The following is a 112,808-nucleotide window of genomic DNA, read 5'->3' as shown; positions in this document are numbered from 1 at the left end:
CCTCGACGTGACGTATGGCGCCCGCGGCTTCGGGGAGCTCATCTCCGACGCGCACCGCTACCTCGACTGGTATCAGGTCGACGGTTTCTCCCTGGACCGCTGTCCCACGGAGCGGGCGGCACTCCCGGAGGTGCGCAGGACGGTCATGACGCTGCGCGCGCTCTGTGACGACGCGCACATCGTCCTGGGGCACGGCACCCACCCCTATCCCGGATACGCCGAATCCGCCGACCAGTTGGTGACGTTCTCCGGCCCCTGGAGCGATTACCGCTGGTCACAGGTGGCCGAGTGGACCGCCGACTATCCGCCCGAGCGCTTCTGCCATTTCGTGCACGGCATGCCACGCGGCCATCTCGACGAGGCGCTGCGCATCGCACGCTGGCAGGGCGCGTCGACGATCTACTTCACCGACCGGGTGGACGGCGGGGGAGGGGACGAGCCCTGGGAGTCGATGCCCGGGTACTGGGACGAAATCGTCTCGCGCATCGGAACGGGTGTCTCGGAATGAAGAGGGGCGTGGCAGTGTTACGGACAGAACAACCGTTTCCACATACCGACCAACGGAGTCTCCGTGTCGCTGCCACCCCTGGTCGAGCCAGCATCTGAGCTCACCGTCGACGAGGTCCGCAGGTACTCCCGCCACCTGATCATCCCCGACGTCGGGATGGACGGGCAGAAGCGGCTGAAGAACGCCAAGGTGCTCTGTGTCGGCGCCGGCGGCCTCGGGTCACCGGCGCTGATGTACCTCGCCGCGGCGGGCGTCGGCACGCTCGGCATCGTGGAGTTCGACGAGGTCGACGAGTCGAACCTGCAGCGCCAGATCATCCACAGCCAGGCCGACATCGGCCGCTCGAAGGCGGTGTCGGCGAAGGACTCCGTCCTCGGCATCAACCCGTACGTGAACGTGATCCTCCACGAAGAGCGGCTCGAGGCCGAGAACGTGATGGACATCTTCAGCCAGTACGACCTGATCGTCGACGGCACGGACAACTTCGCCACGCGTTACCTGGTCAACGACGCCTGCGTGCTGCTCAACAAGCCGTACGTATGGGGTTCGATCTACCGCTTCGACGGCCAGGCGTCCGTCTTCTGGAGCGAGCACGGCCCGTGCTACCGCTGCCTCTACCCGGAGCCCCCGCCCCCCGGCATGGTCCCGTCCTGCGCCGAGGGCGGCGTGCTCGGCGTGCTCTGCGCGTCGATCGGTTCCATCCAGGTCACCGAGGCGATCAAGGTCCTGGCCGGCGTGGGCGACCCGCTGGTCGGCCGCCTGATGATCTACGACGCCCTGGAGATGCAGTACCGCCAGGTCAAGGTCCGCAAGGACCCCGACTGCGCGGTCTGCGGCCCGAACGCCACCGTCACCGAGCTCATCGACTACGAGGCCTTCTGCGGCGTCGTGTCCGATGAGGCCCAGGAGGCGGCGCTCGGCGCGACGATCACTCCCAAGCAGCTCAAGGAGTGGATCGACGCGGACGAGAAGATCGAGATCATCGACGTGCGCGAGCAGAACGAGTACGAGATCGTCTCGATCCCCGGCGCCAAGCTGATCCCCAAGAACGAGTTCCTCATGGGCACCGCCCTGGAGAGCCTGCCGCAGGACAAGAAGATCGTCCTGCACTGCAAGACGGGTGTCCGGTCCGCGGAGGTCCTCGCCGTGCTGAAGTCCGCCGGCTTCAGCGACGCGGTGCACGTGGGCGGCGGCGTGATCGGCTGGGTCAACCAGATCGAGCCGGAGAAGCCGGTCTACTAGGCGCAGCGCCTGAAGGGACTGCGAGAGGGCCCGCACCTTTTGGTGCGGGCCCTCTCTGCTTGAACGGCTCACTCAGTTGCTTGAACCGCTCGCTCAGTTGCTTGAACCGCTCGCTCAGTTCTCGCAGATCTTGCCGTTCTTCGGGGCCTTGCCGTTCAGGAGGTAGGCGTTGACCGTGCTGTCCACGCAGTCGCTCCCCATGCCGTACGCCCCGTGCCCCTCGCCCTTCCAGGTCAGCTCGACGCCGACACCCCGGCCCAGCTCGTCCGCCATCTTGCGGGCGCCTTCGTAGGGCGTCGCCGGGTCTCCGGTGTTGCCGACGACCAGGACCGGCGCCGCGCCGGGGGCGCTCACGTCGGGGGAGTCGTGCAGCCCGGCCACCGGCCACTTGTGGCACCAGCCGGCCGTGTCCCAGCCCATGAACTCGCCGAAGACGGGCGATATCTCGCGGAAGTCGGCCAGCTGCGCCTTCGCCTGCGCGGGCGTCGTCCGCGCCTTGGCGTCGCGGCAGGCGATCGAGCGCTGCGAGTGGCTCTGTGTGCTGTAACGCCCGGAGCCGTCCCGTTCGTTGTAGGCGTCGGCCAGTTGCAGCAGGGCCGAGCCGTCGCCCTTCTCGGCCTGCTCGAGGCCGCGGGTCAGGGCGGGCCAGCTCTGCTGGCTGTAGAGGGTGACCGTGATGCCGGTGAGGGCCAGGGACTGGGTCAGCTTGCGGTCGCCGGATCCGGGCAGCGGCTCGGCGTCGAGGCGCTTGAGGAGGCGCACTATCTTCTGCGAGCCGTCCTCGGGGTCCTGGCCCGAGGACTTCAGGTAGTTCTCCAGGGCGCGCTGGAAGCCCCGCGCCTGGTTCTTGGCGTGGCCCACGGAGTCCGCGGTCGGGTCGACGACGGCGTCCAGGGTGAGCCGTCCGACCTTCTTGGGGAACAAGTGGGCGTACGTGCCACCGAGTTCGGTGCCGTACGAGATGCCCATGTAGTGCAGCTTCTCGTCGCCGAGGACCTGGCGCATCACGTCCATGTCCCGGGCGGCCTCGACCGTCGAGACATGGCCGAGGAGCTTGTCCGAGTCGTCGGCGCACCCCGCGCCGAAGTCGGCCGCGTCCTTGAAGTACGCGGCTTCCTCGGCCGGGGTGTCCGGGGTGAGGTCGACGGCCTCCGCGGCCTCCGTCTCCTTGTCGCTGCGACAGCGGATGCCCTCGCTGCCCGCGACGCCGCGCGGGTCGAAGCTCACCAGGTCGTAGCGCTCGCGGAGCTTGTCGTACATGTCCGCGAACGACGGCAGCATGGAGACACCGGAGCCGCCGGGTCCGCCGAAGTTGAACAGGAGCGAGCCGATGCGCTTGCCCTCGCCGGTGGACCTGGCCCGGATCAGCGCGACGTCGATCGTCTCGCCGTCCGGCTTCGCGTAGTCCAGGGGGACCTTGAGGGTCGAGCACTGCCACTCGGAGCCGGGGGCGGGGTCGCCGCCGGTCGCCTTGCAGCCGCCCCAGTCGAGCTTCTGGGTGGTGAGCGAGGCGGGCAGGGTGGAGGAGGGGTCGGGCCTCGGTGACTGCTCGGGTCCGGTCGGGGCGGGCTTGGCGTCGTCCTTGCCCCCGTCCCCGTCGGAGCCACCGCAGCCGACGGCGAGCCCCGCCACCAGAACCCCTGCGGCGGCCAGGGCTGCTGACCGTACGAAACGCGGCATGGAGCGCTTCCCCCCTCGGAAGACAATCAGTCCATAGTAGGCGGGGCCGCTGACAACGCCTTTGGCGGGCCGGGCGGCCTCCGCCCCGTCACGAGCCCCGTCTCACGAGCCCTGCCCCGTCACGAGCAGACCGTGCCCTTCTTCGGCACCGTGCCGTCCAGCAGATAGCCGTTCACCGCGTCGCGCACACACTTGTTCTTGCTGTCGTACGCCCCGTGCCCCTGGCCCTTGTACGTCAGCTCGACGCCGACGCCCTCGCCAAGGGCGTCCGCCATCTTCTTCGCGCCCTCGTACGGAGTGGCCGGGTCGCCCGTGTTGCCGATGACGACGATGGGCGGCGCGTCCTGCGCGCTGACGTCCGGGTGCTCGGCGGCTCCGTCCACCGCCCAGTCGGTGCAGCCGACCATGCCCCACGCCAGATAGTCGCCGAACAGCGGCGACGCCGCACGGAACCCGGGGAGCTTCTGCTCGACGTACTCCGGGGTGTAGCGCTCCTTGTCGTCCGCGCAGTTGATGGAGACGTTGGCGGCCTGGATGTTGCTGTACGTACCGTCCTGGTTGCGGCCGTTCATGGCGTCGGAGAGCGTCATGAGGATCTTCCCGTCACCGTCGTACGCCTCGTCCAGGCCCTCGGTGAGATACGGCCAGAAGTCCTTGGAGTACAGCGCCTGCGCGATGCCGTTCGTGGCGGCGGTCTGGGTCAGTTCGCGCGGCGCGACGGCGGGCAGAGGCTTGGCGTCCAGGTCCTTGAGGAGCTTGCCGATCTTGTCCTTGACGTCCTTCTCGGTGTCGCCGACGGGGCAGTCCGCGACCTTCGACGTGCAGTCCTTTGCGTAGTTGTCGAGCGCGAGCTGGAAGCCCTCGGCCTGGCCGAGCGAACCCTGCTCCGCCGTCTCGGTGGGGTCGACGACCGCGTCGAAGACGGCACGGCCCACCTTCTTGGGGAACAAGTGTGCGTAGACGCCGCCGAGTTCGGTGCCGTACGAGATGCCGAAGTAGTGCAGCTTGTCGTCGCCGAGCACCTGGCGCATCAGGTCCATGTCGCGGGCCGCGTCGGTGGTACGTACGTGGGGGAGCACCTCGCCGGAGTTCTTCTCGCAGGCTCCGTTGAAGCCCTTCACGTTCTCGACGAGCTTCTTCTGCTCGGCGTCGTCGTCGGGCGTGGAGTCCTGCTGAAAGTACGCGTCGAGCTGTTTGTCGTCCTCGCACCGCACGCCCGCGCTGCGGCCGACGCCGCGCGGGTCGAAGCTGACCAGGTCGTAGCGGGTGCGCAGCTTGGCGTAGTCCTCACCGAAGGCGGGCAGCGTGGTGACGCCCGAGCCGCCGGGGCCGCCGAAGTTGAAGACGAGCGAGCCGATCCGCCGGTCCTTCTCGCCGCTCGCCGCGGCGCGGATCAGGGCGATGTCGAGGGTGTCGCCCTTGGGCTTGTCCCAGTCGAGGGGGGCCTTCATGGTGGCGCACTGCCATGCGGCGCCGCCGGGCAGCGGTGACGGTGCCTCGCCGCCGCCCTCGGACGCGGCGGGCGCGGGGCAGTCCTTCCAGCTGAGCTCCTGGGCCGACAGATTCTCGTCCTCGGAGTCCTTGTCCTTGGAGTCGTCTGTGCCACAGGCCGCGAGGGTCGCGGACAGCAGGACGACAGTGGCGGCGGCACGCGCCTTGTGGTTGGGCATGCTCCCCATCCTGCGGGGGGCGTGAACGGGGCGCACGGCTGGCTCGGCCTTCCGTGAACAGGCCTCCTTCTCTTGAAGAAGGCCTCTCCTTCTAAAGAAGGCCCTTCCTTTAAAGAAGGCCCTTCCTTGTCAGGTGGTTGAAGAACAGCCACCCGGGCAGCACCGGCAGCCACAGGGTGAGGAGGCGGAACAGGAGCACGGCGGGCGCCGCTACATCCTTGGGCACGCCCACCGCGATCAGGCCGAAGGTGAGCGTCGCCTCGACCGCTCCGACACCGCCGGGCGTGGGCGCCGCGGAGCCGAGCGCGTTTCCGGCGAGGAAGACCACGGCGACGCTGGCCAGGGTCAGCGGCTTCATCTCCGTGGTGCTGAAGGCGCGTACCGAGGCGTCGAGGCAGAGCACGAACATGAGCGTCAGGAGCAGCATGCCGCCGATGCCGGTGAGCAGCTTCTGCGGGCGCTGCAGCACGTCGAGCATGCGCGGCACGACGCCCGCGAACAGCGAGCGCACGCGCGTGACGACGAACTTCCGCAGGAACGGGATCGCGGTCACCACGAGCACGAGCACCGCGACCGACAGGAGACCGGCGATGACGGTCCGGGACGGTGACAGGGAAGGCGTCTTCTCCGTACCGGTCACATAACCGAAGATCATCAGCAGCATGATGTGGGAGCCGAGCCCGAAGAGCTGCGAGGCGCCGACGCTCGCCACCGCGAGGCCGGAGCGCACCCCGGAGCGTTGCAGGAAGCGCGTGTTGAGCGCGACGCCACCCACCGCGGCGGGTGCCACGATCTTCACGAACGACCCGGCGACCTGCGCCTGCACGGCCCGCAGGAACGGCACGCGCTCCGGCACGAAGCCGAGCAGGCTCATCGCCGCCGCGAAGTAGCTCAGCGCCGAGCACGCCACGGCCACGGCGACCCAGCCCCACTCGGCCTCGCCGACGATCGTGTTGAAGTCGACGTGGGTGAGCTGCGAGAGCAGGAAGTACGCGCCGATGGCACCGGCGATGAAGCTGATGAGCGTGCGCGGCCTGATCCGCTCCAGCTGGGCGGGCTCGACGGGCGCCTGCGGCCGGATCAGCAGCACCTGGTGGCGGATCTGTGTGAGCAGGTCCTCCTCGCGGGCCTGGTCGAGCGCGACGTCTATGGCCTGCTTCTCGGCCTGCTTCTCCGCGCGCACGGTCTTGCGGTCGGGGCCCTTGGCGCCCCCCTCGGCGCTCTCAAGGGCTTCCGCGGCCGCGTCGGCGTTCGCCTCCGCCGCGCGGGCCAGCTTGTCCTGGCGGGAGGCCTCGAGGACCGCCTCGCGCTCGCGCTGGGACCTCTCCCTGGCCAGCTTGCGCAGGGTTCCGCGGGTCGAGCGGGTCAGCGCGATCGGCTGGAGCAGCGGCAGGCAGTCGGCGACCGAGTCGGGGCCGAGCACGTCGACCGCGGTCGCGACCGCGCGTTCGGCGCCCACGCGAAGGCCGAAGGCGGTCAGGAGCTGGGCGATGTCCATCCGCAGGACGAGGTCGCCCGCGGCGATCTCACCGCCCCTGAGGTCGGTCAGGATCACCGTGCCGGAACGATCCACCAAAATCGCGTCGCCGGCGAGCCTGCGGTGCGCGATCCGCCGTGACTGGAGCGCCTGCACCTGCCGCCAGGTGTCGCACAGCAGTTCATCGGTGATGACGTCGTCCGGCAGGGAGTCCAGGGTGCGGCCGCCCGTGTGCTCGTAGACGAGGATCACCGCGTCGGGGCCGAGCTCGGAGGTGGCGATCAGCTTGGGGGCGTTGGCCCCGGCGGCGATCGCCGCGTACGCGAGGAGGGCCTCCTGCTCCAGGGCCTGGCGCAGCGACTGGAGGCTGCGGCGCTGGGTGATGCCGCGCAGCGTCAGCCTGCGCCACACGCGGTAGAAGAAGCCCTGCGCCTGTTGCTCGCGGTCGATGACCGTGACGTCAAGGGGAGGGCCGTCCTCAAGAGTGACGAAGTAGCGGCGGCCCCGGTCGCCGTGCTCGCTGTCGGGGGAATCCTCGCGGGCGGCGCTCACCGGGTGGAAGCCGACGTGCCGCAGGCCGGCGAGCAGCGTCTGGCCGGTGGGCCGCACGTTCGGCGAGCCGACCGCGTACAGCGTGCCGTAGGCCACGCTCCAGCCGAGGAGGACGGTCAGGATGATCGAGAACGGCGTGGTGTAGCCGGTGACCAGCATGGTGAAGGCGTCGAGCAGCAGCACCACCCACAGGACCACACGCCAGCGGGGTCTGCGGGACATTCCCACGGCTGTCATGTACGCGATGACAGGGGCCAGATAGCCGTGTACGGGATCGGTGAGCGCGTGCAGATCACCGGGGGACGGCCGGGTCAGCGCCTCCTGGATGGAACCCGGTGCGGCCTTGGCGACCCAGAGGTCGGTGGCCAGCGTGACGCCGTGCGCCAGGACGGCCGCGAGAACGCCGTCGGCGATGCGCAGGCCGTCCCGTTTGACCAGCCGCTCGATGGCGAAGGCGACCGGTACGAGCAGGACGCCGATGCTCGCGGTGAGACCCGCGAACTTGATCAAGAGGTCGGGCGCCTGGTCCGTGCCCTTGTCGATGTCCTGGGCGAGACCCGATGTCGTGCCGTGCGCGAACGCGGCGATGGCGAGGACGACGGCGATCCCGAGGATGCCGACGAGCAGCCGCATCAGGTCGGAGGGGCGGTGCACGCGCGCGGCGAGCAGCGGTTCGTCACCGGCCACGCGGTCGGTGTGGGCTCCCTCGTCGTCCGTGCAGTCATCGGGCACGAAGGCGTCGTGGATGTCCTGCCCGGCTCCGGAGGGCCCGGCTTCGGGCAACCCGGCTTCGGACGGCCCGGCCCCGGCCCCGGCCTCGGCGGACCCGCCGGGCCCGCCGGACTTCTCGAACTTCTCGTGCTTCTTCAGGGAGTGCCCACCGGTGTCCGGGTGCGCCTCGGCCGCAGGGGTGCCCGCCGTCTCATCGGGGTGCACATCCTGCTGCTCCGTCGCCTCTTCTTGATCTCGTATCACCAGTCACCGCCCGCACGATGGTGGCATGTCCCACCGACAGAGGGGGGCATCAGGGTGCAATGCGGGGGCGCAAAGTGTTCACCGAGCTCCAGTTTGTCTCGTACCGCACACTCTGTCGCGGGCCGCTCACTGTGTCGGTGGGGTACGGCAGGATGGACCGGATGAGCGAGGAGAGCGGACCGGAGCAAGGGCTTCCGGAGTACCCGGAGTACGCGGAGCGGGTCCTCGAGGTCGCGGAGCTGATCCCTCCGGGGCGGGTCATGACGTACGGGGACGTCGCCGAATGGCTGGAGGAGGGCGGCCCCCGGCAGGTCGGCCGGGTGATGGCGCTCTACGGAGGGGCGGTTCCGTGGTGGCGCGTGGTGCGCTCGGACGGCGTGCTCCTGCCCGGCCACGAACTGCGCGCGATCGGCCACTACCGCGCGGAGGGCACGCCGCTGCGGGAGGCGAGCCGTGCGGCCCAGGGCCACGTCCCGCGCCTCGACATGCGGCGGGCGCGCTGGGACGGCGCCGGTCCGCACGGGGGCGACAGGGCGGCGGGCGACGACGCGGCGGGCAGCGGCGAGGCCGCTCACCCGCGGGCTCCGGAGGCTCACACCTGACAGCTTCGGCCATCCCGCGGCGTCGCGGGGGACCGGTGGCCCGTACGGGGGAAGCCCCCCGCCCCGCACGCCCGCTGGCGTAGCGTCGACAGCACGCATTTCTCTCACCCCGCAGCCATCGCGCAGCCGTTTTTCACCACGTACACCCACCAGGACCGGCGACCCACGTGAGCTCCACTTCTTCCGCCCGGCACACCCGGCACCCGTCGCACCTCCAGGCGCGACAGGGGACCCAGGGTGCCTATCGGCTGGTGCGTACCCCGCCGGTCCGCGTGGACCCCCCTCGTCTTGACGCACGGCAGCGTGCGGTGGTTGACCACCCCGGAGGGCCGCTGCTCGTCCTGGCGGGGCCCGGCACGGGCAAGACGACGACGCTCGTGGAATCCGTCGCCGCGCGGATCGCCAAGGGCACGGAGCCGGAGCGGGTCCTGGTCCTCACGTTCAGCCGCAAGGCCGCGGTGGAACTGCGCGACCGCATGGCGCTGCGCATAGGAGCGGCCAACGCTCCGCAGGCGACGACCTTCCACTCCTTCTGTTACGCCCTCATCCGCGCCCACCAGGACGCGGACCTGTTCGTCGAGCCCCTGCGCCTCCTCTCCGGTCCCGAGCAGGACGTGGCCGTACGCGAGCTCCTCGCGGGCCAGATCGACCTGGCGGGCGAGGGGCGCTCCCACGTCCGCTGGCCGGACGAGCTGCGCGCCTGCCTGACGACGCGGGGCTTCGCCGACGAGGTGCGCGCGGTGCTTGCCCGGAGCCGTGAACTGGGCCTCGGGCCCGATGCCCTGGATGCCTTCGCCCGGCGTGCGGGGCGCCCGGACTGGGGTGCGGCGGCGGCGTTCCTCGCGGAGTACCTGGACGTACTCGACATGCAAGGAGTGCTCGACTACGCGGAACTGGTGCACCGCGCGGTGCTGCTCGCGCGGCGGCCCGAGGTCGCGCGGGCGCTCGGCGCGCAGTACGACGCGGTGTTCGTGGACGAGTACCAGGACACGGACCCGGCGCAGGTGCGGCTGCTGCACGCCCTTGCCGGGGGCGGGCGATCCCTCGTCGCGTTCGGCGACCCGGACCAGTCGATCTACACCTTCCGGGGCGCCGACGTGAACGGCATCCTGGAGTTCCCCGACCGCTTCCCGCGCGCGGACGGCACCGCGGCGCCGGTGGAGGTCCTGACGACCTCGCGCAGGTCGGGCGCCGGCCTCCTGGAGGCCACCCGTCTGCTCACCCGCCGCATGCCGCTCACCAGGCTGCCCGCGGACAAGGTGCGGGCCCACCGGGAGCTGGCCGCGGTCAGGGAGGGCGGCCGCGTGGAGACGTACACCTACCCGACGGCGGGCGCCGAACTCGACAACATCGCGGACATCCTGCGCCGCGCGCACCTGGAGGACGGTGTTCCGTGGGGTGAGATGGCCGTCCTGGTCCGCGCGGGAGCCCACACGATCCCCGCGGTCCGCCGCAGCCTCACCGCGGCCGGCGTCCCCCTGGACATCGACGGCGACGACATCGCCCTGCGCCACGAACCGGCGGTCACGCCCCTGCTCACAGCACTGCGGGCGGTGGCTACGGCGGTGGTGGCTCAGGGGGTGCCTGGGGCTCAGGGGGCGCCTGCTGGGGTAGAGCTGGAGCTGGAGCTGGAGCTGGGGTCGGAGCCGGAGCCGGAGCCGGGATCGGAGTCAGAGCCGGCGCCTGGGCCTGGGCCTGAGTCGGGGCCTGAGTCGGAGCCGGAGGCCGACGCCGACGCCGACGCAGACGCAGAGCCCAGTAGCGAGCCCGCGCCCGGAGCCGGGGCCTCCGCCTGGCTCGACACCGAGACCGCCCTGACCCTCCTCACATCCCCCCTCGCCGGCATGGACGCCGCCGATCTCCGCCGTCTGGGGCGTGCCCTTCGCGCGGAGGAGCGCGCCGCGGGAAACCACCTTCCGCCGCCCTCCGACGTCCTCCTCGCGCGTGCGCTGGCCGAACCGGAACGGCTCGTCGCCCACGACCCCGCGTACGCACGCGGCGCCCAACGGCTCGGCGCGCTGCTGCGCAAGGCCCGTGAACGTCTCGCGGGCGGCGGCACCGCCGAGGAGGCGCTCTGGGAGCTCTGGGACGGCACCCCGTGGCCGCGCCGCCTGGAACGGACCGCGCGCCGCGGCGGCGCGGCGGGGCGTAACGCGGACCGTGATCTCGACGCGGTCTGCGCCCTGTTCGCGTACGCCTCTCGCGCGGAGGAACGCACCGGAGGGCGCGGCGCCCTCAACTTCCTGGAGGAGACCGAGGCGCAGGACATCGCCGCGGACACCCTCATGCGCAGGGCGGTACGCCCCGACGCCGTACGCCTGATGACGGCGCACCGTTCCAAGGGCCTGGAGTGGCGGCTCGTGGTGGTCGCCGGTGTCCAGGAAGGTCTCTGGCCCGACCTGCGCCGCCGCGGCTCCCTCCTGGAGGCCGACCGCATCGGAAGCGACGGCCTCGCCGAACCCCTCACCCCCGGAGCGCTCCTCTCCGAAGAGCGCCGGTTGTTCTACGTGGCCGCCACGCGCGCGCGTGAACGCCTCGTCGTCACCGCCGTCAAGGCGCCCGCGGACGACGGCGAACAGCCGTCCCGCTTCCTCAGCGAACTCGGCGTCGAACCCAAGGACATAACGGGCCGCCCGCGCCGCCCCCTGTCCGTCTCCGCGCTCGTCGCCGAGCTGCGCTCCACCACCGTCGACCCCCGGGTCTCGGAGCCGCTGCGCGAGGCCGCCGCCCACCGTCTGGCCCGGCTCGCCGCGCTCAGCGACGCCGACGGCCGCCCCCTCGTACCGTCCGCGCACCCGTACCGCTGGTGGGGCATGTACGAGCCGACGGCGAGCGAAGTCCCCCTGCGGGACCGCGACAAGCCCGTCGTGCTCTCCGGGAGCGCCCTGGACCAGCTCGCCAACACTTGCTCCCTGCAGTGGTTCCTGGGCCGCGAGGTGAAGGCGGACGCCCCGGCGACCGCGGCCCAGGGCTTCGGCAACGTGGTGCACGTCCTGGCCGACGAGGTCGCGTCCGGCAGGACACCCGCCGATCTCGCCGTCCTCATGGAGCGCCTCGACTCGGTGTGGGACGCGCTGGCCTTCGACGCCCCCTGGAAGTCGGCGCAGGAGAAGGAGCACGCGCGCGTGGCGCTCGAACGTTTCCTGCAGTGGCATGTGATGGACCGCGGGACCCGTACCCCCGTCAGCAGCGAGCACGACTTCGACGTGACCCTTGAAGCGGGGCCCTACGAGGTACGCGTGCGCGGTTCCATGGACCGCGTCGAACAGGACGCGCAGGGCCGTGCCTACGTAGTGGACTTCAAGACCGGCAAGCAGACGCCGACCGCCGCCGAGGTGGCCCGCCACCCGCAGCTCGCCGTGTACCAGCTCGCCCTGCGCGAAGGCGCGGTCGACGACGCCTTCGAAGGCGTACGTCCGGAGGCGGGCGGCGCGGAACTGGTGCAGCTGCGGCAGGGCGCCGCAAAGAAGGACGGCGGCGAAACCCTCCCCAAGGTGCAGGCCCAGGAGCCGCTCGCCGGGGAGTGGGTGGGCGACCTGCTCGCCACGGCGGCCGGCAAGGTCCTGGACGAACGCTTCTCGCCCACCACGGGCCAGCACTGCACGCACTGCTCCTTCCGCGCCTCGTGCAGCGCGAGGCCGGAGGGCCGGCAGGTCGTGGAGTGACGGCCGGAGGGGGTGCCAGTGGCCAACGTCACTCCGCTGCCCACCGCGCTCATAGCAGCCGCACAGGCCGTCTAAAGTCGCCGCAAAGCTCAACGTCTCTTGAGGAGAAACACACATGGCAGCCAACCGGAAGCTCCTGGCCGCGGCAGTCGCCTGCGCCGCCGCGTTCGTCGGCATCACGGGCTGCTCCAGCGAGGAGAAGGACCCCTTCGAGGGGATGAGCGCCGACAAGATCGCCAAGAAGGCCGCCGACGCCTCCAAGGGGGCGGGCTCCTTCAAGGTCTCGGGCAAGGGCGAGGAGTCGGGCAAGTCGATGCAGGTCGACTTCGCCGTCGCCAAGTCCGGTGACTGCCAGGGCGAGACGGGTTCTTCCGCCACGGGCACCGGCGAGATCCTCGTGTCGGGCAAGGACTCGTACTTCAAGGGTGACGACAAGTTCTGGAAGAGCACCGGCAGCGCCGCCCTGGGCGAGAAGCTGAAGGGCCGCTGGATGAAGTCCCCTCCCGGCCAGGAGAACAAGACCTGCGACAAGGACCAGATGTTCGAGTCCAAGGAGCTCAAGGGCCTCAAGCGTGAGAAGGACGCCGAGGTCGACGGGGAGAAGACGGCTGTCCTCACCAAGAAGGACGGCGGCCAGACCGTCACCTACCACGTCGCTCTGGACGGCAAGCCGTACTTCCTGCAGATCGACAAGAAGGGCGGCGACGACCCCGTCAAGCTGAACTTCGGCGATTACGGCAAGTCCGTCGTCGTCAAGGCTCCGCCGGCCGACCAGGTCGTCGAGCAGGACGACCTGAAGGACCTGATGGGTTCCTGAACCCGCAGGCCCAGGGGGCCCACTGCCGCGGAAATGGCCCGCCACCCACGGCTTGCCGTCTACCAGCTTGCCCTCCGTGAGGGTGCGGTGGACGAGGCCCTTCGACGGTGTATTCCGGAGACGGGCGGCACGGAACTGGTGCAGCTGCGCCAGGGCACCGCCAAGAAGGACGGTGTTCGAGGCCCTCCCCGAGGCGCAGGCCCAGGAGCCGCTCGCGGGGGAGTGAGTGGGCGACCTCCTCGACACGGCGGCCGGCAAGGCCCTCGACGAACGCTTCTCGCCCACCACGGGCCAGCGCTGCACGCACTACGCCTTCCGCGCCTCCTGCAGCGCGCAGCCGGAGGTTCGTCGTGGATTGACATAGGCGACAACTGCCGCGTCAGTGGTCAAGCTCACGCCTACGCAGTCGTTTCCACAGCAACTTCATAGATCATCTACAGTTTTGGATCAATGCAAGCGGCTGGTGAACTGAAGGGGAGCAGTGTGAAAGCGCTGAATGTGAAGCGGCTCTTGGTGGCAGCGAGCATGGTCGCAGGTGTGGTGGCTGTGCCAGTGGCGGCAGCGGCACCCGCGTCCGCAACAGCCTGGGACTGCAGGGCGTGGGTGAAGAACCATGGCTACACGGTTGGCCCGAAGGTGACGAAGGCCTGTGACGCGGCGGCCAAGGGCAAGGGAACGCCGTCGAGCCCGTTTTATGTGGGCAAGTGCAAGGTCGCGCTGATGGCTGCGGGCGTGCGGGAGTCCATAGTTTCGGACGCATGCAGGATGTCGGCCGGGGTGTAGAGGGCGGGAGCCTCGTGCAGCCACCCCAAGTGTCTTGGGAACGCAAGCCTCTTCAGGACACTGCGCTCCCTTAGAGCTCGACACATGGTGGCGTCCTGCGCGATGGCGGTTTTGCTGTGCCGGTTGTGCGTTCGGCAACAGCTCCCGATTCTCCTGAAGGCCGACACCTCGGGCAAGGACGACCCGGGCACGATGAACTTCACCGACTACGGCAAGCCCGTAGTCGTCAAGGCCCCGGCACCCAACGAGGTCATGGACGTGCAGGAGCTCATGGCGTCCTGACGCCCTGAGCGTCGGCGGCCGCCGGCAGCCGGGCATGCCCCGATTGTCAGTGGCCGCCGCTAGCCTCTCTGACGTGTCACCTCGTATCACCGACCCCGAGCAGCTCAAAGAGCTCCTCGGCATCCCCTTCACCCCGGAGCAGACGGCCTGCATCACCGCGCCGCCCGCCCCGCAGGTGATCGTGGCCGGAGCCGGGTCGGGCAAGACGACGGTGATGGCGGCCCGCGTGGTGTGGCTGGTCGGCACCGGGCAGGTCGCCCCCGAGCAGGTCCTCGGCCTGACGTTCACGAACAAGGCGGCCGGTGAACTCGCCGAGCGGGTGCGCCAGGCGCTGATCAAGGCCGGGGTCACCGACCCCGAGGCGCTCGACCCGGACCACCCTCCGGGCGAACCGGTCATCTCCACGTACCACGCCTTCGCGGGCCGCCTGCTGACCGATCACGGGCTGCGCATAGGGCTCGAACCCACCGCCAGGCTGCTCGCCGACGCCACCCGCTTCCAGCTCGCCGCGCGCGTGCTGCGCGAGGCACCGGGCCCGTATCCCGCGCTGACGCGCTCCTTCCCCGACCTCGTCAGCGACCTCCTCGCGCTCGACAGCGAGCTCGCCGAACATCTCGTACGTCCCGAGAAGCTCCGCGCGTACGACACCGAGCTGCTGCACGCCCTGGAGGGCGCCAAGCTCTCCAACGCCGACCTGCGCAAGGTGCCGGAGACGGCGGCCGCCCGGCTCGAACTGGCCGAGCTCGTCGGCCGCTACAGGGACGCGAAGAGCGCCCGTGACCTCCTCGACTTCGGCGACCAGATCGCACTCTCCGCGACGCTGGCCCGCACCCGCGCGGAGGTCGGCGAGATTCTGCGGGAGGAGTTCCGGGTCGTCCTGCTCGACGAGTATCAGGACACCTCCGTGGCCCAGCGCATCCTTCTGGCGGGCCTCTTCGGAGGCGGCACGGGCCACCCCGTGACGGCGGTCGGCGACCCCTGCCAGGCGATCTACGGCTGGCGCGGCGCGTCCGTGGCGAACCTGGACGACTTCCCCGAGCACTTCGCGCACGCCGACGGGCGCCCCGCGGCCCGCCACGCCCTCAGCGAGAACCGCCGCAGCGGCGGCCGCCTCCTGGACCTCGCGAACGGCCTCGCGGAGCCCTTGCGCGCGATGCACGCGGGCGTGGAGGCGCTGCGGCCCGCGCCGGGCGCCGAGCGCGACGGCATGGTGCGCTGCGCGCTGCTGCCCACGCACGCCGAGGAGATCGACTGGCTGGCCGACTCCATCGCGCACCTCGTGCGCACCGGAAAGGCCCCCGGCGAGATCGCGGTCCTGTGCCGCACGGCCACGGATTTCGCGCAGATCCAGGGCGCGCTGGTCGCCCGCGACGTCCCCGTGGAGGTCGTCGGCCTCTCCGGGCTTCTGCACCTCCCCGAGGTCGCCGACCTGGTCGCCGTCTGCGAGGTGCTCCAGGACCCGGGCGCCAACGCCTCCCTGGTGCGCCTGCTGACCGGCCCGCGCTGGCGCATCGGCCCGCGCGACCTAGCCCTCCTGGGCCGCCGCGCACGCCTCCTCGTACGCCATGGGCACGCGGCCCCGGACGACGACCCGGACCGGCGGCTCGCCGAAGCGGTCGAGGGGGTCGACCCCTCCGAGGTGATATCGCTCGCGGACGCGCTCGACACGTTCCTGGAGACGCCTTTCGACGAGGACACGGAGGACGACGGGCTGCCCTTCTCGCCGGATGCGAGGGTGCGGTTCGCCCGGCTCGCGGCCGAACTGCGCGATCTGCGCCGCTCGCTCGCCGACCCCCTGATGGACGTGCTGCACCGGGTGCTCGCCGTCACGGGCCTAGAGGTCGAACTCTCCGCGTCGCCGCACGCCCTCGCCGCCCGCCGCCGAGAGACGCTGTCGAACTTCCTGGACGTCGCCGCCTCCTTCGCCGCGAACGACAGCGGGGCGAGCCTGCTTGCCTTCCTCGCCTTCCTTCGGACGGCCGCGCAGTACGAGAAGGGCCTGGACAACGCCCTGCCCGGCGGCGAGAACACGGTCAAGGTGCTCACCGCCCACAAGTCCAAGGGCCTGGAGTGGGACGTCGTGGCCGTCCCCGGCCTGGTCACCGGGACGTTCCCGAGCACCCAGGGCCGCGAGAAGTGGACGGCCCAGGGCAAGGTCGTCCCGCATGCGCTGCGCGGGGACGCGGCGACCCTGCCCGACATCGAGGCGTGGGACTCCCGGTCCATGAAGGCCTTCCACGAGGACATGAAGGAGCACCAGCACACCGAGGAGCTCCGCCTCGGCTATGTGACGTTCACCCGCCCCCGCTCGCTGCTCCTGGGCTCCGGCCACTGGTGGGGGCCCTCGCAGAAGAAGCCGCGCGGCCCCTCGGACTTCCTCCGGGCGCTGTACGACCACTGCGCGGTGGGCCACGGGGAGATCGAGGCCTGGGCGGACGAACCGGAGGAGGGCGAGGAGAACCCCGCCCTGACGGAGGGCGCCGCCGAACACGCGTGGCCGCTGCCGCTGGACGACGCGTCCCTCGCCCGCCGCAGGGCCGCCGCCCAGACGGTCCTCACGCATCTGGACCGCCTGACGGGGGATCTGACGGCGGAGGGGGACCCGGTCGACGCCCGTTCGCACGAAGAACCCCACCCGTCGGCGTACGACGACGTGCCCCCGTCCGAGGACCCGGACTGGCCGCCCCCGCCGGAGGAGGACGAGGCGTTGCCCTACGGAGAGGTGCCTTACGAGGAGCCGCCGTTCGGCGATGCCGGCTTCCCGGACGTCACCCCGGACGACTGGGACGCCCTGCCCCAGGAACGCCCTGCGCTGCCCCACGCACGCATGCACCTCCCCGCTGCCCCCGAAGGGGACCCGCGCCAAGCGCCCGTCCCGCACCAGGCGCCCGAGCCCGAGGCCCGCCCGCACCCGTCCGAGGCGGCCCCGCCGGAGGAGCCCGAAGCCGCCCCGGAGCGCGCCCGCCTCACCCCCGAGGAGGCCCGCACGCTCGCCTCCTGGGACCGCGACCTGGACGCTCTCACCGGCGAACTCCTGCGCGCCCGTGAAGCGGTCAGGGACATCCCCGTACCGGCATCGCTGACCGCGTCCGAAGTGCTGCGCCTCGCCGCCGACCCGGAGGGCTTCGCGCAGGAGCTCGCGCGCCCCATGCCACGCCCGCCGCAGCCCGCGGCCAGGCGCGGCACCCGCTTCCACGCCTGGATCGAGACCCGCTTCGAGGAGCTGCGCCTCCCGCTGCTCGGCCCCGAGGACCTGCCGGGCGGCGGCCCCGGAGAGGCCGAGATCGCCGACGAACGCGACCTGGACGCGCTCAAGGAAGCCTTCGAGCGCACCGAGTACGCCCACCGCACCCCGCACCGCGTCGAGGTGCCCTTCCAGCTGACGCTCGCCGGCCGTGTGGTCCGCGGCCGGATCGACGCGGTCTACAAGGAGGTCGACGGCGACGACGTGACGTATGAGATCGTCGACTGGAAGACCAGCCGCACCCGCACCGCCGACCCCCTCCAGCTCGCCGTCTACCGCCTGGCCTGGGCCGAGCTGCACGACGTGCCCCCGGAGTCCGTGAAGGCGTCGTTCCTGTACGTGCGCAGCGGCGAGACATCCCGCCCCGCGCACCTGCCCGGCCGGGCCGAGCTGGAGCGGATCCTGCTGGCGGAACCGGGCGGGCATCCGGGTGACGAACCACCGGACGGTCCGGCTCCCGCGGGCGGCTAGGCTCGTGACCATGAGCCAGTCCGTTGACAGTGACGTCAGTGGCGTCAGCGCCGTTCGTACGTACATTCAGACCCACCGTGCCGCCTTCCTCGACGACCTCGCCGAGTGGCTGCGCATCCCCTCGGTGTCGGCACAGCCCGACCACGCACAGGATGTGCGGCGCAGCGCGGACTGGCTTGCCGCGCAGCTCAAGGAGACCGGCTTCCCGACCGCCGAGGTCTGGCAGACGGCCGGTGCTCCCGCCGTCTTCGCCGAGTGGCCCTCAGGCGACCCGCAGGCCCCCACGATCCTGGTCTACGGCCACCACGACGTGCAGCCCGCGGCGCGCGAGGACGGCTGGCACACCGACCCCTTCGAGCCCGTCGTGCAGGGCAACCGCCTCTATGCGCGCGGTGCCGCCGACGACAAGGGGCAGGTGTTCTTCCACACACTCGGCGTCCGCGCCCACCTTGCCGCCACCGGCCGCACCGCCCCTGCCGTGAACCTGAAGCTCCTGATCGAGGGCGAGGAGGAGTCGGGCTCCCCGCACTTCCGCGCGCTGATCGAGGAGCACAAGGAGCGCATCGCGGCGGACGCGGTGATCGTCTCGGACACCGGCATGTGGGCGGAGGACACCCCCACGGTGTGCACGGGCATGCGCGGCCTCGCCGACTGCGAGATCGAGCTGCGCGGCCCCGACCAGGACATCCACTCGGGCTCCTTCGGCGGCGCCGTCCCGAACCCGGCGACCGCCGCCGCCCGCCTCGTCGCGGCGCTGCACGACGAGCACGCGCGCGTGGCCGTCCCGGGCTTCTACGAAGGCATCACCGAACTCACCGACCGCGAGCGCGAACTCTTCGCCGAGCTGCCCTTCGACGAGGAGCGCTGGCTGCGTACGGCCAAGTCCCACGCGACCTACGGAGAAGCGGGCCACACCACCCTGGAGCGCATCTGGGCCCGCCCCACCGCCGAGGTGAACGGCATCGGCGGCGGCTATCAAGGGCCGGGCGGCAAGACGATCGTCCCGTCGTCCGCCTTCCTGAAGCTCTCCTTCCGCCTCGTCGCGGGCCAGGACCCGGACCGTGTCGAAGAGGCCGTCCGCACCTGGGTCGCCGACCAGCTGCCGAACGGAATCAGCCACACGATCACCTTCGGCGCCGCCACGCGCCCGTGCCTCACGCCGCTCGACCACCCCGCCCTTCAGTCCGTCGTACGGGCGATGGGCCAGGCCTTCGAACAGCCGATCCGCTTCACCCGAGAGGGCGGTTCGGGACCGGCGGCCGACCTTCAGGACGTACTCGCCGCCCCCGTGCTCTTCCTGGGCATCTCCGTGCCGTCCGACGGCTGGCACGCACCGAACGAGAAGGTCGAACTCGATCTTCTCCTCAAGGGAGTCGAGACGACGGCCTACCTGTGGGGCGATCTCGCCGAGCACTGGCGCGATGCACACTGAGCCCCGCCTTGCCGACCTTGCCGCACCACCCATTCCATCGGGGGAGTTGGAAGCACCTGTGACCACCTGGACCGAACGCACCGCTGACCGTCCCGTCTCGCTCACCGCACCGAGCGGCATCGATCGCGCAGCCCACCACCGTCTCGACGAGGCCTGGCTCGCCGCCGCCTGGAGCCACCCCACGACACGGGTCTTCGTGGTCTCCGGTGGCCAGGTACTCATCGACGAGATGCCGGACGGCAGCACCGAACTGGTGATGACGCCGTCCTTCGAAGCACCTCTTACCGAAGCCCACCGCTATTTCCTGGGCACGGACGACGACGGCGTCAGCTTCTTCGCGCTCCAGAAGGACTCCCTGCCCGGCCGCATGGACCAGCAGGCGCGTCCCGCGGGCCTGCGAGAGGCCGGGCTCCTCCTGTCGCCCCGTGACGCGGGCCTGATGGTGCACGCCGTCGCCCTGGAGAACTGGCAGCGCCTGCACCGCTTCTGCTCGCGCTGCGGCGAGCGCACGGTCATCGCCGCGGCAGGGCACATCCGCCGCTGCCAGGCGTGCGGCGCCGAGCACTACCCGCGTACGGACCCTGCCGTGATCATGCTCGTGACGGACGACCAGGACCGTGCGCTCCTCGGCCGCCAGGTGCACTGGCCCGAAGGCCGCTTCTCGACGCTCGCGGGCTTCGTGGAGCCGGGCGAGTCCATCGAGACGTCGGTACGGCGCGAGGTCTGGGAGGAGGCCGGCGTCACGGTCGGCGACGTCGAGTACGTCGCGAGCCAGCCCTGGCCGTTCCCCTCCAGCCTGATGCTGGGCTTCATGGCCGACGCCACGTCGTCGGAGATCAACGTGGACGGCGAGGAGATCTCCGAGGCCCGCTGGTTCTCCCGGGAAGACCTGCGGGCCGCATTCGAGTCCGGGGAGGTCCTGCCTCCCTACGGGATCTCGATTGCGGCCCGACTGATCGAGCTCTGGTACGGAAAGCCCCTGCCGAAGCCGGGCACCGTCGGCTAGTCGCTCAGGCGGCCAGCTTCTGCTTCACCTGGGCGAGCGACGGGTTCGTCAGCGTCGAGCCGTCCGGGAAGAGAACGGTGGGAACCGTCTGGTTTCCGCCGTTCGCCTTCTCGACGAAGGTCGCGGAATCCGGGTCGTGCTCAATGTTGATCTCGTTGTACGTGATGCCCTCGCGGTCCATCTGGCCCTTGAGCCGGCGGCAGTAGCCGCACCACGTGGTGCTGTACATCGTCACAGTGCCCGGCATGTGTCTCGCGCTCCTTTGTTGCTCGGGGTGCGTCATCGCAATGACCTGAACGTACGTGACCCGGCCACCATTCCCGCATTAGTACGACCGCACCGGCCTCCCTGTGGACAACCGGCTCACGCGCCTCCGGCGACCTGGCAGCATGGCGGGGTGACAGCAGCAACGCACTCCACCCTCTTCCCGCAGGTCCCGGACTCTGCCGACGCGGTGCTCGCCGGGCTCGACCCCGAGCAGCGCGAGGTGGCGACCGCCCTGCACGGGCCGGTGTGCGTCCTGGCGGGCGCCGGGACGGGCAAGACCCGGGCGATCACCCACCGGATCGCCTACGGCGTGCGCGCCGGAATCCTCCAGCCGGCCAGCGTGCTCGCCGTCACGTTCACCAACCGCGCGGCGGGCGAGATGCGCGGCCGCCTCCGCCAGCTAGGCGTCTCCGGGGTCCAAGCGCGCACGTTCCACTCCGCCGCCCTGCGCCAGCTCCAGTTCTTCTGGCCGAAAGCAGTCGGTGGCCAGCTGCCCCGGATCGTCGACCGCAAGATCAAGCTCGTCGCGGACGCGGCGGCCGCGTCCCGCATCCGCCTCGACCGCAACGAACTGCGCGACGTGACGAGCGAGATCGAGTGGTCCAAGGTCACTCAGACCGTCCCCGCCGACTACGCTGCCGCCGCTGCCAAGTCCGGCCGCCTCATCCCCCGCGACGCGGCGGAGATCGCCCAGATCTACGGCGCGTACGAGGACCTCAAGCGCGACCGCGCCGTCATCGACTTCGAGGACGTCCTGCTCCTGGCCGTCGGCATCCTCCAGGACCGCCACGACATCGCCGACCAGGTCCGCGCCCAGTACCAGCACTTCGTGGTCGACGAGTATCAGGACGTCAGCCCCCTCCAGCAGCGCCTCCTGGAGCTGTGGCTCGGCGACCGCGACAGCCTCTGCGTCGTCGGCGACGCCAGCCAGACGATCTACTCCTTCACCGGCGCGACCCCCGACCACCTGCTCAACTTCCGCACCCGCCACCCCGGGGCGACGGTCGTCAAGCTCGTCAGGGACTACCGCTCCACGCCCCAGGTCGTCCACCTCGCCAACGGCCTGCTCTCCCAGGCCCGCGGCCGCGCAGCCGACCACCGCCTCGAACTGATCTCTCAGCGCGACGCCGGAGCCGAGCCCTTCTACACGGAGTACGCGGACGAGCCCGCCGAGGCCGAGGGTGCCGCCCGCCGCATCCGTGCCCTCATCGCCGACGGCGTCCCGGCCAGCGAGATCGCGGTCCTCTTCCGCACGAACTCCCAGTCCGAGATCTACGAACAAGCGCTCGCCGACGCCGGGGTGCCCTATCAGCTGCGGGGGGCCGAGCGGTTCTTCGAGCGCACGGAGGTCAGGGAGGCGGGCGCCGCCCTGCGCGGCGCGGCACGCTTCGGGGGCAACGACTCTCTGCTGGACGACGTCGTCGACCTGCCCTCGCAGGTGCGTGCCGTCCTCTCCACGAAGGGCTGGACGACTCAGCCCCCGGCGGGCTCCGGCGCGGCCCGCGACCGCTGGGAGTCCCTGGCGGCCCTGGTGCGCCTCGCCGAGGACTTCGCGCTGGCCAAGCCCGGCGCGACGCTCTCCGACCTCGTGGGGGAGCTCGACGAGCGCGCGAACGCGCAGCACGCGCCGACCGTGGAAGGTGTCACCCTCGCCTCGCTGCACGCCGCCAAGGGCCTGGAGTGGGACGCCGTCTTCCTGGTCGGCCTGGCCGAGGGCATGATGCCGATCACGTACGCCAAGACCGACGAGCAGGTCGAGGAGGAGCGCCGCCTCCTGTACGTGGGCGTCACCCGTGCCCGCGCCCACCTCTCCCTCTCCTGGGCACTGTCGCGTTCGCCGGGCGGCCGCGGGGGACGCCGCCCCAGCCGCTTCCTCGACGGGCTGCGACCGGGCTCGGGGGCGGGCACCGGAGCCCGCGCCGCGGGCGGCGGGCCCGGTGGCGTCGAGCGCGGCAGCGGCAGCGGTGGCGAGGAGGGCGGCGGTGGCGCCAGGAGCCGTCGGCGGACGAGCAGGTCCCCGGCCCGGTGCCGGGTCTGCGGGCGGTCCCTGACGGACGCGGGCGAGATGAAACTGATGCGCTGCGAGGACTGCCCGTCCGACATGGACGAAGGGCTCTACGAACGCCTGCGGGAGTGGCGTTCGGGCCAGGCGGAGCTCCTCGGACAGCCCGCCTACTGCGTGTTCACGGACAAGACCTTGATCGCCATCGCGGAGGCCGCACCGGACGAAGAGGGCGAGCTGGCCCGGATCCCGGGCGTCGGCGTGCGCAAGCTCAACCGCTTCGGATCTGATGTCCTCGCCATTTGTGCAGGTGAGGAACGTGTAAGGGGCGCCGATGGCGACTGATTCAAACTCGTCGAAAAAATAGTTTGCGCATGCGCAAGGAAGACCCATAGGTTCTTAAGCACGGGAACGGCGGCTTCTCCGAAGCCCTCGCCCCGTGCTGTACTTAATAGCCCGCAGGATCGGTCCCGGCCGATCCCATAGACGCCGAGAGGAGGCGATTCCAGTGATCAGCATCAACGAGAGCTTCGTCGGCACCGCCAAAATGACCGATCGCTCGGTCGTCGCTTCCTGCCTGCTCGGCTTCTCGAACCTGGGCACCGGTCTGTCCGGTGGCATCGCTGCCGCCGCTGTCCGTCCGGAGTTCTCTGCCCTGCCTCTGTCCCCGCGCGCCGCTCACATCGCTCTCGACGTGCTTCCGATGCGTGAGGTCAATGAGGGCAGCGAGCGAGCGACCAAGGCACCGGAAGCAGTAGTGACGGCACAGGCGCAGGCCTATGCCTTTGCCGCAGCCGGTGCCGGATCCAAGAAGCAGACGACGCAGCACCACACGATGTGGGCCTTCCGTGGGCTCGAACCCTGGAGTGATCCAGTCTGATCCTCGATCAGACCGGCGCCTTCAGGGCCGCGGAACCCCACCCGGGATCCGCGGCCCTTCTGTTTTCCCCAAAACGGGATGACGGAGCGAAGGGGCCGAGCAAGACCCGGTACCAGCCGCCAACCGGCCGACCCAGGCCGGCACGACCAGACGAGGAAAACACCACCGTGCAACTCGAAGCGCACGCCCCGTCCGTACCGCCTTCAGAGACTCTCCCCCCGCCCGCTCCCACGGAGGACCCGACCTTGACTCCCCTCACCGCGCTCACCGCGCTCGACGACGCCATCGAGAACCTCGGCGTACCCGTCCCCTGCCGTGCCTACGACCCCGAGGTCTTCTTCGCCGAGTCGCCCGCCGACGTCGAGTACGCCAAGTCCCTCTGCCGTACCTGCCCGCTGATGGAGGCCTGCCTGGCCGGCGCCAAGGAGCGGCGTGAGCCGTGGGGCGTCTGGGGCGGCGAGCTCTTCGTCCAGGGTGTCGTCGTTGCCCGCAAGCGGCCGCGTGGCCGTCCGCGCAAGAACCCGGTTGTCGCCGCATGAACGCCATCGGAACGATCGATCGCCCCCTGACGCACGACCCCAAGAAGCAGGCCCCGATGAAGGCAGCCACCGCCGAGCCCGCAGGCTCCGCCACCCCAGACTTCACCACCACCGGCGCGAACGACTCGCGCCAGAACAGGACCCGCGAGATGCAACTCATCCCAGAAGCCCTGGCTCGTGCGCATATGCACGAACGCATGCGTGAGGCCGAGGCCCAGCGCCCGGCCGCTCGCCTGATGGCTGCCCGCCGGATGCAGCGCCGCGCCGAGCGCGCGTCGCTGCGCGCCAGGCGCGCGCTCGCCATCGCCGTCATGCAGTGACGAGTGACGAGCCGACGCACTGACTGAGCCACACCACGATGCCCGCGGGGGCCGGTCCGAACGGACCGGCCCCCGCGGTGCGTTGTGCCGGGCGAACCTCCGGGAGCGGCGATAGGGTCGCCGGGTGGACCAGCAGACTCCCCAGCCCTCGGGCAGCGAGAATGCCGAGAATCTCGTGTGTTCCCGCTGCGGCACCGTTGCCGAAGGCACGCCGCCCACCTGGACCTGCTCCGTGGAGAACGGCGTCAGACGCTACTTCTGCGACTCCTGCGCCCGCGAGAACCTCAGGGCCATCGAGGGACGACTCGACTCCCCGTGGTGGTGAGTCCCGGTGGTGCGGCCTGCCCGGTGGTGCGGCCTACCCAGTGGTGCGGTCCGCCTCGTCCTCCGGCTCCTCCTCCAGGAAGCCCGGCAGCCACTCCTCGAGTTCGTCCCGCATCCGCACCGTCGCCCCCAGCTGACACAGCACCCCGATCGTGCTCAACGTCACCCGGTGGATCAGCAGATACGACGGCGGGAGGTTCAGCCGCTTGCCCAACTGGTAGGCGGGGGAACGCGGATCGGCCACCCGCGCCGCCTGTCCGCGCATCCAGCCGCGGGTGAAGGTGAACTCCTCCACCAGCATCGGTTCGATGATCGGCAGCAGATAGTCGAGCACCGCGTCCGGTTCGAGTTCCACGGACTCCTGGACGAAGTCCTCCTCGCGCAGCATCGCGTAGACCGCGTCGGCCTCGCCGTCGAGCGTCATCCGCAGGGAGCGGCCGATGGTCGGGGGGAGTCCGCCGGGCAGCCGGTCCACCGTGCCGAAGTCCAGGACCCCGAGCCGCCAGCCGTCCTTCTCGTCGGGCAGCAGCCGGAAGTTGCCCGGGTGCGGATCGGCGTGCAGCAGGCCCGTGCGCGCGGGACCCGAGAAGAGGAAACGGGCCAGGAGCTGTCCCGCCCGGTCCCGCTGTTCCTGGGTGCCGTCCGCGATCACATCCGAGAGCGGTATCCCGTCGATCCACTCGGTCACCAGGACCTGCTCGCACTGATGCACCACATCGGGGACCACGACATCCGGATCGTCCGCGAACTCCTCGGCGTGCGCGCGCTGCGCCTGCGCCTCCAGGCTGTAGTCGAGCTCCTCGGAGACCCGGTCGCGCAGCTCCGCGATGAGCGGCTTGATGTCCATGCCAGGGATCAGCGGCCCCAGGAGCCTGGCGAACCTGCTGAGTTGGTTCAGGTCGGAGAGCAGCGCCTCGCCCGCCCCGGGGTACTGCACCTTGACCGCGACCTCGCGCCCGTCCTCCCACACCGCCCGGTGGACCTGGCCGATCGAGGCGGCGGCGGCCGGTTTGTCCTCGAACTCCAGGAACAGCTCGCGCCAGTCCTCGCCGAGCCGCTCGGCGAGCACGGCGTGCACGGTGCGCGTCGGCATCGGCGGAGCCGCTTCCTGCAGCTTCGTCAGCGCGGCGCGATACGGCCCGGCGACCTCTTCAGGCAGCGCCGACTCGAAGACCGAGAGCGCCTGGCCGAACTTCATGGCCCCGCCCTTGAGCTCGCCGAGCACCTTGAACAGTTGCTCCGCCGTGCGCTGCTGCAGCTCACGGCCGACGATCTCCGCCGACTTGCCCCCGATCCGCTTGCCGAGCCCCCAGGTCGCCCGCCCGGCGAAGCCGAGCGGCAGCGCGGCCAGTTTGGCGGTACGGGTTACCGCCTTCCGGGGAAGATCAGACATGCGCCCCTCCAAGTCCCAGACAGCCACGCCTTCGCAGGCGGTTACCCGGCCATTGTGTCGTGCGGCTTCTTCTCCCCGGCGGGGTGTTCCCCCTTATCCACCACACCCGCCCCGCATGGGCACGTGAGATGCGGTGGCACCGGCCGTGCGTGCCAGTCGAATCCGGGCACGGACGCCTCCCAGCGAGCCCCCGCGCTCGCCGGTGCCGCCCCGTCCAGAAAGGCCAGGGCATGCGCCGCGGCAAGGCCGGCGACCGTGGTCGACAGCGCCAGATCGCATGCGTGCACGTGACGAGCCCGTCCCGAACGCCACTGCGCCAGCAAGCGCGGCCAGGTCGGATCCCGGTCGGCGCGATCCAGTGCCAGACAGTTCGCGCAGGCCGTCGTCCCCGGCAGGACGAGCGGTCCGACCACTCCGGTTCCTTCGATCACTCCCGCGTAAAGATGCGGCGTCCCCGATGTGACGAGCGGCTCGGCGGTGCGCGGGTCGGGCGCGTGGACGTCGAGTCCGTCCCGCGGGGCGATGATCACGAGGGCGAGCCCCGGATCCCCTTCGCCCGGCTCTCGGCACGCACCCGCCTCCTTACGGCCGCGGCGTTGCGGGCTGTCCGGAGCCGACTGCCGCACGATCCGCCGCGCCGCCGTGTCCCTGCGGTCGCCGACCGCCTCGGCGGGCAGGCCACCCGGCGCCACGTCCCAGGGTTCGACGACTCCTCCCTCCATCACGTCGACCTGGCCCACGCCCGCCCCGGAGAGGACCGAGGCCACCACCGCCCCCACCCGGCCCGCTCCCCGGACCTGCACCCGCATCGCGCGGCGCGCCGCAAGCTTCCGCATCCCGTCGCCCGGCCCCGGAGCCACGACCGTCAGGGAGGCCAGATCCGGACGCAGCCGGTCCATGGCCGATGTCCTCCTGCGCAGGGCGTCGGCCGCCGCACCGCCGCCCGTCGCGTCGTCGAGGAGCCCGGCCGCGGACAACCGCCGCACGAGCTTGTCCACGTGCTCGTCGGGCAGCCCCATCCGCTTGCCCTCGTCGCGCAGGAGCGGCAACCCTCGGGTCCCGTCCAGGAGCTGGAGAAAGCTGCCCGTCGCCGTGTCCACCGGACCGAGCACCAGGGCATGGGCGGGCGCCACGCCGAACTGGATCGTGTTCAGATCGCGCCAGCCGCGCCGCAACGCCGGTTTCAAGATCGGATGCATGGTCTTCGTCCCCCGTCATTCTCCGGCGCTGTCCCCGTCCGCATCACCGGTCGACAGCCAGAATGCCCGCCTCGCCGGACAGCCGCGCAGCGTTGTCCACAGGCAGGGGGTATTCGTCGTACTAATCGATCGCACGGGGAGCGATACCCCGCCGAACCGTCCCGGAGGCGGGACTTCCCCCACACCCAACGGGTAACGTCGTGGCGTGCCCGCCGACCCACTGCACCGCGCCGGAAACCCACAGCGCAGCATGACCAGCCCGCCGTCACCCGGCTCGGTGGCGAGCGCGGTCGAGGTCAGACGGAGCGCCCGCCGCCGCAGAACGGTCTCCGCGTACCGAGAGGGCGATCGCACCGTCGTGCTCATCCCCGCCCGGATGTCCGAGGCCGAGGAACAGCGCTGGGTCAACGTCATGCTCGACAAGCTCGCTGCGCAGGAGAGCAAGCGGGTCCTGGGCGACGCGGAGCTCGCCGAGCGCGCCGAGCGACTCTCCGAGCAGTACTTCGACGGCCGGGCCAGGCCCGCGTCCGTTCGCTGGGTCACGAACCAGAACACCCGGTGGGGCTCCTGCACCCCGTCGGAGGGCAGCATCCGCCTTTCGCACCGGCTGCAGGGCATGCCCGAGTACGTCGTCGACTACGTCCTCGTCCACGAGCTCGCGCACCTCCTCGTCCCCGGCCACGGCCCCAACTTCTGGCAGCTCCTCGAGGCGTATCCCCGGACGGAACGGGCTCGTGGGTACCTCGAAGGTGTGGTCGCGGCCGACCGCCTGCCCCATCTGCCGGCTGCCCGCGACGAGTGAACTTCCGCCGCGCGCGGTGGTTGTGTACCGGGTCTGTACCGGCTTGGTCCGCTGTCGCGGATTGCGGTTAGCCTGGCGCGACGCATTTACATTCGGGATGGGGGACGGTCGTTACGTATGGCCAGGGAATTCCAACGCGGCCACAAGGCCAAGATCAGTGACCTCACCGCGGGTACCGATCTGTACGTAGGTGTGCAGATCTCCGCCCCCGGACTGAGCTTCGACATCAGCTGCTTCGGCCTGGACGCGGACGAGCGCCTGTCGGACGACAGTTACTTCATCTTCTTCAACCAGCCGAAGTCGCCCGAGGAGTCCATCCAGCTCCTCGGCGCGCAGGCCGGTGACACGGAGTCCTTCCGGGTCACGCTCGACCGGATCCCGCCGCAGATCAAGAAGCTGTCGTTCACCGCGACGATCGACGGCGCCGGACAGATGTCGCAGGTCGCCCCCGGGTACATCCGGATCGTCGCGGGTGGTGAGGAAGTGGCGCGCTACTCCTTCAACGGCGCGGAGTTCTCCACGGAGCGAGCCGTGATGCTGGGCGACTTCTACATGAAGGACGTCTGGCGGTTCGCCGCGATCGGCCAGGGCTTCGACGGAGGTCTCGACGCACTCCTGAAGAACTTCGGCGGCGAGGTCGCCGAGGAGGAGCCCGAGCCGCAGGCACCGCAGGCCACCGGCGCCCCGGCCTTCGCGCCCCCCGGCCAGGCCGCCGCTCCGCCCGCGTTCGGCGCCCCCGCCGGACCCGCGCAGACCCAGGCCCCCGCGCAGCCCCCGGCCCCCGCACCGACCCCTGCGCCCGCCCCGGCCCAGAACTTCGCGCCGCCCGCCCCGGCCCCCGCGGACCCCTCGGTACACGCCGCGCAGACCATCGTGGCGCCCATGACCCCGCCGCAGGGCGGCGCGGTCCCGCCCCCGCCGGCCCCCGCCCCGTACGGGCAGCCCGGCCAGCAGCCGCCGCAGCAGCCGCAGTTCGGCCAGGTCCCCGGCCAGTCGGCGCCCCCGCCGCCCGGTTACGGCCAGCAGCCGAGCGCCCCGATGCCCCCCGGCTACGGCCAGCAGCCCCCCGGACAGTTCCCCGGTCAGCCCACGGCCCCGTCCCCGTACGGAGCAGGCGCCCCCCAGGGTGCCCCGCAGGCCGGTGGCGTGGCGGCGGCTCTCGCCGCGTACCGCGAGGCCCCCACAGGGCAGCGCTGGACGCAGCAGAACGAGAAGATGATCCGCGTCGACCTCGGCGTCAGCGAGCAGGCCGTGCTCGCCCGACAGGGCAGCATGGTGCTCTACCAGGGCAAGGTCGAGTTCAGCTACAAGGGCGCGGGCTTCGCGGGCCGTGTCGTGGGCAATTCGACCGGCCAGGAGATGCAGCTGATGCGCTGCTCCGGCCGCGGCCAGGTCTTCCTCGCCGAGGAGGCCACGCATCTGCACCCCATCGAGCTCCAGGGGGACGCGATCTGTGTCTCCGCGGAGAACGTCCTCGCGTTCGACGAGTCCCTCCAGCACGAGGTCCGCAGGATCGAGGGCCACGGCATCCCTGGTGGCGCGCTGTTCGTGATGCAGTTCCAGGGCACCGGCACGGTCATCGTCAAGACGCATGGTGTGCCCGTCGTCCTGCCCGTCACCCCGACGACCTTCGCCGACTGCCACGCCGTGGTCGCCTGGTCTGCCGCGTCCCAGGCGATCGTGTCCAGCCAGGTGCGGCTGCGCGCCAACGCGTCCGCGGGCCCCACGGGGGAGAGCGTGAACCTCCAGTTCCGGGGTGCTCCCGGCAACTTCATCATCGTCCAGCCGTTCGAGGTCTGAGGGAGCCCGTCATGAATCAGCAACTCGCGGGCTTCGCTCCCGCGCCCGTCGCCGCCCGTATGGAGAACCACGGCCACCACATGGTCAAGGTGGCGATGCAGACCGGAAACGACCTCCTCGCGCGCGTGGGCTCGATGGTCGCCTACGAAGGGTTCGTGCAGTACGAGCCCAATCCGCCCGCCGTGCGGCAGATCGCGCGGGAGTGGATGACCGGCGAAGGCGCACCTCTGATGAAGTGCTCCGGAGACGGCCTGCTCTATCTCGCCGACTACGGAGCCGACGTCGTCGTCATCAATCTGGCGGGCGACTCGCTCTCGGTGAACGGCACGAACCTGCTGGCCTTCGACGCGAACCTGCAGTGGGGCGTCGAGCGGGTCAAGGGCCTCGCCAAGTTCGCGGGCCAGGGCCTGTGGAACATCAAGATCTCCGGCCAGGGCTGGGTCGCGCTGACCTCACGCGGCACCCCGATCGTCGTCGACTGCGGCCGCGGCGACGACGAGACGTACGTCGACCCGGACGCCCTGATCGCCTGGTCCCCGAACCTCAAGGTGAAGGGCAAGCGGAGCTTCAAGGCCGGTTCGCTCATCGGGCGCGGCAGCGGTGAGGCCTACCAGATGGGTTTCTCCGGGGAGGGCATCGTCGTCGTACAGCCCAGCGAGGACAGCACCGACCGTCTCCGAGCCCGGGGCTGAGGGGGAGCAACACACCATGCAGAGCCCACTTTTCGCGCACACCGAGCAGCAGACTCAGGAGCGCTACACCGTCCAGAACCCGCAGCTGCTGCGGGTCGCCCTCACGGGCCACGACGACATCCTGGCCCGCAAGGGCGCCATGGTCGCCTATCAGGGGCTGATCGAGTTCGACGCCGAGTACCAGAGCCAGGGCAACCAGCGGGCCCGCGCGCACACCGGCGAGGGCCTCGACCTGATGCGCTGCCACGGCCAGGGCACGGTCTATCTCGCCAACCTCGCCCAGTACATCCATGTGGTGGACGTGGACCAGGACGGTCTGACCGTGGACAGCAGCTATGTCCTCGCGCTCGACTCGTCGCTGACCCACCAGGTCATCGCCGTGGACAGCCAGTACGGCATCTCCGGGTCCGGCAAGTACCAGCTCAACATCACGGGCCGCGGCAAGGTCGCCCTGATGACCTCGGGGCAGCCGCTGATGCTGCAGGTCACGCCCGACCAGTACGTGAACGCCGACGCCGACGCGATCGTCGCCTGGTCCAACGGACTGCGGGTGCAGATGCAGGCCCAGACGCACTCCTCCGGAGTGTGGCGCCGCCGCGGCAACACCGGCGAGGGCTGGGAGCTCAGCTTCATGGGCCAGGGCTACGCCCTCGTCCAGCCGAGCGAGATGCTGCCGCCCCAGAACGCCGTTGTCGGGCAGGGCGCCAGGGCTCAGTACGGCATGGGCCAGCAGGGTGCCCGTGGGCAGAACCAGGGCAACGTCTGGAGCTAGCCCCTGCGCGGGGGCGGGAGCAGTGAGCAGGAGCGCGGGGAACTGCGGGCCGGTTGTGGCTGGTCGCGCAGTTCCCCGCGCCCCCTTCAGGGCGCGGCTTACAGCCGTGCCCTCGTTGCTTCCACCAGGCGTACCACCGACGTGTCGGCGACATCCGCCACCTCGTCGTACGCGAACCAGCGCAGGTCCAGGGACTCGTCGCTGATCGCCTCGGTCGCCCCTGAAGGGGCCAGCGCCGCGTACTGCACGTCCAGGTGCTGGGTGCAGGGACCCGGGATCGGGTGGCGGTCCAGACGGACCGGGCCTCCCGGGAGGAGCGTCAGGCCCGGGACACCCGACTCCTCCGTGGCCTCACGCAGTGCGGCCGCGGCCAGCGTCGGGTCGCCGGGCTCGCAGTGGCCGCCCATCTGAAGCCACATCCGCAGCTTCTTGTGCAGGGTCAGCAGCACGCGCCCGCGTGACGGGTCGATGACCAGAGCGCTCGCCGTCACGTGGCCGTCCGTGCAGGCCTTCCACATGCCGTCCTCGGGGTGGGCGGCGAGGTGGTCGAGGTAGTACTGGCGCAGGTCTTCCTGGTCCTCGTAACCCTTCAGTACGAGGACCGCGTCGTCGTACAGGCTCACTTCTCGTCGTCGCCCTTGTCGTCCGCTTCCTTCGTGCCCTCGGTGTCCTTCTTGAGGTCGGGCTTGGCGGAGCCGCCCGCCGCCTCGCCGAGCATCTTGTCCAGTTCGGAGAAGTCCAGCTGCTCGTGGTGCACGAAGCCGTCCGGGTCGTCCAGGTCCGAGGCCGTCGGCAGCATGTCCGGGTGGGCCCACAGTCCGTCGCGGCCGTCCACGCCGCGCGCGTCCGTGAGCGAGGCCCACAGGCGCGAGGCGTCCCGCAGCCGACGCGGGCGCAGCTCAAGGCCGATGAGCGTGGCGAAGGTCTGCTCGGCGGGGCCGCCCGACGCGCGGCGCCGGCGCAAAGTCTCGCGCAGGGCGTCGGCGGACGACAGGCGAGGCTTGGCCGCGGCGTGCACGACCGCGTCCACCCAGCCCTCGACGAGCGCGAGAGCCGTCTCCAGGCGGGCCAGGGCCGCCTTCTGCGCGGGGGTGTCCTCCGGCTGGAACATGCCCTGCTGGAGAGCTTCCTGCAGCTGCTCGGGGTTCTGCGGGTCGAGCTGGCCGACCACGTCCTCCAGCTTCGCGGTGTCGACCTTGATGCCGCGGGCGTACCCCTCGACCGCGCCGAACAGATGCGAGCGCAGCCACGGCACGTGCGCGAAGAGCCGCTGGTGGGCGGCCTCCCGAAGCGCCAGGTAGAGCCGGACCTCCTCCTGGGGGACGCCCAGGTCCTTGCCGAAGGCCTCGACGTTCACCGGAAGCAGGGCGGCCTTGCCGGCCGGGCCGAGCGGCAGGCCGATGTCCGTGGAGCCGACGACCTCGCCCGCGAGCACGCCCACGGCCTGGCCGATCTGCTGGCCGAACATGGCGCCGCCCATGGAGCGCATCATCCCGATCAGCGGGCCCGCCATGGCCTGCATCTCCTCGGGGAGCACGTCACCCATGGCGAGGCCCACGCGCTCGGCGACCGGGTCGACCAGTTCCTTCCACACCGGGAGGGTCGCCTCGACCCACTCGGCGCGGCTCCAGGCCACGGCCACGCCGGAGCCGGACGGCAGGGACGTCGCGTCGTCGAGCCACAGGTCGGCGAGGCGGATGGCCTCCTCGACCGCGCCGCGCTCGCTGGGACCGACGCTCGCGTCCTTGGTGCCGTCGGTCGTCCCCTGGGAGACGGTCTGGCGGGCGATGTCCTTGGCCATGTCCCAGTTCACCGGCCCGCCCTCGTACGAGAGCATCTGGCCGAGCTGCTGGAACGCGGCGCCCAGGTCGTTCGGGTTCATCGAACCGAACATCGCGGCGAAGGGGTTGTCACCGCCAGGGCCGCCCGCGCCGGGCAGGCCGCCGAAGCCGAAGGGGTTCGCGGGGCCACCGGAGCCCTGTCCTCCGCCCTGTCCCCCTCCGGGGGTGTCCTTCTTCTTGCCCTCGTCGCCGTTCTCCGGCTCCTCCGGCGGAAGGCCGAATCCGAATGGGGTGTCACTCACGGGATTCCTCGGCTCGTCAGGCCGCCGGTACGGTTCCGGCGGCGGCTGCCCTACAACACCACCCAGCGTAGACACCGTGACGGGATCGGGCCTCAGTGCTCCGCCGACTCATGGCCTGCGGCAGGATGGATGCCACCTGGTACGTACGCGTCATTCGCGTATCTACTGAAGACAACCGCTGGAGACGCCTGGTGAGTTCCCCAGATCCACAGGTTCGCGCAGCGCGAAACCTTTCCACACCGGCACCTGTCCGAGGGCCCGTGGTCGCCGTCACCGGCGCCGCCTCCGGCGTGGGCGCGCTGCTGACCGAGCGCCTGGCCGCGTCCGAGGAGATCAAGCAGGTCGTTGCCATCGACGAGCGGCGGGGCGAGTGCGCCGAGGCCCAGTGGCACATCCTCGACGTCAGGGACCCGGCCATCGCCGAGAAGCTGCGGGGCGCGGACGTCGTGGTCCACCTCGCGCTCGATCTCGACCTGGAGACGGACCCTGCGGCCCGTACGGCGTACAACGTGCGCGGCACGCAGACCGTGCTGACGGCCGCCGCCGCGGCCGGCGTCCACCGCGTCGTGCTCTGCACCTCGGCGATGGTCTACGGAGCGCTGGACGACAACGAACTGCCCCTCTCCGAAGACGCCGAACTGCGCGCCACCGCGGAGGCCACCGGCGTCGGCGACCTCCTGGAGGTCGAGCGCCTCGCCCGGCGCGCTCCCCGGGCCCACCCCGGCCTGAACGTCACCGTGGTGCGCCCCGCGATCCTGGTGGGCGGCACGGACACCGCGCTCACCCGGTACTTCGAGTCGCCCCGGCTGCTCGTGGTGGCGGGCTCACGCCCCGCCTGGCAGTTCTGCCACGTCGAGGATCTGTGCAGCGCCCTGGAGTACGCCGTCCTGGAGAAGGTCGACGGGGAGCTTGCCGTCGGGTGCGACGGCTGGCTCGAACAGGAAGAGGTCGAGGAGCTCAGCGAGATCCGGCGCATGGAGCTGCCCTCCACGGTCGCCCTGGGCGCGGCCGCGCGGCTGCACCGGATCGGTCTCACCCCGTCCCCGGCCGGCGACCTCGCGTACACGATGTACCCGTGGGTGGTCAGCGTCAGCAGGCTGCACGACGCGGGCTGGCGTCCGCGGTGGACCAACGAGGAGGTCCTCGGGGAGCTGCTGGAGGAGGTCGCGGGTCGCCGCACCGTCGCGGGACGCAGGCTCGGCCGCAAGGACGCAACGGCAGCGGGTGCCGCGGGTGCGACGGTCGCTCTGCTGGGTGCCGCGGCGGTGGTGCGGCGCGCCCGGAAGGCGCGGCGCCGGATCTGAGACGCAGCCCGCGCCCGGCCGTGGGTCTGTAGAGAGCTCCAACGCGGCACGCGCGCGTGCCGGGCGAAAGCGCTATTCCGTGATGTCCGTGCCGTGCGGCACCATGGCCGCATGGCACGCACCACGAACGACCACCCCGGCGAGCAGGCCGCGCAGGACCCCATCAGGCTTCTCGCGATCCGTGACGCACCGCTCTCCCTGGACGAGGTCTTCCGGGCGGTCGGTGACGACGCCGCGGGCGGCACGGCGCTCTTCGTGGGGACCGTGCGCAATCACGACGGCGGCGCGGACGTCGACGAGCTCGGCTATTCGACCCATCCGACGGCCGAGGCCGAGATGCGCCGGGTGGCCGAGAAGGTCGTCGCCGAATTCCCGGTGCGCGCCCTGGCCGCCGTCCACCGCGTCGGCGACCTGGCGGTGGGTGATCTCGCGGTCGTCGTGGCCGTCTCCTGCCCGCACCGCGCGGAGGCCTTCGCCGCCTGCCGCAAGCTGATCGACGACCTCAAGCACGAGGTGCCGATCTGGAAGCACCAACGATTCTCCGACGGCCAGGAGGAGTGGGTCGGCGCCTGCTGATCCGCTGCCGGTCGGCTGCCGTCGCGCCGGGCCAGTTGGCCCAAGGAGCCTCCGGTTGCGTAACCCGACCCCTGGCGTGAGCGTTGACGCAGCGGATGGTTAATCTGCTGATCAGTCAGTTGCGGTCGCTCAAGGGGTCGGGAGGTCGACATGGCATCACTTGCCTGGTTGCTGATTCCGTTCGCGGCAGCCGTCGGTGCGGGGCTGTGGGCCGCCTTGGCGGCGCGCAACCGCAAGTCCGGCAAGACCGGGGACAACACCGAGCTGAACGGCTACGCGGCCTTCCGCGAGGCGATGGAGAAGTCCCCCCGGGTACGTGAGGCCGCAGTCCCGGAAGGGCGTCAGAAGGCCTCCTGAGGCCCTGTGAGCCCCGTACGGACTGGCCCCAGGGGTGCACTGACAGACAGGTCCCGTACTGTCGTTCCATGCCACGCCGCACCGCGACGATGCTCGCCTCCACCCTGATGCTGATCGCGCTGCTCTGCGCCGGAGTCCTCATCAAAGTGCCGTACTCGGAGATGTCCCCGGGTCCGACGGTGAACACCCTCGGCGACCACGGCGGCGAGCCGGTGCTGCAGATCACCGGCCACAAGACGTATCCGACGACCGGTCACCTCAACATGACGACGGTCCGGGTCACGAGTGCCGACTACAACATGAACATCGCGGAGGCCGTGTACGGCTGGATGGCCCACGACAACATCGTGGTGCCGCACGACACCCTCTACCCGGACGGCAAGACCGAGCAGCAGTCGAGCCAGGAGAACGCCGAGGAGTTCAGCCAGTCCCAGGAGAGCGCCAAGGTCGCCGCGCTCAGGGAGCTGGACATCCCGGTGAAGTCCCAGGTCGTCGTCTCCACCGTCTTCAAGAACAGCCCCGCCGAGGGCAAGCTCCACGCGGGCGACGTCATCAAGAAGGTCGACGGCAAGCCCGTGAAGGAGATGACGGACGTCGCCGAGCTGGTCACCAAGCACAAGCCGGGCCAGGACGTCGTCTTCAGCCTCGTCCCCGTGAAGGAGGCGGCCGCCGCCGAGAAGGCCGGCAAGGAGCCGACCCGCACGGAGGACGTCAAGATCACCACGGAGAAGGCGAAGGACGGCCGGGCGATCGTCGGCATCCAGGCGGGCACCGATCACACGTTCCCGTTCACGATCGACATCAAGCTCGCCGACGTCGGCGGACCCAGCGCCGGACTGATGTTCGCGCTCGGCATCGTCGACAAGCTGACCCCGGACGACCTCACCGGCGGCAATTTCGTGGCCGGCACCGGCACGATCGAGGACAACGGCAAGGTCGGCCCGATCGGCGGCATCGGCATGAAGACGGTCGGCGCGCGCGCCAAGGGCGCCGAGTACTTCCTGACGCCCAAGGAGAACTGCGCCACGGCCGCCAAGGACGTCCCGGACGGCCTCACGCTGGTCAAGGTGAACACCATCGACGACGCGGTCGACTCCCTCGCCGACATCCGCAAGGGCGACACCGCGGACCTGCCGCAGTGCACGGCGAAGAAGTAGCCGGACGTACGCGGGCAGGGGAGACCCACCCGCATACGAGTACGGCGTGGCGTCAGGCGAACGTGGCCGCGAGCGCGTCCGCCAGGCCAGGAACCAGGTCGGACCCCGTCAGGACCTCGGTGGCCGAGTCCTTCTCGCGCAGCCGCAGGGCCGACTCCCGCGCACCGTCACGCAGCACCGCGACCGTCATGCGGACCTCCTGGCGGTCCGGGTGCTCGGCCACCCACTTCGCGAGCTGAGCCTCGCTGAGCCCTTCGGGGACTGACGTCTCCGCGGACGGCGGCAGCATCAGGCGCTCCACCGTGAGCGCGCAGCCCGCCACGGCGTCCGGCCAGGCGATGGTGCCGAGGAACTCGTCGAGCGGCTTGCCCTCCGGGATCTCCTCCTGCTCGATGGGTGTGAGGCCGGTCTCCTCGGGGGAGTTGTCGAGGCCGAGCTGGTTGGCGAGGCCGGGTTCTTGGGAGCGCAGTCGCGCCGTGTCGACGAGCGCGAAGAGGCGTGCGGGCCGGTCCCAGCCGAGGCCGGACGCGTACTCGTCGATCTCGAGAACGGCACGGGTGAGGGGGCTCGCTGCCATGGGAGTGTTGGACATGGTCACAATCCTGCCTCGTTAGTCCCCAGAAACGGGAACCGAGTAAAGCGTAGGTAAGTTGCATAGGTGTGGGTCCACGATCACAGGGCCCTGACGTATCAACAGAATCAACATCGAACTTCGAGGTGCGCACCTTGGCTTTCCAGATGCCGGACCGCGGCGGAGGCCCGACGGGGCCACGGATCAGAGTGGGCCGACCGTCCCGTCGCGTCCGGACCCTGCTCATGACACTGGGCATCCTGGCTGTACTCGCCATGGTGTTCGTCATGTTCGCGGGGTTCTGGACGGACTGGCTCTGGTACCGCTCGGTGAACTATTCGTCGGTCTTCACGACGACACTGTGGACCAAGATCGGCCTGTTCTTCGTCTTCGGCCTGCTGATGGCGGTCGCGGTCGGCCTGAACATCTGGCTGGCGCACAGGCTGCGCCCGCCGCTGAGCGCCATGTCGATGGAGCAGCAGAGCCTCGACCGGTACCGCATGAGCATCGCGCCGTACAAGAAGTGGCTGCTGCTCGGCATCGCCACGCTCGTCGGTCTGATCGCGGGCGCGTCCGCGGCGGGCCAGTGGCGCACATGGCTGCTCTGGGTGAACGGCGTCTCCTTCGGTCAGAAGGACCCGCAGTTCCACCTGGACGTGTCGTTCTTCGCGTTCGACCTGCCCTGGTACCGCTTCCTGCTCGGCTTCGGCTTCGCGGCCACGGTCCTCTCCCTGATCGCCGCCGCCCTGACGCACTACCTGTACGGCGGGCTGCGGGTCACCAGCCCCGGCGCGCGCGCCACGGCGGCGTCCACCGGGCACCTGTCGGTGCTGCTCGGCGTCTTCGTGACGCTCAAGGCAGTGGCGTACTGGCTCGACCGGTACGGCCTCGCGGTGAAGTCGAGCGACTTCAAGGCGACGGGCGACTGGACGGGCCTTCGCTACGTGGACGCGAACGCGTACCTGCCGGCGAAGACCATCCTGTTCTGCATCGCCGTCATCTGCGCGCTGCTCTTCTTCGGGACGCTGTGGCGGCGCACCTGGCAGCTGCCGGTCATCGGCTTCGGCCTGATGGTCCTCTCCGCCATCCTCATCGGCGGTCTGTACCCGGCCATCGTGCAGAAGTTCCAGGTCTCGCCGAACGAGCAGGCCAAGGAAGCGCCGTACATCCAGAAGAACATCAAGGCCACGCGCGACGCGTACGGCATCAGCGACGTGAAGCCCGAGGACTACAAGGGCGCAGGCAAGGCCGACGAGGACCCCGAGAAGAAGCGCGACGACGCGGACTCGGCCGCCAACTACCGGCTGAACGACCCGAACATCGTCTCGCCGACGTTCCAGCAGCTGGAGCAGGAGCGCGAGTACTACCGCTTCCCGACGACCCTGGACGTGGACCGCTACAACGGCCAGGACACCATCGTCGGTCTGCGTGAGCTCAGCCTCGACAAGCTCGACAAGCGCAACTGGATCAACGACCACTTCGCCTACACCCACGGGTACGGCATGGTCACCGCCAAGGGCACGGAGACCAAGAAGGGCTCCAAGGGCGCCCCGGACTTCACGGAGTCCGGCCTGCCGACCACCGGCAAGCTCGGTGAGTACGAGCAGCGGATCTACTACGGCGAGAAGACCACCCAGTACTCGATCGTCGGCGGGCCCCAGAAGGAGCTCGACTACGAAGAGGACGGCGGCGGCCAGAAGACCTACAGCTACAAGGGCGACAGCGGGGTCAATCTCTCCAACCCGATCAACCGCGCCGCCTACGCGGTGTCCTTCGGCGAGCCGCAGATGCTGTACTCGGGCGCCATCGGTGAGGGGTCGCGGATCCTCTACAACCGCACCCCCAAGGAGCGCGTCGAGTCGGTGGCTCCCTGGCTGACCATCGACGGCGACACGTATCCGACGGTCGTCAACGGCAGGATCCAGTGGGTCGTCGACGCCTACACGACCAGCAACGGCTATCCGTACGCCTCGCGGACCACGCTCGGCGACACCACGGCCGACTCGCTGTCGGAGTCCGACGACGCGCGCGCCGTGGTGGCCCAGCAGAACCAGGTCAACTACATCCGCAACTCGGTGAAGGCGACCGTCGACGCGTACACCGGAGAGGTCAAGCTCTACACCTGGGACGACAAGGACCCGGTCCTGAAGACCTGGAAGAAGGCGTTCCCGGACACCGTCAAGGACAAGGGTGAGATCCCCAAGGCCCTGATGGACCACCTGCGCTACCCCCAGGACATGTTCAAGGTGCAGCGCGAACTCCTGACGCTCTACCACGTCACGGACGCCGGTCAGTTCTACAACGCGTCCGACGCCTGGCAGGTGCCGAACGACCCGACGAAGAAGGACAACAGCGCGGTTCCGCCGTACTACCTGTCCATGAAGACGCCGGGCCAGACGCAGCAGCAGTTCGCACTGACGACGACGTTCACCCCCAGCGGGCGCCCCAATCTGCGCGCCTTCATGACGGTCGACGCCGACGCCAGGAGCAAGGACTTCGGCAAGATGAAACTGCTGAGAGTCACGGGCGACGTGGACGGCCCGGAACAGGTCCAGAACAAGCTGAACTCGATGACCGAGGTCGGTAACTTCGTCCGGGACATGAAGGGCGCCGACTCCGACGTCCTCTACGGAAACCTGCTGACGGTGCCACTGGACGACGGGTTCCTCTACGTCGAGCCCGTGTACGTACAGGGACGTAAGTCGGCGTATCCGCTCCTGAAGAAGGTCGCGGTGTCCTACGGCACGGAGACCGCGTTCGCGGACTCCCTGAGCGACGGCCTCAACCAGGTCTTCGGCGCCGAGGGGACCACCAAGCCACCGGCCGACGAAGGCGACACGGACGAGCCGACCGAGCCGCCCAAGTCGAACGACCCGACGGTGCAGGCTGCCCTCGACGACGCCCAGAAGGCGTTCGAGGACGGCCAGACGGCCCTGAAGGACGGCGACTGGGAGGCGTACGGCAAGGCGCAGGACGACCTGCAGGAAGCCTTGCAGCGCGCTGAGGACGCCCAGGCCAAGGCGGACGAGGGCAACAAGGGCGGCGACAAGAACAGCGACGACAAGGGCGACAAGAAGGGCGGCTGACCAGCTGCGAAACACCCCCTCCGCGCCGTGGTACGGTTTGAACACAACGGCGCGGGGTGGAGCAGCTCGGTAGCTCGCTGGGCTCATAACCCAGAGGTCGCAGGTTCAAATCCTGTCCCCGCTACTAAAGACAGAGGCCCGGATCCTTATCGGATCCGGGCCTTCGTCGTGTGTGCGTGGGGTCCGTGGCGTCGTGCGCTGGTCTGTGCGAACCGTGCTCCGCCCGGGGGGAGTTGGCACATCTGTGTTTGACTTGTCTCCCTGTGGGCATGTCGACAAAACGCTGAAGTGACCTCACTGGCTGCGGTATACCAGGTGTACCCAGGTTGCAGGTGGTGCGACGATGGACGTTATGGGGGACAAGGCAACTCTGTTGGATACAGGGCGGTTTGTGCAGGCGGCCGACCGGGACGATCCCGGGACGGTCGCCGAAGAGATGCGCCATCGGCTGGCCGCCGAGGCCGGGGATGTCGACGCGATGAGCGTCCTGGGAAGCCTTCTGCTGCGCCGCGGTGATCTCGACGGGGCCGAGTCCATGCTGCGCGCCGCGACCGCCGAGGGCGACCGTGCCGCGGCCAACAACCTCGGTGTCCTCCTCCACCAGCGCGGGTACGCCGACGAGGCGGCCGGCTGGTGGCGGGTCGCCGCCGTGGCCGGTTCCGCCGCTGCCGCGCACGCGCTCGGGCGCCACCACCGTGAGCGCGGCGACGAGCCCGCCGCGGAGTACTGGCTGCGGCAGTCCGCCGAGCAGGGCCACGCCTTGGGCGCGTACGCCCTCGCCGATCTTCTCGAGCACCGCGGTGACGTGGGCGCCGAGCGCTGGATGCGGGCCTCGGCCGAGCGTGGTCACCGCGAGGCCGCGTACCGCATCGCCCGCGCCCTCGACCGGCGGGCCACCGCCGAGCGCACGGACGGCAAGGCCACCGCGAAGGCCGACGTCAAAGGGGCACGTTCCGCTGCCGCCGAGGCAGAGCAGTGGTATCGCCAGGCCGCCGCGCGCGGTCACCGGCGGGCCGCGCTGCACCTCGGCGCGATCCTGGAGCAGCGCGGCGAGCTGAAGGAGGCCGGGCGCTGGTACCTGAACTCCGCGAAGGACGGGGAGGCGCGTGCCGCCTGCGCCCTCGGCTTCCTGCTGCGTGACGCGGGCGACGAGGAGAGCGCCGCCGTCTGGTGGCTGAAAGCGGCCCAGGACGGCGACGGGAACGCCGCGAACGCCCTGGGCGCGCTGCACGCCGAGCGGGGCGAGACCCAGACCGCCGAGCGCTGGTACAGGGCCGCCATGGACGCGGGCGACGTGAACGGCGCGTACAACCTCGGTCTGCTCTGCGCCGAGCAGGGGCGGACCGCGCAGGCCGACCAGTGGTACAGGCGCGCCGCGTACGCCGGTCACCGCGAGGCCGCCAACGCGCTCGCCGTGCTGCTGCTCCAGGGCGGCGACGCGGCGGGCGCCGAGCCGTGGTTCTCCAAGGCCGCAGAGGCGGGCAGCGTGGACGCGGCCTTCAACCTCGGGATTCTGTACGCGTCCCGTGACGACGACGACTCCGCCCTGCCCTGGTACGAGCGTGCGGCGGCCGCCGGGCACACCGAGGCCGCGCTCCAGGTCGGCACCGCGCGACTGCGGGAGGGCGACGAGCAGGAGGCCGAGCGGCATCTGCGGTGCGCGGCGGGCGGCGGCAGCGCGGAGGCGGCGTACCGCCTCGGCACGGTGCTCGACGCCCGGCGGTCCGCCGCGGGGCCACCGGCGCTCGGAGAGCCCGCCGCGGAGAAGACCGAGTGCGAGGAGTGGTACGAGCGGGCGGCCCAGCAGGGGCACCGGCGTGCTCAGGTCCGGGTCGGGATGCTGGCCGCGGGGCGCGGGGATGTCGTCGAGGCGGCACGGTGGTACCGCCTCGCGGCGGACGCCGGCAGCCGGAACGGCGCGTTCAACCTGGGGCTGCTGCTGGCCCGCGAGGGCAGTGAGCCGGAGGCGGCGCTCTGGTGGACGCGGGCCGCTGACGCGGGGCACGGGCGGGCCGCGCTCAGGCTCGCGCTGCTCTACGCTCGGCGCGGGCAGCTGGTCGAGGGGCAGCGTTGGGCTTCACGTGCCGTGGAGCTTGGGCCTGCTGAGGTTAGCGAGCGAGCCGCTCGCTTGCGCGAAGCGCTTCAGCAGGAGCTGACCGCTTAGCCCCCTGCTTGTGCCCTGCGCCTGCGCCTGTCGTGACTCGGAGTCGTTCGGCGGGTGCAGTCCGAGGGTGGGCTGTGCCCACCCGTTGCGCCCTGCGGAACGCCTGCCCACACCAGCGCACGGAACGGATTTGCGCTGGTCGTCGCCCTTGACGTACGGTTGCAACACAACGGCGCGGGGTGGAGCAGCTCGGTAGCTCGCTGGGCTCATAACCCAGAGGTCGCAGGTTCAAATCCTGTCCCCGCTACTAAAGGCCAGAGGCCGGGAAGCATCAGCTTCCCGGCCTCTGGTGTGTCCGGGGCGCTTGATCAAGGCCGTTTGTGGCCCACCGCCTCCTCGTACAGCCTGCGGTCCACCGCCTTCCCCTCCGGGACCTTCTCGCCCTCGGCGACGCCCGCGGCTTCGTACGCCGCCTGGAGCCGGTCCGTCGTGCCGGCCCGGATCTCCCAGTCCATGCGCAGTGACGGAGTCGACCTCAGGACCGCTTCGTCGATCTTCAAGAGCTTCGCGAGGTCGGCCACGAAGGTCTTGTCCGCCTTGTAGTCACCGGCGAAATAGGTGTTCACGGTCCTGATGTACGCGCGCAGCAGCGCGACGCCCGCGTCCGGGTCCTCGGTCAGGAGACGGGGGCCGAAGAGGAGACCGCCGAGCGGTTCGCCCTGGGGCTGGCCGCCGAGGAAGGCGTACCGCTCGTCGCCGTCGACCTTGCGCCAGACCGGGTCGAGGAGCCAGGCGGAGTCGGTGCCGCCGTTCTGGAGGGCCGTCAGGACGTCCGCCGAACCCAGCTGCTGGAACTGGATCTTGTCGAGGCCGCCGCCGTGCTTCTTCAGCGCCTTGCCCATGGGGTACGAGATGACCGACCCCTTGCCGATCATGGTGCCGAGCTTGCGGCCCGCCATCGGGACGTGGTCCGCGCTCTCGCCCTTCTTCAGCTTCACCCAGAGCCCGCTCCTGGACTTCGGATCGGGGGAGAAGTTCCCGGCCGCCCACTTGATGGTGAAGCCGCCCGTGATGCCATTCATGACGGCGGCCTCGGGGGCGGCCCACTGGGCGTCGATGTCCCCCTTGGCGAGGAGGGGGAGTGCGTCGGGGGTCGGAAGCACCTTGAGCTGGACGTTCAGGCCCTCCTTCTTGAACTCGCCCTTCTGCACGGCCATTTGCAGGGGAGCGACGTACTCGGCGCTGAGCGTGCCCGTGGCGATGGTGAGGTCGCGTTCCTTCGACAGTGGCCGCGGTGCCGGGGCGCCCTTGTCGCAGCGTGCGGGCGCGCGGTCCACGGCCAGGTCGGACGGGTCCGTCCAGCTGCCCTTGCCACAGCCGGGGACCGCCTTGACGGCGCGGGGCTTCGCGGGTGTTGCCGAGTCCGGGGTGTCGTCCTCCTTCGCGCAGCCCGCGGAGGCGAGCAGCGAGCTCGCGACGAGGAGGGCCAGGGCGGAGAACCGGGTGCGGGTGTGCATGGAGCCTCCGTACGCGTACGACTGGTTCATGACTGGCTTCTGCCGCGGTCGCGCGGGGCCCACGGGGTGAGCAACCTGCCCGCGATCCGCACCAGTTCGGAGAAGACGACGCCGAGCACGGCGACGCAGACGATGCCGACGAACATCACGTCGTTCTGGAACAGCGCGCGGGAGTCGAAGATCAGGTGGCCGAGGCCGTTCGACGCCGCGATCTGCTCGGATGCCACGATCACCAGGACCGCGACGCCCGCCGCGATGCGCGCGCCCACGAGCACGGCGGGCAGCGAGGCGGGCAGCAGGACGTGGCGGAACATCTGCCACGGTGACGCCCCGAAGACCTGGCCCGCGTCGCGGTGCCCCGAGGGCACGGCGAGCACCGCCGCCATCGTCGAGATCCAGACGAAGAAGAAGACGGTGGCCGCCACCAGCGCGATCTGCGGGCCCTCCCCGAGGCCGAACATGTTCAGGAAGACGGGCAGCAGGGCCAGCTTCGGTACGACGTACAGCGCGTCCAGGAGCGGTTCGAGTGCCGCGCGCACGAGCGAGAGCGAGCCCATGAGGAGGCCGAGCACGTAGCCGGTGACCGTGCCGATCGCGTAACCGGCGAGCACGCGCTTGAGCGTGGCCCGGACGTCGGGCCACAGGTCGCCGTCCGCCGCGCGCTCCCAGCCGTCCTCCAGGATGGTCTGGGGAGCGGGGTAGACGCGGTCGTCGATCCAGGCCTGGGTGGCGGCGAGCTGCCACAGGAGGAGCAGGGCGAGGGGGGCGGCCACGGCGAGGCCGGTCTCCAGGGTGCGGCGCCTGCGGTGGGTGCGGGCGGGGTGCAGTTCCTGGGGGCCCGGCCTGCGGACGAGCACGCCGTCCTCGGGGCCGGCCGCCTTGCGTGGGGTGGTCGTCGTCATGCCGGGACCGCCTCGTCCCGTGCGCCCGGCGAGTCGTCGCGGACCACCTCGCCGCGCAGCAGGTCCCACAACTCGCCCTTGAGGGCGGTGAACTCAGGCGTCGCACGTACGTCGCCGGTGCGGGGCCTGGGGAACGGCGGGCGGTGTTCGGCGATGATGCGGCCCGGCCGGGCGGACATGACCAGGACGCGGTCGCCGAGCACGATCGCCTCTTCGAGGCTGTGGGTGATGAAGAGGGTGGTGGTGCGGGTGGTCTGCGTGAGGTCGAGGAGCTCGTCCTGGAGGATCGTGCGGAGCTGGGCGTCCAGGGCCGCGAACGGCTCGTCCATCAGCAGGATCTCGGGCTCGACGGCCAGGGCGCGGGCGATGGCCACGCGTTGGCGCATGCCGCCGGAGAGGGTGGCGGGGTAGGCGTCGGCGAAGTCGGCAAGGCCCAGGCGGGTCAGCCAGTCCGTGGCGCGGGCGTTTGCTTCCTTTCGCGGTACGCGCTGGATGTCCAGGCCGAAGCGGACGTTGGCCTGGACGGTCTTCCAGTCGTAGATGCCGTAGTCCTGGAAGATCATCGCGGCGGGGCGCGGGTCCGCGGTGCGGATCGTCAGCTGTCCCTGGCTCGGCCGCAGCAAGCCTGCGGCTATGCGGAGCAGGGTCGACTTTCCGCAGCCGGAGGGGCCGACGATGCAGGTGAATTCGCCCGGGGCGACGGTGAGGTCCACCGGGCCCAGAGCGTCCACGGCCTTGGCGCCGCGGCCGAACGTTCTTGTCACTGCGTGGGCTTCTAGTTTCGGGTGCGGGTCTCCCACGGGGTCTCCTTGCGGAGGACGGGCGGATATTTGGGCCCGCCGACGATATGACGCACCGTCAGTTTCCGGAAGAGGTCGGCGCGAATCATGCGCCCGCAGGGCACGCGAAGGCCCCCGGTGTCATCGGACTCCGGGGGCCTTCACGTACGTACGGAGGAGAAGCGCTATCCCGCCGCGCAGCCAGGGCACGTGCCTCGGTACGTGACGTCCGCGCCCTCGACCGTGAAGCCGAAGCGCTCCGAGTCGGGGAGGCTGCTCAGCGGGTTGCCCGTGGGGTGGACGTCGCGGATCGTGCCGCACTGCGCGCACACCAGGTGCTGGTGGGGGCGGTGGGCGTTCGGGTCGTACCGCTTGGCCCGGCGGTCCGTCGAGACCTCGATGACCTCGCCGAGGGTCACCAGCTCGCCCAGGGTGTTGTAGACGGTCGCTCGGGAGATCTCGGGCAGCTTGCCGACGGCGCGGGCGTGCACCTCGTCCGCCGTCAGGTGGACGTGGTCCCCGTCGAGGACCTCGGCCACGACGCGCCGCTGCGCGGTCATGCGCCAGCCGCGTCCGCGCAGTCGTTCCAACAGGTCGCTCATGAGAACCAGCCTAACAGGTGGGAAGCCTAAGTCCCGACGAGGTGTGACTTTGGATGCTTACTTGACTTAGACAATGTCTATCGTAGGATCGAGTTCGGCAGAAGCCAAGGACACGGCTTGGGCCAAGGGCAACGCCAAGGGACAGGACTTGCAGGAAATGACGCAGGAGGCGCACGTGACGCAGGGACCGCTCACCACGGAGGCCGGAGCGCCGGTCGCCGACAACCAGCAAAGCGAGACCGCGGGCCTCGGCGGACCGGTCCTCGTCCAGGACCAGCTCCTGCTCGAGAAGCTCGCTCACTTCAACCGCGAGCGCATCCCGGAGCGCGTCGTGCACGCCCGGGGCGCGGGTGCGTATGGCACCTTCACGCTCACCCGTGACGTCTCGCAGTGGACGCGCGCCAAGTTCCTCTCCGAGGTCGGCAAGCAGACCGAGACGTTCCTGCGCTTCTCCACCGTCGCCGGCAACCTCGGCGCGGCCGACGCGGTGCGCGACCCGCGCGGCTGGGCGCTGAAGTTCTACACCGAGGAGGGCAACTACGACCTCGTCGGCAACAACACGCCGGTCTTCTTCATCCGGGACGCCATCAAGTTCCCCGACTTCATCCACACCCAGAAGCGCGACCCGTACACGGGCTCGCAGGAGGCGGACAACGTCTGGGACTTCTGGGGTCTCAGCCCGGAGAGCACCCACCAGGTGACCTGGCTCTTCGGCGACCGCGGCATCCCCGCCTCGTACCGCCACATGGACGGCTTCGGCTCGCACACGTTCCAGTGGAACAACGAGGCCGGCGAGGTCTTCTGGGTCAAGTACCACTTCAAGACCGACCAGGGCATCAAGAACCTCACGCAGGACGAGGCCAACAAGCTCGCCGGTGAGGACCCCGACTCCCACCAGCGCGACCTGCGCCAGTCGATCGAGCGCGGCGAGTTCCCGTCCTGGACCGTGCAGGTGCAGATCATGCCCGCGGCGGACGCGGCCACGTACCGCTTCAACCCGTTCGACCTCACCAAGGTGTGGCCGCACGCGGACTACCCGCCGATCGAGATCGGCAAGCTGGAGCTCAACCGCAACCCGGAGAACGTCTTCGCGGAGGTCGAGCAGAGCATCTTCTCGCCCGCCCACTTCGTGCCCGGCATCGGGCCGTCCCCGGACAAGATGCTCCAGGGCCGCCTCTTCGCGTACGGCGACGCCCACCGCTACCGCGTCGGCATCAACGCCGACCACCTGCCGGTGAACCGCCCGCACGCCACCGAGGCACGCACCCACTCGCGTGACGGCGCGCTGTACGACGGCCGCCACAAGGGTACGAAGAACTACGAGCCGAACAGCTTCGGCGGTCCCTTCCAGACGGACCGGGCGCTGTGGCAGCCCGTCCCCGTCACCGGCGCCACCGGCAACCACGAGACGCCCCGGCACGCCGAGGACAACGACTTCGTGCAGGCGGGCAACCTCTACCGCCTGATGTCCGAGGACGAGAAGGGCCGCCTGGTCGACAACCTGGCGGGTTTCCTCGCCAAGGTCTCACGCGAGGACATCGTGGACCGCGGGATCAACAACTTCCGTCAGGCGGACGGTGACTTCGGCAAGCGTCTGGAGGCCGCGGTCCAGGCCCTGCGCGGCTGAGACCGCTTGTCGTAGGGAAAAGGCGGGCCGGATCCCCTCGGGGGTCCGGCCCGCTGCCGTTTCGGGGGCGCTCAGGCCGTGAGGGTGGGTGCGGGCTGCCTGCTCGGGGCCCAGCAGCGGATGATGTCGCGGACCGAGACGATGCCGGTCGGTTCGTTGCCGTCCATCACGATCAGGTGCCGGAAGCCGCCGTGCGACATGGCGTCGGCCGCCTCCTCCAGGGTCCAGGACGGTGCGGCGAAGACGACGTCGGTCGTGGTGTGGGTGCCTGCGGTCTCGGTGTCGGGGTTCTGGCCGAGGCCCAGCGAGACGAGGACGTCGCGCTCGGTCAGGATTCCTAGGCCGGTGTCGGCGTCGAGGACGACGGCCGCGCCGACGCGGCGCGCCGACATCAGCCGGGCCGCTTGGCGCAGTGTGTGGGCGGGACCGATGGTCAGGACCATCGTGCTCATGGCGTCGCGGACGAGCATGGGCTTGAGCCACCTCCTGGGTGGACCGCAAGAGAAGCGGTTCACAAGTTCACAAGTGGGGGGACTCTCAGAGTCGCAGCCATGCGGGGAGTCAACAAGGGGGCGCGTGCTGCCGGTTCAGGGCGTACACGCAAAGGGCGCGCGCCTCGGACGTGAGGGGCGTACGCCTCAGTAGCGCTGGTTGAGGTAGCCGAGCAGTTCCTCGTGGAGCAGGCCGTTCGACGCCGCCGCGTTGCCGCTGTGCGGGCCCGGAGTGCCGTCGAGGCCGGTGAAGGTGCCGCCCGCCTCGGTCACGATGATCGCGGTCGCCGCCATGTCCCAGAGCGAGAGCTCGGGCTCCGCGCAGATGTCGACCGAGCCCTCGGCGACCATCATGTACGGCCAGAAGTCGCCGTATCCCCGGGTGCGCCAGACCGCGCGCGTGAGGTCCATGAACCCGTCGAGGCGGCCCTGCTCCTCCCAGCCCGTGAGCGAGGAGTACGCGAACGAGGCGTCCTGGAGCCGCGAGACCTTCGAGGCGTGCAGCCGGGTCGCGGAGGTCAGGCTGCGCCCGGTGTAGGCCCCGGCGCCCTTCGCCGCCCACCAGCGGCGGCCGAGCGCGGGCGCCGACACGACACCCACCACCGGCTGGAAGCCGCCCTCGCCCGCCTCCATCAGGGCGATCAGCGTGGCCCAGACGGGCACCCCGCGCACGTAGTTCTTGGTGCCGTCGATCGGGTCGATCACCCAGCGGCGCGGGCCCGTGCCCTCGACGCCGAACTCCTCGCCGAGGATCGCGTCGCGCGGCCGCCCCCGCTTCAGGTTCGAGCGGATCAGCTCCTCGGCCGTTTTGTCCGCCTCGCTCACCGGCGTCATGTCCGGCTTGGTCTCGACCTTGAGGTCGAGAGCCTTGAACCGGTCCATCGTCGCGGCGTCGGCGGCGTCCGCGAGGACATGGGCAAGACGCAGATCATCGTGGTAGTCGGGCATGAGTGAACAGTATCGATCTCGTTGTGCCTGAGCCACAGCGCCGTATGTCCGGGCCATTCCGGGACATGACGCATACCGTGCCAGGTCGCGCCGGGAGTATTGACACCGCTTCCGAGCGCGTCAACTCTGGCCGCAGAGCCGCTTCGGCCCCGGGAGGCGACGATGCCTGCGGCACGGGAATCCTTACTGGACGCGGCCCACACGGCGCTCGCCCGCCGACCGTGGCCCGGCGTCCGCATGGTCGACGTCGCGGCCACCGCCGGGGTGTCCCGGCAGACCCTCTACAACGAGTTCGGCAGCAAGGACGGCCTCGCGCGCGCCCTGCTCCGGCGCGAGACCGACGCCTATCTGCACGGCGTGGAGCGCGCGTTGGCCGTGGAGGGCGGTCCTGTGGACCGGCTCGCCGCGGTGAGCGCGTGGACGATCACCGCCGCGCGCGGCAACGAACTCGCCCGGGCCATGCTCACCGGCTGCTGGAGCGAACGGCTGCCCGCGCCGACCAGGCCCGGGATCTCCTCGTCGCCCGTACCGGCACAGCGGCGCGCGGACGCGGGTGTTCCCTCGCCCGCCGAACTGCTCGCCCTCGTCCGGGACAAGGCGGTGAACGCGCTGAACGGCCGGGCGCGGCCGAAGGACACGGAGGAGCTGGCCATGGCCTGCGAGAGCGCCGTGCGGATGGCGCTGTCGTACGTCGTCGCGCCCTCCCCGGCGGGTGAGGATCCCGTCGAACTCGTGCGCGGGACCCTCGGGCGCTGGATCAACGTCTGAACCCCTGAGGCGGCGTTCTAGTGCGCGGAGCCCGAAAGCTGCAGGCCGATGACGCCCGCGATCACCAGCGAGATGGAGACGATCTTGAGCGTGGAGACCACGTCACCGAGGAAGATCATGCCGTAGATCGCGGTGCCCGCGGCGCCGATGCCCGTCCAGACCGCGTACGCCGGACCCACGTCCAGCTTGCGCAGCGCGAGCGTGAGCAGGCCGAAGCTGCCGAGGGCGAAGGCCGCGAAGGTGATCGTCGGCCAGAGTCGGGTGAAGCCGTGCGAGAGCTTGAGGCAGACCGCGAAACCGGTCTCCAGGAATCCCGCGACGATGACCAGCAGCCACGCCATGTCTGTGCCTCCGCAACCATACGTTCGGTGACCGCTTCGCCTGCCTTGGTTCAGGCCTGGTGCGATTATGCCTTTGCCGCTCCGCCCAGGGCGCAAACAACGGCGAGGTCAGTCGTCGTCGCGTCGCTCACGGGTGGCGAGGAGCCTGCGCAGCGAATAGAGCCGCGCGGGATCCGCGTGCCCCCCTTCCACCCACGCGTCAAGGGCGCAGTCCGGCTCGTCGTGGCTGCACGCGCGCGGGCACTCCTCCGTCCCCGGCACCAGGTCGGGGAAGGCGAGGATGACGCGGGACGGGTCTACGTGATGCAGGCCGAAGGAACGCACGCCGGGCGTGTCGATCACCCAGCCGCCGGACGAGTCCGCCAGTGGCAGGGCGAGCGCCGACGTGGTGGTGTGGCGGCCGCGGCCCGTGACGGCGTTGACGTGCCCGGTGCTGCGCCGGCGCTCCTCCGGGACCAGGGCGTTCACCAGGGTCGTCTTGCCCACACCGGAGTGCCCGACGAAGGCGGTGACCTTGCCGTCGAGCACCTCGTGCACCCGGGCGAGCTCCGCCTCGTCGGTGAACTCCTCGCGGCTGGTGACGACATAGGGCATGTCGAGCGTGGAGTAGGTCTCCAGGATCTTGTCGGCGGACGCCAGGTCGGACTTGGTCAGGACGAGGAGCGGCGTGAGACCGCCGTCGTACGCCGCCACGATGCAGCGGTCGATCAAGCGCGTGCGCGGCTCGGGATCGGCGAGGGCGGTGACGATGGCCAGCTGGTCGGCGTTGGCGACGACCACCCGCTCGTACGGGTCGTCGTCGTCGGCCGTGCGCCGCAGGACCGACGTACGCGGCGAGATGCGCACGATGCGCGCGAGGGTGTCCTTCTTGCCGGAGAGATCCCCGACGAGTGAGACGCGGTCGCCCACCACGGCGGCCTTGCGGCCCAGTTCGCGGGCCTTCATGGCCATGACGACCCGGTCGTCGACCAGGACGGTGAGGCGGCCCCGGTCGACGGTGAGGACCATGCCGTCGGAGGCGTCCTCGTGCTTGGGCCTGATGTGCGTGCGCGGGCGGTTGCCCTTGCGGTTGGGGCGGACGCGGATGTCGTCCTCGTCGGGGTTCTTTCCGTAGCGGCGCATGTTCTGGGTCCGCCCGTCAGTTCCCGAGCATTCCGGTCCAGAGGTCGGGGAAGTCCGGCAGCGTCTTCGCCGTCGTCGCGACGTTCTCGATCTGCACGCCCTCCACCGCGAGGCCGATGATCGCGCCCGCGGTGGCCATGCGGTGGTCGTCGTACGTGTGGAAGATCCCGCCGTGCAGGCGGCGCGGACGGATGTGCAGGCCGTCGGCGGTCTCGGTGACGTCGCCGCCGAGTTCGTTGATCTCCTTGGTGAGGGCCGCCAGGCGGTCCGTCTCGTGCAGCCGCAGGTGGGCGACGCCGCGCAGGGTCGAGGGGGAGTCGGCGAGGGCCGCGACGGCCGCGATGCCGGGGGTCAGCTCGCCGACCTCGCTCAGGTCGACGTCGAGGCCGTGGACCGATCCTGAGCCGGTGAACACGAGCCCCTGCTCGGTCAGTTCGCAGGAACCGCCCATCTCGGTGAAGATCTCCCGCAGCTTGTCGCCGGGCTGGGTGGTGTGCGCGGGCCAGTCGGGGATGGTCACGCGGCCGCCGGTGACCAGCGCGGCAGCCAGGAACGGCTGGGCGTTGGAGAGGTCCGGCTCGACGGTCAGATCGCGGCCGAGCAGGGCGCCGGGGGTGACCCGCCACACGTTCGGCTCGCCGCCCGACTCCGGGGTGTCCACCTGGGCGCCGACCGCGCGGAGCATGTCGACGGTCATCCGGATGTGCGGCATGGAGGGCAGCGCGGAGCCGGTGTGGCGTACCTCGACACCCTGGTTGAAGCGCGGGCCCGAGAGCAGCAGGGCGCTCACGAACTGGGAGGACGAGGAGGCGTCGATCTCGACAGGGCCGCCGTCCAGCGCGCCCGCGCCGTGCACGGTCAGCGGCAGCGCGCCGCGGCTGTCGTCGTCGATGCGGGCGCCGAGCACGCGCAGGGCGTCGATCACGCCGTTCAGCGGACGCTCGTACGAACGGGGGTCGCCGTCGAAGCGGATCGCGCCGTCGGCGAGGGCGGCGACCGGCGGCAGGAAGCGCATGACCGTGCCGGCGTTGCCGACGTCGACCGTGGCGGGGCCGTGCAGGCCGGAGGGGATGATCCGCCAGGCCTCACCGGAGCCGTCCGGGCCGACGCCCTCCTCGATGCCGACGCCGAGCGCGCGCAGGGCGCCCGCCATCAGGAGGGTGTCGCGGGAGCGCAGCGGCCGGCGCAGCCAGCCGGGCTCGGCGGCGAGGGCGGCCAGGACGAGACCGCGGTTGGTGACCGATTTGGACCCGGGCACATGGACCGTCGCGGCGACGGCTCCGCTCGCGTGCGGGGCTGGCCAGAGGGTGCTGTGCGCTGGGTTTACGGTCATGCCCCCACTTTAGTGGCAGAGAGGTGAGGGGTCGTGGCTGCTCAGAGGCCGAGCAGCCAGCGTCCGCCGCCTATCAGCGAGCACAGTGAGACGGCGTGGAAGAGGAAGAGCCACATCCCCGCGGGGACGTGCGTGAGCCGCGACAGCTGGTCCGCGTCCGAGTCGCCCGCACCCCCGCGCCTGCGCTTGGACTGCAGCTCGAAGGCGGGCCGCACGCCGCCGAGGAGCAGGAACCACACCACCGCGTACGCGAAAGCCGCCTGCACCTGCGAGCTGGTCAGCCAGGAGACCAGCAGGAAGGTGCCGCCGGTGACGACGACCGTGAGGGCGCCGTACGCGTTCCGGATCATGACGAGCATCACGATGAGCAGCGCCGTCGCGATCCACAGGAAAGCGGTGATGTGGTCGGCGGCGAGCAGCGCGGCGCCCGCCAGGCCGAGCAGGGGCGGCGCGGTGTAGCCCGACGCGGCGGTCAGGATCATGCCTATGCCGGTGGGCTTGCCGCGGGAGACGGTGAGGCCGCTGGTGTCGGAGTGCAGCCGGATGCCGTCGAGGCGGCGCCCGGTGAGCAGGGCGACCAGGCCGTGGCCGCCCTCGTGCGCGATGGTGATGGCGTTGCGGGCGACCCGCCAGATCCCGTGCGGGAGGACGACGGCGAGGGCGACGACGCCGGTGGCGATCACCAGCCACTCGTCGGGGGCGGCCTGCGTGCCGAAGACCCGGTCCCAGAGGTCGGTCAGGCTGGCGTTCGCGGTGCTTTCCATTGCTGCAGCCATTGTCGGGACTGACTCCTCTGGTCGTACGGGGTCTGGCAGTCTGGCACGTATGTGCGGACGGTATGCATCGAGTCGTAGGCCCGAGGATCTCGCAGGAATCTTTGAGATCGAGAAGTGGGAGCCGGAAGAGGCGCTGGCCCCGGATTTCAACGTGGCTCCGACCAAAGAGGTCTACGCGGTCCTGGACCGTCCCGTGAAAGACGCCGAGGACCCGCGTCCGGTTCGCCAGCTGCGCACGCTCAATTGGGGACTCGTCCCGTCCTGGTCGAAGACGCCCGAGGGCGGCGCCCGGATGATCAACGCCCGCGCGGAGACGGTGCACGAGAAGCCGTCCTACCGCCGGGCCTTCGCCACCCGCCGCTGCGTCATCCCGGCCGACGGCTACTACGAGTGGGTCACCGCCGCCGCCGAGCGGGATCTGGAGGTCGAGGGCAAGAAGAAGCGGCCGCGCAAGCAGCCCTACTTCGTGACGCCCGCCGACGGCTCGGTCTTCGCGATGGCCGGGCTCTACGAGTTCTGGCGCGACAAGACGCTCCCCGACGAGCACCCCCTCGCCTGGTGGGTGACGTGCACGGTGATCACCACCGAGGCGGAGACCGCGCCCCTGGCGGTCGCGCCCGAGGAAGGCCCGCGCTCGCTGCACGACATCCACCCGCGGATGCCCCTGATGCTGACCCCGGACCGCTGGGACGCCTGGCTCGACCCCTCGCGCACGGACGTCGAGGACCTGCGCACGCTCCTGGAGCCGCCGCCGCACGGCCTGATGCGGGCCTTCCCGGTGTCGACGGCGGTCAGCAACGTACGCAACAACGGCCCGGAGCTGCTGAAGGAGCTCGAGGGGCCCGAGGAAGGCACACTCTTCTGATGTGACCAAGAGCGCTGTGACCAAGAGTGAGATCGCAACGACCGACGCGGGTGACGCACGCATCACCTGGCATCCCGCGCCGAGGAGCAAGGCGCGCCTGGTCCTGGCCCTGAGCCACGGAGCCGGCGGCGGCATCGAGGCCCGTGACCTGCGGGCCGTCGCCGCCGCCCTGCCCGCGCACGGCGTCACCGTCGCCCTCGTGGAGCAGCCCTGGCGCGTCGCGGGCAAGAAGCTGGCGCCCGCGCCGAAGACCCTGGACGTGGGATGGCGCGGCCTGTGGCCCGCGCTGGCGAAGCCCGGCCTCCCGGTGATCGCGGGCGGCCGGAGCGCAGGGGCGCGGGTGGCGTGCCGTACGGCCACCGAGCTCGGCGCCGTCGCCGTACTGGCTCTCAGCTTCCCCCTGCACCCGCCGGGCAAGCCGGAGAAGTCCCGCGCCGAGGAACTGCTCGGCGCCGGGGTGCCGACCCTCGTCGTGCAGGGCGGGAACGACCCCTTCGGGAAGCCCGCGGAGTTCCCCGGGGGGACGTACGAAATCGTGGAGGTTCCCTACGCCGATCATGGCTTCGCTGTTCCCAAGCGCGCGGACATCGGCGAGGCCGAGGCCATGACGATCGTCACGGATGGCGTCACGCGGTGGACGGGAATGTTGGATGCGTGACCTCTGTTGTGCCGAACAGAAGCCAAACGCTGTTGGTACGAGAGGAAGTCCGCCGCATGGGTTCGACCATCTGCCCGCCCGTCTCCCGCCACCGCCCTTCTGCGGACGGGCAGAACCCGGCACCTTCTTTTTCCCGCTCCGGCGCCTCTGACCTGGAGTGGACGGTGCTGAGCGCGCCCAAGACCGCTCCTATTCGAGCGGCGGCGGGACCGGATCGTCGTCTATCCTCCGATTCGAGTGGGACTGCCTTTGGTCTCGCCACGTCTTTGGAGGAGGTGGGTCCGGTCACTGGGACCGACGCAGGGGCCGAGAACGGCCAGGCGGAGCGACCCGACGGAAGCGCTGAGACGTCGGCGGAGCGCACGGCCCGCTTCGAGCGGGACGCCCTGGGCTTCCTCGACCAGATGTACTCGGCGGCGCTGCGCATGACGCGCAACCCGGCGGACGCGGAGGACCTGGTGCAGGAGACCTACGCCAAGGCGTACGCGTCGTTCCACCAGTTCCGTGAGGGCACCAACCTCAAGGCGTGGCTGTACCGCATCCTCACCAACACGTTCATCAACTCGTACCGCAAGAAGCAGCGCGAGCCCCAGCGCAGCGCCGCCGAGGAGATCGAGGACTGGCAGCTCGCGCGTGCCGAGTCGCACATGTCCACCGGTCTGCGCTCGGCCGAGTCGCAGGCGCTCGATCACCTGCCGGATTCGGACGTGAAGTCCGCACTGCAGGCGATCCCCGAGGAATTCCGCATCGCCGTCTATCTGGCCGACGTAGAGGGCTTTGCGTACAAGGAGATCGCGGACATTATGGGGACACCCATCGGTACGGTGATGTCCCGGTTGCACCGCGGCCGTCGCCAACTGCGCGGCATGCTCGAGGACTACGCCCGTGACCGCGGCCTCGTCCCCGCCGGCGCCGCGTCAGAGTCGTCGAACGAAGCGAAAGGCTCAGGCTCATGAGCTGCGGAGAGCCGCACGAGACGGATTGCAGTGAAGTCCTGGACCATCTGTACGAGTTCCTGGACCACGAGATGCCGGACAGCGACTGCACCAAGTTCGAGACGCACTTCGAGGAGTGCTCCCCGTGCCTGGAGAAGTACGGCCTCGAGCAGGCGGTCAAGAAGCTGGTGAAGCGCTGCTGCGGCCAGGACGACGTGCCGGTCGACCTGCGCGCCAAGGTCATGGGACGCATCGATCTGATCCGCTCGGGCGAGGCCGTGCCCGAGCACGACGTGACGGTGGAGACGGTGACCGCCGAGGGCGGTGTGCAGGCCAAGAGCCTGCGGGCCAAGGAAGCCTGAGTCGCCGGTAGTTGAGCGTGAGCAGGCCGTGACGGAACTCCGTCACGGCCTGCTTTTTTCTGTTCACCGTCACTCGTACGTGCCAATTTCCGCGTGCGGGGCTCGGAGCGGGCGGCAGTCGTTCTAGTCTCCGGACCTTGGAACGTGGTCCCTGGGGACGGTCACGGGGGACCGAGGACGGTCGCGGGGGAGGAGGCAGCGCCATGCGGTCCATCGCTCCATGGGCGCGCGCCTACGTCTTGTGCGTCGCCCTGGCCGGCGCCGCCTGCGCCGCGCCCGCACCGGGCTCGCGCACGCCGTGGGCCGCGCTCGCGCTGCTCGCCGCGCTCTACGCCGGGTGCGAGCAGATCACACGCTGCCGGATCATCGGCCGCCGTGCCGGCGCCCCGGCCAACGGCCTCGGCACCTTCTTCCCCGTGCTGCTCGCCGCCGTCTTCCTGCTGCCGCCCGCGGCCGCCGCGCTCGTCGCGGTGCCGGGCGCGCTGCTCGCCCGCGTCGAGCGGCGCCCCCGGTGGGTGCGCAGGCTCTGGCGTGCGTCCCAACTCGCCCTGGCGGCCTGGGCCGCCGCGTGGACGCACGATGCCCTCGGCGGGCGCGAGGCCGTGGCCGCGCCCGACTTTCCGTACGCGCTCGTGCCCGCGGGAGCCGCCGTCCTCGCCTTCTCCGTCGTACTGACCGCCCTGGACGGTGGCATCCTCGCCACGGCGGAACGGGTGCCCGTGCGCAGCGCGTGGCGCGGGCTCTTCCTGCGGTCGTTCGCGCCGGTTGCCGTGCACGGCCTCGCGGGCCTGATGATGGCCGTGCTGTGGCGCAGTCCGTACGGGCCGCTCGCCGCGCTCCTGGTGCTGCTCCCGATGGGGGTGTCCTGCTGGGTCTTCGCGCAGTACCACCGGGAGCGCGCCGCCCACCAGGCCACCATCCGGGCGCTCGTGCAGGCCGTCGACATCAAGGACCGCTACACCCGCGGGCACAGTGAGCGCGTGGGACGGGCCTCCGTGATGATCGCTCGGGAGCTGGGGATGGCGGACGAGCGGGTGGAGAGCCTGCGCTTCGCGGGAATCCTGCACGACGTCGGCAAGCTGGGCGTACCGACCCGGCTGCTGCGCAAGGACGGGCCGCTGACCCCCGAGGAACGGCGGGTCATCGAGCTGCATCCCGAGTACGGGCACGAGATGGTGCGCGGGATCGGCTTCCTCGGGGAGGCACGGGCGGCGATCCTCCACCACCACGAGCGGATCGACGGGAGCGGATACCCCTACGGGCTCGTCGGACGGCAGATCCCGGAGTTCGCCAGGGTGGTGGCCGTCGCGGACGCCTTCGACGCCATGACGTCCACGCGGTCCTACCGGCGGGGACGGCCCGTCGCGGCCGCCGTGGCCGAGCTGTCCCGGTGCGCCGGGTCGCAGTTCGACCCCGTGATGGTCACCGCCTTGCGGCAGGCGCTCGACCGGTACGGGTGGCACCCGGCGGTCACCGCGGACACCGGCGAGGTGCCGGGGCCCCGCCAGGGGGTGCCCGGTGTCCCCGCGGCCCCTGGAACGGCGCCACGGTGAGGGCCGTCTACGGCTCTGCCGCGGCCCTTACTCTCATCGCCCTCGGCTGGACCCTCTGGCACGGGGTCGCCGAAGGGGGCATCGCGCTCGCCTTCGGAGGGCTCGTCGCCGTGGGGGAGCTGGCCCGGTGGGGTGCGGGCGGCAGCGACCGGGAGCCCGCGCCGCTCGGGGCGGCAGGGGCGCTGGCGTACGCGCTGCTCGGGGAGGCCGGCGGGCAGGCCACGCACCACGGCGTCTTCCAGGTGATCGCCGTGGTCGTGGCGGCCGCGCTCGTCGGGGCCGTGCCGCACGTGGCGCTCGGCAGGGGGCCGGCCCTCGACCACGTGGCCCGGCGCGTGCTCACCGTGGGATTCGCCGCCGCCTGCTTCCAACCGCTCTACAACGCGGGGAAGTTGGGGGAGTGGGTGGGCCAGGGGCCCGGCTTCGCCGCCGTCATCGTGGCGCTGCTCGTCCTGACCGCGCTCTGCGACGCCGTGCTCGCCGCGGCCATGGCGCACGCGCGCACCCGCTGGCCCTTCGGACCGCTGCTGCGCGACGAGCTGCGGGCCATGCTCGGCATCGGGTCCGCCGTCTGCGCCACCGGAGCCGTCATGGCGCTCGCGGTGGCCGTGGCGGGGCTCTGGGCGCTGCCGGTGTTCAGCCTGCCGCTGCTCCTGACCCAGCTGTCCTTCGGGCGGTACGCGGCGGTGCGGACCACCTACCGGCAGACCATCACCTCGCTAGCCCGGTCCACCGAGATCGCCGGGTACACCCCCCAAGGCCATGCCCGCCGCGTGGCCGCGCTCAGCCGGGCCGTCGGGCGTGAGCTGGGGCTTTCCGCGCCGGACCTGGCCGTCCTCGAGTACGCGGCCCTGATGCACGACATCGGGCAGCTCTCCCTCGTCGACCCCGTGCCCGCGGGCGCCACCGCCGCCCTGCCGGACGCGGAACAGCGGCGGATCGCCCTGCTCGGGGGCGCCGTCGTGCGTCAGACGGGGGTGAAGGGCGACGTCGCCGTGGTCGTGGAGCGGCAGGCCGACCCGTACCGCGATCAGCCGCTCACCGCCCGTATTGTGCGGGCCGCCAACGCGTACGACGAGATGGCCAGGGGAGAAGGTCCCGGAGGCCCTCTCAACGCTCTGGAGCGGCTTCGCCTGGGCACCGGCCGCGACTACCAGCCCGAAGTGGTGGAAGCCCTGGCCCGGGTGCTTGCGCGGGGCGGTCATAGCTTGCCGTCGGTTGGGTAACCCATGGGTAATGAGCGGCCGTCCGACCGTACGTGGTTGGATGCGAAGAGGGCCCTCGGGCACAGCGGAACACAGGAACTTATGCATCGGCAGGCGGGAATCGTGAGGATCTTCGGCAAGGGACGGCACCGGCCCTCCGCCTCATGGCGGCAGGCCACCGACCGCGCCTTCACGCTGATCGGCGACGGGCGGTACGAGGACGCGGGCGCACTCCTTACCCGCGCGGCGGATCTCGAGCCGTGGCTCTCGGAGTCCTGGTTCAACCTCGCGCTGCTCCACAAGTTCCGGCACGACTGGGAGCAGGCACGGGCCGCGGGCCTGCGGGCCGTCGCGCTGCTCGACCGGTCGGCGGGCGCCCCCGACTGGTGGAACGTGGGAATCGCCGCCACCGCCCTGCAGGACTGGCCGCTCGCCCGGCGCGCCTGGCAGGCGTACGGCCTGAAGGTGCCCGGCGGGGTGGCTGCCTCCGGGGAGCCCACCGGCATGGATCTCGGCAGCGCCGCCGTGCGGCTCTCGCCCGAAGGCGAGGCCGAGGTCGTGTGGGGGCGCAGGCTCGACCCCGCGCGCATCGAGGTGCTCTCCATCCCGCTGCCCTCCTCCGGTCGCCGCTGGGGCGAGGTCGTGCTGCACGACGGCGTTCCGCACGGCGAGCGGACGACGGGGGCGGGGGACTCGTATCCCGTCTTCGACGAGATCGAGCTGTGGGCTCCCTCACCCGTCCCGACCTGGGTGGTCCTTCTGGAGGCCGCCACCGAGGACGACCGGGACGCCCTGGAGAAGCTCGCCGCGGACGCGGGCTTCGCCGCCGAGGACTGGTCCTCGTCCGTGCGGCTGCTCTGCCGGATGTGCTCCGAGAGCCGCATGCCGAGCGACGAGGGCGACGGCGAGCACCTGGACCCGCACGACCACAGCGAGCCGGGCCACCCCGGGCCGCTCGGCCACCGCAGCCCCGGCGCCCTGTGGGTGCCCGAGCGCGAGTGCGGCATCGCGGCGCCCGCCGCCCTGGTGCGCGGGCTGCTCGACGGCTGGGTCGCGGACAGTCCGGACTCCCGCGACTGGCGGGATCTGGAAGAGGTCTGCTGACTCCTGGCCGTAGGCTGTACGGGCACCATCTCTTGTGGGTTCCCAGGAAGGCGTACGTCGGACAATGGCGCAGGACACTGAGCAGCAGGCCTCGGGCGGGGTCCTCCCCGTAGACGACGAGGGCTTCGTCATCGACACGGAGGACTGCGAGGAGCGGGAGACGGCCTACCGCGAGCGCGGCACGTCCCGGCCCATCACGGTCGTCGGCAACCCCGTGCTGCACAAGGAGTGCAAGGACGTCACCGCCTTCGACGCCGAGCTCGAGCAGCTCGTCGCCGACATGTTCGCCAGCCAGCGGACCGCCGAGGGCGTGGGCCTGGCCGCCAACCAGATCGGCGTCGACCTGAAGGTCTTCGTCTACGACTGCATGGACGACGAGGGCAGGCGGCACGTCGGCGTGGTCTGCAACCCCGTCGTGCGTGAGCTCCCCGCGGAGCGGCGCCGCCTGGACGACTCGAACGAGGGCTGCCTCTCCGTGCCCACGGCCTACGCCGAGCTGGCCCGCCCGGACTTCGCCGAGGTCACCGGCCGGGACGAGAAGGGCAACCCCATCAAGGTGCGGGGCACCGGCTACTTCTCCCGCTGCCTCCAGCACGAGACGGACCACCTGTACGGCTACCTCTACATCGACCGCCTGTCCAAGCGTGACCGCAAGGACGCGCTGCGGCAGATGGAAGAGGGCACCCCGCGCTACCCCGTCGTGCCGAACGCCTAGTCGACTCCGGACTCGCGCGCACCGCGAGTCACCTGCGGCCCCTGGCCGGGAACTGCTTCCCGGCCAGGGGCCGTTCGCATGAACCGACCCACACCGGTCAACTGTGCGATCAAATCAGGCTCTTGGTGATCCATAATCAGTCACGTAAGGGGATTTTCTCGGCACTGGGGGGTAGTGAATGGCGCAAATCTGTTCCCTGAACGGTCAGTTGTGGTGCTGAATGGAAAGCGCGGGGATACGCAACGGCGCGCGCCCGGTACGGCGGGAGGGGCGTGCGTCCTCACGCGGCTGAGAGGGGTTTGTCCGTGCCTGCATATTCACATGGCATTTCACCGACACAGACACACGCACGGGTGGTATCCGTGCCACCGGCGTTGGTGCTTCCGGTGATCGAGTCAGGGTTTCCTCGCCAACTGCACCCGTATTGGCCACAGCTCCAGGAGAAGTCCAGGACGTGGCTGCGCGAAATGCGCCTCATGCCCGCGGACAAGGTCGAGCGGTACGCGGACAGTCTCTGCTACACGGATCTGGTGGCCGGCTACTACATTGGCGCGCCGGATGAGTTGCTCAGCGCGATAGCCGACCTCAGCAGTTGGTTCTTCGCGTGGGACGACCGGCACGACCGCGACTCGGTGCACGGCAGGGCCGCCCAGTGGCGCCGACTGTGCCGTGGGCTCCACGAAACACTCCGGGCACCCCGGCAGCAACTGCACCACCGTGACCCCCTGGTGGCGGGGTTCGCGGACTGCGTCCTGCGGCTGTACTCGCACCTCGGCGCGGGCTGGAACGCCCGGTTCGCGCGGCATTTCCACAGCGTGATCGAGGCGTACGACCTGGAGTTCAGGAATCGCAGAACCGGAACGGTCCCGACGGTCGAGGCCTACATCGAGCTGCGCAGGCTGACGTTCGCGCACTGGACGTGGATCGACCTGCTCGAGCCGACGGCGCGACAGGAGCTGCCGCCGACCGTGCGGAAGCATCCCGCATATCGGCGGGCGGCGCTCGCCACGCAGGATTTCTCCGCCTGGTACAACGACCTGTGCTCGCTCCCCAAAGAACTCGCGGGAGATGAACTGCACAATCTCGGGATCAGTCTGATCCAGCACGAGGGGCTTTCCCTCGAAGAGGCGGTGTCGGAAGTCCACCGACGGGTCACCCGATGCATTTCGGATTTCCTGGTGGCAGAAAAAGAAGTGCTCCGTCTCGCCGGGCAATTGGCCGACGGCAGCGTGCAGGGCAGGGAGCTCTCGAACGCGCTGGAATCGTGCATCGCCAACATGCGGAACTGGTTCTCTTCCGTGTATTGGTTCCATCACGAATCCGGTCGCTATCGGGTGGACAGCTGGGACGACAGGTCCATTCCCCCGTACGTGAGCGACGCGGTATTGAGCGACTTGGCCGAAACTGAATTGGTGGGTGAGGAATGAGCGTCGAATCCGCGATGTCCGCGACGGTGACTCCGCCGCTCGTCAGCGGCGGTGCCCCGCTCATCGGCCACGCCTGGAACCTGGTGCGCGACCCGCTCGGCTTCCTCGCCGCGCTACGGGATCACGGTGATCTCGTACGCATCAGGCTGGGACCCAAGACGGCGTACGCGGTCTGCGATCCGGAGCTGGTCGGGCAGCTGCTCAGGAGCCCCGACTACGTCGTCGGAGGGCCCCTCTGGGACACCCTGGAAGTGCTCCTCGGCAAGGGGGTGGCGACCAGCAACGGCAAGCTGCACCGGCGTCAACGGCGCATGATGCAGCCCGCGTTCAGGCCCGAGCGGATCGCCGGCTACGCCAAGGTGATGGAGGAGGAGGCCCGGGCGACGGCCGGGCGCTGGCGGTCGGGCGACACGATCGACATCAACGCGGAGATGTTCCGCACCGCCGTGCGTGTCGTGTCGCGCTCGCTCCTGGAGGTCGACGCGATCAGTGAGAAGGCGGACCGCATCGCCGAATCGCTGCACACCGTCTTCGAGGGGCTCTACCGCAGGATGGTGCTTTCGGTCGGACCGCTGTACCGCGTGCCGACCCAGGGCAACCGTCGGTTCCAGACCGCGCTCGCCGATCTGCACGCACTGGTCGACGAGATCATCGCCGAAGGCAGGGCCGCGGGCGGGGACCAGGACGACCTGTTGGCCGAAATGCTGCGGGCGCGCGATGAATCAGGGCAGCTGCTCAGCGATCAGGAGGTTCACGACCATGTGATCTCCCTTGTCGTGGCGGGCGCCGAGAATATCGCGGCGACCCTGGCATGGACCTTCCATCTGCTGGCCGAACACCCCGAGCAGGAAAGGCGATTGGTTGAAGAAGTAAATGCCGTCGCCCCGGACCGGGAGATCACATTCGCCGACCTCGGGGACCTTCCGCACACCCGGAATGTCGTCACCGAGGCCATGCGTATACAACCGGCGGCCTGGATATTCACCCGCAGGTCGGTGGGAGAAACCAGCCTGGGTGGCTACCGCATTCCGGCCGGTGCCGACATCGTCTACAGCGTGTACGCGATGCAACGCGATCCGCGTTCCTTCGAGCAACATCTGCGGTTCGACCCGGACCGCTGGAATCCGGAACGCGCGCAAGACGTACCGGAGTTCGCGATGATGCCGTTCGGTACCGGTAACCGCAAGTGCCCCGGCGACCATTTCAGCCTGGCCGAACTCGCCATCATCCTGGCGACGGTGGCCCCGAAGTGGCACCTGGTGCCGGTCGCGGAGACCGACGCCGAAACGAAGATCGGCATCACGCTACAGCCGAAGCGTCTGGTCCTGCGGGCCGAGCGACGCTGACGGCAGGGCCGCGGAAGGTACGGCGGTAGGCGTTCGGCGTGGTGCCGAGCGCCCGCAGGAACTGGTGGCGCATCGCCGCCGCGTTGCCGAAACCGGCACGCCCGGCGATGGCGTCCACCGTCTCGTCCGAGCCTTCGAGCAACTCCTGCGCCAGGAGCACGCGTTGGCGCAGGAGCCAGCGGTAGGGCGTGGTGCCGGTCTCCTGCTGGAAGCGGCGCGCGAAGGTGCGCGGCGACATGTGCGCGCGCTCGGCGAGCCGCTCGACGGTGATGTCCGTGTCCAGATGGCGCTCCATCCAGGCGAGCACCCCGCCCACGGTGTCACACGCGGTGCGCGGCAGCGGGCGCGCCACGAACTGGGCCTGCCCGCCGTCGCGATGGGGCGGTACGACCATGCGCCGGGCGATGGCGTTGGCGACTTCGGTGCCGTGTGCCTGGCGCACGATGTGCAGGCAGGCGTCGATCCCGGCGGCGGTGCCGGCCGACGTGACGACCGGGCCCTCGTCCACGTACAGGACGTCGGGCTCGACCCGGGCGCGCGGATAGCGCACCGCGAGTTCCGTGGCGTGCTGCCAGTGCACGGCGCAGCGGCGACCGTCCAGGAGCCCGGCGGCGCCGAGCACGAAGACGCCGGAGCAGACGGAGAGGACGCGGGCCCCGCGGTCCACCGCGCGGCGCAGGGCGTCGAGCAGATCCTCGGGGTAGACGCGGTCCACGAACGACTGGCCCGCGGGAACGGTGATGAGGTCGGCCTCTTCGAGCCGGTCGAGGCCGTACGGAGTGGTGATCGAGAACCCGGCGTGGTTGCTCAGCGGCCCGCTCTCCGCGGCGACCACCGCGAAGTCGTACGCGGGAAGGCCCGAGTCGCTCCGGTCGAGCCCGAACACCTCGCAGACGACACCGAGTTCGAAGGGATTGACGCCGTCGAGCAGCACGGCGGCCACGTTCTTCAGGGTCCCGGCCTTCAGCATGTCCGCCAGTGTGCCGCAGGAGTGGCAGTAAGTCGATGGTGTGTGGCAGTCCTGCCACTGACGCCCGGGTCCGGCGCGCAGGACAGTGAGGACATGAACGCATTCCTCGGATACGCGACCGTCCTGACCGTCTTCCTCCTCCTTGCCGCACCCTCGCTCGTCGGGTACGTACACGACCGCAGGATCGACCGTGAGCTGCGTGAGGCCCCCCGCGCCCCACGCAGCTCACGGGAGTCGGAGGTCCTAGAACTCGTCGTCGAAGGAGACCGAACCCTCGACCGCGACCTGGTAGGCCGAAGGGCGCCGCTCGAAGAAGTTGGTGAGCTCCTGGACACCCTGGAGTTCCATGAACGAGAACGGGTTTGACGAGCCGTAGACCGGCGCGAAGCCGAGCCGCTGGAGCCGCTGGTCGGCGACGCACTGCAGGTACTCGCGCATGGAGTCGGTGTTCATGCCGGGCAGGCCCTCACCGCACAGGTCGCGCGCGAACTGCAGCTCGGCCTCGACGGCCTCCTTGAGCATGTCGGTGACCTGCGTCTGCAGTGCGTCGTCGAAGAGCTCCGGCTCCTCCTTGCGGACGGTGTCGACGACGTCGAAGGCGAAGCTCATGTGCATCGTCTCGTCACGGAACACCCAGTTGGTGCCGGTCGCGAGGCCGTGCAGCAGGCCGCGCGAGCGGAACCAGTAGACGTAGGCGAAGGCGCCGTAGAAGAAGAGCCCCTCGATGCACGCGGCGAAGCAGATCAGGTTCAGCAGGAAGCGACGCCGGTCGGCCTTGGACTCCAGACGGTCCATCTTCTCGACGGAGTCCATCCACTTGAAGCAGAACTCGGCCTTCTCGCGGATGGAGGGGATCTCCTCGACCGCGTCGAAAGCCGCGGCGCGGTCCTCCGGGTCGGGCAGATAGGTGTCGAGCAGCGTCAGATAGAACTGGACGTGCACGGCCTCCTCGAAGAGCTGGCGGCTCAAGTAGAGCCGCGCCTCGGGGGAGTTGATGTGCTTGTAGAGCGTGAGCACGAGGTTGTTCGAGACGATCGAGTCACCGGTCGCGAAGAACGCGACCAGGCGGCCGATCATGTGCTGCTCGCCCGGGGACAGCTTCGCCAGGTCGGCGACGTCCGAGTGGAGGTCGACCTCCTCGACGGTCCAGGTGTTCTTGATCGCGTCCCGGTAGCGCTCGTAGAAGTCGGGGTAGCGCATGGGACGCAGGGTCAGCTCGAAGCCCGGGTCGAGGAGGTTCTTCTCGGCGTTGGTGGTGGAGCTCATTACTGGCAGGCCTCGCAGGACTCGGGGTTTTCCAGGGAGCAGGCGACGGCTTCTTCGGCCGTGGCCTGTGCGGGTACGGGGGCGGGAGCGGACTCGGCGGTGTTGCCGGCCGCCGCGCGGGCGATGCGGGTCGCCGGGCGCGAACGCAGGTAGTACGTGGTCTTGAGACCCTGCTGCCAGGCGTAGGCGTACATCGAGGAGAGCTTGCCGATGGTCGGCGTCTCCAGGAACAGGTTCAGGGACTGCGCCTGGTCCAGGAACGGCGTGCGCGCGGCGGCCATGTCGATCAGGCCGCGCTGCGGGATCTCCCACGCGGTGCGGTAGAGCTCGCGCACCTCCGCCGGGATCCAGCTGAAGCCCTGCACGGAGCCGCTGGACTCGCGCAGCGCCTCGCGGGTCTGCGCGTCCCAGACGCCGAGCCGTTTCAGCTCCTCCACCAAGTAGGCGTTGACCTGGAGGAACTCGCCGCTCAGCGTCTCGCGCTTGAAGAGGTTGGAGACCTGCGGCTCGATGCACTCGTACACGCCCGCGATGGACGCGATCGTGGCGGTCGGCGCGATGGCGAGCAGCAGCGAGTTGCGCATACCGGTCGTGGCGATACGTTCCCGCAGCGCGGCCCAGCGCTCCGGCCAGGTCAGCTCGACGCCGTAGTGGTCGGGGTGCAGGACGCCGCGTGCGGTGCGGGTCTTCTCCCAGGCCGGGAGCGGCCCGTTGCGTTCGGCGAGGTCGGCGGAGGCCTCGTAGGCGGCGAGCATGATCCGCTCGGCGATGCGCGTCGAGAGGGCGCGCGCGGCGGGGGAGTCGAAGGGCAGCTTCAGCTGGAAGAAGACGTCCTGGAGGCCCATCGCGCCGAGGCCCACGGGGCGCCACTTGGCGTTGGAGCGCCCGGCCTGCTCGGTCGGATAGAAGTTGATGTCGACCACGCGGTCGAGGAACGTGACGGCGGTGCGGACGGTCTCGTCGAGCCGCTCCCAGTCGATGTCACCGGCGGCCGTGTCCACGAAGGCGCCGAGGTTCACCGAACCCAGGTTGCAGACGGCCGTCTCGCCGTCGTCCGTCACCTCCAGGATCTCCGTGCAGAGGTTGGAGGAGTGGACGGTGTGGCCGGGCTCCGCCGTCTGGTTGGCGGTGCGGTTGGCGGCGTCCTTGAACGTCATCCAGCCGTTGCCGGTCTGCGCCAGGGTGCGCATCATGCGGCCGTACAGCTCGCGGGCCGGGATGGTCTTGCGGGCGAGCCCGGCGGCCTCGGCCTTGCGGTAGGCGGCGTCGAACTCGTCGCCCCACAGGTCGACGAGCTCGGGCACGTCGGCGGGCGAGAACAGCGACCAGTCCTGGTCGGCGGCGACCCGGCGCATGAACTCGTCCGGGATCCAGTGCGCGAGGTTGAGGTTGTGCGTGCGGCGCGCGTCCTCACCCGTGTTGTCGCGCAGCTCCAGGAACTCCTCGATGTCGGAGTGCCAGGTCTCCAGGTAGACCGCGGCGGCGCCCTTGCGGCGGCCGCCCTGGTTCACGGCGGCGACGGAGGCGTCCAGCGTCTTGAGGAACGGCACGATTCCGTTGGAGTGGCCGTTCGTGCCGCGGATCAGCGAACCGCGGGCACGGACGCGGGAGTACGAGAGGCCGATGCCGCCCGCGTGCTTGGAGAGGCGCGCGACCTGGTGGTAGCGGTCGTAGATGGAGTCCAGCTCGTCCAGCGGGGAGTCGAGGAGGTAGCAGGAGGACATCTGCGGGTGCCGGGTGCCGGAGTTGAAGAGCGTCGGCGAGGACGGCAGGTAGTCCAGGCGGCTCATCAGGCGGTACAGGGAGGCGACTTCGTCCGCCGAGCGCGTGCTCTCGTCCTCCGCCAGGCCGCTCGCGACGCGCAGCATGAAGTGCTGCGGGGTCTCGATGACGTGCCGGGTGATCGGGTGGCGAAGGAGGTAGCGGCTGTGCAGGGTGCGCAGGCCGAAGTAGCCGAAGCGGAAGTCGGCGCCGTCCTCCAGGGCGGCGTCCACGAGACCGTCGAGGCGCTCCGCGTGATCGGTGACGAACGCGGCGGTGCGGTCCGCGATCAGGCCCTCGCGGTGCCCGACGGCGACCGACTCGGAGAAGCTGCGCACGCCCTGCGACGCGGCCTCGTCACGGATGCTGAGGCTGAGGAGCCTGGCCGCCAGCTGCGAGTACGTCGGGTCCTCGGAGATGAGGCCGGCGGCGGCCTCGGTCGCCAGCTCCCGCAGTTCCGCCAGATCCGCGTTGGCCGAGCGGCCCCGCAGCGCGGCGGCGGCGACCCGGCCCGGGTCGGCGTCGGGGAGGTCGGCGGTGAGGTCGGTCAGGGTACGCAGCAGCGCGGTTCCTGGGCCGTCGGCGGTCTGCTGACCGTCGGTGGTCTGCGCTGACGCAGGTTCGGCTGGCGCGATGGTCACGTGGAGCACTCCCTCGCTCGGCTCAGGGCCTTGGGGAGGGGTGAGTGACACACGGGGGCCCACCCTTGGCAGGGCTGCGCTCCGCGTCCACCAGCCCATTCCACGAGGCCCGGACGTCGTCGGCACCCGGACCGGTCAGAACGGGTGCGCTGTCGACAGGTCTTCGGACTTGCGAGCACGACAAATGCGTACTCATACACCGTTGCGGGACAGTTCCGGACTTGCACCGGATTCCCCTGCGGCGACAGCGAGCACGAGCATACATCTTGTGCTGGCTCCGAACGTCAGCCCCATATCTTGTGTCGGGGCGGGTATCCCCTAGGGTGGCGGCCGAACTCATCGTCGAACAGGGGGAGACGGCGTGCGAGGGCGGGGCGTGGGCTGTGCGATGGCGTTGCTGATGCTCGTCGCCGGGTGCGGGGACGGCGGGGAGCAGCCCGTGAGGCATCCGGGGACCACGGCCGCCGGTGTCGACGGCGACGCCGGTCCCGGCAAAGTTTTCACGGACGCGGAGCTGATGGCGGCGCTGCTTCCGGCGAAGGCCGTGGGCCCGCGGGCCGAGGCGCTCGATGCCGCCACGGGGTCCTACGACCAGCATTACGGGGGCGGTGACTGGGGCACCTGCGAGTCCGGCGCGAAGGCGAGCAGGGAGCTCTCCGGGATGCGGGGGGCCAGTGCCGGCCAGGCCATTCGCGGCTTTCCCGGGGCGATGGCCGACAAGGGAGATCCCTTCGTGACCCAGAGCCTGGTCTCGATGCCGCACGCGCGGGCCGAACGCCACGTCGCGCTGCGCCGACAGCTCATCAAGGCGTGCCCCGCCGTCACCGTCGACACCGAGGCGGCCCCGGTCGAGGAGCATCACGTGGTCGAGGAGCTGGCGGACCTCGGTGACGAGGCGATCCTGGAGACCACGCGGCACGAGGGCGGCGACGAGTACGACGGAACCCCTTACTACAAGGCCGAGGTGCGCGTCGGCGGCGTGCTCGTCCTGGTGGATGCGGGCACCGACAAGGACCTGACGCTCTCCTCGGCGACCAAGGCGGCGGCGCGGGTCCGGACGCAGCTCTACAAGTCCCCGTGAGGCCGCGGGCACGACAACGGGCCGCCGGATGACTCCGGCGGCCCGCGTCACGCACGTACAGAAGGGGCTCAGTGCCCGCCCGGCGCTCCCGCCGTGGCCGGCGGCAGCTCCTCCACGACACCCGGGTCGCCCGCGTCCGCCGTGTAGTCGCCGGGAGACGTCTCGTCGATGCCGTCAGGGGCCTTCATGGCGCGCAGGACGAAGGTCATGACCACGGTGACCACCACGTTCAGGACGAACGCCGTGAGGCCGATGTAGCCGATCTCGCCGATGCCCGGGATCTCGTCGGACGAGCCGCCGAAGTGCTTCTGCGTCGGCGAGGCGACGCCGTACGCGGCGGCCGTCCCGTAGACCATGCCGACCGCCCAGCCCGCGAGCAGCGCCCAGCGGTGGAACCACCGCGTGAACAGGCCGCCGACGAGCGCGGGCATGGTCTGCAGGATCCAGATGCCGCCCAGGAGCTGGAAGTTGATCGCGACCGTCTTGTCCATGGTGAGGACGAAGGCGAGCGCGCCGACCTTCACCAGGAGCGAGACCAGCTTGGAGACCTTGGTCTCCTGCGCGGGTGTCGCGTCCGGCTTGATGAAGTCCTTGTAGATGTTCCTGGTGAAGAGGTTCGCGGCCGCGATGGACATGATGGCGGCCGGGACGAGCGCGCCGATGCCGATCGCCGCGAACGCGACGCCGGTGAACCAGTCGGGGAACATGTTCTCGAACAGCTGCGGGATCGCCAGCTGGCCGTTCTCCACCTTCACCCCGGCCGCGATCGCCATGAAGCCGAGCAGCGCCAGCAGGCCCAGCATCAGGGAGTAGAGCGGCAGGATCGTGGTGTTGCGGCGGATCACGTTGCGGCTCTTGGAGGAGAGCGTCGCCGTGATCGAGTGCGGGTACATGAAGAGCGCGAGCGCGGAGCCGAGCGCGAGCGTGGCGTAGGTCCACTGCCCGGCATGGCCCGGCGCGAGGCCCGCGACGGGCTTGCCCGCGGCCTCGTTCGCCGACGAGAACTTCTCGTTCGCCGCCTGGAAGATCTCGTCGAAGCCGCCGAGCTTGATCGGGATGTAGATGATCGCGACGGCGATGACGAGGTAGATCAGGCCGTCCTTCACGAACGCGATCAGCGCGGGGGCGCGCAGACCCGACGAGTACGTGTACGCGGCAAGCACCGCGAACGCGATCAGGAGCGGCAGGTCCTTGATGAACCAGTTCGTGTCGGGACCGCCGCCGATGCCCATGACGTCGAGCACGGCCTGGATGCCGACCAACTGGAGCGCGATGTACGGCATCGTGGCGAGGATGCCGGTGACCGCGACGGCCAGCGAGAGGCCCTTGGAGCCGAAGCGTCCGCGCACGAAGTCCGAGGTGGTCACGTAACCGTGCTTGTGCGACACGGACCAGAGGCGCGGCAGGAAGGTGAAGATCAACGGGTAGACGAGGATCGTGTACGGCACCGCGAAGAAGCCGGCCGCGCCCGCCGCGTAGACCGCCGCGGGGACGGCCACGAAGGTGTACGCCGTGTAGAGGTCGCCGCCGAGCAGGAACCACGTGACCCAGGTGCCGAACGAACGCCCGCCCAGGCCCCATTCGTCCAGGCTCTCGGTTTCGGCCTTGCGCCAGCGCGCGGCCAGGAAGCCCATCGCCGTGACGGCGGCGAAGAAGAAGATGAAGACGGCGAGCGCTATGCCGTTGACGCCGCCCGTGTCCGCTGCGAGCTCGTTCATCGGGTCGCACCCCCCTGGGCCTGCTCGGCCTTGCGGGCGCGCTGGTCACGCTGCCACAGCTTGTAGGCGATCATGGTGAGAGCGGTGGAGATGACCACCCACAGCATCTGGTACCAGTAGAAGAACGGGATGCCGATGAAGGTCGGGTCGACCTTCGCGTAGGAGCTCACCCAGAGCATCGCCACGAACGGCGCGACGAGACAGAGGGCAACGACCACGCGGACCGGCGTGATCACCGGTCTGCTCACTTCAGGCGCATCTGACACTTCGCGGCTCCGCTCCCTCGCTTATCCCACCTTTAACGTGCGGGAAATCTAGGCGAGAGGATTGATCTATGGAACCCCCGTCCGGATACCGGACGGATGTCAGGTGGGGCGACGCGCCTGCTCAGCAGCAGCGGAACCCCTGCCTGGGGTCGGACTCCTGGCGGTCCGTCCGCATTCGCTCGAACTCCCTCCGGGAGGGGACGGATGCCCCGGGATGCGTCCTCTGCGCGTGCTCCACATAGCGGTCGTAGGCGGACTCGTCGGTCAACTCCCGCGCGTACCACCGCACCCAGCGCAGGCCCCGCAGCACCCACGTCACGACGGGACCTGCGCGTCGTCGGAGGACCTGGCCTCGGCCGCCGCCAGCTCGGCCTTCTCCTCCGGGGTCGCGATGAGCCCGGCGGGCGCGGTCAGCTTCGACTCCACGTACTCGGCCTCGCTCAGCTTCGACGCCTGCGGGTTGCGGACGTGCTTCACGCAGATGCGGGCCGCGTCCACGATCACGATGACGATGAGCAGGGCGAGCGCGGCCGAAAGGACGCCGTCCACCGTGGAGTTGGTGACGACGGTGTGCATGTCGTCCATGTTCTTGGCGGGCGGCAGGATCTTGCCCGCGTCGATGGCGTCCTGGTAGTTCGAGCGCTGCTGGAAGAAGCCCACGCGCGGGTCGCTCGAGAACACCTTCTGCCAGCTCGCGGTGAGCGTCACCGTCGCGTCCCAGGCGAGCGGAATGCCGGTGATCCAGGCCCACTTGAGGCGTCCGGACTTGACCAGGAGCACGGTGCAGACGGCGAGCGCGACCGCGGCGAGGAGCTGGTTGGAGATGCCGAAGATCGGGAAGAGCTGGTTGATCCCGCCGAGCGGCTCGTGGACGCCCACCCACAGGAAGTAGCCCCACAGGCCGGTGACGACCGCGCTCGTGATGATGAGACCGGGCTTCCAGCTGACGTTCTTGAAGGGCTTGTAGACGTTGCCGAGCATGTCCTGCAGCATGAACCGGCCCACGCGCGTGCCCGCGTCGAGCGCGGTCAGGATGAACAGCGCCTCGAACATGATCGCGAAGTGATACCAGAAGGCCTTCATGGAGCCGCCGGTGACCTTCGAGAAGATCTCGGAGACACCGACCGCGAGCGTGGGCGCGCCTCCCGTACGCGAGAGCAGCGAGGACTCCTCGACGTTCTTGGCGGCCTGCGCGAGATCCTCGGGGGAGATGGAGTACCCGAAGTTCGCGACCGCCTGGCTCGCGGCCTGGACGTTGTCCCCGATGACGCCCGCGGGTGCGTTCATCGCGAAGTACAGCCCGGGGTCGATGATGCTCGCCGCGACGAGCGCCATGACCGCGACCGACGACTCCATGAGCATGGAGCCGTAGCCGATCATCCGGATCTGCGTCTCCTTCTGCACCATCTTCGGCGTGGTGCCGGAGGAGATCAGCGCGTGGAAGCCGGACAGGGCCCCACAGGCGATGGTGATGAAGACGAACGGGAAGAGCGACCCGGCGAACACGGGCCCGTCGCCGCGTGAGGCGAAGTCGGTCACCGGGTCCATCTTCATCGTCGGCAGCGTGATGACGACGCCGAGCGCGAGCAGCAGGATCGTGCCGATCTTCATGAACGTGGAGAGGTAGTCGCGCGGCGCGAGCAGCATCCACACCGGCAGGATCGAGGCGATGAATCCGTACGCCACCAGCCAGATGACCAGCGTCGAAGGCGCCAGCGTGAACGTGTCCGCGAGGGACGACTCGGCGACCCAGCGCCCGGCGACGAGCGCGATGAGCAGCAGCGTGATCCCGATGAGGGAGACCTCGCTGACCCGCCCTGGGCGAAGAATCCGCAGGTAGAAGCCCATGAAGAGCGCGATCGGAATGGTCATCGCGATGGAGAAGGTGCCCCAGGGGGAGTCCGCGAGCGCGTTGACGACGACGAGCGCGAGCACCCCGAGCAGGACGATCATGATGGCGAACGCGGCGAGCAGCGCGGCGGCCCCTCCGAAGGGGCCGATCTCCTCGCGCGCCATCTGGCCGAGCGACTTGCCGTCGCGCCGCGTGGAGAAGAACAGGACGACCATGTCCTGCACGGCGCCCGCGAAGATCACCCCGACGATGATCCAGATGGTGCCGGGCAGGTAGCCCATCTGCGCGGCAAGGACGGGCCCCACCAGCGGCCCCGCGCCCGCGATCGCCGCGAAGTGGTGGCCGAGCAGGACACGGCGGTCGGTCGGGTGGAAGTCGATGCCGTTGTCCAGGCGCTCCGCCGGGGTGGCCCGCTTCTTGTCGACCTTCAGGACGCGGTTGACGATGAACTTGGAGTAGAAGCGATAGGCGATGGCGTACGAGCCGAGGGCCGCGGCCACCATCCAGGCCGCCGACACCTCCTCGTCGCGCGAGAGCGCGAGTACGGTCCAGCCCGCGGCGCCGACCAGCGCGACGAGGGTCCAGATGACGATGGTTCGGGGATTCGCAGTGCGCACCGGGTCGTCCTCCCGTTCATCATGCGATGACGGGAGGAACGTAGAGCAGCACGGTGATCTGCGCCAGACCCCGGAAGGGTCCTTTGGGAGGAGGGAGTCAGTCCGTGGGGCGCTTGAGGCGTGCCACGAACTTGTAGCGGTCGCCGCGGTAGACCGAGCGGACCCACTCCACCGGCTGGCCGCCGCCGTCCAGGGAGTGCCGCGACAGGAGCAGCATCGGCAGGCCCACGTCCGTGCCGAGCAGGCCGGCCTCGCGCGGGGTGGCGAGCGAGGTCTCGATGGTCTCCTCGGCCTCCGCGAGATGGACGTCGTACACCTCGGCGAGCGCGGTGTAGAGCGAGGTGTACTTCACCAGGGAGCGGCGCAGGGCCGGGAAGCGCTTGGCCGAGAGGTGCGTCGTCTCGATGGCCATCGCCTCGCCGTTGGCAAGGCGCAGGCGCTCGATCCTGAGGACCCGGCCGCCCGTGCTGATGTCGAGCAGACCGGCGAGGGTGTCGTCGGCGGTGATGTACCCGATGTCCAGGAGCTGCGAGGTGGGTTCGAGGCCCTGGGCCCGCATGTCCTCGGTGTACGAGGTGAGTTGCAGCGCCTGGGAGACCTTCGGCTTGGCCACGAAGGTGCCCTTGCCCTGGATCCGCTCCAGGCGGCCCTCGACGACCAGCTCCTGCAAGGCCTGGCGCACCGTCGTGCGCGAGGTGTCGAACTCGGCGGCCAGGGTGCGCTCCGGAGGGACCGGGGTGCCGGGCGGCAGGGTCTCCGTCATGTCGAGCAAGTGCCGCTTCAGGCGGTAGTACTTGGGCACGCGTGCGGTGCGGCCGACTGCCGCGGCCGCGCCGGTCTCCGGGGCCGGGGATGTGCCCGCCTCGGTTTCCGTACTCCCCGCCTCCGTGCCCATGGCCCGCCTTCCTGCTGCCGTCACCGGCTCCTCCGTCTGTCGCGGCTCACATCGTGGCACGTACCGGGCCGGGCTTACTGTGCCCGCTCAGGTGTCGGTCCGATAACGGACCTGACAGCCCTTCTTATACACCCTTGACACCCCTAAAGGTCTAGGCCAAGCTCCCCGTACTGGTCTACACCATTAAAGACCAGGTTCCAGTCCCACGGGCAGATCTCGGTCCATTTGGTCGCTGCGGGTGGGGGGTTGACTGGCGCATCCCTTGAGGAGGGTGACGTGAAGCGCAAGCTCATAGCGGCCATCGGTGTCGCGGGCATGTTGGTCTCGATCGCGGCCTGTGGCAGCGACGACAAGGACGACGCGAAGACCGGGGCGGACGGCTTCAAGGGGGAGACCCTGACGCTCTGGGCGATGGACGGCTCCACGCCCGACGGCTGGACCAAGGACGTCAAGGCCGCCTTCGAGAAGAAGACCGGCGCCAAGCTGAAGCTCGAGATCCAGCAGTGGAACGGCATCCAGCAGAAGCTGACCACGGCCCTCTCCGAGGAGAACCCGCCGGACGTCTTCGAGATCGGCAACACCCAGACCGCCGCGTACGCCAAGACCGGTGGCCTCGCCGACCTCAGCGACCTCAAGGAAGGGGTCGGCGCCGACTGGACCGAGTCGATCAACAAGTCCTCGGTCGTGGACGGCAAGCAGTACGCCGCCCCGTGGTTCGTCCTGAACCGTGTCGTCATCTACAACAAGAAGGTCTGGGCCGACGCGGGCATCAAGGAGACGCCCAAGACCCGCGCGGAGTTCCTCAAGAACCTCAAGACGATCGAGTCCAAGACGGACGCCGAGCCGATCTACCTGCCGGGCCAGAACTGGTACCACTTCGTCGGCCTGACCATCGGTGAGGGCGCCGAGCTGGTCAAGAAGGACGGCGACAAGTACGTCTCCAACCTGACCGATCCCAAGGTCGCCAAGGCCATGAAGACGTACAAGCAGTTCGCGGACCTCTCCAAGGCCCCCAAGAACAAGGACGAGGCCACCCCGCAGCAGGCCGAGGTCTTCGCCAAGGGCAAGACCGGCGCCTTCATCGGCATGAGCTGGGAGGCCGCCACCGCGATCAAGGCCAACTCGAAGATCGAGAAGGACATCGGCTACTTCACGATCCCGGGCGCCACCGCCGACAAGCCCGAGGGCGTCTTCCTCGGCGGCTCGAACCTCGCCGTGGCCGCGACCAGCAAGAAGCAGGAGCTCGCCAAGGAGTTCCTGAAGATCGCGCTGAACGACAAGTTCGAGGGTGCGCTCGCCAAGGAAGGCGGCGTCATCCCGAACAAGCAGGCCCTGGAGGCCCAGCTCAAGGGCAACCCGGCCGCCGAGGCCATGGCCCCCGCGACCGCCGGTGGCGGCACCACGCCGCTGATCCCGGAGTGGGCCGCGGTGGAGAACCCGCCGAACCCGATCAAGAACTACATGACCGCGGTCCTGAACGGTAAGTCCAACGACGAGGCCGCCAAGTCGGTCGAGGGCGAGCTCAACAAGCGCCTGTCGCAGAAGCAGTAAGGACGCGCTCCCGCCGGGGACTCCGGGCCCGGGGTGTCACTGCCCCCGGGCCCGGTGCCCCGGCTCAGCGCTGCGTTCCGCGATGCCCACGAAAGAGATGGCGAAGCATGACCGTGCAGACCGAACGGCCGCCCTCCGGCCCGACGGAGGATCTGAAATCGGACAGTCGGCCGGCGGATCCGGGTAAGCCCCGCACGGGGGCCCGGTCGCTCGCGCCCTACCTGCTGCTGCTCCCTGCGCTCGTTGCCACCCTGCTGTTCCTCGGCTGGCCGCTGGTCAACAACGGGATCCTGTCGTTCCAGAACCTCAACATGAGGCAGTTCATCCTCCACCTCACGGAGTGGAACGGGATCGACAACTACAAGGAGGTCCTCAGCGGCGAGGACTTCTGGCGGGTCACAGGGCGCTCGATCGCGTTCACCGCGGTCAACGTCGTACTGATCATGCTGATCGGCACCCTGGTGGGTCTGCTGCTCGCCCGGCTCGGCAAGCGGATGCGGACGTTCCTGCTGATCGGACTCGTGCTCGCCTGGGCGATGCCGATCATCGCGTCGACGACCGTCTACCAGTGGCTGTTCGCCACGCGCTTCGGCGTCGTCAACTGGGTCCTGGACAAGGCCGGCTGGCACTCGATGGCCGACTACGACTGGATGGGCAGCCAGTACTCCACGTTCTTCGTGGTCATCACCCTGATCGTCTGGCAGTCGATCCCCTTCGTGGCGATCAACCTGTACGCCGCGACGACGACCATCCCCAAGGAGCTCTACGAAGCCGCTTCGCTGGACGGCGCCGGCGCCTGGAAGCGCTTCACGAACGTCACGCTGCCGTACCTGAAGCCCTTCCTCTACGCGACGACCTTCCTGGAGATCATCTGGGTCTTCAAGGCGTTCGCGCAGGTCTTCGCGCTCAACGAGGGCGGCCCGGACCGGCTCACCGAGATCCTGCCCGTCTACGCCTACATCGAGGGCATGGGCAACCAGCACTTCGGCATGGGTGCGGCCATCGCGCTGCTCACCATCGTCATCCTGCTGGCCCTGACCGCCTTCTACCTGCGGATCGTGCTCAAGCAAGAGGAGGACGAGCTGTGACGCGCACTGCTTCTGGTACCGCCGCGAAGAGGTTCGGCCGCATCTGGCCCAACGCGGTGGCCGTCGTACTCTTCATCGGCTTCGTCTTCCCGGTCTACTGGATGTTCGCCACGGCCTTCAAGCCGACCGGCGACATCATCAGCGAGGACCCGGTGTGGTTCCCGACCGACGCGACGTTCGAGCACTTCAAGACGGCCGTGAACGCCGACCACTTCTGGACGATGGTCGGCAACTCCCTCACCGTCACGGTCCTCGCCGTGGTGTTCTCGCTGATCATCGGCCTCGCGTCGGCGTTCGCGCTCGCCCGGATGCGCTTCAAGGGCCGCAAGGGCTTCATCATCGGCTTCATGCTGGCCCAGATGGCGCCCTGGGAGGTCATGGTCATCGCGATCTACATCATCGTGCGTGACGCCGACATGCTGAACAGCCTCGTTCCCCTCACCCTCTTCTACATGGTGATGATCCTGCCCTTCACGCTCCTGACGCTGCGCGGCTTCGTCGCCGCGGTGCCGCGCGAGCTGGAGGAGTCGGCGATGGTCGACGGCTGTTCACGGATGCAGGCGTTCCGCCGGGTGATCCTGCCGCTGCTCGCACCTGGCCTGATGTCGACCTCGCTGTTCGGCTTCATCACCGCCTGGAACGAATTCCCGCTCGTCCTTGTCCTCAACAAGGAGGCGGAGGCCAAGACGCTCCCGGTGTGGTTGTCCGGCTTCCAGACCGCCTTCGGCGACGACTGGGGCGCCACCATGGCCGCCGCCTCGCTCTTCGCCATCCCGATCCTCGTCCTCTTCGTCTTCCTGCAGCGCAGGGCCGTCAGCGGTCTGACCGACGGTGCCGTGAAGGGATAACCGCCATATGACGACACTCACCAGCCCCACCGACACCTTGACCCGCGACGCCCTGACGGTCCTGCAGCCCGGCTTCGTCGGGACCAGCGCGCCGGACTGGCTGCTGCGCAGGATCGGCGAAGGGCTCGCCTCGGTCGGCCTCTTCGGCCGCAACATCGCCTCGCCCGAACAACTGGCCGCCCTGACGGCCGAGTTGCGTGCCGAGCGTGACGACGTCCTGGTCGCCATCGACGAGGAGGGCGGTGACGTGACCCGCCTCGAGGTCCGCTCCGGCTCCTCCTTCCCCGGCAACCACGCGCTCGGCGCGGTCGACGACACGGGCCTCACCCGTGACGTGGCCGCCGAGCTGGGCCGCAGGCTCGCCGCGTGCGGCGTCAACCTCAACTGGGCGCCGTCCGCCGACGTCAACTCCAACCCGGACAACCCCGTCATCGGCGTACGGTCCTTCGGCTCCGACCCGCTCCTGGTGGCCCGGCACACCGCCGCGTACGTGGAGGGGCTGCAGTCCGCGGGCGTCGCCGCCTGCACCAAGCACTTCCCGGGGCACGGCGACACCGCCGTCGACTCGCACCACGACGTGCCGCGCATCGGGGTGGACCCCGAGGTGCTCCGGGCGCGTGACCTCGCGCCGTTCCGGGCCGCGATCGCCGCGGGCTCGCGTGCGGTGATGAGCGCGCACATCCTCGTCCCGTCCCTGGACGCGGAGTACCCGGCAACACTCTCGCGCCGCATCCTGACGGGCATCCTGCGCGAGGAACTGAACTACGACGGCCTGATCGTCACCGACGGCATGGAGATGCAGGCCATCTCCGCCACGTACGGCATCGAGCGCGGCAGCGTCCTCGCCATCGCCGCGGGCGCCGACGCGATCTGCGTGGGCGGCGGCCTCGCGGACGACGACACGGTCCTGCGTCTGCGCGACGCGCTGGTCGGGGCGGTCCGCGCGGGCGAGCTCTCCGAGGAACGCCTCGCCGACGCGGCAGCCCGCGTCCGTGCACTGGCCGACTGGACTTCGGTGTCGGGCGCGACCAAGAGTTCGGGGGGCGCGCCCGGCACCGAGATCGGCCTGGTCGCGGCCCGCCGCGCCCTGACGGTCACCCGGAGCGAGTCCTACGCGGCCCCGCTCACCGAAGCTCCGTTCGTCGCCGCCTTCACCCCGATGGCCAACATCGCGGTGGGCGACGAGACCCCGTGGGGCGTGGCCGCGGAGCTGCGCCGCCTGCTCCCGGGCACGGAAACGGGCAGTTTCACCGGCCCCGACGCGGGTGCGCTCGCGCTGAACGAGGCGGGGGAGCGGCGCATCGTGGCCGTGGTCCGCGACGCCCACCGCCACGCGTGGATGGCGGAGGCCCTGGCCACCCTGCTGTCCGCCCGCCCCGACACCATCGTGGTCGAAATGGGCGTCCCCAAGTCCGCCCCGACGGGCTCCCTCCACATCGCGACGCACGGCGCGGCACGGGTATGCGGCCTCGCGGCGGCAGAGGTGATCACGGGGGCTTAGGGGAAGCGCCCTGTAAGGGGCGCGGGGAACTGCGCGATCAGCCCCCACGCACCCGGGGGTATGGCCACAAACGAATGTGGCCGCAGACAAAAAGGTGCCGGGCCCGCCCCCAGCAGGGGGCGGCCCGGCACCTTCGCCTAAGGCCCAGGGGCCCGCTTAAAGCCCCTGCCAGGCAGGCTTAGCCGCATACGTCGCCCGGAAGTACTCCCCAAGCTTCAGCTTGGAGGCAGCCGCCTCGTCCACGACGACAGTCGCATGCGGATGCAACTGCAGGGCCGAGGCCGGAACCACCGCGGCGACAGGCCCCTCCACGGTCGCGGCCACCGCGTCCGCCTTGCCCTCACCGGTGGCGAGCAGCACCAGATGCCGCGCCTCCAGGATCGTCCCGATGCCCTGCGTGATCACGTGGTGTGGCACCTGCTCGATGTCCCCGTCGAAGAAGCGCGCGTTGTCCACCCGCGTCTGCTCCGTCAGCGTCTTGATCCGGGTGCGCGAGGCGAGCGAGGAGCACGGTTCGTTGAACCCGATGTGCCCGTCCGTGCCGATCCCGAGCAGCTGGAGGTCCACCCCGCCGGCGTCCGCGAGCGCCTGGTCGTACGCCTCGCAGGCCGCCTGCACGTCCTGCGCGCTGCCGTCCGGCCCCATGAAGGACTTCTCGCTGAGCCCGAGCGGCTCGACGACCTCGCGCAGCACCACGGAGCGGTAGGACTCGGGATGCCCGGCGGGCAGCCCCACGTACTCGTCGAGCTGGCAGATCCGCGCCCGCGAGGCATCCACGGCACCGGAGGCGACCTTGGCGGCCAGGGCTTCGTAGATGGGCAGCGGGGTGGATCCGGTGGCGACACCGAGCAGGGCGTCAGGCTTACGGCGCACCAAGGCGGCCATGGCCTCCGCGATGAGCTCGCCGCCTGCCTTGGCGTCCGGGACGATGACAACTTCCACGCTGGGCCTGCCGATCTGGAGGGGGGACTCGCGGACCCGGAGAGAGAGCCCACGGGGAACTATTGGACTGTGTGGTATAGACCAATCTAGCAGAGCTGACCCGCTCTGGCCCCGGGTTCCCGGGCTTCAGTTCCCGGGCTTCAGTTCCCGTCTTCCATGCTCGGCTCTCCGGCCCGCCCCCGCCCGTCGAATCGGCATGGACGCCCCGCAGCGACTCACACCCCGAGCACCGACCCTCCTGTCGCGTCGATCAGCTGGCCGGTGATCCACCGCGCGTCGTCCGACGCGACGAAGGTGACGATGTCTGCCACGTCCCGGGGCTGGCCTATGCGGTCGAAGGTCGAGTAGCCGGCCATGTTCGCGCGCTGCTCCTCGGGAATCCCGTCCATCATCTCGGTCTCGATGATCCCCGGCGCCACCGAGTTGACCGTGATCCCGCGTGGACCCAGATCCTGAGCCAAGGTGTGCGTAAGGACGTTCAGCGCACCCTTCGTCATCGAGTAACCGATCGTGATCGGGAAGGCGATGCGGGTGACGCCCGAGGAGATGTTGATGATCCGGCCGCCGTCGCGCAGCCGGTCGAGTCCCTTTTGGATGATGAAGAACGGCGCCTTCACATTGACCGCGAACACCCGGTCGTAATCCGCCTCCTGGACGTCGCCCACGAGGCTGTACAGCCCGATCCCCGCGTTGTTCACCAGGATGTCCAGACCGTCGGCGTGCCGGTCGAACTCGGTCCAGAGCGCCTCGGCGTCTCCGGGTACCCCCAGCTCCGTCCCGAACGCGAAGGCGGATCCACCCGCGGCCTCGATCGCCGCGACCGTCTCCTTCGCCGCCACCTCATTGCTGCCGTAGTGCACGGCCACCCGTGCGCCGTCCCGCCCCAGCCGCTCGGCGATGCCCCGCCCGATGCCGCGGCTGCCGCCCGTGACCAGCGCCGTCTTACCCGCGAGCTTCCCTGCAAGCGCGCCCATGAGACCCGCCCCCTATTTCTCTAGTGGTCGTTACAGAAAAAACCGTAACCGACTCCGAGCCGTTTTTCTAGTGCTCGCTATACAATTCACTCCATGGCGACGAAACAGCGCGGCCGCCCCCGCTCCTTCGACCGCGAGACCGCCCTGGAGCAGGCCCTGCGCACCTTCTGGGATCAGGGGTACGAGGCGACGTCGGTCACCGACCTCACCCGGGCCATGGGCATCGGCGCCCCCAGCATGTACGCGGCCTTCGGTGACAAGCAGTCACTGTTCGAGGAGGTCGTGCTGCTGTACGGGCAGACGCACGGCTCCTTCGGCGAGCGCGCCTTCGCGGAGGAACCGACCGTCCGCGGCGGAGTCGCACGCATGCTGCACGAGGCCGCCGACAAGTACACGGAGGCCGGACACCCGCACGGCTGCCTGGTCATCTGCGCCGCGACGAACTGCACGACGCCGGAGGTCGAGGCCGGCCTGCGTGAGCGGCGCAACGCGAACATCAGCTCCATCGAGTCCCGCATAAAGGCCGCCGTCGCCACGGGCGAGCTCCCCCCGGGGACCGACGCCCCCGCCCTGGCCCGCTATACGGGCGCGGTGCTCCAGGGCATGTCCCAGCAGTCCCGCGACGGCGCGAGCCGCCAGGAGCTGGAAGCGGTCGCCGAGCTGGCCATGCGGGTCTGGCCCGAGGTATAACCCCGCTGGGCGGCAGGAGTCGCCGCGCGAGGAGCGGGAGTAAACGAGCGGGAGCAGGCGAGCGGGAGAAAGAGACAACAACAAACATCTGCCGACGCATAGACACAAGTGAATGGTCTAGTCCACAATGCGTTGGTAAAGCATCCACCCTTCCCGCACAGGAGGGTGGACCGAGGAACCGGCACTCTCTGCCCTGACCGTGTCGGATCCTTAGATCGGCCGCCTGGTACCGCACATTCCGGTGGTCGGTGTTCCTGAAGGGCTGCGGTGCCGTGGGTGGGTTGAGGGTCCCGCCCTGGCGCCGCGGCTCGTCGGGAAGGCGCCGCGGTCCGTCGCGAATCTCCTGGAGCGGGCCCGCCGGATGTGCCAGGTACGCTCGCACACGTGCCCTCCATGAACGACCTCGTACGCCAGCACACCGCTCTCGGTGACTCCGATCTCGAGTGGCTGCATCTGCTGGTCTCGGAGTGGCAGCTGCTCTCCGACCTCTCCTTCGCCGACCTCGTGCTGTGGGTCCCCACGCGCGACGGCACCCGCTATGTCTCCGTGGCGCAGATGCGGCCGAACACCGGCCCCACCTCCTACCAGGACGACATGGTCGGCCACCTCGTCCCGCGCGGCCGCCGCCCGCTGCTCGACGCCGCCCTTGACGAGGGCCGCATCGTGCGCGAGGGCGACCCCGAGTGGCGCGAAGAGGTCCCGGTGCGGGTCGAGTCCATCCCCGTACGCAGGGAAGGACGCGTCCTCGGGGTCATCGCCCGCAACACGAACCTGCTCACGGTGCGCACCCCTTCGCGCCTCGAACTGACCTACCTCCAGTCGGCGTCCGACCTGGCCCAGATGATCGCGGCGGGGTCCTTCCCGTTCCCCGGCCAGCAGGTCGACATGGACGCGTCCCCGCGCGTGGGCGACGGTCTGCTCCGGCTCGACGCCGACGGCATCGTCCAGTACGCGTCACCGAACGCGCTCTCCGCCTACCACCGCCTCGGTCTCGCCGCCGACCTGGTCGGTCACCACCTCGGCACGGCGACCGCCGAACTCGCCCCGTCCCGCGGCCCGGTCGACGAGGCTCTCGCCAAGGTGGCAAGCGGCTGGGCGCCCCGCGAGTTCGAGATCGAGGGCGGCGACGGCGTGATCCAGCTCCGCGCGATCCCGCTCAAGCCCAAGGGCCCGCGCATCGGTTCGCTCGTACTGCTCCGTGACGTCACCGAACTGCGCCGACGCGAGCGGGAGTTGATCACCAAGGACGCGACCATCCGGGAGATCCACCACCGGGTGAAGAACAACCTCCAGACGGTCGCGGCACTTCTGCGCCTTCAGGCGCGGCGGATCGACTCGGCCACCGGACGCGAGGCGCTCGAAGAGGCCGTGCGCCGCGTGGGCTCCATCGCGATCGTGCACGAGACGCTGTCCCAGAACCTGGACGAGCGCGTGGAGTTCGACGAGATCGCCGACCGCGTCCTCGCGATGGTGGCGGAGATCTCACCCGGAAAGGTCACCGGCCGGCGCACCGGACGCTTCGGCATCCTGGACGCCGAGGTCGCGACGCCGCTGTCGATGGTCCTGACGGAGGTCCTGCAGAACGCCCTGGAGCACGGCTTCCAGGAAGGCGACACCGGAACGGTCGAGGTCTCCGCCGTGCGCGGCGGCACCAGCAAGGACGCCAGGCTCCTCATCACCGTCCAGGACGACGGCGTCGGTCTGCCCGAGGGATTCGACCCGCACCGCTCGGGCAACCTCGGCCTGCAGATCGTCCGCACCCTGGTCGAGGGCGAGATGGGCGGCACCTTCGACATGGTGCGGGCCCCCGAGCGCGGCACGCAGGTCGTCCTCGACATCCCGGTGCGCGCCGACAAGTAGAGCGCGCACAGAAAGCAGTGAGCCCCGGACCGAAGTGGTCCGGGGCTCACTGCTCACGTTGCGTTGCGCATCGGGGGGTACTGCGCGGCTGCGGCTCGGGGGCGGGAGATGCGTACTCGCTGTACGCGCCGCCGGGCTAAGGCTCGTTAGGGGGCGTGAGCGTCAGGCGCTTGCCTGGCGAGCACGGTTGCGAGCGGCGCGGCGCTTCATTGCGCGGCGCTCGTCCTCGCTGAGGCCACCCCAGACGCCGGAGTCCTGGCCGGACTCGAGCGCCCACTGCAGGCACTGCTCCATGACGGGGCAGCGGCGGCAGACGGCCTTGGCTTCCTCGATCTGCAGCAGCGCAGGACCGGTGTTGCCGATGGGGAAGAAGAGCTCGGGGTCTTCCTCGCGGCAAACGGCGTTGTGACGCCAGTCCATGGCTGCTACCTCTCCTTGGTATTACATGCAGGTTGCTTGTGAATGTGAACGCTTTCACGAATCCCTCGACGACGGAAGGGACTTTCGTCACATACGCGACGATGTCCTATGCGTTGAGGAGGGGGTTCTGGCGGTCTGTGGGGCCGATGTTGCGGGCCGTCCCGATCGCCATGTAGAGATTCGCAAACCTCGGCGGCGGATACAACCCCTTCCGGAAAGTTTTTTTTGATTCCTCAGTGTCGACTGGGTCACAGCCGTACTTCCATGGGGTGGACCCTGGCCTAAACGTTCGAGTGAAAGGACTTTGGGCCCTTCTACTCACACAATCACACGCAGTGCACGGCGAACGCCTGTGAACGTCACGCTCGTGCGCAGCCCCAGGTGGTCACCGTCCATCTGAAGGGGGAGCGGCACCTTCGAATGCAAGGTGAAGTTGGTGAGGTCATGGAGCGTAACCGCGTGCTTGCCGTGAGGTCCGCGTTCCGGCGTCGAGGTCAGGAGCTGGGTCCCGTACCGGGCCACCGCCGTGGCGGAGAGCTTGCTCAGACCGAGCACGTCGAGGCCCGTGTCGAAGGAGGCCTGCGGGGACGCGTACATCGGGCGATTGCCCAGGTAGGTGTACGGAGAGGTGTTGCAGACTATGGAAAGCACGAGATCGGTGACCGGGTCCTTGCCGGGCCGTTCCAGCGTGATCATTCCGTGTCTGCGGTGCGGCTCGTCGAGGAACTGACGGACCACCTGGCGCAAATACAGCGCATGCGTGGACCGCTTCCCACGTTCCCTCTGTTGTTCGACCCGCCCGACGACCCCGGCGTCGAAACCGAATCCGGCCGCGAAAGTGAACCAGTGTGCGGGGATCGTCTCGTCCTCGGTGCCGGGAGTCCCGGCAAGCCGACCGAGACTCACTGTCCGTTCGCTTCCCTCACGCAGCGCGTCGAGAAGTGCGCCGGTCGCCTCCACGGCGTCGTTGGGCAGACCGAGTGCGCGCGCGAAGACGTTGGTGGAACCGCCGGGGACCACGGCCAGGCGCGGCAGACGGTCCGGATCGGGGCCGTTGTGCAGCAGGCCGTTGGCGACCTCGTTGACCGTGCCGTCCCCGCCGAGGGCGACGACCAGCTCGATGTCCTTGCTCTCCGCGGCCTGCTTGCCGAGGTCCCGGGCGTGGCCGCGGTACTCCGTGGTGACCGCCTCGAGCTTCATCTCGCTCGCCAGCGCATGGATCAGTACGTCACGCGTGCGCGCGCTGGTGGTGGTTGCCGCCGGATTGACCACAAGGAGTGCACGCATGCGAAGCAGAGTACCCAGCCCTCTTTACCCGACACAGACCGAGGGGTCGGACCCGGGACCGGAGCGCGGACACGCACAGCTACCCTGCAAGGGTGAGCACTGAGCGGAACCCCACCCCCGAAGCACCGGAGCCCGGCCCGCGTCCCGGACGTCTGACGGCCGCCGCGGCCCTTGCCGCGCTGGAGGGCGTCGCACTCATCGCCGCCGGCGTCTACATGCTCGTGATGGGCCTCGCGGGTGACCCCGACAACCCGGAACAGGCCACGACGGGCGGCGTCACGCTGATCGTCCTCGCGCTCCTGCCCCTGCTCGCCGCACGCGGTCTCCTGCTCCGCCGGAGCTGGAGCCGGGGGCCCGCGATCATCACGCAGATCATGGCGCTGCCGGTGGCCTGGCAGCTGCTGCAGGCCGACAGCATGGCCATCCCGGCGGGTATCGCGCTCGCCGCCGTCGCGGTCGCCGCGCTCGTCCTGCTGGTCAATCCCGCCACGACCGAGGCCCTCGGCATCAAGGGCCCGGGGAACGTACAGGACGACGTGAAGTAGCCGTCCCGCACGGGACCGACCGGCTGACTCGCCGAAGGAGCAGACCAGGAGGGGCGGCCTGCTCCTTCGTCACTCCTCGACGAGGAGCTTCTCGCGCAGCTGCGCGAGTGTGCGGGCGAGAAGCCGGGAGACGTGCATCTGGGAGATGCCGACTTCCTGGGCGATCTGCGACTGCGTCATGTTGCCGAAGAACCGCAGCAGCAGAATGCGCTTCTCGCGCGGTGGAAGGTCCTCCAGGAGCGGTTTGAGGGACTCCCTGTACTCGACGCCCTCCAGGGCCTCGTCCTCCGCGCCCAGGGTGTCCGCGACCGCCGGGGACTCGTCGTCGGTGTCCGGGACGTCCAGGGACAGCGTGGAGTACGCGTTGGCCGACTCCAGGCCCTCCAGGACCTCCTCTTCGGAGATGCCCAGCTTCTCGGCGAGCTCGTGCACCGTGGGCGAGCGGCCGTGCAGCTGGGACAGCTCGGCGGTCGCCGTGGTCAGCGCGAGCCGCAGCTCCTGAAGACGCCGCGGGACCCGGACCGCCCAGCCCTTGTCACGGAAGTGGCGCTTGATCTCGCCGACGACCGTGGGTGTCGCGTACGTGGAGAACTCCACGCCGCGCTCCGGGTCGAAGCGGTCCACGGACTTGATCAGGCCGATGGTGGCGACCTGCGTCAGGTCGTCGAGGGGCTCGCCGCGGTTGCGGAAGCGGCGGGCCAGGTGCTCGACGAGCGGCAGGTGCATGCGGACCAGCTTGTTGCGCAAATCCGCGTACTCAGGGCTGCCGTCCTTCAGCTCGCGCAGCTCGATGAACATCGCGCGTGCACCGCTGCGGTCCTGCGGATCGTGCCGGGTGTGCTGCTGCTCGCTCATGTATCCCGCCCGTTGCGCGCCGCCCCGGACGGAGGGCTTTGCGCGCTCCTCCTGGGCGGTCGGCTCTGCCTGCTCCGACGCGTCAGCCACAGTCGACGGACCCGGCTGCTCCGGGTCCTGAGGGTGCGGCCTGGCCTGCTGCTCGGGGATGCCCGTGAGCGCCGGCTCCACCGGAGCCCCGCGCCCCCTCGTGGGCGTCCCTCCCCGGCCACCGGGCAGACCCCGTGTGCCGCGCTCTTCGTCCCGCACCGGCCCCTCCCCGTCCCTCACGCCGGCCCGGGTCCCGCGCCGCGCTTCTTGTAGAGACTGATCGAGACGGTGTTGTCCTCGGCCACGGAGGAGTCGACCTGCCCCGCGAGGGCGGACAGCACTGTCCAGGCGAAGGTGTCCCGTTCCGGGGCCCGGCCGTCGGTGGTCGGCGCCGAGACGGTCACCTCCAGGGAGTCGTCGACGAGCCGGAAGACGCAGCTGAGCACCGAGCCGGGCACGGCCTGCTGGAGCAGGATCGCGCACGCCTCGTCGACCGCGATGCGAAGGTCCTCGATCTCGTCGAGAGTGAAGTCCAAACGCGCCGCGAGACCGGCCGTGGCCGTACGCAGCACCGACAGGTAGGCACCCGCAGCCGGAAGGCGGACCTCGACGAAGTCCTGATTCCCGGGCTCGCCTGCGATCTGGGACACCCTCACCTCCAAGGTGGTACAAGCACTTTCGGGGCTCCAGGTCCGCCGTCGAGCGGCGGGCCGGACTGCGTCACACGGGTAACGCACCACGTAGTTATGCGGTGACGCTACCGCGCTCCCCAGTTCCGTGTCCCGGGGACCCCGCTCCGTTGCTGTCACTCATAGTAAGCCTATAGGTACGGAGAGTGGCTAGGGGTCGCGCGGGCCCAATTGGAGAGTACGGGCGTCGGGTTGACGTACCCAGGCGTCAGACGATCGAACCGTCGACGAAGCACCAACGCCAGCTCTCGCCCGGTTCGAAGGTCCTCATCACCGCGTGGCCGGTGTCCTTGTGGTGCTCCGTCGCATGCCGGAAAGGCGAGGAGTCGCAGCAGCCGACGTGGCCGCAGTCCAGACAGAGCCGTAGTTGCACGGGGTGACTGCCGACCGCGAGGCACTCGAGACAGGTCTCGCTCAGCGGCGCGGGCTCAGGGTGCGGCAGCGCTGCGACATGCGGGCACTCGTTCATGATTGCCAGATTACGACGGGAACGCGTATCGCGGAGGGCCTGACCGATGGACGTACTGCCCCTGGTGGCACTGATCGCGGCGAGTGCCGCGGTGGCCGGAGCCGCGCGCCGGACACCGGTGCCCGCGCCGCTGCTCCTTGTCGCGGCGGGTCTCGTCGCGGCGTACGTGCCCGGGGTGCCGGACTATCACCTGGACCCGCACATCGTGCTGCCGCTGATCCTGCCGCCCCTGCTGCACACCGCGGCCCTGGAGAGTTCGTACCTCGATCTGCGCGCCAACATCAGGCCGGTGGCGCTGCTCTCGGTCGGTTACACACTGTTCGCGACCCTCGCCGTCGGGTATCTGGCCTACCTGCTGATCCCTGATCTGCCGCTGACCGCCGCGCTGGTCCTCGGCGCGGTGATCGCGCCGCCGGACGCGGTGGCGGCCACGGCCATCGCGCGGAAGGTGGGGCTGCCGTCGCGGATCACCACGATCCTGCAGGGCGAGTCGCTGGTGAACGACGCGACCGCGATCACCGCCTACAAGGTCGCCCTGGCGGCGGCGGTCGGCGAGGGCGCGAGCTGGGCGGGCGGGATCCAGGAGTTCCTGGTGGCGGCGGTCGGCGGGGTCGGTGTCGGGCTTGTCCTCATGGTGCCGATCCACTGGCTGCGGCGGCACATGAAGGAGGCGATGCTGCAGAACACCCTCTCCTTGCTGATCCCCTTCGTCGCGTACGCGGCCGCCGAGCAGGTGGGCGCCTCCGGAGTGCTCGCCGTGGTCGTCGTCGCCCTCTTCCTGGGCCACCGCTCCTGGGAGGTCGACTTCGAGACGCGGCTCCAGGAGGCCGCCGTGTGGAAGGTGGTCGCGTTCATCCTGGAGTCGGCGGTCTTCGCGCTCATCGGCCTGCAACTGCCGCTCGTTCTCAAGGGACTCGGCGAGTACAGCGGCCTGGAGGCGGCCTGGTACGCGCTGGGGGTCTTCTTCCTGGTCGTCCTCGTGCGCTTCGTGTGGTCGTATCCGGCGACGTATCTGCCGCGGATCCTGTCGAAGCGCATCAAGGAACGCGAGAGCGACATGGACTGGCGGCGGCCGCTGATCGTCAGCTGGGCCGGCATGCGCGGTGTGGTGTCGCTGGCGATCGCCTTCTCGATCCCGCTCGTCATGGACGACGGGGAGCCGTTCCCCGCACGCAACCTCGTGCTGTTCCTGACCTTCACCACGGTGATCGGCACGTTGGTGGTGCAGGGGCTCTCGCTGCCGTGGCTGATCCGGGTCCTGCGGCTGCCGGGGCGTGACACGCAGGCGGAGACGCTCGCGGAGGCGCAGGCGCAGAACGCCGCCTCACAGGCCGCGGAGCGCCGGGTGGATGAACTCATGCAGGACGAGCGCAATCGCCTCCCAGAGCCCCTCCAGGACCGCCTGCGCACCGTTCTGGAGCGGCGCCGCAACTCCGTGTGGGAGCGCCTCGGCCAGTCCAACCCGGTGACGGGGGAGTCCGCCGACGAGACCTACCGCAGGCTCACCCGGGAGGCGATCGCCGCGGAGCGCGAGGTGTTCGTGACGATGCGGGACGAGCGGCGCATCGACGACGAGATGATGCGGACCCTGCTTCGCAAGCTGGACCTGGAGGAGGCCGCGGCCTACCGGGAGGTCGAGGAGTGAGCCGTGGGGGCCGCGGCCCCGGTCGCGGTGATCACCGCTGTCACGTCGGTGCCCGGGGGAAACGCGCCCTCTTCGGAGAGGGCTGTCAGCGCGTACAGGAGCTTGGCGACGTAGACGCGCTCCACGGGGAGGCCATGCCGGTCCTCGAAGTCGTTTGCGAACGCGGTGAGTTCGGGGGACGTACGGGCGTAGCCGCCGAAGTGGAAGCGCTCGTCCAGGTGCCAGTTGGCGGTGGGGGCGCCGAAGGTCCGCTGCTGCAGCGCCCGTATCTCGGGGCCGAGGAAGCCGCCCTTGAGCACCGGTATGCCGAGCGCGTGCTGGTCCGGGGCGAGGCCCGCGGCCATCCCGGCCAGGGTGCCGCCGGTGCCGCAGGCCACGGCTGCCGTGTGGGTGCGCCCGCGCAGTTCCTCGCCCAGGGCCGTGCAGCCCCGCACGGCAAGGGAGTTGCTGCCTCCTTCGGGGATGACGTAGGGGTCCTTGGCGCCTGTCGCGCGCAGGACGGCGGCCAGGACGTCCGGGTCCGTCTTCCTGCGGTACGTCGCCCGGTCGATGAAGTGCAGGCGCATTCCGTCGGCCGTGCATTGCGTGAGCGACGGGTTCAGGGGGCGGTCGGCGAGTTCGTCGCCGCGGACCACGCCGATGGTGTCCATGCCGAGGAGGCGGCCCGCCGCAGCGGTCGCCCTGAGGTGGTTGGAGTAGGCGCCGCCGAAGGTCAGCAGGGCTCCGTGCCCGGCCTCTGCGGCGGCATCCAGGTTCAGGAAGAGCTTGCGGTACTTGTTGCCCGGGAGGTCCGGGTGGATGAGGTCGTCCCGCTTGAGCGTGAGAGTGACGCCGCGCCGTGTGAACCGCTCGTCCCGGAGCTCCAGGAGCGGGGACGGGAGCCGGGGGCGCGGGGTGGTCGGCGGGGTGGTGCTCACCCCGCCATTCTGCCCGCCGCCGTGCCGGCCGGCACGGCCGCGGTTCGGCCGCCCGCCCGGGGCGTTCCGCTACGTGAGGCGTTCCCCGGTTACTTGAGGCGTTCCCCGATGCGGTCGCGCATCCAGTCCATGGTGAAGCCCTTGGGGTCGATCTTGCCCGGCTGCCATTCGAGGTGGCCGATCACCGAGCGCTCCGTCCAGCCGTGGTGACGGCAGATGGCCGCGGAAACCCTCTCGATGGCCTCCAGCTGCTCGTCGGGCCACGGGTCCTCGCCGTCGCCGAGGTTCTCGCACTCGAAGCCGTAGAAGTGGCGGTTCCCGTCGGTGTTCGCCTCGTTGTCCGGGGGGAGCCTCTTCTCGGCGATGACCGCGCGCAGGACGTCGTCGTCGCCCAGGCCCGCGTGGTTGGCGCGGCCGTACCCGACGAGGTGGACGCGGCCGTCCTTGGTGATGACGCCGTGGCAGAGCGGGCCGGGCAGTGAGGCGTACCCGTCACGACAGATCTCCACCGTGCGAGCGCTGCCCGACGTCACCGTGTGGTGGATCACCACGCCGTGCACGGGCCCCCACGGCCCCTTGTGGTTGCGGTTGTGGTGGGGCCAGTCGCCGACTTCGACGACCGTCGCCCCCTCGTCCCTGAGTACGTCGAGGAACTTGCTCGCGGACATGGGTGGGGCCATGGCGGACTCCTTCACGGAGCGCGACGTCCGCCGGCAGCGGACCGTCTTGTATGTCCGCTTTTACCGGAACCACGGTGCCTGAACCAGCCGTTCGGACGGATTCCGTCGCTGTTCGGGCACCGTGCGAGCCGATTTGGTCAGCCGCGGTGGTCGCCGCCGTGCAGGAACGCGTCGCCGTTCGTCGCGATGTGCGCCTCGACCGCCTGCAGGGCCTGCTGCGTGGCCTGAGGGGTCCCCGTGCCGTGCTGCTGCGCGTAATACGCGGCGCCCAGTTTCTTCAGGAGGTCGCCGCCGGTGCGCTGCGCCTGGACCTCGTCGATCTTCTGCTTGCCCTGCGTGAGCCCGCGCTGCGCCTGTTCCTTGGCGCGATCCAGGAAGCCTGCCATTGCCGTCTCCTACGCATAGGTGCGGATCAGTGCTGATCTGTGCATTTCGGCACGAAGCGTATCCGCCGATGTGTCCTGTTCAACGGATGCACGGATCTTGGAGTTCCCCGCCCCGGCGAACCTGTGTCCTGGTACGCGGGTGAGTGCCCCGTCTCGCCCGATCCATTCCCGCTCGTTTGTGTAATGGCGCCGGCACTCACCGTGCTGGAAGGGTTGTCGGCGCAGATCAGCGCTTGATCGGGAGGGCATAGCCAATGTCGGTAGGCGAAGAGGTCCGGGCGGAACAGGCCGAGCCGCAGCAGAGCTTGGGCACGTCGGCCGCGCGGAATCTGGCCACCACCACCAAGTCCGCGCCGCAGATGCAGGAGATCAGCTCCCGCTGGCTCCTGCGGACGCTGCCATGGGTGCAGGTGCAGGGCGGTACGTATCGCGTGAACCGGAGGTTGAGTTACTCGGTCGGGGACGGCCGGGTGACGTTCGTGAAGACCGGGGACCGCGTCCAGGTGATCCCGGCGGAGCTCGGCGAACTGCCGACCCTGCGGGACTACGCGGACGTCGAGGTCCTGGGGGAGCTGGCCCAGCGCTGCCAGCAGCGGGAGTTCGCCGCGGGGGAGGTCATCACCTCCTTCGGCAGTCAGGCCGACGAGGTGTTCCTGCTCGCGCACGGCAGGGTCGAGAAGATCGGCACCGGGCCCTACGGGGACGACACGGTCCTCGGGTCGCTCGCCGACGGCGCCTACTTCGGCGAGCAGGCGCTGATCGACCCGGAGGCCATCTGGGAGTACACGACACGCGCGGTGACGGCGTGCACCGTGCTCACCCTGCCCCGCCAGGACCTGGAGCAGGTCGCCGAGCGCGCGGATTCCCTGCGGGAGCACCTGCGGCGGCTGCGGTCCATCCCGGCCCAGCGCACCAACAAGTTCGGCGAGGCGCCCATCGACCTCTCCGCGGGACACATCGGAGAGGCCGTGCTCCCGGGCACGTACGTCGACTACGAATCGGCGCCGCGTGAGTACGAACTGAGCGTCGCCCAGACCGTCCTGCGCATCCACACGCGCGTGGCCGATCTCTACAACCAGCCGATGAACCAGACCGAGCAGCAGCTGCGGCTCACGGTCGAGGCGCTCAAGGAGCGCCAGGAGCACGAGCTGATCAACAACCGCGAGTTCGGGCTGCTCAACAACTGCGAGTACGAGCAGCGGCTGCAACCGCACGACGGCGTGCCGAGCCCGGACGACATGGACGAGCTGCTCAGCCGCAGGCGCGGGTCGAAGCTCTTCCTGGCCCACCCGCGCGCGATCTCCGCGTTCGGCCGCGAGCTCAACAAGCGCGGTCTGGTGCCGGAGACCATCGACATGGGCGGCCACCGCATCCCCACCTGGCGCGGGGTGCCGATCTTCCCGTGCAACAAGATCCCGGTCACCGAGGCCCGCACCACCTCGATCATCTGCATGCGTACGGGCGAGGAGGAGCAGGGTGTCGTCGGGCTGCACCAGGCCGGCATCCCGGACGAGATCGAGCCGAGCCTGTCCGTGCGCTTCATGGGAATCAGCGAGCAGGCGATCATCTCGTACCTGGTGTCGACCTACTACTCCGCGGCGGTCCTGGTGCCGGACGCGCTGGGCGTGCTGGAGAACGTCGAGATCGGCCGCTGGCGGTGAGGCCGTGTCTGCGGGCGCGCGGCCGGGTAGACCCCTTCCGTACGCGCCCGCAGGCCCAGGAACCGCCACCGTCCGCATCCTCTCCGGGGTGAGTCCATGACGGACACGACGACGGACATGACGGAGTACGAGGAGCACGCGGGGCACGACGCGTCCGAAGCGGCGGAGATCCTGGCATCGGCGCGCGAGTGCGTCGACCCGGAGCTGCGCAGGGCGATCGACTCGCTGCCAGGCGCGATGCGCCGCATCGCGCTCTACCACTTCGGCTGGGAACACGCGGACGGCACACCGGCGGCCGGACACGCGGGCAAGGCGATCAGGCCCGCCCTCGTGCTCGCCGCGGTGCGCGCCCTCGGCGGGGACCAGACCGCGGCGGTCCGGGCCGCGGCGGCGGTGGAGCTGACCCACAACTTCACCCTGCTGCACGACGACGTCATCGACCGCGACGCCACCCGCAGGCACCGGCCCACCGCATGGACCGTGTTCGGCGAACCCGACGCGATCCTGGCCGGTGACGCGCTCCAGGCGCTGGCGCAGCGGCTGCTCGCCGAGGACCCGCACCCCGGGGCCCCGGCGGCGGCCGCCCGGCTCGCCGCCTGCGTGGTGGAGCTGTGCGCGGGCCAGCAGGCGGACGGCGCGCTGGAGCGGCGCGGTCCCGACGAGGTCACGCTCGACGAGTGCCTCGCCATGGCCGAGGCCAAGACGGGGGCGCTGCTCGGCTGCGCCTGCGCGCTGGGCGCGCTGTACGCGGGGGCGGGGCGCGGCGAGGTGGAGGCGCTCGACGGGTTCGGCCGCGAGGCGGGGCTCGCCTTCCAGCTCATCGACGACGTGATCGGCATCTGGGGCGACCCCGGGTGCACGGGCAAGCCGGCCCGTGCCGACCTGGCGGCCCGCAAGAAGTCCCTGCCGGTGGTCGCCGCCCTGGCCTCGGGCACTCCGGCCGCGGCCGAACTGGCCGAACTGTACGGCCGACCGTCGGCCGACGGCGACCTGGACCGCATGGCGCGCGCCGTCGAGGCGGCGGGCGGCAGGGACTGGGCGCTGCTGCACGCGGGCGACCGGATGTCCCGCGCGATCAACCAGCTCGCCGGCGCGGTGCCGGCTCCGGAGGCCGCGGACAGCCTGCTGGCACTCGCGGAGTTCGTGACCCGGCGTACGCACTGAACGTACGCAGCCGTACACATCCATCCGCGGACCTACGCAGAGGTACGCAGAGGTACGCAGACCTACGCGGGACCCACGCACACCCCACGCACACCCACGACGCGTCCCGCGAGCCCCGCACCCCGCCGAGATCCGGTCAGGGTGCGGGGCTCACCCGCGTGCCGGGGCCCGATCGCCTAGGCTGCGACGCAAGCAACCAGTGGGGCGGTACACGCAGTTGAGCGTGGTCGGGGCGAAGGGGCGGGCTGTGGGCGTAGGTATCCGGAGAGCCGGGGAGAGCGACAGGGCGGACGTGGTCCGGCTCCTCGACGAGGCGTTCCACGACGACCCGGTGAGCAGCTGGGTCTTCCCCGACCCGGACCACCGCCGCCGCAGGCACGGCGCTCTGATGAACGCCTTCCTCGACCTCGCGCTTGACTTGGGCTACGTCGACATCGCGGAGGACGGCTCGGCCGTCGCACTGTGGTGGTCCGTCCCCGCGGGCGAGGGCGAAGGCGCCGAAGAGGGCCCCGCGCAGCTGCGCGCCGCCGTCGATCCCGAGAACGCGCGGATCGAGGAGATCGGCAGGCTGACCGGCGAGGCACACCCGACCGACCGGCCCCACCAGTACCTGCACATGATCGGCGTGAGCCCCGAGCGGCAGGGCGAGGGGCTCGGCTCGGCGCTGATCTCGGCCGTACTCGACCGCTGTGACCGAGACGGGCTGCACGCCTATCTGGAGGCGAGCAACAGCCGCAGCCGCGCGCTGTACACCCGCCTCGGGTTCCAATTCACGGGAAATGCCGTCGATCTGCCGGACGGCCCGCAGTTGTGGCCGATGTGGCGGGAGCCCCGGCCTTTCGACACGGACGGTGGCGACACCGGCCGATTCGCCTAAAGTCGTTGTAGCGCCGCTGTGTTGGCCGTAGGAACAACGAAGGGGGGAAGAGCCCCATGTCCCGCAAAGTGACCCGTGAGGTGTTCGGCGACACGTCCCGCGAGCGGCTTCTGGCGGAGGCATTCGTGGAGATGGCCGACTCCATGACCGACGATTTCAGGGTCGTCGATTTCCTGCAGAGCCTGGCCGTGCGCTGCGTGGAACTGCTCGGAGTCTCGGCCGTGGGTGTTCTGCTGGCGACCTCCCGGGACGAGTTGAAGCTCGTCGCCGCGTCCGGCGAGCACGCCTGGGTGCTCGATCTGTTCGCCCTCCAGCAGGAGGAGGGGCCGTCGCTGGACTGCTACCGCTCCGGCACGGCGTACACGAACATCGCGCTCACCGGCCTGGAGGCGAACATCGCCTGGCCGCAGTTCGCGACGCGGGCCAAGGAAGCGGGCTACACCATGACGCAGGTGCTGCCCCTGCGCCAGGGCGAGCAGGCCGTCGGCACGCTGAATCTCTTCCAGGCGCGCCCGCAGGTGATGGGGCCCGACGAGATCGCGCTCGCCCAGGCCCTCGCGGACGTCGCCACGATCGCGATACTCCAGCGGCGCCTGCTGGAGCGGAGCGAGACGGAGCGCGGCCAGTTGCAGGAGGCGCTCATCAGCCGGATCGCCATCGAGCAGGCGAAAGGTGTGCTCGCCGAGCGCTGGAAGTGCACGGTCGACGAGGCGTTCGCGGCACTTCGGCGCCACGCCCGCGCGAACCGGCTGCGGCTCGCGGAGTGCGCGCGGCAGGTGGTGGCGGGGGAACTCGACACGGAGGGAATCCGCCGGGGGTGACGCGGTCGCGCCGTCCCGCGGCGCCGCGCCCCTCGGTGTTCCGTGCGCCCTCGATATGTGCCGGAACATGAAGAAGTAAATCCGAGTCGGGAGTTCCCTTGCGAAAGCTCAGCTACTTCGTCGCGGTGTCGATCGACGGCTTCATCGGCGACAGGAGCGGCGACGGAGCATCCTTCATGCCGTTCGTGAACGAGGAATTCCTGGAGTTCCTCAAGACGGAATATCCGGAGACGATTTCGACACGGTCGTCCAGGGCCTGGGCAGCTACCGGCTCGCCCTGGACGCCGACATCACGAGTCCCTACGGGCATCTGCGCGAGTACGTGGCGTCCACCAGCCTCGACAAGTCGCCCGACCCGAACGTCGAGATCATCTCCGCCGACCTGGTCGGCAGGGTCCGCGAACTCAAGCGCGAGGACAGCGAGTTCGACATCTGGCTGTGCGGCGGCGCGAAGGTCGCGGGGGCGCTGCGGGACGAGATCGACGAGCTGATCATCAAGACCTACCCGTTGCTGCTGGGGGCCGGCATGCCGATGTTCGACGGCGGGGCGGGCGCGGAGACGGTGATCAGTGAGTTCGCGTTCGAGGCGTCCCGGGCCTTCGACAGCGGGGTCGTCGTGCGGACGTACCGCAGGAAGCGCTGACAGCCGCCACGCGGGCAGCGCCGGCAGCCGTACGTCCAGAAGTACCCTCGGCCGGGCTTTCCGGCCGAGGCGGCCCGCTCTACCCTGGACGTATGGGCAGCGATGGGAGCCGGTCCGGCCCCCGCCCGCAGCGCGAGCCGGTGTGTGCGAGCTGTGGACGGCCTGTCGGTACGGCCATCAAGCGACGCAAGGTGCTCGGGGCGTACGTCCCCGTGTGGGGCCCCGGCCCCTGCCACAACCCGCGATGCGACGCGTGCGTCGACGCACCCGCGGCGAACCGCACCGAGGCCGAGGTGGAGCCCGCACCCGCGCGCTCCGACGACGACTGAGGACATCCGTGTCCCATGACGCGCGCGACATCTGCATCATGGGCGCATGGACATGACCGAGCTTGTTGGACTTCCGTCGGCCGTCGACGGTGAGCGGCTGCTTGCGCCCGCCGACGGCCCTCACACGCGCACCGCACGGCCCCTCGGGGACCTGCGATGACGTACGAAGACCCGACGGCGCACGAAAGCTCGCCCCGCATCCGCCACGCACGCCCCGCCGACCTCCCCCGCGTCGTGGAACTCGTCGCCGAGCACGCCGCGTACGAGAAGGGCGCCCCGCCCGCCCCCGGCCTGGAACAGCGCCTGCAGACCCTCCTCTTCGGGGTGCCGGACCCCCGGCTCCGCTGCCTGGTGGCCGAGCTGCCCGGCGGTGACGTCGTCGGCTACGCCACGTGCGCGCCGGAGATATCCACCTGGGACGGCGCCGAGTACCTCCACATGGACTGCCTCTTCCTGCGTGACGGCCACCGGGGCCTCGGCCTCGGCGAGCGCCTGACGGACGCGGTGGCCGCGGAGGCGCGCGCCCTCGGCCTGACCGAGGTCCAGTGGCAGACACCCGCGTGGAACGAGGGCGCGATCCGCTTCTACGGCCGGATCGGCGCCGACGCCAAGGAGAAGCTGCGCTTCGCCTGGCAGGTGCCGCCGCTGCCGTTCGACGCGGTGCTCTGCGATCTCGACGGCGTGATCCGCTTCTACGACATGACGGAACTGGAGGAGATGGAGCGCGCCGCCGGTCTTCCGCACGGCAGCACCGCCGAGATCGCCTTCGCGCCCGAGACCGATCAGCCGCTGATGCTCGGGCGCATCGGCAAGGAGGAGTGGGTACGGGCCATCGCGCAGGGCCTCGCCGACCGCGTGCCCCACGAGCGCGGCCACGCCCTGGGCACCACGCTCGCCGGAGCCGGCTTCTCCGCCGACGCCACCGTGGTGGACCTGCTCAGGCGGGCCCGCGCACACCTGCATGTGGCGCTCGTGACGAACGCGACCCCGTGGCTCGACGACGACCTGGCCGAGCTCGGCATCGCCGACCTCGCGCACACCGTGGTCAGCAGCGCCGACGTCGGCATCGTCAAGCCCGACCGGCGGATCTACGAGATCGCCGTGGAGCGCACGGGGGTCCCCGCCGAGCGCTGCCTCTTCGTGGACGACCGCAAGGAGAACGTGGACGCGGCCGTCGCGCTCGGCATGACGGGGCTCCACTACACCGGTCCCGACGACCTCCGTGAGGCGCTGGCCCCGGTGCTCGGCAGGGACTGACCCGGGGGCTCTCCACCGCCTGCCGCACCGCCTACCGCACCGTCCACCGCCCGCCCAGCATCAGCTCCCGGCCCTCGAGCTCGTCGGCCTCGCGCCAGGCCTGGAGCCGCTGCGGGGTGATGCGGAAGTAGGTGTAGCGGGTGCCGAGCTTGCTCGGGTCGAAGCCCGTCTTCTCGGCGAAGGCGTCGCGGTCCCCCGGGGTCAACTCGTCCTCGCCCAGGGCGCGTACGGCCCCCTCGACGAGGATGACGTCGCGGGTCGGCCCGATGCCGACCCGCGCCTTCCCGGTCGCCCGGAGGTTGCGGCCGGTGACGCTGGCGTCGGGCGTGGCCACCAGCAGGCTCTCGCCGTCCCAGAGGAAGGACAGCGGGATCAGGTACGGGGTCCCGCTGTCCGCGTCGGCCGTCGCCACCCACGCGTCGATGTCGTGGGCGAGGCGATGCAGGACGTCCTGCTTGCGACGCTCGGGTGCGCGCGGGCCTGTCGTATCGGTGTTCATTACTGTTCTCCTCCAAGTGCGCGGGCACGGTACGTCATTGCTCTGACGAATCGCGACGAGGGAATGTGACAGATGGACCAGAACGAAGCAGCAGTAGATCAGGGCGATGCGCTGGCGGCCCGCTTCGAGGAGCACCGGCCGCATCTGAAGGCGGTCGCCTATCGCATGCTCGGTTCGCTCGGCGAGACCGATGACGCGGTCCAGGAGGCCTGGATACGGCTCAGCCGCTCCGACACCAGTGAGGTGACGAACCTGGGGGGCTGGCTGACGACGGTCGTCGGCCGGATATGCCTCGACATGCTGCGTACGCGGCAGTCGCGACGCGAGGACTCCCTGTCGGTAGCGCCGGACACCTACGTGCCCGACCCCGTGGTGAGCTGGGGAGACGTGGTCGACCCCGAGCAGGAGGTGCTGCTCGCCGACTCGGTCGGACTCGCGCTGCTCGTCGTCCTGGAGACGCTGGCACCCGCCGAACGCCTCGCCTTCGTGCTGCACGACATGTTCGCCGTGCCCTTCGACGAGGTCGCCCCCATCGTGGAACGCACCCCGGCCGCGACCCGCCAGCTGGCGAGCCGGGCCCGTCGCCGGGTCCAGGGCGCGGCGCCCGCCCCCGACAACGATCCCGTACGTCAGCGCGAGGTCGTCGGCGCCTTCCTCGCGGCCGCGCGGGGCGGCGACTTCGACGCGCTGCTCGAACTCCTCGACCCGGATGTGGTGTTGCGGGCCGATACCGGCGAACTGGCCTCCGGGCTCTCGAAGCTGGTGCGGGGCGCGGCGGTGGTGGCAGGGCAGGCGGCGATGTTCGCGGAGGCGGCGCCGACCACCGAGATCGCGCTCGTCAACGGCCGTTTCGGCATGGTCGGAGTGCCGGACGGCGAGGTCGTCTCGGTCATGGAGTTCACGATCGCCGGCGGCAGGATCGTCGAGCTCAACATCCTCGTCGACCCCGCCCGCGTGCGCGCCCTCGGCCTGCCCGCGTTCCGGCGCTGACCCCGGCCCGGGTCCTGTCGCCCTAGCGCCGGACACCCGCCACCTCCCGCAGATACTCCTTGCGGCAGAGCGGGTTGCGGTCGGTCCGCGGCCGGCCCGGGGCCTCGCCCCGGACCGGCTGGTACCGCTCGAAGGCGGACTCCAGCTCGCCCTCGCCGCGGGTCAACGAGGGAAGCAACTGCTCCAGTTCGTGCACGCGGGCCGCCGGGATGTCGCCCTCGACCACGTACGAGGCTCCGCGCGCCGTCTGGGTGTGCGGTACCGCGCGGAGCCGGGAGAGCGCGGGCAGGAGCAACCCGAACACGTCCTCGGGGACGCTGAGCCTGAAGCGGTGCAGCGGCTCGTGCACCTCGGTGCCCGCCCGCCGCAGCGCGCTCAGGAGGACCAGCGGGGTCAGCTGACGGAAGTCCCCGGCCGTGCTCGACATGCTCTTGTCGAAGGTGCCGTGCGCGTGGCTCTGGCGCGGCCAGTACCCGGAGTGCGTCATGGTCACGACACAGTCGCCGACCTCCCACCCGTGGACGCCCTGGTGCAGGGCCTCCCGCACGGACTCCTCGACCGCGCGGAAGAAGGCGTACGGCATCGAACCGAGCTCGACCTCGAGCCGGAACTCCACGCCGGAACCGGGCGGCCCCGGATCGACGCGCAGGCCGACGGTGGCGAGGAAGGGGTTGTCGTCCTTGTCGATGATCTCGAAGGCCGACCCGCTGCCGGTCACGCGCTCCACGCAGATGGTCGTGGTCTCGCGGAACGTGACCTCGACGCCGTACTCGTCGAGGAGGGTCGCCTGGATGACCTCCTTCTGGACCTCTCCGTAGAGCGACACGTGGACCTCCTGGCGGAGGTCGTCCTGCCGCAGGTCGATCAGCGGGTCCTGCTCGGCGAGCTGGGCGAGCGCGAGGTGCAGTGCGCCCCTGTCGCCGGGGCGGGCGGGCACGACGACGGTCTCCAGGGTGGGCGGGGAGAAGAAGTGCTGCCCCTCCCCGCCCCTCCTCGCGTTCGGTACGCCGATGACATCGCCGATCCGGATGTCGCCGAGCCCCCACAGCTTCCCGATCTGCCCCGCGCAGACACCCTCGCGCGGGGTGGCCGACCCGCGGTCGAAGACGCTCACCGCGGTGACCTTGCCCTCGCGCTCGCCGCCAAACGGCAGCCGGTCCCGCGCGCGGATCGTCCCCGCGAACATCCGTACGTACGCGATCTTCTCCCCGGCATCCCCGCGCTCGACCTTGAAGACGGTGCCGGACGCGGGTTCGCCGGCGAGCGGGGCGCCGTCCTCGGAGGGCAGCAACTCCCTGATCCCCGTGATGAGTTCGCCGACGCCCGCGCCGGTGGCGGCCGAACCGAAGAACACCGGGTGCACCAGCGCCTTCTTGGTCTGCGTGCCGAGTTCGGTGCGGAGCCGCCGGCCGGAGATCCCGTCCTCGTCCTCGACGTACGCGGCCAGCAGGGCGTCGTCGTGCGCGGCGAGTACGTCTATGAGGCAAGCGGTGATGGAGGGGTCGCCGTCGGCGAAGGGCACGAAGGCCGCGTCGCGCCCGCCGAGGCCGTGAGGCGTCCCCATGGGCACGATGTCGGGGACGAGCCGCTCGGAGATGTCGCGGAGCAGCTCATCGTGGCGGGCGCCGCGGCGGTCGATCTTGTTCACGAAGACGAGCGTGGGGATGCGCAGCCGCCGCAGCGTCCGCATGAGCACACGCGTCTGCGCCTGGACGCCTTCGACGGCGGAGATGACCAGGACGGCACCGTCGAGCACGCTCAGGACCCGTTCCACCTCGGCGATGAAATCCGGGTGACCGGGGGTGTCGATGAGGTTGACGGTGACGTCGTCGACGGCGAAGGAGACGACGGCGGACTTGATCGTGATGCCGCGCTGCCGCTCAAGGGCCAGTGAATCGGTCTGGGTGTTTCCCGCATCGACGCGACCGATCTCGTCGATGACACCGGCGGCGTGCAGCAGCCGCTCGGTCAGGCTGGTCTTGCCGGCGTCAACATGCGCCAGGATTCCCAGGTTCAGGGTGTTGCGCGTGCTCGGCGTATGCACTGAGTGTCATGTCCTCTGGGTTGATGGCGATTCCCTTCTGGCTGGACATGGACAAACGGCGCATTGCGTCTCCTTGACGGGTCGGGGCGTACGGCAAGTGCAGCAGGGGGCGGCGCGGGGCGGCAAGCGGTTTTCCGCGGATGCGGATCAGGAAGGGGAGCGGGACCCTTGGAGAGAGGAGTGAGTGCCATGAGGGTCATGCTGAGAGCACGTCTGGACACGCAGATCTCGAACGAGGCGATCAAGAACGGCACGCTGCCGAAGATCATGCAGTCGGTGACGGAACAGCTCAAACCGGAGGCGGCGTACTTCGGCCCCTGCGACGGCGGGCGCACCGCCACTTTCGTCTTCGACATGCAGGACAGCTCGGAGATCCCGACCATCGCCGAGCCGTTCTTCATGGATCTCGGCGCGGAGATCGAGGTCTACCCGGTGATGAACGCGGAGGACCTGCGCAAAGGCCTTGCGGCGCTGCAGGTCTGAGGCAACGCGAAAGCACCCGGCTCCGCGCGGACGCCGGGTGCTTTCGTCTGTGCGCTCCAGAAGAGCCGACCCGTGGGTCAGGCCTTCTTGGTCTCCCAGAAGATCTTGTCGATCTGGGCGATGTAGTCAAGCGCCTTCTGGCCCGTGGCCGGGTCCGACGAGCCCTTGGCGGCCGAGAGGGCCTTCAGGGTGTCGTTGACCAGCTGGTGCAGCTCCGGGTACTTCTCGAAGTGCGGGGGCTTGAAGTAGTCGCTCCAGAGCACCGACACGTGGTGCTTGGCGAGCTCCGCGCGCTGCTCCTTGATGCCGATGGCGCGGGTCTGGAACTGCGCGTCGTCGTTGGCGGCCATCTTCTCCTGGACGGCCTTGACCGACTCCGCCTCGATGCGGGCCTGGGCCGGGTCGTACACGCCGCAGGGGAGGTCGCAGTGGGCGCTGACCTTTACCTTGGGGGCAAACAGGCGGGAAAGCATGCAGCGGTCCTTCCTCGTGATCGTCTTCTCAGGTGGGACATTACTCCGTGAGAGACGGCTTTTCGCGAGTGCCCCCATGGGCTTAGGACAAAAGTCCAGGGTCAGACTGGGACTCGTGGAGGATAGGACCGGGGAGGTGCGGGGATGCCGGAGCTGTCGCAGGAGAGCGAACGCAGAAGGGCCATCTTGCCGTTGGGCGCGGCTGAGGTGACCGGCCCTTCGATGGTGCCCACGCTGTACCACGGGGACCGCCTGGTGGTGCAGTGGGGCGCACGGGTCCGAGCGGGTGACGTGGTGGTGCTCCGCCATCCGTTCCAGCAGGACCTGTTGGTCGTCAAGCGGGCCGCCGAGCGGCGCGAGGGCGGCTGGTGGGTGCTCGGGGACAACACGTACGCCGGCGGGGACAGCACGGACTACGGCACGGTGCCCGAGGAACTCGTGCTGGGGAAGGTGTGGTTCCGCTACCGCCCGCCCCGGTTCGGCTCCGGTCAGCGCTCGCCGTTCACCCTGCTGCGCTGGGCCGTGTCGGCCGCGCGGCCGGTGCTGGCCGACCGCTCCGTCTCCAGGCGCTTGCGGGCGCGGTAGGCGGCGACATTGGCGCGGGTCGCGCAGCGGTCCGAGCAGTAGCGTCGGGAGCGGTTCGTCGACGTGTCGAGATAGGCGTTGCGGCACGGCGCTGCCTCGCACAGGCCCAGGCGGTCCACTCCGTGCTCGGTGAGGTGGAAGGCCAGGCCCATCGCGGCGATCGCCGCGTAGCCGGACGTCGCGTTCGACGGGTGGTCGGCCAGGTGCATGTGCCACAGCGGGTGGCCGTCGTCGTCGCGGTGGTCGTGACCGGAGATCTGCGGGCTGACCGGGAACTCCATGAGCAGTGAGTTCAGCAGGTCGACCGCGAGGGTCTCGTCCCCGCCGTCGGCCGCCTCGAAGACCGCCCTGAGCCTGGCCCGCACCGAACGGAAGCGGGTCACGTCGGAGTCGGTGGCACGACGAGCCGCCTGCGCGTTGCCTCCGAACAGCTCACGGACCGCCTCGACCGACGTGAGCGTGTCCTTGTTGCGACCCGGCTCCTCGCTGTTGACCAGACGTACGGCGTAGTCCGAGTAATAGGCCAGTTCCACTTGTAGTCCTTACCGGGGCGGGCTATCTTCGTCAGGTGCGTGAGTAACAGTTGCGCGTGCTTCTAGGGTATTACGAGAGCGTATTACGTACGGGAGGGCTTCTCATGACGGAAACGGTGTCCACGGCCGACTGGCGAGCCTGGCAGGACAGCTGGGACCGGCAGCAGGAGTGGTATCTGCCCGACCGCGAGGAGCGGTTCAGGGTCATGCTGGACTTGGTCGAGGCCGTGGTCGGCACCGAACCGCGCGTCCTCGACCTCGCGTGCGGTACGGGGAGTATTACGGACCGGCTGCTCAAGAGGTTCCCGAAGGCGGTCAGCACGGGCGTCGACCTCGACCCCGCGCTCCTGGCCATCGCCGAGGGCACCTTCGCCGGGGACGACCGCGTCACCTTCGTGACCGCCGACCTCAAGGACCCGGAGTGGACGGCCCAGCTCCCGTACGACTCGTATGACGCCGTCCTCACCGCCACCGCCCTGCACTGGCTGCACAGCGAGCCCCTCACCACCCTCTACGGCCAGCTCGCGGGGCTCGTCAGGGACGGCGGCGTCTTCCTCAACGCCGACCACATGCCCGACCCCGCGACACCCCGCCTGAACGACGCCGACCGGGCCCAGCGGCACGCCCGCATGGATCAGGCCAAGGCCGAGGGCGCCCTGGACTGGCGGGACTGGTGGGACCTCGCCGCCAAGGACCCGGTGCTCGCGGGCCCCACCGCCAAGCGCTTCGAGATCTACGGCGAGCACGCCGACGGCGACACCCCCTCGCCCGAGTGGCACGCGCGGACGCTGCGCGACGCGGGCTTCGGCGAGGCGCGGACCGTGTGGTCGTCGCCGTCGGACGCGATGGTGCTCGGCCTCAAGTAGCGGGAACGCGAAGGGGCGGTACGGATCGTGATCCGTACCGCCCCTTCGGTGTCTCTGCGCGTTACAGGACCTTCGACAGGAAGGACTGCGTCCGCTCGTGCTGCGGGTTCGTCAGGACGTCGCGCGGGTGGCCGGACTCGACCACCACGCCCTCGTCCATGAAGACGAGGCTGTCGCCGACCTCGCGCGCGAAGCCCATCTCGTGCGTGACGACGATCATCGTCATGCCGGACTCCGCGAGGTCGCGCATGACGTCGAGCACGTCACCGACGAGCTCCGGGTCGAGCGCCGACGTCGGCTCGTCGAAGAGCATCAGCTTCGGTTCCATCGCGAGCGCGCGGGCGATGGCCACGCGCTGCTGCTGGCCGCCCGAGAGCTGCGAGGGGTAGTTCTTCGCCTTGTCGGCCAGGCCGACCCGCTCCAGGAGCTGACCGGCACGCTCCCGCGCCGCCGCCTTCGACTCGCCCTTGACCTGGACCGGCGCCTCCATGACGTTCTCGAGGGCCGTCATGTGCGGGAAGAGGTTGAAGCGCTGGAAGACCATGCCGATGTCCCGGCGCTTGAGGGCGACTTCGCTGTCCTTGAGCTCGTACAGCTTGTCTCCCTTCTGCCGGTAGCCGACCAGATCGCCGTCGACGTAGAGCCGCCCGGCGTTGATCTTCTCCAGGTGGTTGATGCAGCGCAGGAAGGTCGACTTGCCGGAGCCGGACGGGCCGATGAGGCAGAAGACCTCGCCCGACTTGACCTCCAGGTCGATGCCCTTGAGGACCTCGACGTTTCCGAAGGACTTGTGCACGCCTTCGGACTTCACCATGGCGGTCATGCGGTGCCTCCCCGCGGGCTGTTGAGGGACAGCATGTTGGCCTTGATCTTCTGCCACGGCGTGTTCGGCAGCGAGCGCGACGAACCGCGCGCGTAGTAGCGCTCCAGGTAGAACTGCCCGATGCTGAGGACCGACGTCATGATCAGGTACCAGGCCGCCGCCAGGAGCAGGGTCTCGACCGTGGCGCCGGACGAGGTGCCGATGTCCTGGGCGTACCGCAGCAGTTCGAAGTACTGGACCGCGGCCACCAGGGACGTCGTCTTGAGCATGTTGATGACTTCGTTGCCCGTCGGCGGCACGATCACGCGCATCGCCTGCGGAAGCACGACCCGGCGCAGCGTCTTGCCGTGGCTCATGCCGAGCGCCTGTGACGCCTCCGTCTGGCCCTCGTCGACCGAGAGCAGACCGGCACGGCAGATCTCCGCCATGTACGCGGCCTCGTTGAGGCCGAGGCCGAGCAGCGCCGTCAGGAACGGCGTCATGAAGTCCGACCACTCGTCCTTGTAGAACGGGCCGAGGTTCACGTACTCGAAGACGAAGCCGAGGTTGAACCAGATGAAGAGCTGGACCAGGACCGGCGTACCCCGGAAGAACCAGATGTAGAACCAGGCGATCGACGAGGTCACCGGGTTCTTCGACAGGCGCATGATCGAGAGGACGATGCCGCCGACCACGCCGATGAGCATCGACAGGAAGGTCAGGAGCAGGGTCTCGCGGACACCCTTGAGGATGCGCTCGTCGAAGAAGTTGTCGGGGATCGCGTCCCAGTTGATGTCGCCCTGTGCGAACGCGTACACGATCGCGGCGAGCGCACCGATGGCGATGACCGCGGAGACATACCTGCCGTAGTGCCGGACAGGGATGGCCTTGATGGCCTCAGGGTGGGAGGACGGGGGTGTGTCCTCCGGCCCCTTCTTGGAGATGTCGGTTGTCACGGGAGTGGCCTTTCAGCGGCGAGACGGTTGCGCGGTCACTTGCCGCCGTTGATCTGGGCTTCCTTGACCGCGCCGTCCTCGACGCCCCACTTCGAGATGATCTTGTCGTATTCGCCGTTCTTGATGATCGCGTCGAGCGCGGCCTTGATCGCGTCACGCAGCTCGGGGTTCTTCTTTGAGACCGCGATGCCGTACGGAGCGGCCTCGACCTGCTCGCCGACCAGCTCGAAGTCCTTGCCGCCGCCCGAGGTCTTCACCGCGTACGCGGCGACCGGGAAGTCGGACGAGCCCGCGTCCGCGCCGCCGGAACGCAGCCGGGTCTGGGCCTGCTGGTCGTTGTCGAAGGACTCGATGGTGATCTTCTTGCCGCTCTTGCACTTCTTCGACTCGGCCTTGGCCAGGTCGTGCGAGACGGTGCCGCGCTGAACGACGATCTTCTTGCCGCAGAGGTCGCTCCAGGTCTTGATGCCCTGGTCGTCGCCCTTCTTGGTGTAGATCGAGACACCGGCCGTGAAGTAGTCCACGAAGTCGACGCCGTCGCCGATCTTCTTGCCGGTCTCCTCGTCGACGCCTTCCTGGCGGTTCTTGGTGTCGGTCATGGCCGACATCGCGAGGTCGTAGCGCTTGGAGCGCAGACCGCCGAGCAGGGTGTCGAAGGTGCCGTTGTCGAACTGGAACTCCACGCCGAGCTGCTTGCCGAGGGCGTCGCCGAGGTCGGGGTCGATGCCGACGGTCTTGCCCGACTTGTCCTTGAACTCGACGGGCGGGTACGCGATGTCGGAACCGACCTTGATGACGCCCGCGTCACGGACGTCCTTGGGGAGCTTGTCGGCGAGCGGCGCGTTGCTCACCTTCTCGCTGCCCTCGTCCTTGCTCTTGGTCTGGTCACCGCAGCCGGTCAGCAGCAGCGCGCCGGCGACCGCGATCGCGCCGACCGTGGCCATCCGGGACTTCGCGGACTTACCGGCGGTGGTACGACAAATGGAGCGTGCGGTCATGAGGGTCCTCCGGCGGACGAGGGAGTTGCCGAGCGGTCGTGCACACACCTTCGGGTGTCGCGACCTCGTGTGATGACCGCATCTTGCCATTCGGACCGTCCGATTCTGGGTGCCAGAGATGTCAAAATCGGATAACGGGTGACCTGGCAACCCAGACAGGCCGGGACAACCGGGCCGTACCGGCCCGGAACGAAGTACCGCCATTTGAGATCTTCGGTGAATCCCGGGTGAATCTCGCGATGTGGACCGGTGACGGGTTGACCACGGAAAATCCGGGCACCGGCCCGTCTCCCGCTGTTGTGGGACCACTACAACGGTCAAGGGCACCTCAGGTAACCAATCCCACTCGCCCATGCCGAGCACCGTCAGGTAGAAAGGTGCGTTACACCCCTCATCCGGGGCCCAGAGCGCGTGTGCGGCGCGCTCGCGTGTCTGTACCTCCCTCCGCCGACAGGCGGGGAACAGACGCGGTGCCCGCCCACTTCTCAACCAGGAGTGGACACCCTCAACTGATGATTTAAGACTTAAGGGGTAAGACAAGTGGCAGCGGAGATCGTCAATCCTCGCAGCGACAGCAATACGGGTCACGAAGGCGCCGAAGAGCCCTTCGATCCGGCGTTCGCGCTGCACCGTGGCGGCAAGATGGCCGTGCAGGCCACCGTGCCCGTGCGGGACAAGGACGACCTGTCCCTGGCGTACACGCCCGGCGTCGCGAAAGTGTGCACCGCGATCGCCGAGCAGCCGGAGCTGGTGAACGACTACACATGGAAGTCGAACGTCGTGGCCGTGGTCACCGACGGCACGGCCGTGCTCGGCCTCGGTGACATCGGCCCCGAGGCCTCCCTCCCCGTGATGGAGGGCAAGGCCATTCTTTTCAAGCAGTTCGGCGGCGTGGACGCGGTTCCGATCGCGCTCGCGACGACGGACGCGGACGAGATCGTCGAGACCGTGGTGCGGCTCGCGCCGTCCTTCGGCGGCGTCAACCTCGAGGACATCTCGGCCCCGCGCTGCTTCGAGATCGAGCGCAAGCTCCAGGAGCGGCTCGACATTCCGGTCTTCCACGACGACCAGCACGGCACGGCGGTCGTCACGCTCGCCGCGCTGCGGAACGCGGCACGGCTGACCGGGCGCACGCTCGGTGAGCTGCGTGCCGTGATCTCCGGTGCCGGTGCGGCCGGGGTCGCCATCGCCAAGTTCCTCCTCGAGGCGGGCCTCGGCGATGTGGCGGTCGCGGACCGCAAGGGCGTCGTAAGCCGGGACCGGGACGACCTCACCCCGGTCAAGCGTGAGCTCGCGGAGATCACCAACAAGGCCGGGCTCAGCGGTTCGCTGGAGAGCGCCCTCGCGGGTGCGGACGTGTTCATCGGCGTCTCGGGCGGCACCGTCCCCGAGCCCGCGGTCGCCTCCATGGCGCCGAACTCGTTCGTGTTCGCCATGGCCAACCCGAACCCCGAGGTGCACCCCGACATCGCCCACAAGTACGCGGCCGTCGTCGCGACCGGGCGCTCGGACTACCCGAACCAGATCAACAACGTGCTCGCGTTCCCCGGCATCTTCGCGGGCGCGCTGCAGGTGCGGGCCTCGCGCATCACCGAGACGATGAAGATCGCCGCGGCCGAGGCGCTGGCCGGCGTGGTGGGCGACGAACTGTCCGCCGACTACGTGATCCCCTCGCCGTTCGACGAGAGGGTCGCCCCGGCGGTCACCGCGGCCGTTGCGGCGGCCGCTCGGGCCGAGGGCGTGGCTCGGCGCTGATCTCTTCTGGCCCCTGGGCCTTGGGCCCCGTCACTGCTGTGGCGGGGCCCACTGCTTTTCCGCCGTCCACCCGTCTTCTCGCGGAACGGGTGGGCGGGCTCTTCGAGCGGGACGCGCGTCACAGGCGCTCCCGGTTACGTACGGGTAGGGCCCCCGCCTATCGTCTGCCTCATGTTCGCCGCCTACGCCGCCCGCATCGACCGTGACCAGCCGCTCAGCGGCCTTGAGTTGGGGGAGCGTCCCGCCCCCGACGCCAGGCCCGGCTGGTCGACCGTGAACGTCCGGGCCGCCTCCCTCAACCACCACGACCTGTGGTCCCTGCGCGGGGTCGGTCTCCCCGAGGCCCGGCTGCCGATGATCCTCGGCTGCGACGCCGCGGGCATCGACGAGCACGGCAACGAGGTCGTCCTGCACTCCGTCATCGGCCAGACCGGCTACGGGGTCGGCCCCGCGGAGGGCCGCTCCATCCTGACCGAGAAGTACCAGGGGACGTTCGCCGAGCAGGTCGCCGTTCCCACGTGGAACGTGCTGCCGAAGCCGAAGGAACTGTCGTTCGCCGAGGCGGCCTGCCTGCCGACCGCGTGGCTCACCGCGTACCGCATGCTCTTCACCAACGCCGGGGTGCGCCCCGGGGATTCGGTCCTCGTCCAGGGCGCCGGTGGCGGGGTCGCGACGGCCGCGATCGTGCTCGGCAAGGCCGCGGGACTGCGGGTCTTCGCCACGAGCCGCGACGAGGCCAAGCGGAAGCGGGCCCTTGAGCTGGGCGCGGTGGAGGCCGTCGAGCCCGGTGCGCGGCTGCCGCAGCGGGTGGACGCCGTCATCGAGACGGTGGGGGCGGCGACCTGGTCGCACTCCGTCAAGTCCCTCAAGCCGGGCGGCACCCTGGTGATCTCGGGGGCGACCAGCGGTGACCGGCCCTCGCACGCGGAGCTGACCCGGATCTTCTTCCTGGAGCTGAGGATCGTCGGTTCGACGATGGGGTCCAAGGACGAACTGGAGGACCTGCTCTCCTTCTGCGCCGCCACGGGCGTGCGTCCCGTCATCGACGAGGTGCTGCCGCTCGACCGGGCGCGCGAGGGCTTCGAGCGCCTGCAGTCCGGCGACCTGTTCGGGAAGATCGTGCTCGAAGTCGGCTGAGCCCGGAGGGGCCGCTTCCACATCACGGATGTCAACTTTGATTGACATCCGCTCCTTGTCAACGTAAGTTGACATGCATGACCGAAGCTACGGATCTCGCCGAGCGTGCGGGTGACCGTGACCCACGAGTCGGACTGCGGGCCGTCTCCGCGCTGCGGAGGCTGGTGGAGCAGTTGGAGGCCGTGCAGGTGCGCAGTGCGCGCCGGCAGGGCTGGTCGTGGCAGGGGATCGCCGCGGAGCTCGGAGTGAGCAGGCAGGCCGTGCACAAGAAGTACGGGAGGCAGTGATGTTCGAGCGGTTCACGAAGGACGCCCGCGCCGTCGTCAAGGGCGCGGTCGAGCACGCCGAGGGGGAAGGCGCGGCCTCCGTCGACGACGGGCACATGCTCCTCGCGCTGCTCGACCGCGAGGCGAGCCGGGCGTCCTTCGCCCTGGCCTCGCTCGGGGCCACGCGCCGCCGCGACTCGATCGAGGCTGCCCTGGGCGAGGCGCGGCGCCGCGGGGGCCTCTCGCAGGCCGACACGGAGGCGCTGGCCGGACTCGGCATCGACGTGTCCGAGATCGTCTCCCGGGTCGAAGAGGCCCATGGCGCCGGTGCGTTGGCGGGCGGGCGCAAGGCCGGGCGTCCCGGCCGGAGCTGGAGCGGGCACCGGCCGTTCACCCGCGAGGCCAAGGACACCCTGGTGAAGTCCCTGCGCATGGCCACCGCCCGCAAGGACCGGCAGATCGGCGACGAGCACATCCTGTTCGCCCTGACCGTCCGCCCCGGAATCGTCAGCGAGGTGCTCGCGGACCACGGCGTGACCCATGAGTCGGTGGAGCGGGTGCTGTACGGCGAGGGCGCCTGACCCTGGCTCCGGCTCCGGCCCCGGCCCCGGCGCCCGCTCCGGCCCCGGCCCCGAGTAGGCGGCCGGGGGCCTCGGCGTCCCCGGGTCAGCCCTTCGGCGCGCGCAGTGTCGCGGCGATGTGTGCCGCCGCCGAGGACAAGTGACGGCGGGCGTGGCGCAGTTGTTCCTCCGTCACGCCATGGTCCCTGGCGGCGTCGCGGATGTCGTCACGGAAGCGGTCCAGGAGGCGGTCCAGGTCCCGTGACGGATTGCCCGTGGTGTCCTCCTGGGCCCACTCCGGGACGTACTCCGTGGGGACCCCGTCCTCAGGGGCGGACGTGAACTTCGGCTCCTCGGCGGTGGATCGCGGCCCCTTGCGGCCGAAGTCCTTGCCGAAGTCGCCCAAGTCCTTGCCGAAGTCCTTGCCCAGGTCCTTTCCGAAGTCGCCGAACTCCTTGGCCAGTTCCGTCAGGCCCTCGCGGACCCCGGTCGGCCAGTCGCCCCGCGTGAAGTGGTCCTGCACCTGGTCCTGGACGCGGCGTGCGATGCGCTGCACCTCCTCCTGGACCTGGGCGCGGGCGGTGTCCTGCGCGTCCTGGGCCTGGCGGCGGGCGCGCTGGGCGTCCTCGCGGGCTCTGCGGGTCTCGTCCTTCGC

Annotated in this window: 105 protein-coding genes, 2 tRNA genes, 2 pseudogenes and 1 riboswitch (2 of these 110 only partly in view); of the genes and pseudogenes, 64 read left to right on the top strand and 45 right to left on the bottom strand. The window is 70.0% G+C overall.

Features of this window, described 5'->3' with window-relative positions; all coding sequences use genetic code 11:
- Window positions 1-508, top strand: the 3' portion of a protein-coding gene (locus ACWD02_RS09185) for a spherulation-specific family 4 protein (protein WP_451206497.1). 242 nt of this gene lie to the left of the window's left edge; 508 of the gene's 750 nt are visible here — the last part of the coding sequence; its start codon lies beyond the left edge, outside the window; the stop codon is at window positions 506-508.
- A gap of 63 nt (window positions 509-571) precedes the next feature.
- A complete protein-coding gene (moeZ, locus tag ACWD02_RS09180; protein WP_451206494.1) occupies window positions 572-1,750 on the top strand; it encodes an adenylyltransferase/sulfurtransferase MoeZ in 1,179 nt (392 codons plus the stop codon).
- A 114-nt stretch (window positions 1,751-1,864) separates the two neighbouring features.
- On the opposite strand, the gene ACWD02_RS09175 is transcribed toward moeZ, so the two are convergent.
- The 3 genes from ACWD02_RS09175 to ACWD02_RS09165 form a co-directional block, all read right to left on the bottom strand.
- Entirely contained in the window at window positions 1,865-3,430 is a 1,566-nt protein-coding gene (locus ACWD02_RS09175; protein ID WP_451206492.1) for an alpha/beta hydrolase, read from the bottom strand.
- Between the two features lie 119 nt (window positions 3,431-3,549).
- Window positions 3,550-5,100: an alpha/beta hydrolase gene (locus tag ACWD02_RS09170; RefSeq protein WP_451206489.1), complete on the bottom strand. Its 1,551-nt coding sequence runs from the start codon at window positions 5,098-5,100 to the stop codon at window positions 3,550-3,552.
- 109 nt (window positions 5,101-5,209) lie between these two features.
- On the bottom strand, window positions 5,210-8,104 hold the full coding sequence (locus tag ACWD02_RS09165; protein ID WP_451206486.1) for a lysylphosphatidylglycerol synthase domain-containing protein: 2,895 nt from the start codon (window positions 8,102-8,104) through the stop codon (window positions 5,210-5,212).
- 161 nt (window positions 8,105-8,265) lie between these two features.
- Here ACWD02_RS09165 and ACWD02_RS09160 point away from each other — a divergent pair, with 161 nt between their 5' ends.
- The 9 genes and pseudogenes from ACWD02_RS09160 to nudC all read left to right on the top strand — a co-directional run bounded on the left by ACWD02_RS09160 (window position 8,266) and on the right by nudC (window position 20,406).
- Entirely contained in the window at window positions 8,266-8,706 is a 441-nt protein-coding gene (locus ACWD02_RS09160) for an MGMT family protein (RefSeq protein WP_451206483.1), read from the top strand.
- 308 nt (window positions 8,707-9,014) lie between these two features.
- Window positions 9,015-12,371 (top strand): UvrD-helicase domain-containing protein, encoded by a 3,357-nt coding sequence (locus tag ACWD02_RS09155; protein WP_451206481.1) that lies wholly within the window; start codon window positions 9,015-9,017, stop codon window positions 12,369-12,371.
- A 115-nt stretch (window positions 12,372-12,486) separates the two neighbouring features.
- Entirely contained in the window at window positions 12,487-13,188 is a 702-nt protein-coding gene (locus tag ACWD02_RS09150) for a hypothetical protein (protein WP_451206478.1), read from the top strand.
- Between the two features lie 12 nt (window positions 13,189-13,200).
- Window positions 13,201-13,552: pseudogene (locus ACWD02_RS09145) on the top strand (PD-(D/E)XK nuclease family protein); the annotation flags it as partial.
- Between the two features lie 119 nt (window positions 13,553-13,671).
- Complete coding sequence (locus ACWD02_RS09140) at window positions 13,672-13,971, top strand: hypothetical protein (RefSeq protein ID WP_451206475.1); 300 nt, start codon at window positions 13,672-13,674, stop codon at window positions 13,969-13,971.
- 102 nt (window positions 13,972-14,073) lie between these two features.
- Window positions 14,074-14,253, top strand: coding sequence for a hypothetical protein (locus tag ACWD02_RS09135; protein ID WP_451206473.1), 180 nt, complete (start codon window positions 14,074-14,076; stop codon window positions 14,251-14,253).
- Between the two features lie 73 nt (window positions 14,254-14,326).
- A complete protein-coding gene (locus ACWD02_RS09130) occupies window positions 14,327-17,968 on the top strand; it encodes a UvrD-helicase domain-containing protein (RefSeq protein ID WP_451206470.1) in 3,642 nt (1,213 codons plus the stop codon).
- A 10-nt stretch (window positions 17,969-17,978) separates the two neighbouring features.
- Window positions 17,979-19,400: a dipeptidase gene (locus tag ACWD02_RS09125; protein WP_451206467.1), complete on the top strand. Its 1,422-nt coding sequence runs from the start codon at window positions 17,979-17,981 to the stop codon at window positions 19,398-19,400.
- 58 nt (window positions 19,401-19,458) lie between these two features.
- Window positions 19,459-20,406 carry an NAD(+) diphosphatase gene (gene nudC / locus ACWD02_RS09120; protein WP_451206465.1) on the top strand — a complete coding sequence of 316 codons (948 nt, stop codon included), beginning with the start codon at window positions 19,459-19,461 and terminating at the stop codon, window positions 20,404-20,406.
- A 4-nt stretch (window positions 20,407-20,410) separates the two neighbouring features.
- On the opposite strand, the gene ACWD02_RS09115 is transcribed toward nudC, so the two are convergent.
- Entirely contained in the window at window positions 20,411-20,653 is a 243-nt protein-coding gene (locus ACWD02_RS09115; RefSeq protein WP_249587883.1) for a mycoredoxin, read from the bottom strand.
- A 45-nt stretch (window positions 20,654-20,698) separates the two neighbouring features.
- Between ACWD02_RS09115 and ACWD02_RS09110 the strand changes: the two genes are divergently transcribed.
- From ACWD02_RS09110 to ACWD02_RS09090, 5 genes are all read left to right on the top strand, one after another.
- Entirely contained in the window at window positions 20,699-23,020 is a 2,322-nt protein-coding gene (locus ACWD02_RS09110) for an ATP-dependent DNA helicase UvrD2 (RefSeq protein ID WP_451207438.1), read from the top strand.
- 163 nt (window positions 23,021-23,183) lie between these two features.
- On the top strand, window positions 23,184-23,555 hold the full coding sequence (locus tag ACWD02_RS09105) for a hypothetical protein (protein WP_451206462.1): 372 nt from the start codon (window positions 23,184-23,186) through the stop codon (window positions 23,553-23,555).
- Between the two features lie 167 nt (window positions 23,556-23,722).
- Window positions 23,723-24,094, top strand: a complete 372-nt coding sequence (locus ACWD02_RS09100; protein ID WP_344522157.1) for a WhiB family transcriptional regulator — start codon at window positions 23,723-23,725, stop codon at window positions 24,092-24,094.
- Window positions 24,091-24,414, top strand: a complete 324-nt coding sequence (locus ACWD02_RS09095; protein WP_451206460.1) for a hypothetical protein — start codon at window positions 24,091-24,093, stop codon at window positions 24,412-24,414. Before ACWD02_RS09100 ends, ACWD02_RS09095 begins: the two co-directional genes overlap by 4 nt.
- 124 nt (window positions 24,415-24,538) lie before the next feature.
- A complete protein-coding gene (locus tag ACWD02_RS09090) occupies window positions 24,539-24,739 on the top strand; it encodes a hypothetical protein (RefSeq protein WP_451206458.1) in 201 nt (66 codons plus the stop codon).
- Window positions 24,740-24,772: 33 nt separating this feature from the next.
- Here ACWD02_RS09090 and ACWD02_RS09085 read toward each other — a convergent pair whose 3' ends face one another.
- A complete protein-coding gene (locus ACWD02_RS09085; protein ID WP_451206455.1) occupies window positions 24,773-26,131 on the bottom strand; it encodes an ABC1 kinase family protein in 1,359 nt (452 codons plus the stop codon).
- Between the two features lie 41 nt (window positions 26,132-26,172).
- Window positions 26,173-27,330: a ThiF family adenylyltransferase gene (locus tag ACWD02_RS09080; protein ID WP_451206452.1), complete on the bottom strand. Its 1,158-nt coding sequence runs from the start codon at window positions 27,328-27,330 to the stop codon at window positions 26,173-26,175.
- Window positions 27,331-27,535: 205 nt separating this feature from the next.
- On the opposite strand from ACWD02_RS09080, the gene ACWD02_RS09075 reads away from it, so the two are divergent.
- The 4 genes from ACWD02_RS09075 to ACWD02_RS09060 all read left to right on the top strand — a co-directional run bounded on the left by ACWD02_RS09075 (window position 27,536) and on the right by ACWD02_RS09060 (window position 31,396).
- Window positions 27,536-28,132, top strand: coding sequence for a M48 metallopeptidase family protein (locus ACWD02_RS09075; RefSeq protein ID WP_451206450.1), 597 nt, complete (start codon window positions 27,536-27,538; stop codon window positions 28,130-28,132).
- 117 nt (window positions 28,133-28,249) lie between these two features.
- Window positions 28,250-29,932 (top strand): TerD family protein, encoded by a 1,683-nt coding sequence (locus tag ACWD02_RS09070; protein WP_451206447.1) that lies wholly within the window; start codon window positions 28,250-28,252, stop codon window positions 29,930-29,932.
- 11 nt (window positions 29,933-29,943) lie between these two features.
- Window positions 29,944-30,624, top strand: a complete 681-nt coding sequence (locus ACWD02_RS09065; protein WP_365820330.1) for an AIM24 family protein — start codon at window positions 29,944-29,946, stop codon at window positions 30,622-30,624.
- Between the two features lie 16 nt (window positions 30,625-30,640).
- Window positions 30,641-31,396, top strand: a complete 756-nt coding sequence (locus ACWD02_RS09060) for an AIM24 family protein (protein WP_451206444.1) — start codon at window positions 30,641-30,643, stop codon at window positions 31,394-31,396.
- Between the two features lie 98 nt (window positions 31,397-31,494).
- Here the strand turns inward: ACWD02_RS09060 and ACWD02_RS09055 are convergent, their stop codons facing one another.
- Together ACWD02_RS09055 and ACWD02_RS09050 are read right to left on the bottom strand one after the other, a co-directional pair.
- Window positions 31,495-32,019 carry an NUDIX hydrolase gene (locus ACWD02_RS09055; protein ID WP_451206441.1) on the bottom strand — a complete coding sequence of 175 codons (525 nt, stop codon included), beginning with the start codon at window positions 32,017-32,019 and terminating at the stop codon, window positions 31,495-31,497.
- Window positions 32,016-33,479: a zinc-dependent metalloprotease gene (locus ACWD02_RS09050; RefSeq protein WP_451206438.1), complete on the bottom strand. Its 1,464-nt coding sequence runs from the start codon at window positions 33,477-33,479 to the stop codon at window positions 32,016-32,018. The genes ACWD02_RS09055 and ACWD02_RS09050 overlap by 4 nt, the downstream gene beginning before the upstream one ends.
- A gap of 191 nt (window positions 33,480-33,670) precedes the next feature.
- Between ACWD02_RS09050 and ACWD02_RS09045 the strand changes: the two genes are divergently transcribed.
- The 4 genes from ACWD02_RS09045 to ACWD02_RS09030 all read left to right on the top strand — a co-directional run bounded on the left by ACWD02_RS09045 (window position 33,671) and on the right by ACWD02_RS09030 (window position 36,873).
- Complete coding sequence (locus ACWD02_RS09045) at window positions 33,671-34,783, top strand: SDR family oxidoreductase (RefSeq protein WP_451206435.1); 1,113 nt, start codon at window positions 33,671-33,673, stop codon at window positions 34,781-34,783.
- A gap of 111 nt (window positions 34,784-34,894) precedes the next feature.
- Complete coding sequence (locus tag ACWD02_RS09040) at window positions 34,895-35,359, top strand: molybdenum cofactor biosynthesis protein MoaE (protein WP_365820340.1); 465 nt, start codon at window positions 34,895-34,897, stop codon at window positions 35,357-35,359.
- 150 nt (window positions 35,360-35,509) lie between these two features.
- Window positions 35,510-35,716 (top strand): hypothetical protein, encoded by a 207-nt coding sequence (locus ACWD02_RS09035; protein ID WP_451206432.1) that lies wholly within the window; start codon window positions 35,510-35,512, stop codon window positions 35,714-35,716.
- A gap of 68 nt (window positions 35,717-35,784) precedes the next feature.
- Window positions 35,785-36,873 carry a YlbL family protein gene (locus ACWD02_RS09030; protein ID WP_451206430.1) on the top strand — a complete coding sequence of 363 codons (1,089 nt, stop codon included), beginning with the start codon at window positions 35,785-35,787 and terminating at the stop codon, window positions 36,871-36,873.
- A 52-nt stretch (window positions 36,874-36,925) separates the two neighbouring features.
- On the opposite strand, the gene ACWD02_RS09025 is transcribed toward ACWD02_RS09030, so the two are convergent.
- Window positions 36,926-37,465 (bottom strand): PPA1309 family protein, encoded by a 540-nt coding sequence (locus tag ACWD02_RS09025; RefSeq protein ID WP_451206428.1) that lies wholly within the window; start codon window positions 37,463-37,465, stop codon window positions 36,926-36,928.
- Between the two features lie 125 nt (window positions 37,466-37,590).
- Between ACWD02_RS09025 and ACWD02_RS09020 the strand changes: the two genes are divergently transcribed.
- The 4 genes from ACWD02_RS09020 to ACWD02_RS09005 all read left to right on the top strand — a co-directional run bounded on the left by ACWD02_RS09020 (window position 37,591) and on the right by ACWD02_RS09005 (window position 42,941).
- Window positions 37,591-40,530 (top strand): UPF0182 family membrane protein, encoded by a 2,940-nt coding sequence (locus tag ACWD02_RS09020; protein WP_451206425.1) that lies wholly within the window; start codon window positions 37,591-37,593, stop codon window positions 40,528-40,530.
- A gap of 50 nt (window positions 40,531-40,580) precedes the next feature.
- Window positions 40,581-40,654 (top strand) — tRNA-Met (locus ACWD02_RS09015).
- 219 nt (window positions 40,655-40,873) lie between these two features.
- Window positions 40,874-42,694: a sel1 repeat family protein gene (locus ACWD02_RS09010; protein WP_451206422.1), complete on the top strand. Its 1,821-nt coding sequence runs from the start codon at window positions 40,874-40,876 to the stop codon at window positions 42,692-42,694.
- 173 nt (window positions 42,695-42,867) lie between these two features.
- A tRNA-Met gene (locus tag ACWD02_RS09005) sits at window positions 42,868-42,941 on the top strand.
- A 61-nt stretch (window positions 42,942-43,002) separates the two neighbouring features.
- Here the strand turns inward: ACWD02_RS09005 and ACWD02_RS09000 are convergent.
- The 4 genes from ACWD02_RS09000 to ACWD02_RS08985 form a co-directional block, all read right to left on the bottom strand.
- Entirely contained in the window at window positions 43,003-44,151 is a 1,149-nt protein-coding gene (locus ACWD02_RS09000; RefSeq protein WP_451207435.1) for an ABC transporter substrate-binding protein, read from the bottom strand.
- A 26-nt stretch (window positions 44,152-44,177) separates the two neighbouring features.
- The gene (locus tag ACWD02_RS08995) at window positions 44,178-45,053 is read right to left on the bottom strand and encodes an ABC transporter permease (protein WP_451206420.1); all 876 of its coding nucleotides are present in this window, start codon (window positions 45,051-45,053) and stop codon (window positions 44,178-44,180) included.
- Entirely contained in the window at window positions 45,050-45,853 is an 804-nt protein-coding gene (locus ACWD02_RS08990) for an ABC transporter ATP-binding protein (protein ID WP_451206417.1), read from the bottom strand. The genes ACWD02_RS08995 and ACWD02_RS08990 overlap by 4 nt, the downstream gene beginning before the upstream one ends.
- Before the next feature lie 164 nt (window positions 45,854-46,017).
- Complete coding sequence (locus ACWD02_RS08985) at window positions 46,018-46,434, bottom strand: Fur family transcriptional regulator (RefSeq protein WP_451206415.1); 417 nt, start codon at window positions 46,432-46,434, stop codon at window positions 46,018-46,020.
- 157 nt (window positions 46,435-46,591) lie between these two features.
- Here ACWD02_RS08985 and ACWD02_RS08980 point away from each other — a divergent pair, with 157 nt between their 5' ends.
- Window positions 46,592-48,061 carry a catalase gene (locus ACWD02_RS08980; protein ID WP_451207432.1) on the top strand — a complete coding sequence of 490 codons (1,470 nt, stop codon included), beginning with the start codon at window positions 46,592-46,594 and terminating at the stop codon, window positions 48,059-48,061.
- Window positions 48,062-48,132: 71 nt separating this feature from the next.
- Here ACWD02_RS08980 and ACWD02_RS08975 read toward each other — a convergent pair whose 3' ends face one another.
- Both ACWD02_RS08975 and hisN read right to left on the bottom strand, forming a co-directional pair.
- On the bottom strand, window positions 48,133-48,531 hold the full coding sequence (locus tag ACWD02_RS08975; protein ID WP_451206412.1) for a CBS domain-containing protein: 399 nt from the start codon (window positions 48,529-48,531) through the stop codon (window positions 48,133-48,135).
- A 168-nt stretch (window positions 48,532-48,699) separates the two neighbouring features.
- Window positions 48,700-49,500 (bottom strand): histidinol-phosphatase, encoded by an 801-nt coding sequence (hisN, locus tag ACWD02_RS08970; RefSeq protein ID WP_451206409.1) that lies wholly within the window; start codon window positions 49,498-49,500, stop codon window positions 48,700-48,702.
- A gap of 162 nt (window positions 49,501-49,662) precedes the next feature.
- Here hisN and ACWD02_RS08965 point away from each other — a divergent pair, with 162 nt between their 5' ends.
- Window positions 49,663-50,268, top strand: coding sequence for a TetR/AcrR family transcriptional regulator (locus tag ACWD02_RS08965; RefSeq protein ID WP_451206406.1), 606 nt, complete (start codon window positions 49,663-49,665; stop codon window positions 50,266-50,268).
- A 17-nt stretch (window positions 50,269-50,285) separates the two neighbouring features.
- Here ACWD02_RS08965 and ACWD02_RS08960 read toward each other — a convergent pair whose 3' ends face one another.
- The 4 genes from ACWD02_RS08960 to ACWD02_RS08945 form a co-directional block, all read right to left on the bottom strand.
- The gene (locus ACWD02_RS08960; protein WP_344525002.1) at window positions 50,286-50,609 is read right to left on the bottom strand and encodes a DMT family transporter; all 324 of its coding nucleotides are present in this window, start codon (window positions 50,607-50,609) and stop codon (window positions 50,286-50,288) included.
- A 108-nt stretch (window positions 50,610-50,717) separates the two neighbouring features.
- On the bottom strand, window positions 50,718-51,731 hold the full coding sequence (gene rsgA / locus ACWD02_RS08955; protein WP_451206403.1) for a ribosome small subunit-dependent GTPase A: 1,014 nt from the start codon (window positions 51,729-51,731) through the stop codon (window positions 50,718-50,720).
- A 16-nt stretch (window positions 51,732-51,747) separates the two neighbouring features.
- Window positions 51,748-53,064: a 3-phosphoshikimate 1-carboxyvinyltransferase gene (aroA, locus tag ACWD02_RS08950; RefSeq protein ID WP_451206399.1), complete on the bottom strand. Its 1,317-nt coding sequence runs from the start codon at window positions 53,062-53,064 to the stop codon at window positions 51,748-51,750.
- 41 nt (window positions 53,065-53,105) lie between these two features.
- A complete protein-coding gene (locus tag ACWD02_RS08945) occupies window positions 53,106-53,828 on the bottom strand; it encodes a M50 family metallopeptidase (RefSeq protein WP_451206396.1) in 723 nt (240 codons plus the stop codon).
- Between the two features lie 61 nt (window positions 53,829-53,889).
- On the opposite strand from ACWD02_RS08945, the gene ACWD02_RS08940 reads away from it, so the two are divergent.
- From ACWD02_RS08940 to ACWD02_RS08895, 10 genes are all read left to right on the top strand, one after another.
- Window positions 53,890-54,705: an SOS response-associated peptidase gene (locus tag ACWD02_RS08940; RefSeq protein ID WP_451206393.1), complete on the top strand. Its 816-nt coding sequence runs from the start codon at window positions 53,890-53,892 to the stop codon at window positions 54,703-54,705.
- A 1-nt stretch (window position 54,706) separates the two neighbouring features.
- Window positions 54,707-55,363 carry an alpha/beta hydrolase family protein gene (locus ACWD02_RS08935; RefSeq protein ID WP_451206390.1) on the top strand — a complete coding sequence of 219 codons (657 nt, stop codon included), beginning with the start codon at window positions 54,707-54,709 and terminating at the stop codon, window positions 55,361-55,363.
- A gap of 275 nt (window positions 55,364-55,638) precedes the next feature.
- Window positions 55,639-56,319, top strand: a complete 681-nt coding sequence (locus tag ACWD02_RS08930; RefSeq protein ID WP_336605886.1) for a sigma-70 family RNA polymerase sigma factor — start codon at window positions 55,639-55,641, stop codon at window positions 56,317-56,319.
- Window positions 56,316-56,660: a mycothiol system anti-sigma-R factor gene (gene rsrA, locus ACWD02_RS08925; protein ID WP_451206386.1), complete on the top strand. Its 345-nt coding sequence runs from the start codon at window positions 56,316-56,318 to the stop codon at window positions 56,658-56,660. The genes ACWD02_RS08930 and rsrA overlap by 4 nt, the downstream gene beginning before the upstream one ends.
- Before the next feature lie 203 nt (window positions 56,661-56,863).
- Window positions 56,864-58,213: an HD-GYP domain-containing protein gene (locus ACWD02_RS08920; RefSeq protein WP_451206383.1), complete on the top strand. Its 1,350-nt coding sequence runs from the start codon at window positions 56,864-56,866 to the stop codon at window positions 58,211-58,213.
- Window positions 58,210-59,439, top strand: a complete 1,230-nt coding sequence (locus ACWD02_RS08915) for an HD-GYP domain-containing protein (RefSeq protein ID WP_451206380.1) — start codon at window positions 58,210-58,212, stop codon at window positions 59,437-59,439. Before ACWD02_RS08920 ends, ACWD02_RS08915 begins: the two co-directional genes overlap by 4 nt.
- Before the next feature lie 102 nt (window positions 59,440-59,541).
- Window positions 59,542-60,522: a tetratricopeptide repeat protein gene (locus ACWD02_RS08910; protein ID WP_351163657.1), complete on the top strand. Its 981-nt coding sequence runs from the start codon at window positions 59,542-59,544 to the stop codon at window positions 60,520-60,522.
- Window positions 60,523-60,586: 64 nt separating this feature from the next.
- Entirely contained in the window at window positions 60,587-61,237 is a 651-nt protein-coding gene (gene def / locus ACWD02_RS08905; RefSeq protein ID WP_451206377.1) for a peptide deformylase, read from the top strand.
- A gap of 305 nt (window positions 61,238-61,542) precedes the next feature.
- Window positions 61,543-62,664 (top strand): epi-isozizaene synthase, encoded by a 1,122-nt coding sequence (gene cyc1 / locus ACWD02_RS08900; RefSeq protein ID WP_451207429.1) that lies wholly within the window; start codon window positions 61,543-61,545, stop codon window positions 62,662-62,664.
- Complete coding sequence (locus ACWD02_RS08895) at window positions 62,661-64,010, top strand: bifunctional albaflavenone monooxygenase/terpene synthase (protein ID WP_451206374.1); 1,350 nt, start codon at window positions 62,661-62,663, stop codon at window positions 64,008-64,010. The genes cyc1 and ACWD02_RS08895 overlap by 4 nt, the downstream gene beginning before the upstream one ends.
- On the opposite strand, the gene ACWD02_RS08890 is transcribed toward ACWD02_RS08895, so the two are convergent.
- The 3 genes from ACWD02_RS08890 to ACWD02_RS08880 form a co-directional block, all read right to left on the bottom strand.
- Window positions 63,964-64,980: a helix-turn-helix domain-containing protein gene (locus tag ACWD02_RS08890; RefSeq protein ID WP_451206372.1), complete on the bottom strand. Its 1,017-nt coding sequence runs from the start codon at window positions 64,978-64,980 to the stop codon at window positions 63,964-63,966. The genes ACWD02_RS08895 and ACWD02_RS08890 overlap by 47 nt on opposite strands.
- A 243-nt stretch (window positions 64,981-65,223) precedes the next feature.
- Window positions 65,224-66,246 (bottom strand): ribonucleotide-diphosphate reductase subunit beta, encoded by a 1,023-nt coding sequence (locus tag ACWD02_RS08885; protein WP_365820383.1) that lies wholly within the window; start codon window positions 66,244-66,246, stop codon window positions 65,224-65,226.
- Window positions 66,246-68,648 (bottom strand): ribonucleoside-diphosphate reductase subunit alpha, encoded by a 2,403-nt coding sequence (locus ACWD02_RS08880; protein ID WP_451206369.1) that lies wholly within the window; start codon window positions 68,646-68,648, stop codon window positions 66,246-66,248. The genes ACWD02_RS08885 and ACWD02_RS08880 overlap by 1 nt, the downstream gene beginning before the upstream one ends.
- 137 nt (window positions 68,649-68,785) lie before the next feature.
- Window positions 68,786-68,909, bottom strand: a riboswitch (cobalamin riboswitch).
- 178 nt (window positions 68,910-69,087) lie between these two features.
- On the opposite strand from ACWD02_RS08880, the gene ACWD02_RS08875 reads away from it, so the two are divergent.
- Window positions 69,088-69,729 carry a hypothetical protein gene (locus tag ACWD02_RS08875; protein WP_451206366.1) on the top strand — a complete coding sequence of 214 codons (642 nt, stop codon included), beginning with the start codon at window positions 69,088-69,090 and terminating at the stop codon, window positions 69,727-69,729.
- A gap of 68 nt (window positions 69,730-69,797) precedes the next feature.
- Here ACWD02_RS08875 and mctP read toward each other — a convergent pair whose 3' ends face one another.
- From mctP to ACWD02_RS08850, 5 genes are all read right to left on the bottom strand, one after another.
- Window positions 69,798-71,447: a monocarboxylate uptake permease MctP gene (gene mctP / locus ACWD02_RS08870; protein WP_451206362.1), complete on the bottom strand. Its 1,650-nt coding sequence runs from the start codon at window positions 71,445-71,447 to the stop codon at window positions 69,798-69,800.
- Window positions 71,444-71,713, bottom strand: coding sequence for a DUF3311 domain-containing protein (locus tag ACWD02_RS08865; RefSeq protein WP_451206358.1), 270 nt, complete (start codon window positions 71,711-71,713; stop codon window positions 71,444-71,446). The genes mctP and ACWD02_RS08865 overlap by 4 nt, the downstream gene beginning before the upstream one ends.
- Window positions 71,714-71,834: 121 nt before the next feature.
- Window positions 71,835-72,032, bottom strand: a complete 198-nt coding sequence (locus ACWD02_RS08860) for a YbdD/YjiX family protein (protein WP_367044888.1) — start codon at window positions 72,030-72,032, stop codon at window positions 71,835-71,837.
- A complete protein-coding gene (locus ACWD02_RS08855; RefSeq protein WP_451206354.1) occupies window positions 72,029-74,182 on the bottom strand; it encodes a carbon starvation CstA family protein in 2,154 nt (717 codons plus the stop codon). Before ACWD02_RS08855 ends, ACWD02_RS08860 begins: the two co-directional genes overlap by 4 nt.
- A gap of 97 nt (window positions 74,183-74,279) precedes the next feature.
- On the bottom strand, window positions 74,280-75,077 hold the full coding sequence (locus tag ACWD02_RS08850) for a GntR family transcriptional regulator (protein ID WP_451207427.1): 798 nt from the start codon (window positions 75,075-75,077) through the stop codon (window positions 74,280-74,282).
- A 276-nt stretch (window positions 75,078-75,353) separates the two neighbouring features.
- Between ACWD02_RS08850 and ACWD02_RS08845 the strand changes: the two genes are divergently transcribed.
- From ACWD02_RS08845 to ACWD02_RS08830, 4 genes are all read left to right on the top strand, one after another.
- Entirely contained in the window at window positions 75,354-76,628 is a 1,275-nt protein-coding gene (locus ACWD02_RS08845; protein ID WP_451206351.1) for an extracellular solute-binding protein, read from the top strand.
- 107 nt (window positions 76,629-76,735) lie between these two features.
- Complete coding sequence (locus ACWD02_RS08840; RefSeq protein ID WP_451206348.1) at window positions 76,736-77,716, top strand: carbohydrate ABC transporter permease; 981 nt, start codon at window positions 76,736-76,738, stop codon at window positions 77,714-77,716.
- 41 nt (window positions 77,717-77,757) lie between these two features.
- Window positions 77,758-78,564 carry a carbohydrate ABC transporter permease gene (locus ACWD02_RS08835; RefSeq protein ID WP_451207424.1) on the top strand — a complete coding sequence of 269 codons (807 nt, stop codon included), beginning with the start codon at window positions 77,758-77,760 and terminating at the stop codon, window positions 78,562-78,564.
- A gap of 7 nt (window positions 78,565-78,571) precedes the next feature.
- Window positions 78,572-80,065: a glycoside hydrolase family 3 protein gene (locus ACWD02_RS08830; protein ID WP_451206345.1), complete on the top strand. Its 1,494-nt coding sequence runs from the start codon at window positions 78,572-78,574 to the stop codon at window positions 80,063-80,065.
- 156 nt (window positions 80,066-80,221) lie between these two features.
- Here ACWD02_RS08830 and nagB read toward each other — a convergent pair whose 3' ends face one another.
- Together nagB and ACWD02_RS08820 are read right to left on the bottom strand one after the other, a co-directional pair.
- On the bottom strand, window positions 80,222-81,007 hold the full coding sequence (gene nagB / locus ACWD02_RS08825) for a glucosamine-6-phosphate deaminase (protein WP_451206342.1): 786 nt from the start codon (window positions 81,005-81,007) through the stop codon (window positions 80,222-80,224).
- Between the two features lie 215 nt (window positions 81,008-81,222).
- Window positions 81,223-81,981: an SDR family oxidoreductase gene (locus ACWD02_RS08820; RefSeq protein WP_451206339.1), complete on the bottom strand. Its 759-nt coding sequence runs from the start codon at window positions 81,979-81,981 to the stop codon at window positions 81,223-81,225.
- Between the two features lie 93 nt (window positions 81,982-82,074).
- Between ACWD02_RS08820 and ACWD02_RS08815 the strand changes: the two genes are divergently transcribed.
- Both ACWD02_RS08815 and ACWD02_RS08810 read left to right on the top strand, forming a co-directional pair.
- A complete protein-coding gene (locus ACWD02_RS08815) occupies window positions 82,075-82,671 on the top strand; it encodes a TetR/AcrR family transcriptional regulator (RefSeq protein WP_451206336.1) in 597 nt (198 codons plus the stop codon).
- Window positions 82,672-83,064: 393 nt separating this feature from the next.
- Window positions 83,065-84,531 (top strand): sensor histidine kinase, encoded by a 1,467-nt coding sequence (locus ACWD02_RS08810; protein WP_451207422.1) that lies wholly within the window; start codon window positions 83,065-83,067, stop codon window positions 84,529-84,531.
- A gap of 162 nt (window positions 84,532-84,693) precedes the next feature.
- On the opposite strand, the gene ACWD02_RS08805 is transcribed toward ACWD02_RS08810, so the two are convergent.
- Entirely contained in the window at window positions 84,694-84,951 is a 258-nt protein-coding gene (locus tag ACWD02_RS08805) for a WhiB family transcriptional regulator (protein ID WP_016639615.1), read from the bottom strand.
- A gap of 318 nt (window positions 84,952-85,269) precedes the next feature.
- Window positions 85,270-86,238 carry a diacylglycerol/lipid kinase family protein gene (locus ACWD02_RS08800; RefSeq protein WP_451206333.1) on the bottom strand — a complete coding sequence of 323 codons (969 nt, stop codon included), beginning with the start codon at window positions 86,236-86,238 and terminating at the stop codon, window positions 85,270-85,272.
- A gap of 92 nt (window positions 86,239-86,330) precedes the next feature.
- Between ACWD02_RS08800 and ACWD02_RS08795 the strand changes: the two genes are divergently transcribed.
- On the top strand, window positions 86,331-86,783 hold the full coding sequence (locus ACWD02_RS08795; RefSeq protein ID WP_451206329.1) for a hypothetical protein: 453 nt from the start codon (window positions 86,331-86,333) through the stop codon (window positions 86,781-86,783).
- Window positions 86,784-86,852: 69 nt separating this feature from the next.
- Here the strand turns inward: ACWD02_RS08795 and ACWD02_RS08790 are convergent, their stop codons facing one another.
- From ACWD02_RS08790 to ACWD02_RS08780, 3 genes are all read right to left on the bottom strand, one after another.
- Entirely contained in the window at window positions 86,853-87,908 is a 1,056-nt protein-coding gene (locus ACWD02_RS08790) for an RNA polymerase sigma factor SigF (RefSeq protein WP_451206327.1), read from the bottom strand.
- Window positions 87,905-88,318, bottom strand: coding sequence for an ATP-binding protein (locus ACWD02_RS08785; protein ID WP_135332116.1), 414 nt, complete (start codon window positions 88,316-88,318; stop codon window positions 87,905-87,907). Before ACWD02_RS08785 ends, ACWD02_RS08790 begins: the two co-directional genes overlap by 4 nt.
- A 247-nt stretch (window positions 88,319-88,565) precedes the next feature.
- A complete protein-coding gene (locus ACWD02_RS08780; RefSeq protein WP_451206323.1) occupies window positions 88,566-88,826 on the bottom strand; it encodes a UBP-type zinc finger domain-containing protein in 261 nt (86 codons plus the stop codon).
- Between the two features lie 46 nt (window positions 88,827-88,872).
- Here ACWD02_RS08780 and ACWD02_RS08775 point away from each other — a divergent pair, with 46 nt between their 5' ends.
- On the top strand, window positions 88,873-90,471 hold the full coding sequence (locus tag ACWD02_RS08775) for a Na+/H+ antiporter (protein WP_451206320.1): 1,599 nt from the start codon (window positions 88,873-88,875) through the stop codon (window positions 90,469-90,471).
- On the opposite strand, the gene ACWD02_RS08770 is transcribed toward ACWD02_RS08775, so the two are convergent.
- From ACWD02_RS08770 to ACWD02_RS08760, 3 genes are all read right to left on the bottom strand, one after another.
- Window positions 90,450-91,388 (bottom strand): 1-aminocyclopropane-1-carboxylate deaminase/D-cysteine desulfhydrase, encoded by a 939-nt coding sequence (locus ACWD02_RS08770; protein WP_451206318.1) that lies wholly within the window; start codon window positions 91,386-91,388, stop codon window positions 90,450-90,452. The two genes, ACWD02_RS08775 and ACWD02_RS08770, sit on opposite strands and share 22 nt — an antisense overlap.
- An 89-nt stretch (window positions 91,389-91,477) precedes the next feature.
- Window positions 91,478-92,068, bottom strand: a complete 591-nt coding sequence (locus ACWD02_RS08765) for an N-acetylmuramoyl-L-alanine amidase (protein WP_451206315.1) — start codon at window positions 92,066-92,068, stop codon at window positions 91,478-91,480.
- A gap of 137 nt (window positions 92,069-92,205) precedes the next feature.
- Window positions 92,206-92,454 (bottom strand): hypothetical protein, encoded by a 249-nt coding sequence (locus tag ACWD02_RS08760; protein WP_363209205.1) that lies wholly within the window; start codon window positions 92,452-92,454, stop codon window positions 92,206-92,208.
- Window positions 92,455-92,708: 254 nt separating this feature from the next.
- Between ACWD02_RS08760 and ACWD02_RS08755 the strand changes: the two genes are divergently transcribed.
- From ACWD02_RS08755 to ACWD02_RS08725, 7 genes and pseudogenes are all read left to right on the top strand, one after another.
- Window positions 92,709-94,115 (top strand): family 2B encapsulin nanocompartment shell protein, encoded by a 1,407-nt coding sequence (locus ACWD02_RS08755; protein WP_451206312.1) that lies wholly within the window; start codon window positions 92,709-92,711, stop codon window positions 94,113-94,115.
- Window positions 94,116-94,211: 96 nt separating this feature from the next.
- A complete protein-coding gene (locus tag ACWD02_RS08750) occupies window positions 94,212-95,279 on the top strand; it encodes a family 2 encapsulin nanocompartment cargo protein polyprenyl transferase (protein WP_451206310.1) in 1,068 nt (355 codons plus the stop codon).
- Window positions 95,280-95,526: 247 nt separating this feature from the next.
- Complete coding sequence (locus tag ACWD02_RS08745; protein WP_451206307.1) at window positions 95,527-96,156, top strand: GNAT family N-acetyltransferase; 630 nt, start codon at window positions 95,527-95,529, stop codon at window positions 96,154-96,156.
- Between the two features lie 56 nt (window positions 96,157-96,212).
- Window positions 96,213-96,977 carry an ANTAR domain-containing protein gene (locus ACWD02_RS08740; RefSeq protein WP_451206305.1) on the top strand — a complete coding sequence of 255 codons (765 nt, stop codon included), beginning with the start codon at window positions 96,213-96,215 and terminating at the stop codon, window positions 96,975-96,977.
- Between the two features lie 98 nt (window positions 96,978-97,075).
- Window positions 97,076-97,620: pseudogene (locus ACWD02_RS08735) on the top strand (dihydrofolate reductase family protein).
- A 92-nt stretch (window positions 97,621-97,712) separates the two neighbouring features.
- Window positions 97,713-97,949, top strand: coding sequence for a hypothetical protein (locus tag ACWD02_RS08730; protein WP_451206303.1), 237 nt, complete (start codon window positions 97,713-97,715; stop codon window positions 97,947-97,949).
- Window positions 97,950-98,105: 156 nt separating this feature from the next.
- A complete protein-coding gene (locus ACWD02_RS08725; RefSeq protein ID WP_451206300.1) occupies window positions 98,106-99,206 on the top strand; it encodes an HAD-IA family hydrolase in 1,101 nt (366 codons plus the stop codon).
- Between the two features lie 31 nt (window positions 99,207-99,237).
- On the opposite strand, the gene ACWD02_RS08720 is transcribed toward ACWD02_RS08725, so the two are convergent.
- Window positions 99,238-99,705: a pyridoxamine 5'-phosphate oxidase family protein gene (locus ACWD02_RS08720; protein ID WP_451206297.1), complete on the bottom strand. Its 468-nt coding sequence runs from the start codon at window positions 99,703-99,705 to the stop codon at window positions 99,238-99,240.
- A 72-nt stretch (window positions 99,706-99,777) separates the two neighbouring features.
- Here ACWD02_RS08720 and ACWD02_RS08715 point away from each other — a divergent pair, with 72 nt between their 5' ends.
- Complete coding sequence (locus ACWD02_RS08715; protein ID WP_451206294.1) at window positions 99,778-100,695, top strand: sigma-70 family RNA polymerase sigma factor; 918 nt, start codon at window positions 99,778-99,780, stop codon at window positions 100,693-100,695.
- A gap of 22 nt (window positions 100,696-100,717) precedes the next feature.
- On the opposite strand, the gene ACWD02_RS08710 is transcribed toward ACWD02_RS08715, so the two are convergent.
- A complete protein-coding gene (locus ACWD02_RS08710; protein ID WP_451206292.1) occupies window positions 100,718-102,739 on the bottom strand; it encodes a GTP-binding protein in 2,022 nt (673 codons plus the stop codon).
- Between the two features lie 189 nt (window positions 102,740-102,928).
- Between ACWD02_RS08710 and ACWD02_RS08705 the strand changes: the two genes are divergently transcribed.
- The gene (locus ACWD02_RS08705) at window positions 102,929-103,222 is read left to right on the top strand and encodes a DUF3303 family protein (protein WP_451206289.1); all 294 of its coding nucleotides are present in this window, start codon (window positions 102,929-102,931) and stop codon (window positions 103,220-103,222) included.
- A 77-nt stretch (window positions 103,223-103,299) separates the two neighbouring features.
- On the opposite strand, the gene sodN is transcribed toward ACWD02_RS08705, so the two are convergent.
- Window positions 103,300-103,695, bottom strand: coding sequence for a superoxide dismutase, Ni (gene sodN / locus ACWD02_RS08700; RefSeq protein WP_160507177.1), 396 nt, complete (start codon window positions 103,693-103,695; stop codon window positions 103,300-103,302).
- Between the two features lie 144 nt (window positions 103,696-103,839).
- Between sodN and sodX the strand changes: the two genes are divergently transcribed.
- Window positions 103,840-104,280, top strand: a complete 441-nt coding sequence (sodX, locus tag ACWD02_RS08695) for a nickel-type superoxide dismutase maturation protease (RefSeq protein WP_451206286.1) — start codon at window positions 103,840-103,842, stop codon at window positions 104,278-104,280.
- Here sodX and ACWD02_RS08690 read toward each other — a convergent pair.
- Window positions 104,184-104,813: a CGNR zinc finger domain-containing protein gene (locus ACWD02_RS08690; protein WP_451206284.1), complete on the bottom strand. Its 630-nt coding sequence runs from the start codon at window positions 104,811-104,813 to the stop codon at window positions 104,184-104,186. The genes sodX and ACWD02_RS08690 overlap by 97 nt on opposite strands.
- A 104-nt stretch (window positions 104,814-104,917) precedes the next feature.
- Here ACWD02_RS08690 and ACWD02_RS08685 point away from each other — a divergent pair, with 104 nt between their 5' ends.
- Window positions 104,918-105,679, top strand: a complete 762-nt coding sequence (locus tag ACWD02_RS08685; RefSeq protein WP_451206281.1) for a class I SAM-dependent methyltransferase — start codon at window positions 104,918-104,920, stop codon at window positions 105,677-105,679.
- Between the two features lie 61 nt (window positions 105,680-105,740).
- On the opposite strand, the gene ACWD02_RS08680 is transcribed toward ACWD02_RS08685, so the two are convergent.
- From ACWD02_RS08680 to ACWD02_RS08670, 3 genes are read right to left on the bottom strand one after another with little or no spacing between them, the layout of a single operon-like run.
- Window positions 105,741-106,502 carry an amino acid ABC transporter ATP-binding protein gene (locus tag ACWD02_RS08680; RefSeq protein ID WP_451206276.1) on the bottom strand — a complete coding sequence of 254 codons (762 nt, stop codon included), beginning with the start codon at window positions 106,500-106,502 and terminating at the stop codon, window positions 105,741-105,743.
- A complete protein-coding gene (locus ACWD02_RS08675) occupies window positions 106,499-107,437 on the bottom strand; it encodes an amino acid ABC transporter permease (protein ID WP_451206273.1) in 939 nt (312 codons plus the stop codon). The genes ACWD02_RS08680 and ACWD02_RS08675 overlap by 4 nt, the downstream gene beginning before the upstream one ends.
- A gap of 35 nt (window positions 107,438-107,472) precedes the next feature.
- Window positions 107,473-108,435: an ABC transporter substrate-binding protein gene (locus ACWD02_RS08670; protein ID WP_451206270.1), complete on the bottom strand. Its 963-nt coding sequence runs from the start codon at window positions 108,433-108,435 to the stop codon at window positions 107,473-107,475.
- A gap of 540 nt (window positions 108,436-108,975) precedes the next feature.
- Here ACWD02_RS08670 and ACWD02_RS08665 point away from each other — a divergent pair.
- The 4 genes from ACWD02_RS08665 (at window position 108,976) to ACWD02_RS08650 (ending at window position 112,174) form a co-directional block, all read left to right on the top strand.
- Window positions 108,976-110,190, top strand: coding sequence for an NAD(P)-dependent malic enzyme (locus ACWD02_RS08665; RefSeq protein WP_363209222.1), 1,215 nt, complete (start codon window positions 108,976-108,978; stop codon window positions 110,188-110,190).
- A 171-nt stretch (window positions 110,191-110,361) separates the two neighbouring features.
- Complete coding sequence (locus tag ACWD02_RS08660) at window positions 110,362-111,327, top strand: zinc-binding dehydrogenase (protein ID WP_451206267.1); 966 nt, start codon at window positions 110,362-110,364, stop codon at window positions 111,325-111,327.
- Between the two features lie 77 nt (window positions 111,328-111,404).
- Window positions 111,405-111,614 carry a helix-turn-helix domain-containing protein gene (locus ACWD02_RS08655; RefSeq protein WP_361833496.1) on the top strand — a complete coding sequence of 70 codons (210 nt, stop codon included), beginning with the start codon at window positions 111,405-111,407 and terminating at the stop codon, window positions 111,612-111,614.
- Window positions 111,614-112,174, top strand: a complete 561-nt coding sequence (locus tag ACWD02_RS08650; protein WP_451206264.1) for a Clp protease N-terminal domain-containing protein — start codon at window positions 111,614-111,616, stop codon at window positions 112,172-112,174. The genes ACWD02_RS08655 and ACWD02_RS08650 overlap by 1 nt, the downstream gene beginning before the upstream one ends.
- Before the next feature lie 85 nt (window positions 112,175-112,259).
- Here ACWD02_RS08650 and ACWD02_RS08645 read toward each other — a convergent pair whose 3' ends face one another.
- Window positions 112,260-112,808, bottom strand: partial view of a helix-turn-helix transcriptional regulator gene (locus ACWD02_RS08645; RefSeq protein ID WP_451206260.1) — the 3' portion only. It continues 594 nt past the right edge of the window; the window shows 549 of its 1,143 coding nt (coding positions 595-1,143); its start codon lies beyond the right edge, outside the window; the stop codon is at window positions 112,260-112,262.

The organism is Streptomyces sp. NPDC002853, from assembly GCF_053591915.1.
This window is presented reverse-complemented; position numbering and strand designations above follow the sequence as displayed.

What these genes read in the sequence shown, in the direction of transcription:
- ACWD02_RS08775 (WP_451206320.1), top strand. Translation starts at nt 88,873, where the DNA reads ATGGACGTACTGCCCCTGGTGGCACTGATCGCGGCGAGTGCCGCGGTG.
- ACWD02_RS08985 (WP_451206415.1), bottom strand. Translation starts at nt 46,434, where the DNA reads ATGAGCGACCTGTTGGAACGACTGCGCGGACGCGGCTGGCGCATGACC.
- ACWD02_RS08975 (WP_451206412.1), bottom strand. Translation starts at nt 48,531, where the DNA reads ATGCTCGTCCGCGACGCCATGAGCACGATGGTCCTGACCATCGGTCCC.
- ACWD02_RS09170 (WP_451206489.1), bottom strand. Translation starts at nt 5,100, where the DNA reads ATGCCCAACCACAAGGCGCGTGCCGCCGCCACTGTCGTCCTGCTGTCC.
- ACWD02_RS09095 (WP_451206460.1), top strand. Translation starts at nt 24,091, where the DNA reads ATGAACGCCATCGGAACGATCGATCGCCCCCTGACGCACGACCCCAAG.
- ACWD02_RS08920 (WP_451206383.1), top strand. Translation starts at nt 56,864, where the DNA reads ATGCGGTCCATCGCTCCATGGGCGCGCGCCTACGTCTTGTGCGTCGCC.
- ACWD02_RS08980 (WP_451207432.1), top strand. Translation starts at nt 46,592, where the DNA reads ATGACGCAGGAGGCGCACGTGACGCAGGGACCGCTCACCACGGAGGCC.
- ACWD02_RS09060 (WP_451206444.1), top strand. Translation starts at nt 30,641, where the DNA reads ATGCAGAGCCCACTTTTCGCGCACACCGAGCAGCAGACTCAGGAGCGC.
- ACWD02_RS08830 (WP_451206345.1), top strand. Translation starts at nt 78,572, where the DNA reads ATGACGACACTCACCAGCCCCACCGACACCTTGACCCGCGACGCCCTG.
- ACWD02_RS09150 (WP_451206478.1), top strand. Translation starts at nt 12,487, where the DNA reads ATGGCAGCCAACCGGAAGCTCCTGGCCGCGGCAGTCGCCTGCGCCGCC.
- ACWD02_RS08945 (WP_451206396.1), bottom strand. Translation starts at nt 53,828, where the DNA reads ATGGAAAGCACCGCGAACGCCAGCCTGACCGACCTCTGGGACCGGGTC.
- ACWD02_RS08740 (WP_451206305.1), top strand. Translation starts at nt 96,213, where the DNA reads ATGTCCCGCAAAGTGACCCGTGAGGTGTTCGGCGACACGTCCCGCGAG.
- ACWD02_RS08810 (WP_451207422.1), top strand. Translation starts at nt 83,065, where the DNA reads ATGAACGACCTCGTACGCCAGCACACCGCTCTCGGTGACTCCGATCTC.
- ACWD02_RS09010 (WP_451206422.1), top strand. Translation starts at nt 40,874, where the DNA reads ATGGACGTTATGGGGGACAAGGCAACTCTGTTGGATACAGGGCGGTTT.
- ACWD02_RS08960 (WP_344525002.1), bottom strand. Translation starts at nt 50,609, where the DNA reads ATGGCGTGGCTGCTGGTCATCGTCGCGGGATTCCTGGAGACCGGTTTC.
- ACWD02_RS08670 (WP_451206270.1), bottom strand. Translation starts at nt 108,435, where the DNA reads ATGACCGCACGCTCCATTTGTCGTACCACCGCCGGTAAGTCCGCGAAG.
- ACWD02_RS08995 (WP_451206420.1), bottom strand. Translation starts at nt 45,053, where the DNA reads ATGACGACGACCACCCCACGCAAGGCGGCCGGCCCCGAGGACGGCGTG.
- ACWD02_RS08760 (WP_363209205.1), bottom strand. Translation starts at nt 92,454, where the DNA reads ATGGCAGGCTTCCTGGATCGCGCCAAGGAACAGGCGCAGCGCGGGCTC.
- ACWD02_RS08725 (WP_451206300.1), top strand. Translation starts at nt 98,106, where the DNA reads ATGACGTACGAAGACCCGACGGCGCACGAAAGCTCGCCCCGCATCCGC.
- sodN (WP_160507177.1), bottom strand. Translation starts at nt 103,695, where the DNA reads ATGCTTTCCCGCCTGTTTGCCCCCAAGGTAAAGGTCAGCGCCCACTGC.
- aroA (WP_451206399.1), bottom strand. Translation starts at nt 53,064, where the DNA reads ATGACCGTAAACCCAGCGCACAGCACCCTCTGGCCAGCCCCGCACGCG.
- ACWD02_RS09035 (WP_451206432.1), top strand. Translation starts at nt 35,510, where the DNA reads ATGGCATCACTTGCCTGGTTGCTGATTCCGTTCGCGGCAGCCGTCGGT.
- ACWD02_RS09080 (WP_451206452.1), bottom strand. Translation starts at nt 27,330, where the DNA reads ATGCATCCGATCTTGAAACCGGCGTTGCGGCGCGGCTGGCGCGATCTG.
- def (WP_451206377.1), top strand. Translation starts at nt 60,587, where the DNA reads ATGGCGCAGGACACTGAGCAGCAGGCCTCGGGCGGGGTCCTCCCCGTA.
- ACWD02_RS08685 (WP_451206281.1), top strand. Translation starts at nt 104,918, where the DNA reads ATGACGGAAACGGTGTCCACGGCCGACTGGCGAGCCTGGCAGGACAGC.
- ACWD02_RS09065 (WP_365820330.1), top strand. Translation starts at nt 29,944, where the DNA reads ATGAATCAGCAACTCGCGGGCTTCGCTCCCGCGCCCGTCGCCGCCCGT.
- ACWD02_RS08815 (WP_451206336.1), top strand. Translation starts at nt 82,075, where the DNA reads ATGGCGACGAAACAGCGCGGCCGCCCCCGCTCCTTCGACCGCGAGACC.
- ACWD02_RS09175 (WP_451206492.1), bottom strand. Translation starts at nt 3,430, where the DNA reads ATGCCGCGTTTCGTACGGTCAGCAGCCCTGGCCGCCGCAGGGGTTCTG.
- ACWD02_RS08850 (WP_451207427.1), bottom strand. Translation starts at nt 75,077, where the DNA reads ATGGGCACGGAGGCGGGGAGTACGGAAACCGAGGCGGGCACATCCCCG.
- ACWD02_RS09125 (WP_451206467.1), top strand. Translation starts at nt 17,979, where the DNA reads ATGAGCCAGTCCGTTGACAGTGACGTCAGTGGCGTCAGCGCCGTTCGT.
- ACWD02_RS08755 (WP_451206312.1), top strand. Translation starts at nt 92,709, where the DNA reads ATGTCGGTAGGCGAAGAGGTCCGGGCGGAACAGGCCGAGCCGCAGCAG.
- ACWD02_RS08890 (WP_451206372.1), bottom strand. Translation starts at nt 64,980, where the DNA reads ATGCTGAAGGCCGGGACCCTGAAGAACGTGGCCGCCGTGCTGCTCGAC.
- ACWD02_RS08840 (WP_451206348.1), top strand. Translation starts at nt 76,736, where the DNA reads ATGACCGTGCAGACCGAACGGCCGCCCTCCGGCCCGACGGAGGATCTG.
- ACWD02_RS08895 (WP_451206374.1), top strand. Translation starts at nt 62,661, where the DNA reads ATGAGCGTCGAATCCGCGATGTCCGCGACGGTGACTCCGCCGCTCGTC.
- ACWD02_RS09085 (WP_451206455.1), bottom strand. Translation starts at nt 26,131, where the DNA reads ATGTCTGATCTTCCCCGGAAGGCGGTAACCCGTACCGCCAAACTGGCC.
- ACWD02_RS08730 (WP_451206303.1), top strand. Translation starts at nt 97,713, where the DNA reads ATGGGCAGCGATGGGAGCCGGTCCGGCCCCCGCCCGCAGCGCGAGCCG.
- ACWD02_RS08780 (WP_451206323.1), bottom strand. Translation starts at nt 88,826, where the DNA reads ATGAACGAGTGCCCGCATGTCGCAGCGCTGCCGCACCCTGAGCCCGCG.
- ACWD02_RS08715 (WP_451206294.1), top strand. Translation starts at nt 99,778, where the DNA reads ATGGACCAGAACGAAGCAGCAGTAGATCAGGGCGATGCGCTGGCGGCC.
- ACWD02_RS09030 (WP_451206430.1), top strand. Translation starts at nt 35,785, where the DNA reads ATGCCACGCCGCACCGCGACGATGCTCGCCTCCACCCTGATGCTGATC.
- rsrA (WP_451206386.1), top strand. Translation starts at nt 56,316, where the DNA reads ATGAGCTGCGGAGAGCCGCACGAGACGGATTGCAGTGAAGTCCTGGAC.
- ACWD02_RS09115 (WP_249587883.1), bottom strand. Translation starts at nt 20,653, where the DNA reads ATGCCGGGCACTGTGACGATGTACAGCACCACGTGGTGCGGCTACTGC.
- ACWD02_RS09135 (WP_451206473.1), top strand. Translation starts at nt 14,074, where the DNA reads ATGGCGGTTTTGCTGTGCCGGTTGTGCGTTCGGCAACAGCTCCCGATT.
- sodX (WP_451206286.1), top strand. Translation starts at nt 103,840, where the DNA reads ATGCCGGAGCTGTCGCAGGAGAGCGAACGCAGAAGGGCCATCTTGCCG.
- ACWD02_RS08885 (WP_365820383.1), bottom strand. Translation starts at nt 66,246, where the DNA reads ATGAGCTCCACCACCAACGCCGAGAAGAACCTCCTCGACCCGGGCTTC.
- ACWD02_RS08660 (WP_451206267.1), top strand. Translation starts at nt 110,362, where the DNA reads ATGTTCGCCGCCTACGCCGCCCGCATCGACCGTGACCAGCCGCTCAGC.
- ACWD02_RS08805 (WP_016639615.1), bottom strand. Translation starts at nt 84,951, where the DNA reads ATGGACTGGCGTCACAACGCCGTTTGCCGCGAGGAAGACCCCGAGCTC.
- ACWD02_RS08965 (WP_451206406.1), top strand. Translation starts at nt 49,663, where the DNA reads ATGCCTGCGGCACGGGAATCCTTACTGGACGCGGCCCACACGGCGCTC.
- ACWD02_RS09160 (WP_451206483.1), top strand. Translation starts at nt 8,266, where the DNA reads ATGAGCGAGGAGAGCGGACCGGAGCAAGGGCTTCCGGAGTACCCGGAG.
- ACWD02_RS08705 (WP_451206289.1), top strand. Translation starts at nt 102,929, where the DNA reads ATGAGGGTCATGCTGAGAGCACGTCTGGACACGCAGATCTCGAACGAG.
- ACWD02_RS08650 (WP_451206264.1), top strand. Translation starts at nt 111,614, where the DNA reads ATGTTCGAGCGGTTCACGAAGGACGCCCGCGCCGTCGTCAAGGGCGCG.
- ACWD02_RS08680 (WP_451206276.1), bottom strand. Translation starts at nt 106,502, where the DNA reads ATGACCGCCATGGTGAAGTCCGAAGGCGTGCACAAGTCCTTCGGAAAC.
- ACWD02_RS08820 (WP_451206339.1), bottom strand. Translation starts at nt 81,981, where the DNA reads ATGGGCGCGCTTGCAGGGAAGCTCGCGGGTAAGACGGCGCTGGTCACG.
- ACWD02_RS09070 (WP_451206447.1), top strand. Translation starts at nt 28,250, where the DNA reads ATGGCCAGGGAATTCCAACGCGGCCACAAGGCCAAGATCAGTGACCTC.
- ACWD02_RS09000 (WP_451207435.1), bottom strand. Translation starts at nt 44,151, where the DNA reads ATGCACACCCGCACCCGGTTCTCCGCCCTGGCCCTCCTCGTCGCGAGC.
- ACWD02_RS08655 (WP_361833496.1), top strand. Translation starts at nt 111,405, where the DNA reads ATGACCGAAGCTACGGATCTCGCCGAGCGTGCGGGTGACCGTGACCCA.
- hisN (WP_451206409.1), bottom strand. Translation starts at nt 49,500, where the DNA reads ATGCCCGACTACCACGATGATCTGCGTCTTGCCCATGTCCTCGCGGAC.
- rsgA (WP_451206403.1), bottom strand. Translation starts at nt 51,731, where the DNA reads ATGCGCCGCTACGGAAAGAACCCCGACGAGGACGACATCCGCGTCCGC.
- ACWD02_RS08765 (WP_451206315.1), bottom strand. Translation starts at nt 92,068, where the DNA reads ATGGCCCCACCCATGTCCGCGAGCAAGTTCCTCGACGTACTCAGGGAC.
- ACWD02_RS08750 (WP_451206310.1), top strand. Translation starts at nt 94,212, where the DNA reads ATGACGGACACGACGACGGACATGACGGAGTACGAGGAGCACGCGGGG.
- ACWD02_RS08940 (WP_451206393.1), top strand. Translation starts at nt 53,890, where the DNA reads ATGTGCGGACGGTATGCATCGAGTCGTAGGCCCGAGGATCTCGCAGGA.
- ACWD02_RS08720 (WP_451206297.1), bottom strand. Translation starts at nt 99,705, where the DNA reads ATGAACACCGATACGACAGGCCCGCGCGCACCCGAGCGTCGCAAGCAG.
- mctP (WP_451206362.1), bottom strand. Translation starts at nt 71,447, where the DNA reads ATGAACGAGCTCGCAGCGGACACGGGCGGCGTCAACGGCATAGCGCTC.
- ACWD02_RS08800 (WP_451206333.1), bottom strand. Translation starts at nt 86,238, where the DNA reads ATGCGTGCACTCCTTGTGGTCAATCCGGCGGCAACCACCACCAGCGCG.
- ACWD02_RS09025 (WP_451206428.1), bottom strand. Translation starts at nt 37,465, where the DNA reads ATGTCCAACACTCCCATGGCAGCGAGCCCCCTCACCCGTGCCGTTCTC.
- ACWD02_RS09040 (WP_365820340.1), top strand. Translation starts at nt 34,895, where the DNA reads ATGGCACGCACCACGAACGACCACCCCGGCGAGCAGGCCGCGCAGGAC.